The 115,343-nt window shown below is 64.7% G+C and carries 91 protein-coding genes, 6 pseudogenes and 1 other annotated feature (1 of these 98 running past the window's edge); of the genes and pseudogenes, 44 read left to right on the plus strand and 53 right to left on the minus strand.

Annotation, left to right across the window (positions count from 1 at the left end):
* The 8 genes from EET10_RS29930 to EET10_RS28595 form a co-directional block, all read left to right on the plus strand.
* Positions 1-522: hypothetical protein (locus EET10_RS29930; RefSeq protein ID WP_099187367.1), on the plus strand; the 522-nt coding region annotated here is incomplete at its 5' end.
* Positions 523-640: 118 nt separating this feature from the next.
* Positions 641-1,426 carry a YfbU family protein gene (locus EET10_RS28570; RefSeq protein WP_225723100.1) on the plus strand — a complete coding sequence of 262 codons (786 nt, stop codon included), beginning with the start codon at positions 641-643 and terminating at the stop codon, positions 1,424-1,426.
* 53 nt (positions 1,427-1,479) lie between these two features.
* Positions 1,480-2,157: a hypothetical protein gene (locus EET10_RS28575; protein ID WP_136624773.1), complete on the plus strand. Its 678-nt coding sequence runs from the start codon at positions 1,480-1,482 to the stop codon at positions 2,155-2,157.
* 439 nt (positions 2,158-2,596) lie between these two features.
* Complete coding sequence (locus EET10_RS28580) at positions 2,597-3,373, plus strand: hypothetical protein (protein ID WP_136624774.1); 777 nt, start codon at positions 2,597-2,599, stop codon at positions 3,371-3,373.
* Between the two features lie 195 nt (positions 3,374-3,568).
* Positions 3,569-4,183 (plus strand): hypothetical protein, encoded by a 615-nt coding sequence (locus tag EET10_RS28585; protein ID WP_246013760.1) that lies wholly within the window; start codon positions 3,569-3,571, stop codon positions 4,181-4,183.
* Positions 4,184-4,416: 233 nt separating this feature from the next.
* Entirely contained in the window at positions 4,417-6,150 is a 1,734-nt protein-coding gene (locus tag EET10_RS29935) for a hypothetical protein (RefSeq protein WP_167480279.1), read from the plus strand.
* Entirely contained in the window at positions 6,053-9,826 is a 3,774-nt protein-coding gene (locus EET10_RS28590; protein WP_167480280.1) for a helicase-related protein, read from the plus strand. The genes EET10_RS29935 and EET10_RS28590 overlap by 98 nt, the downstream gene beginning before the upstream one ends.
* Before the next feature lie 518 nt (positions 9,827-10,344).
* Positions 10,345-10,974 (plus strand): hypothetical protein, encoded by a 630-nt coding sequence (locus EET10_RS28595; RefSeq protein ID WP_099187355.1) that lies wholly within the window; start codon positions 10,345-10,347, stop codon positions 10,972-10,974.
* 16 nt (positions 10,975-10,990) lie between these two features.
* Here the strand turns inward: EET10_RS28595 and EET10_RS28600 are convergent, their stop codons facing one another.
* From EET10_RS28600 to EET10_RS28620, 4 genes are all read right to left on the minus strand, one after another.
* Entirely contained in the window at positions 10,991-12,502 is a 1,512-nt protein-coding gene (locus EET10_RS28600) for a serine/threonine-protein kinase (RefSeq protein WP_225723103.1), read from the minus strand.
* Positions 12,503-12,597: 95 nt separating this feature from the next.
* Complete coding sequence (locus tag EET10_RS28605; protein ID WP_099187351.1) at positions 12,598-13,983, minus strand: hypothetical protein; 1,386 nt, start codon at positions 13,981-13,983, stop codon at positions 12,598-12,600.
* 137 nt (positions 13,984-14,120) lie between these two features.
* Positions 14,121-14,924, minus strand: a complete 804-nt coding sequence (locus EET10_RS28610; protein ID WP_051493612.1) for a hypothetical protein — start codon at positions 14,922-14,924, stop codon at positions 14,121-14,123.
* 594 nt (positions 14,925-15,518) lie between these two features.
* Positions 15,519-15,860 (minus strand): AbrB/MazE/SpoVT family DNA-binding domain-containing protein, encoded by a 342-nt coding sequence (locus EET10_RS28620; RefSeq protein ID WP_036395524.1) that lies wholly within the window; start codon positions 15,858-15,860, stop codon positions 15,519-15,521.
* Positions 15,861-16,011: 151 nt separating this feature from the next.
* Here EET10_RS28620 and EET10_RS28625 point away from each other — a divergent pair, with 151 nt between their 5' ends.
* Positions 16,012-17,247, plus strand: a complete 1,236-nt coding sequence (locus EET10_RS28625; protein WP_036395526.1) for a helix-turn-helix domain-containing protein — start codon at positions 16,012-16,014, stop codon at positions 17,245-17,247.
* Positions 17,231-17,728, plus strand: coding sequence for a hypothetical protein (locus EET10_RS28630; RefSeq protein WP_036395527.1), 498 nt, complete (start codon positions 17,231-17,233; stop codon positions 17,726-17,728). The genes EET10_RS28625 and EET10_RS28630 overlap by 17 nt, the downstream gene beginning before the upstream one ends.
* Before the next feature lie 82 nt (positions 17,729-17,810).
* On the opposite strand, the gene EET10_RS28635 is transcribed toward EET10_RS28630, so the two are convergent.
* Complete coding sequence (locus EET10_RS28635; protein WP_225723104.1) at positions 17,811-18,077, minus strand: helix-turn-helix domain-containing protein; 267 nt, start codon at positions 18,075-18,077, stop codon at positions 17,811-17,813.
* A 144-nt stretch (positions 18,078-18,221) separates the two neighbouring features.
* Between EET10_RS28635 and EET10_RS29940 the strand changes: the two genes are divergently transcribed.
* The 10 genes and pseudogenes from EET10_RS29940 to EET10_RS28685 all read left to right on the plus strand — a co-directional run bounded on the left by EET10_RS29940 (position 18,222) and on the right by EET10_RS28685 (position 26,538).
* Complete coding sequence (locus tag EET10_RS29940; RefSeq protein ID WP_036395529.1) at positions 18,222-18,410, plus strand: hypothetical protein; 189 nt, start codon at positions 18,222-18,224, stop codon at positions 18,408-18,410.
* A 415-nt stretch (positions 18,411-18,825) separates the two neighbouring features.
* A complete protein-coding gene (locus EET10_RS31470; protein ID WP_225723105.1) occupies positions 18,826-18,984 on the plus strand; it encodes a hypothetical protein in 159 nt (52 codons plus the stop codon).
* A complete protein-coding gene (locus EET10_RS28645; protein ID WP_225723106.1) occupies positions 18,981-19,358 on the plus strand; it encodes a hypothetical protein in 378 nt (125 codons plus the stop codon). Before EET10_RS31470 ends, EET10_RS28645 begins: the two co-directional genes overlap by 4 nt.
* Positions 19,359-19,408: 50 nt before the next feature.
* A complete protein-coding gene (locus tag EET10_RS28650; protein ID WP_036395532.1) occupies positions 19,409-19,786 on the plus strand; it encodes a hypothetical protein in 378 nt (125 codons plus the stop codon).
* A gap of 312 nt (positions 19,787-20,098) precedes the next feature.
* A complete protein-coding gene (gene tnpA, locus EET10_RS28660; protein WP_036395534.1) occupies positions 20,099-20,506 on the plus strand; it encodes an IS200/IS605 family transposase in 408 nt (135 codons plus the stop codon).
* Positions 20,506-21,687: an RNA-guided endonuclease InsQ/TnpB family protein gene (locus EET10_RS28665; RefSeq protein WP_174719756.1), complete on the plus strand. Its 1,182-nt coding sequence runs from the start codon at positions 20,506-20,508 to the stop codon at positions 21,685-21,687. The genes tnpA and EET10_RS28665 overlap by 1 nt, the downstream gene beginning before the upstream one ends.
* 143 nt (positions 21,688-21,830) lie before the next feature.
* A complete protein-coding gene (locus tag EET10_RS28670) occupies positions 21,831-23,447 on the plus strand; it encodes a DNA cytosine methyltransferase (protein ID WP_225723107.1) in 1,617 nt (538 codons plus the stop codon).
* A gap of 87 nt (positions 23,448-23,534) precedes the next feature.
* Positions 23,535-24,257 carry a hypothetical protein gene (locus EET10_RS28675; protein ID WP_051493617.1) on the plus strand — a complete coding sequence of 241 codons (723 nt, stop codon included), beginning with the start codon at positions 23,535-23,537 and terminating at the stop codon, positions 24,255-24,257.
* 640 nt (positions 24,258-24,897) lie between these two features.
* Positions 24,898-25,050 (plus strand): annotated as a pseudogene (locus EET10_RS28680) (NrdH-redoxin); the annotation flags it as partial.
* A 226-nt stretch (positions 25,051-25,276) separates the two neighbouring features.
* A protein-coding gene (locus EET10_RS28685; RefSeq protein ID WP_099187347.1) for an IS3 family transposase occupies positions 25,277-26,538 on the plus strand; the annotation gives its coding sequence in 2 pieces (ribosomal slippage) (positions 25,277-25,580 and positions 25,580-26,538; 1,263 coding nt in all).
* Positions 25,576-25,707 (plus strand) — a sequence feature (AL1L pseudoknot). Its footprint overlaps the gene before it by 132 nt.
* Positions 26,539-27,265: 727 nt before the next feature.
* Here EET10_RS28685 and EET10_RS28695 read toward each other — a convergent pair.
* Positions 27,266-27,847 (minus strand): TetR/AcrR family transcriptional regulator, encoded by a 582-nt coding sequence (locus EET10_RS28695; RefSeq protein WP_036395538.1) that lies wholly within the window; start codon positions 27,845-27,847, stop codon positions 27,266-27,268.
* A 52-nt stretch (positions 27,848-27,899) separates the two neighbouring features.
* On the opposite strand from EET10_RS28695, the gene EET10_RS28700 reads away from it, so the two are divergent.
* Positions 27,900-29,111, plus strand: coding sequence for a cytochrome P450 (locus EET10_RS28700; RefSeq protein WP_036395540.1), 1,212 nt, complete (start codon positions 27,900-27,902; stop codon positions 29,109-29,111).
* Positions 29,112-29,135: 24 nt separating this feature from the next.
* On the opposite strand, the gene EET10_RS28705 is transcribed toward EET10_RS28700, so the two are convergent.
* On the minus strand, positions 29,136-29,831 hold the full coding sequence (locus EET10_RS28705; RefSeq protein ID WP_036395543.1) for a TetR/AcrR family transcriptional regulator: 696 nt from the start codon (positions 29,829-29,831) through the stop codon (positions 29,136-29,138).
* A gap of 131 nt (positions 29,832-29,962) precedes the next feature.
* Here EET10_RS28705 and EET10_RS28710 point away from each other — a divergent pair, with 131 nt between their 5' ends.
* Positions 29,963-31,723: an MFS transporter gene (locus tag EET10_RS28710; protein WP_080692215.1), complete on the plus strand. Its 1,761-nt coding sequence runs from the start codon at positions 29,963-29,965 to the stop codon at positions 31,721-31,723.
* Between the two features lie 346 nt (positions 31,724-32,069).
* On the opposite strand, the pseudogene EET10_RS32570 reads toward EET10_RS28710, so the two are convergent.
* Positions 32,070-32,177: pseudogene (locus EET10_RS32570) on the minus strand (IS110 family RNA-guided transposase); the annotation flags it as partial.
* A gap of 1,198 nt (positions 32,178-33,375) precedes the next feature.
* Positions 33,376-33,975, minus strand: coding sequence for a TetR family transcriptional regulator (locus EET10_RS28725; protein ID WP_036395660.1), 600 nt, complete (start codon positions 33,973-33,975; stop codon positions 33,376-33,378).
* Between the two features lie 426 nt (positions 33,976-34,401).
* Here EET10_RS28725 and EET10_RS28730 point away from each other — a divergent pair, with 426 nt between their 5' ends.
* A complete protein-coding gene (locus EET10_RS28730; protein WP_099187345.1) occupies positions 34,402-35,013 on the plus strand; it encodes a TetR/AcrR family transcriptional regulator in 612 nt (203 codons plus the stop codon).
* Between the two features lie 75 nt (positions 35,014-35,088).
* Positions 35,089-35,535: pseudogene (locus EET10_RS28735) on the plus strand (DUF6188 family protein).
* A 171-nt stretch (positions 35,536-35,706) separates the two neighbouring features.
* On the opposite strand, the gene EET10_RS28740 reads toward EET10_RS28735, so the two are convergent.
* On the minus strand, positions 35,707-36,603 hold the full coding sequence (locus EET10_RS28740) for an alpha/beta fold hydrolase (protein WP_036395547.1): 897 nt from the start codon (positions 36,601-36,603) through the stop codon (positions 35,707-35,709).
* Positions 36,600-39,686, minus strand: coding sequence for an MMPL/RND family transporter (locus EET10_RS28745; protein WP_174719757.1), 3,087 nt, complete (start codon positions 39,684-39,686; stop codon positions 36,600-36,602). Before EET10_RS28745 ends, EET10_RS28740 begins: the two co-directional genes overlap by 4 nt.
* Before the next feature lie 790 nt (positions 39,687-40,476).
* On the opposite strand from EET10_RS28745, the pseudogene EET10_RS28750 reads away from it, so the two are divergent.
* The 8 genes and pseudogenes from EET10_RS28750 to EET10_RS28785 all read left to right on the plus strand — a co-directional run.
* Positions 40,477-40,806: pseudogene (locus EET10_RS28750) on the plus strand (TetR/AcrR family transcriptional regulator); the annotation flags it as partial.
* A gap of 178 nt (positions 40,807-40,984) precedes the next feature.
* Positions 40,985-41,220, plus strand: a pseudogene (locus tag EET10_RS28755) (recombinase family protein); the annotation flags it as partial.
* A gap of 351 nt (positions 41,221-41,571) precedes the next feature.
* On the plus strand, positions 41,572-43,035 hold the full coding sequence (locus EET10_RS28760; protein WP_051493684.1) for a tyrosine-type recombinase/integrase: 1,464 nt from the start codon (positions 41,572-41,574) through the stop codon (positions 43,033-43,035).
* On the plus strand, positions 43,035-44,957 hold the full coding sequence (locus EET10_RS28765; RefSeq protein ID WP_051493619.1) for a hypothetical protein: 1,923 nt from the start codon (positions 43,035-43,037) through the stop codon (positions 44,955-44,957). The genes EET10_RS28760 and EET10_RS28765 overlap by 1 nt, the downstream gene beginning before the upstream one ends.
* Entirely contained in the window at positions 44,954-47,035 is a 2,082-nt protein-coding gene (locus EET10_RS28770) for a hypothetical protein (RefSeq protein WP_036395549.1), read from the plus strand. The genes EET10_RS28765 and EET10_RS28770 overlap by 4 nt, the downstream gene beginning before the upstream one ends.
* Entirely contained in the window at positions 47,032-47,472 is a 441-nt protein-coding gene (locus EET10_RS28775; protein WP_051493621.1) for a hypothetical protein, read from the plus strand. Before EET10_RS28770 ends, EET10_RS28775 begins: the two co-directional genes overlap by 4 nt.
* Positions 47,473-48,720: 1,248 nt before the next feature.
* Positions 48,721-48,921 (plus strand): thioredoxin domain-containing protein, encoded by a 201-nt coding sequence (locus tag EET10_RS32575; protein ID WP_404824108.1) that lies wholly within the window; start codon positions 48,721-48,723, stop codon positions 48,919-48,921.
* 7 nt (positions 48,922-48,928) lie between these two features.
* The gene (locus tag EET10_RS28785) at positions 48,929-49,771 is read left to right on the plus strand and encodes a phosphoadenosine phosphosulfate reductase domain-containing protein (protein ID WP_036395552.1); all 843 of its coding nucleotides are present in this window, start codon (positions 48,929-48,931) and stop codon (positions 49,769-49,771) included.
* Between the two features lie 335 nt (positions 49,772-50,106).
* On the opposite strand, the gene EET10_RS31475 is transcribed toward EET10_RS28785, so the two are convergent.
* Entirely contained in the window at positions 50,107-50,409 is a 303-nt protein-coding gene (locus EET10_RS31475; RefSeq protein ID WP_225723109.1) for a hypothetical protein, read from the minus strand.
* 51 nt (positions 50,410-50,460) lie between these two features.
* On the opposite strand from EET10_RS31475, the gene EET10_RS31480 reads away from it, so the two are divergent.
* Positions 50,461-50,622 (plus strand): hypothetical protein, encoded by a 162-nt coding sequence (locus EET10_RS31480; protein WP_225723110.1) that lies wholly within the window; start codon positions 50,461-50,463, stop codon positions 50,620-50,622.
* 72 nt (positions 50,623-50,694) lie between these two features.
* Here EET10_RS31480 and EET10_RS28795 read toward each other — a convergent pair whose 3' ends face one another.
* Positions 50,695-51,153, minus strand: a complete 459-nt coding sequence (locus EET10_RS28795) for a hypothetical protein (RefSeq protein WP_051493623.1) — start codon at positions 51,151-51,153, stop codon at positions 50,695-50,697.
* A gap of 368 nt (positions 51,154-51,521) precedes the next feature.
* Between EET10_RS28795 and mobF (EET10_RS28800) the strand changes: the two genes are divergently transcribed.
* On the plus strand, positions 51,522-57,467 hold the full coding sequence (gene mobF / locus EET10_RS28800) for a MobF family relaxase (RefSeq protein ID WP_051493625.1): 5,946 nt from the start codon (positions 51,522-51,524) through the stop codon (positions 57,465-57,467).
* A 22-nt stretch (positions 57,468-57,489) separates the two neighbouring features.
* On the opposite strand, the pseudogene EET10_RS28805 reads toward mobF (EET10_RS28800), so the two are convergent.
* Together EET10_RS28805 and EET10_RS29945 are read right to left on the minus strand one after the other, a co-directional pair.
* Positions 57,490-58,497 (minus strand): annotated as a pseudogene (locus EET10_RS28805) (PE family protein); the annotation flags it as partial.
* Between the two features lie 259 nt (positions 58,498-58,756).
* Positions 58,757-60,718 carry a PE domain-containing protein gene (locus EET10_RS29945; protein ID WP_167480282.1) on the minus strand — a complete coding sequence of 654 codons (1,962 nt, stop codon included), beginning with the start codon at positions 60,716-60,718 and terminating at the stop codon, positions 58,757-58,759.
* Positions 60,719-60,871: 153 nt separating this feature from the next.
* On the opposite strand from EET10_RS29945, the gene EET10_RS28815 reads away from it, so the two are divergent.
* Entirely contained in the window at positions 60,872-61,318 is a 447-nt protein-coding gene (locus EET10_RS28815; protein ID WP_036395561.1) for a helix-turn-helix domain-containing protein, read from the plus strand.
* 83 nt (positions 61,319-61,401) lie between these two features.
* On the opposite strand, the gene EET10_RS28820 is transcribed toward EET10_RS28815, so the two are convergent.
* From EET10_RS28820 to EET10_RS28865, 10 genes are all read right to left on the minus strand, one after another.
* Positions 61,402-62,253, minus strand: coding sequence for a DUF2637 domain-containing protein (locus EET10_RS28820; protein WP_080692218.1), 852 nt, complete (start codon positions 62,251-62,253; stop codon positions 61,402-61,404).
* Positions 62,254-62,314: 61 nt separating this feature from the next.
* The gene (locus EET10_RS28825; RefSeq protein WP_051493634.1) at positions 62,315-62,767 is read right to left on the minus strand and encodes a hypothetical protein; all 453 of its coding nucleotides are present in this window, start codon (positions 62,765-62,767) and stop codon (positions 62,315-62,317) included.
* Positions 62,764-63,564 (minus strand): glutathione S-transferase family protein, encoded by an 801-nt coding sequence (locus tag EET10_RS28830; protein WP_036395563.1) that lies wholly within the window; start codon positions 63,562-63,564, stop codon positions 62,764-62,766. The genes EET10_RS28825 and EET10_RS28830 overlap by 4 nt, the downstream gene beginning before the upstream one ends.
* 2 nt (positions 63,565-63,566) lie before the next feature.
* Positions 63,567-64,364: an ASCH domain-containing protein gene (locus EET10_RS28835; RefSeq protein WP_051493636.1), complete on the minus strand. Its 798-nt coding sequence runs from the start codon at positions 64,362-64,364 to the stop codon at positions 63,567-63,569.
* Between the two features lie 51 nt (positions 64,365-64,415).
* Positions 64,416-66,413: a hypothetical protein gene (locus tag EET10_RS28840; RefSeq protein WP_136624776.1), complete on the minus strand. Its 1,998-nt coding sequence runs from the start codon at positions 66,411-66,413 to the stop codon at positions 64,416-64,418.
* On the minus strand, positions 66,410-69,223 hold the full coding sequence (locus tag EET10_RS28845; RefSeq protein WP_099188832.1) for an ATP-binding protein: 2,814 nt from the start codon (positions 69,221-69,223) through the stop codon (positions 66,410-66,412). Before EET10_RS28845 ends, EET10_RS28840 begins: the two co-directional genes overlap by 4 nt.
* A gap of 42 nt (positions 69,224-69,265) precedes the next feature.
* Positions 69,266-69,541 carry a hypothetical protein gene (locus EET10_RS28850; protein WP_036395568.1) on the minus strand — a complete coding sequence of 92 codons (276 nt, stop codon included), beginning with the start codon at positions 69,539-69,541 and terminating at the stop codon, positions 69,266-69,268.
* A 38-nt stretch (positions 69,542-69,579) separates the two neighbouring features.
* Positions 69,580-70,515 carry a conjugal transfer protein gene (locus EET10_RS28855; protein WP_225723112.1) on the minus strand — a complete coding sequence of 312 codons (936 nt, stop codon included), beginning with the start codon at positions 70,513-70,515 and terminating at the stop codon, positions 69,580-69,582.
* A gap of 29 nt (positions 70,516-70,544) precedes the next feature.
* Entirely contained in the window at positions 70,545-70,736 is a 192-nt protein-coding gene (locus EET10_RS28860; protein WP_136624777.1) for a hypothetical protein, read from the minus strand.
* Between the two features lie 5 nt (positions 70,737-70,741).
* Positions 70,742-71,743 (minus strand): hypothetical protein, encoded by a 1,002-nt coding sequence (locus EET10_RS28865; protein ID WP_051493638.1) that lies wholly within the window; start codon positions 71,741-71,743, stop codon positions 70,742-70,744.
* A 457-nt stretch (positions 71,744-72,200) separates the two neighbouring features.
* Here EET10_RS28865 and EET10_RS28870 point away from each other — a divergent pair, with 457 nt between their 5' ends.
* The 3 genes from EET10_RS28870 (at position 72,201) to EET10_RS28880 (ending at position 74,347) form a co-directional block, all read left to right on the plus strand.
* Positions 72,201-73,004 (plus strand): hypothetical protein, encoded by an 804-nt coding sequence (locus EET10_RS28870; RefSeq protein WP_051493640.1) that lies wholly within the window; start codon positions 72,201-72,203, stop codon positions 73,002-73,004.
* 171 nt (positions 73,005-73,175) lie between these two features.
* The gene (locus EET10_RS28875) at positions 73,176-73,691 is read left to right on the plus strand and encodes an excisionase family DNA-binding protein (protein ID WP_036395573.1); all 516 of its coding nucleotides are present in this window, start codon (positions 73,176-73,178) and stop codon (positions 73,689-73,691) included.
* Complete coding sequence (locus EET10_RS28880; protein WP_051493642.1) at positions 73,688-74,347, plus strand: DUF6036 family nucleotidyltransferase; 660 nt, start codon at positions 73,688-73,690, stop codon at positions 74,345-74,347. Before EET10_RS28875 ends, EET10_RS28880 begins: the two co-directional genes overlap by 4 nt.
* A 195-nt stretch (positions 74,348-74,542) precedes the next feature.
* Here the strand turns inward: EET10_RS28880 and EET10_RS28885 are convergent, their stop codons facing one another.
* On the minus strand, positions 74,543-75,988 hold the full coding sequence (locus EET10_RS28885) for a type IV secretory system conjugative DNA transfer family protein (RefSeq protein ID WP_225723113.1): 1,446 nt from the start codon (positions 75,986-75,988) through the stop codon (positions 74,543-74,545).
* Positions 75,989-76,483: 495 nt separating this feature from the next.
* Between EET10_RS28885 and EET10_RS29390 the strand changes: the two genes are divergently transcribed.
* From EET10_RS29390 to EET10_RS31490, 3 genes are all read left to right on the plus strand, one after another.
* A complete protein-coding gene (locus EET10_RS29390) occupies positions 76,484-76,864 on the plus strand; it encodes an XRE family transcriptional regulator (RefSeq protein WP_136624778.1) in 381 nt (126 codons plus the stop codon).
* A gap of 518 nt (positions 76,865-77,382) precedes the next feature.
* Positions 77,383-78,390, plus strand: coding sequence for an HNH endonuclease (locus EET10_RS28890; protein ID WP_099188834.1), 1,008 nt, complete (start codon positions 77,383-77,385; stop codon positions 78,388-78,390).
* Positions 78,391-78,964: 574 nt separating this feature from the next.
* Positions 78,965-79,120 carry a DUF5053 domain-containing protein gene (locus tag EET10_RS31490; protein WP_225723119.1) on the plus strand — a complete coding sequence of 52 codons (156 nt, stop codon included), beginning with the start codon at positions 78,965-78,967 and terminating at the stop codon, positions 79,118-79,120.
* Between the two features lie 525 nt (positions 79,121-79,645).
* Here EET10_RS31490 and EET10_RS28900 read toward each other — a convergent pair.
* The 26 genes from EET10_RS28900 to EET10_RS29025 form a co-directional block, all read right to left on the minus strand.
* Positions 79,646-81,445, minus strand: coding sequence for an AAA family ATPase (locus EET10_RS28900; protein WP_036395700.1), 1,800 nt, complete (start codon positions 81,443-81,445; stop codon positions 79,646-79,648).
* A complete protein-coding gene (gene eccE, locus EET10_RS28905; protein WP_036395577.1) occupies positions 81,442-83,139 on the minus strand; it encodes a type VII secretion protein EccE in 1,698 nt (565 codons plus the stop codon). Before eccE ends, EET10_RS28900 begins: the two co-directional genes overlap by 4 nt.
* The gene (mycP, locus tag EET10_RS28910) at positions 83,136-84,572 is read right to left on the minus strand and encodes a type VII secretion-associated serine protease mycosin (protein ID WP_036395579.1); all 1,437 of its coding nucleotides are present in this window, start codon (positions 84,570-84,572) and stop codon (positions 83,136-83,138) included. The genes eccE and mycP overlap by 4 nt, the downstream gene beginning before the upstream one ends.
* The gene (eccD, locus tag EET10_RS28915) at positions 84,572-86,083 is read right to left on the minus strand and encodes a type VII secretion integral membrane protein EccD (RefSeq protein ID WP_167480283.1); all 1,512 of its coding nucleotides are present in this window, start codon (positions 86,081-86,083) and stop codon (positions 84,572-84,574) included. The genes mycP and eccD overlap by 1 nt, the downstream gene beginning before the upstream one ends.
* A complete protein-coding gene (locus EET10_RS31495) occupies positions 86,080-87,777 on the minus strand; it encodes a MinD/ParA family ATP-binding protein (RefSeq protein WP_225723114.1) in 1,698 nt (565 codons plus the stop codon). The genes eccD and EET10_RS31495 overlap by 4 nt, the downstream gene beginning before the upstream one ends.
* 111 nt (positions 87,778-87,888) lie before the next feature.
* A complete protein-coding gene (locus EET10_RS28925) occupies positions 87,889-88,779 on the minus strand; it encodes an ESX secretion-associated protein EspG (protein ID WP_167480284.1) in 891 nt (296 codons plus the stop codon).
* A gap of 37 nt (positions 88,780-88,816) precedes the next feature.
* Complete coding sequence (locus tag EET10_RS28930) at positions 88,817-90,334, minus strand: zinc ribbon domain-containing protein (RefSeq protein ID WP_036395583.1); 1,518 nt, start codon at positions 90,332-90,334, stop codon at positions 88,817-88,819.
* Positions 90,331-90,963 carry an IS607 family transposase gene (locus tag EET10_RS28935; protein WP_036395585.1) on the minus strand — a complete coding sequence of 211 codons (633 nt, stop codon included), beginning with the start codon at positions 90,961-90,963 and terminating at the stop codon, positions 90,331-90,333. Before EET10_RS28935 ends, EET10_RS28930 begins: the two co-directional genes overlap by 4 nt.
* A 152-nt stretch (positions 90,964-91,115) precedes the next feature.
* Positions 91,116-91,403: a WXG100 family type VII secretion target gene (locus EET10_RS28940; RefSeq protein ID WP_036395587.1), complete on the minus strand. Its 288-nt coding sequence runs from the start codon at positions 91,401-91,403 to the stop codon at positions 91,116-91,118.
* A gap of 47 nt (positions 91,404-91,450) precedes the next feature.
* The gene (locus EET10_RS28945; RefSeq protein WP_036395589.1) at positions 91,451-91,762 is read right to left on the minus strand and encodes a hypothetical protein; all 312 of its coding nucleotides are present in this window, start codon (positions 91,760-91,762) and stop codon (positions 91,451-91,453) included.
* An 86-nt stretch (positions 91,763-91,848) separates the two neighbouring features.
* On the minus strand, positions 91,849-93,054 hold the full coding sequence (locus EET10_RS28950; RefSeq protein ID WP_051493650.1) for a PPE domain-containing protein: 1,206 nt from the start codon (positions 93,052-93,054) through the stop codon (positions 91,849-91,851).
* Between the two features lie 35 nt (positions 93,055-93,089).
* Positions 93,090-93,398, minus strand: coding sequence for a PE domain-containing protein (locus tag EET10_RS28955; RefSeq protein WP_051493652.1), 309 nt, complete (start codon positions 93,396-93,398; stop codon positions 93,090-93,092).
* Between the two features lie 99 nt (positions 93,399-93,497).
* Complete coding sequence (gene mobF / locus EET10_RS28960) at positions 93,498-94,823, minus strand: MobF family relaxase (RefSeq protein WP_051493655.1); 1,326 nt, start codon at positions 94,821-94,823, stop codon at positions 93,498-93,500.
* A gap of 137 nt (positions 94,824-94,960) precedes the next feature.
* Positions 94,961-97,912 carry a type VII secretion protein EccCb gene (eccCb, locus tag EET10_RS28965; protein ID WP_099187391.1) on the minus strand — a complete coding sequence of 984 codons (2,952 nt, stop codon included), beginning with the start codon at positions 97,910-97,912 and terminating at the stop codon, positions 94,961-94,963.
* Positions 97,912-99,078 (minus strand): cell division protein FtsK, encoded by a 1,167-nt coding sequence (locus EET10_RS28970; RefSeq protein WP_099187389.1) that lies wholly within the window; start codon positions 99,076-99,078, stop codon positions 97,912-97,914. Before EET10_RS28970 ends, eccCb begins: the two co-directional genes overlap by 1 nt.
* Positions 99,075-100,574 (minus strand): type VII secretion protein EccB, encoded by a 1,500-nt coding sequence (eccB, locus tag EET10_RS28975; RefSeq protein ID WP_225723115.1) that lies wholly within the window; start codon positions 100,572-100,574, stop codon positions 99,075-99,077. The genes EET10_RS28970 and eccB overlap by 4 nt, the downstream gene beginning before the upstream one ends.
* Positions 100,575-100,616: 42 nt before the next feature.
* On the minus strand, positions 100,617-101,645 hold the full coding sequence (locus EET10_RS28980) for a C40 family peptidase (RefSeq protein ID WP_167480285.1): 1,029 nt from the start codon (positions 101,643-101,645) through the stop codon (positions 100,617-100,619).
* Positions 101,646-101,682: 37 nt separating this feature from the next.
* Positions 101,683-102,831, minus strand: a complete 1,149-nt coding sequence (locus EET10_RS31500; protein WP_225723117.1) for a transglycosylase SLT domain-containing protein — start codon at positions 102,829-102,831, stop codon at positions 101,683-101,685.
* Between the two features lie 121 nt (positions 102,832-102,952).
* Positions 102,953-104,413: a DUF4226 domain-containing protein gene (locus EET10_RS28990; protein WP_099187383.1), complete on the minus strand. Its 1,461-nt coding sequence runs from the start codon at positions 104,411-104,413 to the stop codon at positions 102,953-102,955.
* Positions 104,414-104,429: 16 nt separating this feature from the next.
* Positions 104,430-104,723, minus strand: coding sequence for a hypothetical protein (locus EET10_RS28995; RefSeq protein WP_085669394.1), 294 nt, complete (start codon positions 104,721-104,723; stop codon positions 104,430-104,432).
* Positions 104,724-105,153: 430 nt separating this feature from the next.
* Positions 105,154-107,703 carry a hypothetical protein gene (locus tag EET10_RS29000; RefSeq protein ID WP_136624779.1) on the minus strand — a complete coding sequence of 850 codons (2,550 nt, stop codon included), beginning with the start codon at positions 107,701-107,703 and terminating at the stop codon, positions 105,154-105,156.
* A 3-nt stretch (positions 107,704-107,706) separates the two neighbouring features.
* The gene (locus EET10_RS29005) at positions 107,707-108,300 is read right to left on the minus strand and encodes a hypothetical protein (RefSeq protein WP_099187379.1); all 594 of its coding nucleotides are present in this window, start codon (positions 108,298-108,300) and stop codon (positions 107,707-107,709) included.
* 4 nt (positions 108,301-108,304) lie between these two features.
* Entirely contained in the window at positions 108,305-108,592 is a 288-nt protein-coding gene (locus EET10_RS29010; protein ID WP_136624780.1) for a hypothetical protein, read from the minus strand.
* Between the two features lie 69 nt (positions 108,593-108,661).
* Positions 108,662-109,027 carry a hypothetical protein gene (locus EET10_RS29015; RefSeq protein ID WP_136624781.1) on the minus strand — a complete coding sequence of 122 codons (366 nt, stop codon included), beginning with the start codon at positions 109,025-109,027 and terminating at the stop codon, positions 108,662-108,664.
* A 60-nt stretch (positions 109,028-109,087) separates the two neighbouring features.
* The gene (locus EET10_RS31870; RefSeq protein ID WP_099187375.1) at positions 109,088-110,779 is read right to left on the minus strand and encodes a PPE domain-containing protein; all 1,692 of its coding nucleotides are present in this window, start codon (positions 110,777-110,779) and stop codon (positions 109,088-109,090) included.
* Positions 110,780-110,789: 10 nt separating this feature from the next.
* The gene (locus tag EET10_RS29025; protein WP_085669401.1) at positions 110,790-111,104 is read right to left on the minus strand and encodes a hypothetical protein; all 315 of its coding nucleotides are present in this window, start codon (positions 111,102-111,104) and stop codon (positions 110,790-110,792) included.
* A 322-nt stretch (positions 111,105-111,426) separates the two neighbouring features.
* Here EET10_RS29025 and EET10_RS29030 point away from each other — a divergent pair, with 322 nt between their 5' ends.
* The 3 genes from EET10_RS29030 to EET10_RS29040 all read left to right on the plus strand — a co-directional run bounded on the left by EET10_RS29030 (position 111,427) and on the right by EET10_RS29040 (position 114,481).
* On the plus strand, positions 111,427-111,804 hold the full coding sequence (locus tag EET10_RS29030) for a hypothetical protein (protein WP_085669402.1): 378 nt from the start codon (positions 111,427-111,429) through the stop codon (positions 111,802-111,804).
* Between the two features lie 411 nt (positions 111,805-112,215).
* Entirely contained in the window at positions 112,216-114,147 is a 1,932-nt protein-coding gene (locus EET10_RS29035; protein WP_099187373.1) for a hypothetical protein, read from the plus strand.
* A 106-nt stretch (positions 114,148-114,253) separates the two neighbouring features.
* On the plus strand, positions 114,254-114,481 hold the full coding sequence (locus EET10_RS29040; RefSeq protein ID WP_099187371.1) for a LuxR family transcriptional regulator: 228 nt from the start codon (positions 114,254-114,256) through the stop codon (positions 114,479-114,481).
* A 276-nt stretch (positions 114,482-114,757) separates the two neighbouring features.
* Here EET10_RS29040 and EET10_RS29050 read toward each other — a convergent pair whose 3' ends face one another.
* Positions 114,758-115,343: the 3' portion of an MPT63 family protein gene (locus tag EET10_RS29050; RefSeq protein WP_318784859.1), read on the minus strand. Its footprint extends 278 nt past the window's final position; the window shows 586 of its 864 coding nt (coding positions 279-864); the start codon falls outside the window, past its right edge; it ends in the stop codon at positions 114,758-114,760.

The following is a 115,343-nucleotide window of genomic DNA, read 5'->3' on the forward strand; positions in this document are numbered from 1 at the left end:
ATGACCAGTGGACTGGACATGATGAAGGCGGCCCGCGACAAGAAGAAGGGTTCCCGGGTTGGCAATGAGATGCCCCCGCCGCTGCACCCCGCTCGGTCGACTCCGGTCAAGCTTCCGTGGGCACCTGAGGCCGCCGCGGAGGTCGAAGACTCACCCACACCCGCACCCGAGGCGGTCGGAGCTGCGCCAGCTGCGGACTCGCCGGTGCCCGCTGCTCCCGCGGGGCCGGCGCGTACGGCGGCGGCCCCGGTCCGGCGTCAGCAACAGAAACGTCCGGCAGCAGATCGTGCGGTGAGTTCTGAGCTGATCCCGACTACGGCGTACCTCGAAATGGACGAGGATCGCTTCATTCGCCGCACGATCGAGGCTGGCCGATATGGCAAGCCGAAGGTCACCTCGGCTAGCGCGGTCATCCGCTACGCGGTGCAGTACCTGGCTCGGCACATGACCCCGGAGGAAGTCGTTGCGGCCATCCGAGAGGCCGCGCCGGAGACCTCGAACCAGGGCAGAATCCGCCTTTAACCGTTCTACCGTTCTACCGTTCTACGGGTAGATGTGAGGCGGTGTGCGGTTTACCGGAGCATTTGAAAGCCGTCCGGTTCCACGACGCGCGTGTTCGTGTATGACATATGTTATAGTGGTGTCATACAGACAGGAGCGCCGTGTGGCCGTCATCAACATCCGCGTCGAGGATCGGATCCGCGACCAGCTCAAGAATCTGGCTGACGCCGAGGGGCTCACGCTGAGCGAATACGTCCGCGATCGCCTCCTGGAGGTGATCGTTCCCCCCGACTACCGGCCATCGGACGACTACGACGGTGAGCCGGCGCCGGAGACCATGCGGATCGCCGACCGGCAAGTGCTGTCGTTGCTGCACCGCATCCTGGCGCGTGTGCTGCCTGAAGATGCCAACGGCGAAGACGGGGACGAGGCGTATCAGCTTCAGCGTGCAGAGGTGATCGAGAAAGGCTTCACCGGGGAGTACTGGAGGGAAGTCGCTGGGTTCCGGACCGAGTTGTCCAAGCTCGACTGCGACCGCGTCCTCGACATCCTCGACATGTTCCGCGTGATCACCTACAGCATCGCGAGGCTGGCGAAGAAGGGAACGCCGGTCAGCGAAGACCTGGAGTACGAGCTGGAATTCCAGGGTTTCGACTACCAGGACAAGCTCGAAAGCCACATGGCCACTTATGTCGAGTTTTTGATGACTGACGATCGATGGACCGAACTGCGACCTCAGCTGGAACGCAACGGTGGTGGCAACTCCCACCACCGGACACTCGGCGCCTACATGCGCATGCTCGCTGAGTACCGCCGCATCAAGGACGCCCGCGGCCGAGGGTCCCGCCGGGACGACTACTTGCTGTCCACCGAGGAGTTGGAACAGATTGCCGCCGCCCGAGTCCACCCGTCACACCGTGGGTAGCTCAGTCGGGCTGGCCGGGCCGAACCGTCCCCGCGTCGAAATACGGTGTCTAAGTGGCCAGTAAAGCGTGGGTGCAGCAGAGCGGCGCCGTGACCCTGCTGGCCGATGCGTACCGGCGTGCACGCGGCGGCTATGTCGCATTCCTCGACGAAAGCTTTGAGCTGGGAGCCAACCGGCGGACCTTCTACCTGATGTCGGCCGTGGTCGCCCATCGCGACCAACTGGAGCCGCTACGCGACGGCCTCGTCGACGTCGTGGGTGACCGGTTCTGGCACACGACGGACAGTCTTCTCACCGAGGACGGGCGCCGGCAGGCAGTAGAGGTGGCGCAGTACCTGGGTGAGGAGAACGGCACCGAAGTGTGCATCGTGTCCTGCCGAATGCCCCTGGGCGATGACGGCGGAGACGCTGCGCGCCGTGCGTGCTTCGGGCAGCTCGCCGCGAGCCTGTGCACCGGGACGCAGCCGTTGGTCGGCGAAGTTCACCTGATGGTGCTTGAGCAGCGTGAGACGCAACATGAGCGCAGTTTCGATGCCAAGATCGTCAAGGACTTGCGGGCGGAAAAGGTGATCTGCCGTCAGTGCCAACTGAAGCAGGCTTCTCCGCGGGACGAAAAGTTGCTCTGGCTTCCGGATCTGGTGTCCTCCGCGGTCCGGCGCAGCATCACTCACCAGGAGAAGGATCTGCTGGAACCGATCGAACACATCACTCGGGTGCTGAACTGCCCCTAAAAGCAGAGCAACCCCGGCGCGCCGTAGCCACCAACCGGGGTCAGACAGATCGTGGGGCCGAAACCGCAGAATCCGTACCTTGCTCCTGACGAAAGTATGCCACCTGCGGCACACGAACGTCCAGGGTTAGCGCTGTCACAGCACCCCGAAGGTTTCGCCCGAGCACGTCTAATCAACGAAGGTCAGATCGTGGGTGCGCTGCTGTGAGATTTATGAGGCTTTCGCCTAAAACAGTTGCTTAAATGACGTAAACATGCCTGTGTTGCGCTGATGCCGCTGTTGTTCTACCGGTGTCATACTGGGAGATGTACGATTCCAGCATCGGGGTCTTGACCACGGGCACATCAGGAGGGTCATCATCACCGCCGCGCCGTTAGACGAGGACGCCGCCGCCGACTTGGCGCGGTCCTTGCTCAGCGACGGCCATCCCATTGCTTACGTGATGGCCGAGACCGGGCTGTCGGAAAGCCACGTTGAGATGCTTGCCAGCAGCACTGTGGAGCCTGACGTGAAGCGCCTGGCCAAGTACATGAATGTGCGGCTCGCCGAGCTAGGGATGAGCCAGTTGGAAGCGAGCAAGCTCGGCTTGGTGTCGAGGTCGACGCTGAACCTCCTCGGTAAAGATGACCGGATCCCCGGCCGCAGCACGTTGTCCAAACTCGATGAACTTCTGTCCTGGCTACCCGGTTCTGCGCACGCCACGATGTACGGCTCGGAACCCAAGACACGTGAGGCAAGCGTCGGCAAGCGGCAAGGGCCTGTCGTTAACCGCGACGCCGAGGACGATTACGACAATCTGCGCATGTGGATCGAGAAGCGGCTCCTGGAGTTGCAGATGAGCAAAAGCCGCCTGGCCGCTGTCGGCGGCCCGGGACGTACGACCCTGGCAACGATGGGTAAGCGTGGGTACAGCCCCAACGCCGAAACGCTGGAGCGCATCGACACCCACCTGATGTGGGAGCCCGGCTCGGCGTTGGCTGCGCTTAAAGGCGGCAAGCCCGTGAATCGGCGTATCGAGGTGAAACCGCACCCCGCGATAGTCCCGATCCATTCGATCGTGGACCGGCTCAAGTTGCTCAAGACCCGCATCGAACGCCAGCAAGAGACCCTCAACCAGCAGGCGCGGGATATCGATCAGGCGCTGGCACAGGCGCATCTGGTCATCGAAGACTTGACCCCGCCGCAACACCGCGCAAATTTCCCGGCGTCAACATGACGTCGGCGCCCTACGCAGGGCATTCAGGTGGCCAGCCAGCAGGGCAGTCCTGCCGGCCCGCTCACCGGGCACGGGCACGGCTATTTCCGCCGATGCCGCAGATCAGGAGATGTACTCATGACTAGCGGCATCGGGAGAACACTATGGCCCGCCAAAACGGCGACCAACAGCGAGATTTGTTCAGCTTCGAGGAGATTGACGACACCAGTGACCGAGTGGATGGGCCAGGCGGTCAACGAGGTGTACCGCCAGTGGCTGGAGCTACCTCAGGACTGGACACCGCAGCACAAGAATCGGTTTCTGCGCGAGGAGACCGCCCGACTGGACCGGTTGGCAGCGCAGATGGCCGACGACCTGGCGGCGTCGTCGATTCAGGAATGGACCGCACGCCACGGCCAGCATCCGGACTATCAAACGACCGTGAAGTTACGCCAGACAGCGTTGCAGAACGCCCGCGAGGCGGTCGTGCGCCAGGAACTCTACGATCAGATTCCGGAGCCCCCGGAACAGACGGTGGACTTCGACCCGCCTCTGCATCAGCCGCTGCCGCCCAGTCAGGTGCCGTGGAATCAGCGGTGGAACGACGCGCGGTATCGCAGCGAGCCGGGGGAGCGGATCGAAGCGCTGACCGAGATGGTGTGGCCCGCCCCGCAGTTTTCGGTGATGTTCCGCATCAAGGCGGCCTACCTCCTCAGCGCCCGCCTGGAGGACGAACTCCCGGTTCCGGACGGTCCTCAGCATCCCCTGGCCACCGACCTGGCGCCCCTGGTGTACGAGGATCTTCGGGCCGACGGTTACCCCGTGGAGTAACTGAGCCCGAGCCCCAGCTGTCGCTGTTCGAGGACTTCGACCAACCCACAGACCCCGCCACGATCGATCCCGGCGGCACACCGCTGCCAGCGGCGCGACCACCGGCGACTCCCGCTGCGCCGCCGTCGGCCACCGATGTGCCACCAGTGCCGACCACGGCGGCTGTGGCCGCGACCAGGACCGGCGCGTCTACCGACATCCCCAGCTCGCAGCAAGCACCTACCGCAGAGCTGGTGCCATCACAACCGCCAGCGCCGGAGATCCCCGCTGTTCACGTCGAGGACCCGGCGCAACCGTTTACGCTCAGCACCGAAATCCGGGTGCCCTCGGGGACCAAAGCGCGCATCCACGCCAACCTCGCTGCCATCGACGTCCTCGAGCGGCTCAACCGTGAGGACGGACGCCCCGTCACCACCGCCGAGAAGGAGGTGCTCGCGACCTGGTCAGGATGGGGCGCCTGCGCCGAGCTCTTCGATCGCCGCAACGACACCTACGCCACCGAGCGCGAACAGCTGCGCCAAACGCTGGGCCCCGATGCTTACCGCGCCGCCGAGGCGAGCATCCTCAACGCCCACTACACCGACCCGCTCATCGCCGCGGCCATGTGGGATGCGCTGCGCCAGGCCGGGATGCACGATGGACGAGTCCTCGAACCGGGCTGCGGGGCAGGAACATTCATCGGCCTCGCCCCCAAGGGCGCGGTCATGGTCGGCGTCGACAATGACACCGTCACCGCCGCCATCGCCGCCGCCCTCTACCCACACGCGCAGATCCGCGCCGAAGGCTTCGAAACCACCCGCGTCCCGGCCGAATCATTCGTCGCCACGATCGGCAACGTCCCGTTCGGCAACTTCACCCTGGTCGACCCCGCCCACAATCCGGGCCGATTCAGCATCCACAACCACTTCATCAACAAGGCAATCAGCCTCACCGCCCCCGGCGGCTACGTCACCGTCTTGACTAGCCGCTACACCCTCGACAGCGTGGATTCCCGGGCGCGACGCGCCATGGCCGCCAAAGCCGACCTCATCGGCGCGCTACGCCTACCGTCGAGCGCCTTCAAGCGTGTGGCCGGCACCGAAGTCGTCACCGATATCCTGGTCTTACGCCGCAAAGACACCGGTCAAGCCGCCGAGGACGACCTGACCCGCTGGATCGACACCGAAGATATTCCCTTCGAAGACATCGCCCACCTCGTCGACCGCAACGTCTTTGGCGCCCAGAAGGCCGACGACGCCTTCCACGTCAATGAGTACTTCCTCAACCATCCCGACCACGTCCTGGGCGCCTACGCCCTCGGCCAAGGGATCCACGGCTCGCCCACCCTCAAAGTCGTGGGGGAGCAGCCCACCCGTGAAGCCCTGGCGCAGCAGGTACGTCAGCGCCTGTCCGACATCGTCGAATACGCCCTAACTCACGATAAGGGGCTGACCGCCACCGCGGACTCCCTCATCGAGGTCGATGACAGCGTCTTTGACGCCGGCTTGTTCACCGCTGCCGAACGCGTTGACCAGCCACCCATGGACACACTGCGCTACTACCCACCCACCGACAGCATCCAACGTTGGAGTGGCCACAGTTGGGAAGAACAACGCACCCCGAAAAGCCGTCTGCGCGAGACCCGTTCGTTGATCGAACTGCGCGACGCTGCGACCGCGGTCATCGCCTCCCAACGTGACGATCAGCCCCTTGAGGTGCGCGAGCAGCTGCGCGCGCACCTCAACAAGCTCTACGACTCTTATGTCGCCAAACACGGCCCGATCAACCGCTTCAAATGGATTTATCCTGCGCCCCCGACCCAGGAGGCTCACGACCGCAAAAGTCGCCAAGGTCGAAGAATCGTGGCGCAAAGCCCGTGGTGCCGAAGGGGTGCCCTACCGCGGTCCCGTTCCCGAGCACCTGCTGGAGGACTGGTCGCAGAAAGCGTGGGAGCCCGCCAGCCCCTACAAGCGGCGCCCCCATCTTGATGGCGGCATGAAATACGATCCCCGGTGGGCCAACGTCGCGGCCCTGGAGATCTTCGACGAACAAACCGGCGAGGCACTCAAAGCTCCGATTTTCTCCGTTGACGTCCTCAATGTCCGTGCCGTCCCGGACACCGCCGCCACCATCGAAGATGCTCTCGCCATCAGCATCGACCAGCACCAGCGCATCGACATCGCCTACATCGCAAATCTATTGGGCACTGATCAGGCCGTCGCCGCAGAACAACTCCGTGGACTGGCCTACCCGTCGCTGGATGATCCCGACGAGCTAGTCCCGGCAGCGACCGCGCTGTCGGGCAACGTCCGCGAGAAGCTGGCTGCCGCCATTGCCGCGGCCCAGCGTGATCCGGCCTACCAGGATTACGTCAGCGCGCTGCGGGAGGTGGTTCCGCGCGACAAAGAAGCCTCCCAGATCAAGACTCGCCCGGGCGCACCGTGGATCGACGCCAAATACGTCGCCCAGTTCGCCCGCGAAACCTTCAGCGCCCCCACTGTGGTCGCCGACCACGTCGGGGGCACCTGGTCGGTGGAATGCGCACGCTACCAACGTGAATCGGTCTTGATGACCGAGACGTGGGGTACCGCCCATAAAGACGCGATCGAGCTGCTCGATGCGCTGTGTAACTCTAAAGCGATCACCGTCCACCGCCCCGCTGAGGAGGTGGCTGAAACCGGTGGCCCCAGCATCGATTTCGAAGCGACGTTCGCTGCCCAAGCTAAAGCCGCCAAGATCACCGACGAGTTCCAGAAGTGGATCTTTGATGACGAGCAGCGTCGCGAGGAACTGGTCGCCGAGTTCAACAAGCGTTTCAACAGCCTTGTTGCCCCGAAACATCGGGGCAACAAACTCACCCTGCCGGGTCTATCGGACCGGTTCGAACCGCACTACTATCAACGAGACGCCGTCGCCCGCATCATTGCCGAACCCACTGTGCTGCTTGATCATACGGTCGGTGCTGGGAAGACGGGGTCCATGCTGATGGGTGCGATGGAACTCAAGCGTTTGGGCCTGTGCAAGCAGCCATGGATCGTGGTTCCCAACCATATCGTGGAACAAGTAGGCCGCGAAGCCGCCCAGTGGTACCCGGCAGCTCGCATTCTTCTCGGCACCGCCGGCACCGACCCCGACGGGCGCCGGCGCTTTGTCGCCCAGTCAGCCACCACCGACTGGGACATGGTCATCATGCCCCAAAGCCTGTTTACTGCGATCGGCGTTAGTGAAGACACCCAAGTCGACTACGTGCAACGCCAGCTCGACGAGCTAGAGAATTACGCCGAACGCGCCGAGACCTCAGTCAGCAAGAAGCGCGTCGAACAGCAGAAGAAGCGGCTCGCGACGCGCCTGAGCGACCTGACCAAGCAGGAGCGGAAAGACACCGGCCTGAAGTTCGAAGAAACCGGTGGCGACTACCTTTTTATCGACGAAGCCCATATGTACAAAAACAAAGGGCGCCTGAGCAATATCGAGGAACTGTCATGCCCGGCGGCCGCGCAGCGCGCCGAAGACCTCGCCATGAAACTGGAAGTACTTCGACTTCGCCGCCACGACGAGGGCCGCGCCGCCGGCCTGCGCCCCGACCAGGTTGTCGAGCGCGTCACCACCTTCGCCACCGGCACCCCCGTGGCCAACTCCCTCGGCGAACTCTGGGTCATGCAAAACTACCTGCGCCCGGATCTGCTGGCCGCCGCCGGTGTCGCCGACATCAACGACTGGGGTGCGACCTTCACCGCCCCGGTTAGCAGCGTGGAAGTCAACGCCACTGGCACCAGCCTGCGGACGGTGACCAGGGTCGGAAAATTCTGCAACCTCCCCGAACTGCTGGCCCTGTCGTCAATCTTCACTGACGTCGTCACCCGCGACCAAGTCCCCGTTGAACTACCACACCTGGCCGGAGACCGCCGACGGGTTGTGAGCATCACCCCTTCCCAGGAAGTCAAGGACTTCATCACCGACTTGGGCTGGCGTCTCGATCACCTCGACCCCAAGCGTCCCGACAAGGACAACCAGCTCAAGATCGCCAACGACGGCCGTAACGTGTCCTTGGACCCACGCCTGGCCAACCTGGACCCGCCGGCGATCTCGCGCGCCACCGAAGTCGCCGACGACATCATGGCGTTGCACCGCGCCAACATCGACAACATCTACCGCGACCCCGAAACCGGGCAAGAGATGCCGATCCGAGGGGCCTTCCAGATCGTGTTCTGCGACCGCGGCACACCGTCGAAGGACCCTCGCCAGTTCACCATCTACGCCGCGATTCGCGACGAGCTCGTCGCCCGCGGCATGCCCAGAGAATCCATCGCGTTCATCCACGACGCGGTCAAACCGGCCGACAAGCTCAACTTGGCCCAGCGATGCCGGACAGGCGAGATCTCGGTGCTGATCGGGTCCACCGAGAAAATGGGCACCGGCACCAACGTTCAAACCAGGCTGCGAGCCCTCCATCACGTCGATGTTCCCTGGCGGCCGGCCGACCTCGAACAACGCGAGGGCCGAATCATTCGACAAGGCAACCAAAACCCCGAGGTCGACATCGTCAACTACGTCACCGAAGGGTCCTACGACACGGTGATGTGGCAGAAAGTTGAAGCCAAGGCCCGCTTCATCGAACAGATCAAACGCGGCGAAGTCGACATCGACGAAATCGAGGACCTCGGGGGAGGAGATATTTCCGGTGCCGCGGCCGAAACTAAAGCCATCGCCACCGGAGACCCCCGCTACATCAAGCAAGTCCAACTCGCCGAGGACGTCAAACGGCTCTCCGCGCTCGAATCCGCCCACCGCGATGCCGCAGCCCGCCGCCGACATCAACGCCGAGACACCGAACGCGAACTCACACGGGCCCGAGAAGAACTCGACATTCTTGAACCCGTGCTCGAGAAGATCGCCGCCCACGCAGACCAAGCGCCCACTGTCGTCGTCGGCGGCCGATCCTATGCCGAACGTAGTGAAGCAGCCATCCCGTTCGCTGCGGCCTGCCGCGACGCCTACGCCGCGCTCAGGGACAAGTCCAGTTTTAGCACCCGACCCCTGGACGCCACCCTCAACGGAATCAGCATCACCGCGCGACGAAGCCACCTCAAAGGCGAACTGCAACTTACTCTAGATGTGCCGTCGACCACCGTGGGTATCGAGGAGGCCGACCTGTTCGCCACTTTGCCCAGAGCCGCCGGAACCAACCACATCACCAAGGCGCGCGGGCTCTTACAGCGAATGGAGAACACCTATAAGGATATTCCGCACTTCAACACTCGACTCGAGCGTCGCGCCGCGACCCTACAAAACGAGCTCGACGACTACGACAGCACCAGCCTCGGGGACTTCGAGCACGCCGACGAGCTAGCCGCCAAACGCCTCGAACTCGAGACCCTCAGCGCCCAGCTCCGTTTGGAAGCGCAAAGCGAGGCCGCCCAAGCGGCCTCAGCGGCAGCCCGCGAACGCATGCTCGAAGCGGGCCGCCAACCAGGATGGACGCTGGACATCAATCCCACTCCCGCGCTGATCGCCGACGCCGGTCTCGTCGATGCCGAGAGTTACCGCGCCGCCCAGCGCCTCGTCGAACGACACCGCGCATCCGAATACCGAACACAGCGTGAAGCTACAGATCACGAGCAGGACCGCCAGCGCAGCAACGATGACGACGACCGGAGCCTGTGAAGCAAAACCGGGACGGGTTGCCGCATCCCTTGCGCGCAGCCACCTGCTTCACCGATAAACAGGCATATAACGCAATCGATGAACATGCGAATCTGCAATGAGTGTACGATCAAAGATGACAGTATGGACGCCGACGCCTCGGTCTGCCGTACGCATCGAACTATATTGGGGGAGAGGGGTATAGGTGAGTCGGCGCCGAAGTCGTTCGAGCCCACCATGGCGACACCACCCTGGCGCGGGGGCGAGCGAGGAGCCTACGCGTGAACACTGCGCTACGCGAAGCGACTGTTCAGGTCGCCCCATGAGCGGACCGGCGTCGACATCCCCAGGAAGTGTCGCGCCGCGGTGTTACCGTTGGAATCGGCGTCACGGGCCGGACGGTTCCCCCCCTGCCTTCCGATGTTCATCGAGCAATCTCCCGCGAAACGTGGACGCTGCCCGTGACGCCACCACGGCTTGTCACACCCGGGAGCTACGCTTCCCGCTATTCAGGTCGACGGCTGGGATGGGGTGATCAGATGAGCACAGAAATCGTTGTCCGCGATCCCTGGTGGGAGTATGCCCGGGGGTGCGCGGCCGCGTTGACCTCGGGCGCGCCGGCCCCGTCGATCGCCGTGTACGGCCCGATCTTGAACGACGACGAGGATGCCCGGTTATGCACCACGGCGATCTCCAGTCGACTTGTTGCCGGAGATGGAAGCTACCAGCGGTCCTCGACCTTTGTCATGGGCAGCCCCTTGCTGATGGCCGGAATGCTGGCGGCGCAAGGGGTTGCCAATAGTCGACGCCGTAAGCAGGCCCAGCGTGATGAAGTCCCACAATGGCGCGAACAGCGCCCGTGCACTGTCATCGTCACCGATGAGCGGCTGATGTGCAGTCGCTCAGACGGGACGTTCACCGACTTCTGGTTCGGCTACGTCACCGAGTTCTATCCCGACTTGCATTCGCGCACAGTGACCTTCGCCTACGGTGAGCGCTGCGTGCCGCTGCAGCTGGCGGGCCCGGCCACTGTGGCGATCGCACTGTGGTCCGCCCAAGCGCTACACGGGTCGGCCTGGGTCAACGACATCCGTCTGCATCCGTTGCTCTCGGGCGGGTCCGGGGTGTCCACGCTGACGTCGCGGCCAGCGATCGGCGCTGTTAGATGAGACCGGCCGCGCCAGCTTAAGAGTGCGACGCCCACCACGCGTAGAGGTTGTTGAGCGCTGCCCCGTCGGGGGTCGGTGCTGATTCCACGACGGCCAAAAACCGGTCGGGGTCGAAGGTCCAGGCGATCAGTGGTCGTCCGTCGGTGGCGATGCCACAGAAAAGTGTGCCTTTGGGTGTCGCCGGGTCGGCGAGGTGCCGCCAGGGTCCAGGGGACTGCATGTTGCCTGGGCACACCACAGTTGTTGCGGTTGCGATGACATGTGCCAATGCGTCCTGCAGTGATTGTGTGTCGCGTGCCAACGAGTAGGTCCCCGAGATCGGGCCACCGGGATCTTGATTGGGTCCGCAACTCATGATGACCTCTGCGCTTGGGTTCGTGGGAGCCTGTGAGTTGCACGCGCCAGGCGGATACCCATTGGGCAGCAAAATCTTTCGTGGTGAAGGTGCTGACGTGTGGGTCGTCGGGGGAGGGCTGGCCCTCACCGTGCGGTCGTCGTGGCCGGAAGGCGCCAGCCAGGCCAGCACCACCGTAACGAGGACTGCCACCGCGGCACCGCCCAGCAGGACCATCGACCGCTTGGACCCAGGGTGGTGGGCTGGCCTGCTCGACGGGACCGGCGTCACTGATACACGCGGCGGCAGGGGGGTGGTCGGTGAAGGACGGGGGGAGGGGCTCAAGGCGTGCGTGGCCGCAGCGGCAAACTCGCCGGCCGTGGTGTAACGATCCGCGGGACGTTTAGCGAGCGCCTTGGACATGACCTCGTCGAGCGCCGGGGGAGCCCAGGGCAGGAGCGCTGAGAGCTTTGGAGCGGCTTGCTCCACATGCGCGTGGGCCATGGCCGCGGCAGTGGAGTACCCAGGGAACGGGACTGAGCCGGTCAGGAGTCGAAAGAACGTGCACCCAAGCGAATACACATCAGCGCGCCCGTCGATGGCGGTCTCGCCGGTGATCACCTCCGGTGCGGTGTAGGCGAAACTAGCAACGAGAGCGCCTCCAGGCTCGCGCTCCGATGTCGCCGATACGACCTCGGCTGCGCCAAAGTCGGCGAGGACGACCCGTTCCCGCCCATCCGGGCGCCCACCCAGCAGGATGTTCGACGGCTTGACGTCCTGATGAACGATCCCGCACCTGTGGGCGTAGTCCAGTACCTCGGCCACCTCGTTGACCACCCGTAGTGCACGCACAGGGGTCATCGAACCGGCCTGCAATGCGGCCTCGGCAGTGGTGCCCTCGACGTACTGCATCGCGATCCACAACTGACCGTCCTGGGTTTCGCCGCGAGCGTAGATCGCCACGACGTTCGGGTGTGCCAGCCGAGCGGTGGTCTGACCCTCCCGCTCGAAGCGAGCGCGGATTTCGGGATTGCCAGCCAGTTCCAGGGGTAGCACTTTGAGCGCCGCCCACTGGCCCAAGACGGAGTGCCACCCCAGGTACACCAGGCTCATACCGCCGCGACCCAAGACGCGGTCGATACGGTAGCCGGCAATCTCATCGGGCTGGTCGGGCACCGACTCAGGCTCGCTCACCTGCAAACCTCCCACCGGCGTTTCTACCATCGAACGCGAACTGTACGGAATCCGTGGCCGCCTCGCTCAAAGCCCGCTACCCCTACTGACTACCTTTAACGCCCGGGGATCCACACCCGCTGTGCTCGATTGGAGCTGCAGTAAATAGCTTGCCTGCCAATGTAATTCGTAAGCGTTCCTAGGATATCGGGGTCGCGGTGAGCGAGGACCGCTCGATCATCGGCAGAAGTAATCCCTACCCGCATGTACGGATACCGTCCAAGCGCCGGGTGAAGAACTCCGGTCGAGTCGAGATCGACGTTATAGAAGGTGAGTGCCCTTGTCGGCCATTGCAAGGACTGAACTGTGGGTAGCTCTGGCACGCATTGCCCGTCGTAGACGACGATCGCCGGCGGTCGGTCCGCAGCCATCAGTGACGCTTGGCTGACAGTGCGGGCGATTTCGTACCTTGGGTACTGTTGTCCGCTGTAGTCACAGATGCTCATCTCCATCCCGTTGCTGCGGCCGAACATGACACCGCTAAGAAGATCGCAGGCAAACCGGTCGGGCTCGGCAACGTCGGGCCCAGCTTTGGGGTCGTAGAACTTTTGCCAAAACGCCGTGAACCGGGCGTCGAAATCCCGTGCGTAGGGGTCAGTACCTTGACGTTTCAGCTCGGTCAAGGTGGCGAAAGTATCTTCACCAAAGGCGACAACGGCAAGAAATGTATAGCCAGCCTGCAAGGGTGTTGTGGGAACGTGCGGGCGTATCTGCAGCAACTCGGCTGCCAGGCGTTTGGCATCGCTGAGAGTGGTGATCCCAAGAAGCGGGTCGATGGCGATTGGGGACGCAGACGCCAACTCTGGACGGTTAGTGCCGATCCGAAACCACTCCACCTTGTTCTGCCCGAGTCCCTCAGCCATGTGTCCCAAGGCCAGATTCCGCAGCTTGCACAGGGTCTCGTCGTCTGCGACTTCGGAGTCGATTGTCGTGACGCCGTGGCGGGCCAGCACCATTGGGTACAGCACGTCGAAGCCCAGATTCGTCAAAACCGGCCCCTCGAGGTAGCACGGCTTTCCTGTGTCAGGAAAGAAACCCAGATACGCTGCCCCTATCTGCGAGTCGCGTTCGGCGTGCCGGTACAGCGCGGCGAATGTCTTTGTCGCAGAACCAACGACGTGCTCCGGTTGGCCGAAATAGTCCAGTAGAGCCCTACGGTCGTGCTCGTCGCCGGCCAAGGCCTGTGGTTGTTCAAACGTCTGCTGATAAACCCCAAGTTCGGCCACCGCCTGCGTATATCCCGTTGGCCAGCCATAGGCATGATCGAACATGAACAACACAGCGGAGCTAACTTCGGGCTCGTCGCCCTTTTCCAGTGCGGCCTGCAGCTGGCGGTGAGGGCCGCCCGCGTCGGCGACGCTTTGTTGGCTGAAATGGAAATACTCCCGCGTGTCCTTCAAGAAACCCGCGAAGGCCGGTGTGTTCGGTGTTCCGGAAGCCATGCCCCCTATCTTGCAACTAACATTCCCTAACATGCAACATGTTTTTGATGTTTTGGTGGGCGGTTCGGTGAGGAAGTGCAAATACCGGTCCGGCCTACCTCGGCGGTTCCCCCCGAAGCCGGGACTACTGCAACGAACTACTCCTGCAATCGGATTTGGACTGTGCTGTCCCGGACATGAGCCAAGGCGCTCCGCGCGTCGTCGAGGTGGACGTAGGCCGTCGCCTGGCCGTAGAAGCGGGGATGTCCTGGCAATGGCCTGCATCCGACGCGGACCCAGTCTGGGTCGATGTCCTCGCTGCAGAGGAGTCGACGGGTCGACTTGGCGGTCGCAGCCAGTGCTGGCATGACAACGAGCCCGCTGGTCGTGGGTAACATCGTGTGGATCGTCTCAGCGATTGCCCACGGTCTCATCAGCGACTCGCCCGGCAGACGGGTATCCATGGTCGCATCCAGCACCAACAGCACCGTGCTAATCGGCATTCCTGCGGTGAAGTCGTCGTCTTCGTCCAGCTCTGGAGTGAGCCACTCGTGGTCGAAAAGCTCAGTGAAGACTTCCGCGCGCGGCCCGTAGAGCGGCAGCACCTCCCGGGGGCCTTCGTACCCGGCGCGCAGAATGAGGAACTGTACGGTACCGACGACGACCTCGCGGGCATTGCCGCGGGCATCAAGGTGTGACAGGCGAAGCTCGGCGCGCCACTCCTTGCACGCCGAGAGTGTGGACCAAGTGTCCGCACTCTCGTAATGCATTCGCGCAGCGCCGAACTCAAGCGTGGCGCTACCGACCGTGTGTGTGACATCGGCGCCGTCGGGGACGTAGTCGTAAAGGAATGCGGTCAGGTCGGTGCTAGTGATAGTCGGTTCTCGCCGCAAGGCATCCGATGGGGCGAGCCTGATTGCGTCCTGGGCTTGCGTCATGGCGCGGTGATTGTCATCGTGCACATTCCCACGTTACGACCTCAGCGCCGACTAGATCCCGCACCACCACTTACCCGCCGCGACGAGTTCGCGAAACGCGCGATGACCAGGGAGGGTTTGCAGGCGCTGCGCACGACGCTCGGCGAGGCGGCCCGCGGCGGTTGTTGAGACGCCGGTCCTGGGGCCCCCACTCCGAGACGTATTTCTTGGCGAGGGTCGGCCGATCACGATCCAGCCCAAAGCTGCTCGTCAAAACCGGTTGCACCGCATGTCATTTTGTCACGTGACATATTCCTTTCGCTATTTCAACCTATGGCGACTTGAACACGTCGTGATCCCCGACGCGCCGCCATCGGCACCGCAATTCGCCATCGACGGTGACGAACTCGAATGTCGCGCGACCGTCTGGGCTGGAAAATGACCATGTCATCTCCAGGACGCCGGGAGCGCTCTGCACTGTCTTCACGCGAAGTGCTCGCGGCCAGGGCGTCGCCGGATTTGCGGCGTAGGCGTCGCATGCAGCTATGAACTTCGTCTTTACTACGTTCAAAAAAGCAGCGCGGTGCTCGGGCTTGAGCCGGCGCACGTCGCCGTCGAACGCCGGGGTGGTTTCGAACTTCACGGCGACGGCGAGACCTCGGCCGCCGCGTCGTCTGACCTGGCCTCGTCGTCGAGCTGATCCAGGTGCGCCATAAAGGATTCGCTGCCGTCGTGAACAGTGACACGTCCGGCCGCGACGTGCTCGTCGACTTCCTTTTCGCGTTGCTGCCAGCGATCCTGCCAGAACCAGCGCTGATCAGCGGGGACCGGGAGGGCTGGCCGAAGCTCTAAGACACCGTCTTCACGTTCGGTGATCTCGACCTGAGCGCCGGACTCATCGAGATGCAGTCGGCGCCGAACGTCCGCCGGTAGCGCCACGACGCCTCGGGCCTGGACCGCCACGAACCCATGAAATGTCATATCTCAAGTATGCACGATTACGTCAATACGGCAAAGACGTATTGCTGTTTTGCAGTAATACTGCCGATAATAGTGATTATGTCAACTGACAGTTTGCACTAGCGTATACTGAGAGTTGACACCATCGCATCGTCGCAGAATACTTGCCGGCATGGCAACCCCTCGCCTCGTCGAGCTGATCGACCGCTACAGGAACTCCCACGGGGTCAGCGAGGCCGAGCTTGCTCGCCGGATCGGCGTCACGCGGGAGAATCTGCGTAAATGGCGAACCAACGGTGTCCGCAGGCTGCCGGAACGCGACAATCTCGCTGCGGTTGCCCGGGTTACCGGACGCGCGTACCGCGACGTCCTCTCGGCCGCTCTGTTTGACACCGGCTATCTCACCGTCGAGCATCCCGCGCAACCGCGGCCCTACACGGAGGTCCTCCAGGACGCCATCGCCGTCCTCACCGAAGCTACCCGGTTAACCAATCAGCCTATACGCCAAGCTAGTTCGGGCGGGTGGGAACCCAACCCAGATCCCCGCGCGGCACTGCCGATCGACTGGGCGGAGTTCGTCACCCTTGCGCTGGCCGGCGCTGCCGCCAACGTCGGCGGCGTCGAGGCCGCGCTAGCCGGTCGCGCCGGCTCCTGGGAAGCCGAAATGGTGCGTCAGACCCTCAATTCCACCGTTTTCAACGACAAGGACTTGCTGCGCCACCGCACCGAACCCGTCGTCGTCGACCTCTGGGTGGAAAGCATCCTCGATCACCTCAACGACCCCAGCGACGATCTCTACGCCGACGCGGCGAATGAGGTTGACGCGCGCGCCGAAACGGTCCCCCACCCGACCGATCTGCCGCCGGGCCCCTTCTCCCCTGACGACCCACGCCTAGCCAACAAGCCTTGGGTCGAGGTGACTGACGACGGATACCTCCACATCACCTACCTGCACTGGACAGGCGACCCGGACGACCTCGCTCTGCTAACCACACTGACCGAAGAAGCCCGCTTCCACCGCGACCCCACCCCCGGAGAAATCGCCTATGAGCAAGCCGTGCAAGCGATCTCAGCGCAAGTCGACGCAGTCGACGCGCTACAGCGACGCGAATACTCCGACTACGCGGCTCGGCTCACCCAGGCGATCAAGGACAACATCGCGGAGCTTGAGCTAACCGTGCCCGTCACCGTTTCTGTCACTCTTGCCCCCGAGGATCGCGAACCCGGGGCATTTGACGCCCACGCACCGCAGCCTCTCCCTCGCAACGTCATCGAGAGTGCCATCGACAGGGCCATCGCCGAAACGCCAACACCATCGATGTTGCCGGGTGGCCCTCTGGACCGGCTCGCCCCAGACATTCTCAAGACGGCGGGCGGGTTAAAGGAAACCGGTGACGACGGTGAGTGAGTCCGACCTGGCCAAGGTGTCGGAGGCCTCCGAGCTGTGTGGCATGCCCATCGACGTTCTCAAGATGATGGCAGCCGATGGTCTACTGCCCCAGGTCGTCCGGGGGAAGGCCGGGCATGTGTATTTTCCTCGGAGCGCGATTCCAACGTGGACCGAGTGTGTGAAGCTGCTGAGGGAACAGCGTGATCGACACCTGCGGCGCGCGGCATCGGCTCTGCGCCGTCTAGAGAACGAACTCGAGGCAGTGCGCAACGACATTACCGAGGCCCGCGAATACCCGCAACAGACCCTCGGCATCGACCTCATGAGCTTCGGACACTGGCCCTATGACCGCATGGCGTCAACGCTGCGCGGTCAACCGCTCATCACCGGTGTGCTGGAGCAGTTCACCACCGAGCGGATCGCCATCACGCGGTACCACGACGCCTACCTCGACGCCCTGGCGTCGGAGGGGCGGCAGGCCCGCGAGGACACCCTCTGACCCACGGGAGCCAGCCGCGATCCGCTTACTGGGGTCCCTGGGTTCTCAGCGCGACAGGGCGACACCGGCGAGTGGGGGTGCGTCAGCCGGTCGCGTCGGTGTCGCTGTCCTGGGGTTCCTCGTTGAGGATGCCCTTGGTGAGGGCTGACGGAGTGGTGCCCAGTGCGTCGGCCAGGCGCGAGAGCACGACGACGGTCAAGTTCTTGTGGCCGTTCTCAAGCTGGTTGATGTAGGTGCGGTGGATACCGCTGCGCTCGCCGAGTGTGGTTTGAGCCAGGCCGAGCTTTTCACGGCACGCCTTGATGTTCGCGCCCAGCCGCATCTGAATCGCGTTCTCGTCGATCGTCACCGTGCGGTCCCACTCTCTACGCGTGTTGCGCATAGTCTACAGGGGCGTATCGCTCAGAACAGGCCATCGCCGGTCGCCTCCTGCCACCACTGCTCAAACCCACTGCGCTGCTTGGATTCCGCCCCGGCTGGTGCCGCGTTCGCAATGTCAAACTTGAACTGGCCCCGGCGTGACGGCCAGGTGGTCGACGCCGCCGTTCACGCGGTCACGCAGTACGTGTCGGAGGATGCCGTCCCCGCCGCGCACGGGGACACCGGGCTGTCGGGTGAGGAGCTCGGCGATGATGGTGCGGCCATCGGTGGCCAGCACCCACCCGTAGCGACCGGGCGGTGATGCCGGCCTTGCCGTCTCTGCCAGGGCGCACCACCCGCCGAACTTCGTACAGCGACCAACCGCCAGTGCCCAGACGCTTCTCGAAGAGGGCGTGCAAGCGGTCCTTATTGGACCGCGCCACCTCGTTGGCTTCGAAGCCAATCCCGTGGCGGTACCGCTGTGGCCGCGCTCTCATGACCCGTCATTGCCACGACCAGGGCGAGATCGGCGAGGCCGAAGTCACGCACGACCGGTTCGGTGATCCGGCGCATCAGGAGCGCCGTGCTGTCGAGCCCCAGCCGAAGGACATGACGACCAAGCCGTGTAATCCGTTGTGGGGAAACTTATTACGGTCCTGTCGCGTTCCGCCGCCTGTTGTCTATAGTCTACACATTGGTGTAGACTATAGACAACACCACGGCGTCAGGGGAACACGTTGAGCGACCTCACCACCGACCAGCGCTGGCTGCTCTACTTCATGGGCGGCTGGCAGATCCGTGACTGCCTGATCGACACCGCTGGAACCGACCACCTGATGCGGTCCATGGGGGGGCCTGTGGGTTCACTGGCCCAGAAGGAGGCCCGGAGTGGATGACTGGCTGGGAGACCCGCAACGGTAAGGTCCACGCTCCCGGCCGATGTGAGAGCCGGGTGGTCATCACCAAGGCTCAGATCAACGCCTACGCCCGCAGCTTGCGCGAGAGCGTCCGGGCCGAGCTGGTTGCACTACGCGCCGAGGCCCGAGCTGAGGTGAACCGCACCGCGGGTTGGTGTCACTGCCCGTGGTCCCAGACCGCTCCCAACGCCCACAGCGGCCCATGCCAGCGCTACCACCCGACCGATGACGAAGATGACGCCCACTACGCCACCGTTCGGCGGATCGACTACGCCCTGGACGAGGTCCTGTGGCGCGCGCTCGACCTGCACCGCGAGCCGGTCGGGCAACTGGAGCTGTTCGCTGCGCTGTGACCCGTAAGACCCCAACACCTGATCCATCTACCACGCAAAGGATTTCGTTCATGACCACCACCTACGTAGCCAGCGTGTCACCGTTTACCGCGACGGCCCGTGATGACCGCAGCCCCGTCGCGCGTGTGCGCTATGTCAGCGACGGCGCCATCTACGTCAAGGTCGCCGACGTCAGCCACGACGCGCTGCCCTCGGTGACCGGGTATCCCATCGAGTTCTGGCTTCGCATCGACCACCTAGCCCGCCAAGCACACCACTACCTCGCCGACCTGATCGCGGCCAGAAAGATAGCCCAGGTCACCACGTTCGAGGAACTGCCCCCCGCCGTCGTGGCGCGCATCCGCGCATCCAGCGAGGTCGCCCAGCTCGGCCCTGTCGAGACGACCTACCTCCAACTACGCATCACCGACTTACTCCGCTTCGGCTGAAGCCGAGCGACACGCCCACCCCGACGATCCGCCAGGTCTTGGAAGGTAAACCGTGGCCCTCATTGAGACGATCGACCCCCCGATATCAACCTTGCGCTGCAAGAACGGCATTGGCGCACAGCTGCAATGGCAGATTCCCGAAGCCGAGCTTGAACATCGCCTCGACGCAGCCGCCTACGCGGCCGCCGCAATCCTCAACGCCCCATCAGTGCGGCCCGAGGGGACCGGCGGCTTGAGCCGTCGGGGGAATCGGGCTTGGTGACCAGCGTGTGATCGTGAGTTCTGTCGGTGTCGTTGCGTAACGTTCGGGTCATGTCAGGTCAGCGGTTCCGTCGCACTCCGGGTGGGGTGTGCTCGCTGGGGCTGCATCTGGTGTGGTGCCCGAAGTACCGGCGCCGGGTGCTGGGTGGCGGCGTAGCGGTCCGCTGTACCGAGTTGTTGGAGCAGATCGCCGACGAGCATGGCTGGCAGATCGTGGCCAAGGAAGTGATGCCCGATCACGTGCACCTGTTCGTCCGGGTCGGGCCGGCCGACGCGCCGGCTGCGGTGGTGCGTGCGTTCAAGGGCCGCACCGCCCGTGTGCTGCGCGCAGAGTTTCCGTATCTGCGGCGGTTCGCGAAGGTGCTGTGGTCGCCGTCGTATTTCGCGGCCTCGGTCGGGTACGTCTCAGAGTCGACGGTGCGCCGCTACATCGAGCACCAATGGGACGCGGTGGCCTGATGCGGCGCGCGTATGTGTTCCGGTTACGCCCGACAGCACGCCAGCACGTCGCCCTGGCGGCGTGCGTCGAATCCCACCGCGAGTTGTATAACGCGGCACTGCAGGAACGCCGGGACGCCTGGTCACATAGCACGACCCGGATCTATTACGGAGGCCAGTCGGCGCAGCTGACCGAGATCCGCAGTGTGCGCCCGGACCAGGCGGTGTGGTCGTTCTCCAGTCAGCAGGCCACGCTGCGCCGGTTGACCAAGGCGTTCGACGGATTCTTCCGCCGCGTCAAACGCGGTGACACACCGGGCTATCCGCGGTTCAAAGGTAAGGCCCGCTTCGACAGCGTGGAGTGGCCCAAAGACGGTGACGGAGCGCGCTGGCTCCCCGACCACAACCGCGTGTACCTGCAAGGCATCGGGCAGGTGAAGGCGACGGTGCATCGCCCGGTGCAAGGACGGGTGAAGACGATCCAGATCAAACGCCAAGGCCGTAGGTGGATGCTGGTGCTCTCGTGTGACGACGTGCCCACCAGTCCGTTGCCGGCGACCGGCCGGCAGGCCGGTGTCGATGTCGGGGTGGTGACCTACGCGACGTGTTCCGACGGTACCGAGGTCGCCAACCCACGCTGGGCACGGCAGGAGGCGGCTCGGTTGGAGGCGGCTCAGCAGCGGCTACAGCGGGCCCAACGCGGCTCCAACAACCGGATCGCGCGCCGGGAGACGGTGGCCGCGCGGCATCGTAAGATCGCCAACCGGCGTAAGGACTTTCACCACAAGCAGGCCCGCGGCCTGGTGGCCGCCTATGACCTGTTGGTGGTGGAGGATCTCACGATCGCGAACATGGTTCGCCGGGCGAAACCCAAACCTGACCCACAGCGGTCGGGGCAGTTTCTGCCGAATGGTGCCCGGGCGAAGTCCGGGCTCAACAGAAGCATTAGTGACGCTGGCTGGGGTCAGTTCGTCTCGATACTGCGCGCCAAAGCGGAAGACGCTGGGCGCACCTGGATCGAGGTCAACCCCCGGCACACCTCCGACGGGTGTGAGTGCTGCGGCCACGCAGCACCCGAGAATCGCGTCAGCCAAGGGGAATTCGTCTGTCAACGGTGCGCCCACACCGCACCAGCAGACCAACACGCCGCACGCAACATCCTCAGGGCTGGACTGGCCCTACACGCCGCAACCGCAGCGTAAAAGAAGCCGGTCGCTTCCAGCGGCCGGAGAAGTCACTCTTTGAGAACGACCTCACGCCTCACGCCGACCGAGCGCGCCGCTGCCGAGGATGTCTACGCGTCAACCACTCTCAGGCCAACACCAAGAAGGCCTACGAGCAGGGCTTGTCTCTGTTCGACCTGGAAGACCCCGACTTCGAGGCCAGCGTGACCCGCTCCGAGCGCGACCGCGCCACCGCAAACTGCGTGCTGCACTACGTCGCCCAGCACCACCCCCGCCTGATCCTCATCGAGTGCACCACCGAACTGACCTCCTGGGGACCGGCCATCCCGGGCAAGCGCAAGGTGGGCGACGGGTCCACCTACCGCTGGTGGCTTAAGCAATTCGACCTCCTGGGCTACAAGCACCGCGTGCTCTACCTCAACTCGATGTTCTTCGGCGTCCCCCAGTCCCGCGACCGCCTCTACATCGCCTTCTGGGACCGTCACCTGCCGACCCCCGACCTCGATCACCGCCCAGCCGCCTGGTGTGGCCACTGCGACTCGCTGGTGCAGGCCGTCTGGACCTGGCGCACCGGAGTCCCCCCGACTGGCTCGGTGCGCTACGGCAAGCAATACGACTACCGCTGCCCCTCCTGCCGCGCCGTGGTCGTCCCGCGCACCACGCCGTCCCTGGCAGCTCTGGACCTCACCGACCTGGGAACCCGCATCGGCGACCGCGCCAAGCCCCTGGCACCAGCGACCATGGCGCGCGCCGAGCGGTGCCGCCAGCGCTTCGCCGACTTTCCCGCCGTCCTGATGCCGGCCAAATCGGTCTACGGCTCCGAGCGCCAACCATGGCAACCGATGGCCACCCAGACCAGCCAGCAGGAGACCGCACTGCCGTCCACCGGCGCACTGCTCGCCGCCGCCGGAAACACCTACGAGCGGCCCGGATCAGACTGCCGCAGAGGGGATCTGAGCCAGCCGCTGTGGGCGCAGACCGCCACCAACACCACCGGCATGCTCACCCCGCCGGTCGCGCTCACCGGCCAGACGATCGCCGCGCACCGCCACAACGGCGACGGCAAGCACCTCACCCTGCCCATGGACACCGTCACCAGCACCCATGAGAAGGCTGTCCTGCTCGCCGTCGCCAACTATCAAGGCAGCCCCCGCAGCGCCGCTGAACCCCTGCCCACCCAACTCGGTTCAGAAACCCTTGGCCTGTTCTCCGGCGGAGTGATCCCCTTCCGCCGCAACACCGTGCCGACCAGCCACGCCGAGGCAATGCCCACCGTGACCGCTGAGCAAATCCCCGGCGTCCTCACCGCCGCTGGGATGATCAAGAACAACGGGGCGATAGACGAGGCGAAGTACCGCAGCTACTCCGTGGACAAGCCGCTGGGAACAGTTGTCGGATCGGCCGTCACCCAAGGAGTTCTGTTCTCGGGCTGGTACAAGCAGAACGGCAGCACCGGAACCGAAACCGCCCCACACCCACTCACCGAGCCCTTGGGCACCCTCACCGCCAAAGACACCACCGCGCTGCTGAGCGCGCAGTGGCGCGCCGCACTGTCCGAGCTGACCCTTGAAGACTGCTACTTCCGGATGATGAAGCCCTCCGAAATCGGGCGCGGATGCGGCTTTGACGTCGACTTCGCCGACCACACCGGCACGTTCATCGTCTGGGGCAGCGCCCGCAACCAGGTCGACGGCTACGGCAACGCCGTCTCCCCAGCTGTCGGCGAATGGATCGGCCTGCGCTTGCGCGCCGCCCTGCACCGCGACCTCGCTGCCTGATCGCACGGTGGTGGGTGGGCTGACACACCGGCCCACCCACCACTGCCACCACCGAACTTCACACCCCTCACGACAAGGACCCCCGCCATGAGCCTGACAACCGAAACCCCCTCCCGCCCCGGCAGTTACGCACCGCTGCGCTTCACCCGCAACGCGGCGGCATTCCAACGCTGGTGGCCGACGCTGACCGACACCACCGACATCACCGAAGCCATCGACGCGTTGCACGCACCGCAGAGCAGCGACGTCGAGTCCAGCCTGCACTGGCTGATGATCACGGTCTTCCAAGGCATGACCCCGGTGCCCTGGCTGGAGGTCCACGGACTGCAGCCCACCGCCCGCGTGTCCCACGCCGTCCTGGACGCTGAGGTGGCTTACGACGGCGACGGAGACTGCGTCGGCGTCGATGTTGTGCTCTCCGTGCACGTGACCGCCGCCGACGGCACTGCGGTCGCGACCACACCATCGGCCTATGTCCAGTGGCCGGCCAAGACCTTCGCGCCCACCAACGCCGAACCCAGCGCAGCCCTCGGCGAGATCATCGACACCGCCCTCGATCTCATCAACGACACCATTGCCACCGCCGACCGCTTTGCCGCGATGGCACGGGCTCCACACTGCACCGCCACGGCCCCAGCAGAACCGCAGGACGACGGCGAAGACGAACCCGAGGTCGAGACCTGCCGCGACTGCGGCCGCGTCACCCGGATCGACGACGAACCCGTCGACACCGACGCCGCCGATGGGTGGAATGGGTATTGCGGCAGCTGCGCAGACCGTCGAGAAGGCCAAGACTCCCCCGACGATTGAGACCAGGCGTGCATGATCGCTAAGGGCGCGTTAGCAGGGTTTGCGAGGAACCGCATTAAGCGTGCATTTGAGGCCGGTATTGCAGTGGTAATCGGTCCGTACCGAAATACATTGAAGATTCGGTCTCGGTGCCCTTTACAACCTTTTTAGCTCTTATCAGCTAGGAGGGATCAAAGTCGTCTGTATGGAGCGGCGGCGCGCCCGCGCGGGCCACTGACGGGCGCCCAACGGTTTCAGGCGACGGCGGCCTTCCAGGGGGTGCGATCTAGCGCCGCGCCACCCGGCGCGCACGCACAGTCAACGCCACTCAGCCGGGACAGCCTATGTGCTGCTCGGATGGACTTTCTTGCAGCCCGGACCCCGGTCTCGCCAAGGTCGTCGACGCGCCACCAGCCCGCCTTGGTCGGCGCCCGTCACGTCACGCAGTCTGCACGTTCAAAAGAGGCAAGGAAGACGGAAAGGCATTCCCCAAGTTGTGCTTTTATATGGTGCCCGTCGTCGTGCTGGAATTACAAATAAATTGGTCAGACAATGGCCGAAACGGCCTGAATTAATGCACCTCTATTGCTTGCATTGTCGGGCCTATTGTATTACAATTGACGTAGCACAAATAATTTGCTAGAGAAATCCGGAGGCGATTATGGACACCACGGTTACGGTCTACACAAAGCCTGCCTGCGTGCAGTGCACTGCCACCAAGAAGGCGCTCGACACGGCTGGCGTCCTCGGTTACCGCCTGGTCGACATCACCGAAGATTCCGACGCTCGGGACTTTGTGATGAGCCTGGGCTACACCTTCTCTTGATGGTTCGATAGTGTCTCAATGAATCGGCCCGGTTGAACGCCGGTTTGATAGTCGTCGACCTCGTGCTCGTCACTGAGAGTCGGGTCGACGGGACGTGCACGCGCCAAACGTGCAGCGCCACTCTCAAGCACTGTCACGAAGTTGGACGGGTTTAGCGGATTGAATCGCCCTGGAAATCCCGGAGGCTCCTGACCTTGGAAACGAGGATGCAGGTATGCCGAAGGAACAATCTGCCGGGAAGTCCACAGCGCGTCGCTACAGCCCGGAGGAGAAGGCCGCCGCGGTGCGGATGGTCCGAGCCCTGCGCGCCGAGTTGGGCACCGAGCAGGGCACGGTGTCACGGGTGGCCCGCCAGCTCGGCTACGGCGTGGAGTCGGTGCGCTCCTGGGCGCGTCAGGCCGACATCGATGACGGGTACGCTCCGGGGGTGTCCAGCGCGGAGTCTGCCCGGATCAAGGAGCTCGAACAGGAGAACCGAGAACTCAAGCGCGCCAACGAGATTCTTAAGCGAGCCGCCAGTTTCTTCGGGGCGGAGCTCGACCGCCAACACAAGAAATAGTCGATTTCATCGACGCCCACCGCGAGGAGTTCGGGGTCGAGCCCATCTGCACCGTCCTGCGATCTGCAGGGGTGTCGATGGCCCCGAGTACCTACTACGACACCAAGTCCCGCGCCCCCTCGGCGCGCGCCCAACGCGACGCAGAGCTTGGGCCGGTCCTGGTACAGCTCTGGGAGGACAACTACCGGGTATACGGGGTCCGCAAGCTGTGGAAAACCGCCCGTCGGGCGGGCCACGACGTCGGCCGGGATCAGGTGGCGCGGCTGATGCGGGCCGCCGGCATCGCGGGGGCGCGGCGCGGCAAACGCGTACGCACCACCACACCGGACCCGGCCGCGGCGCGACACCCCGATCTGGTCGGGCGGAAGTTCACCGCGACCGCGCCCAACCAGCTCTGGGTGACCGATCTGACGTTCGTGCCCACCTGGGCCGGGGTGGCCTACGCCTGCTTCATCATTGATGCCTTCAGCAGGATGATCGTCGGCTGGCGAGTCGCCCCGCACATGCGCACCACGATGGTGCTCGATGCGTTGGAGATGGCCCGCTGGTCACGCGGAAACCTGTTGGCGGGCTTGACATGTCACTCCGATGCCGGATCGCAGTTCACGTCCATCCGGTACGGTGAGCGGCTCGCCGAGATCGGCGCGGTCCCCTCGGTCGGGTCGATAGGGGACAGCTTCGATAATGCTCTGGCCGAAACGGTGAACGGCTACTACAAGGCCGAGTTGATCTACGGCCCCGCCCGCAGCGGGCCGTGGAGGACCGTCGAGGACGTCGAGCTGGCCACCCTGGGCTGGGTCTACTGGCACAACACCAGCCGCCTCCACGGCTACCTCAACGACGTACCGCCAGCCGAGTTCGAAGGCGCGTTCTACGATGCACAACGGATCGACCAACCACTGATCGGAATCCAATAGCCCGAGTCTCCGTCAAAACCAGGGCGATTCAAGGAGCGCTGGTGCGCCTCATCAGCGTTCGATCACGCAGACCGTTTGCCAGCAGGCGGATACGGGACAATCACCCGATGCCCACTCCAGAACCTGATGCATTTGGTCGCAGTTGGGTTGATGCCTGGAACGCCCAACGACGTCGAGATAGTCCTTGAGCACTTCGCTGAAGACGTTGTGTTCACCCCACCTGTGGCAGCCCGTGTGCTCCAAGAGAGCGCCCGGGTGGTGCGCGGAAAGGACGCACTTCGGGCCCTGTTGGAGATCGACACTTCACTAGAGCGTTCCTGACCTGGACCTGCACTTCGAGCCTTGTGGGTGTTTACGTGGGCATCGGCGTGATCGTCATCGGCTACCGCAATCAGAATGGCGACCTCGTGACCGAAGTGCTGGTCTTCGACGAGGGCGGTCTGGTCCGCGAAGCTCACGGCACCTACCTCATGTAGATGCGTGCAGCTGGATAGAGAGGCCGTGGCTTATCGGCGCGGTGGAAGTGGTGAGCGCTGTCTCGAATCTAGACAATCGATACGTCTCGTTTGTTGTCTCGAAACTGGACCGTTTGAGGTGGTTTGAGTCGCCCGAACGGCCGACGATACTGGCGGCGCCCAGGCCGATGGTGGCGACTTCGGATGACGGCGACGACGGTAGGTGGATGACTTTGATGACTTGGATGGCGAGGCCGCCGGGCGCTCGGTCCTTAACGTGGTCGGAGACCGTCAAACATGACGGTATGGATGCTGCGGGCGACCAGGGCCTCGTCGAGGGTGTCGTCGGTTATCAGATATGTCAATGCGCTGGTGGTGACGGCGCCAAATAGCGCGATCGCCACCGATCGCGGATCATGTTGCGCGACAAGGGAACCGTCGGAGGCTCCGGCGATGAGCAGCGCCTCAACGGGTTGATAGTAGGCGCTGCTGATCATCTCGGCGATGACAGGCATACGTGCCGCCCTGCCGAGCTCTCCGATCAGAGCCCGGCAGACCGCTGGGCGCCGGGCCATCACCCGCAGTTGCGCGCCGATGACGCCGCTGAGGCGTTCAGCGCCGGTGCCGTCAGCGTGCACGACGGCGGCCACATCGTCCGCGATTTCACCCAGCGCGTCTTCCAGCAGGTACGCGAGGATGTCTTCTTTACCGGCGAAGTAGTAGTACAGCGTCGCCTTGGCGATCCCGGTTGCCGTGGCGACGTCTTCGATCTTGGTTTCGTTGAGGCCGCTCTCAGCGAACAGTTCGGCCGCAGCCGGAAGGCGCTCGGCGATCTGAGGTGGGACTTCGCGCATTGCTGTTCCTGTTCGGCGAGTTTAGACTGCGAGTCTAAACGCTTGTTCTGCAATGTGGCAGGAGACCCGTGTGACCAAGGCGCAGATTCACTACGACCCCTTCGATGCGGTCATCCTCGACGATCCCTACCCGACCTACCGGGTGTTGCGTGATGAAGCGCCCGTGTATCGCGCAGAGGAATCCAACACCTGGGTGCTCAGTCGCCACCAGGATGTGCAAGCCGCCGCGCAAGATCACGATACCTATTCCTCGGTGGACGGGATATTTCCCATGCCGCCGGGTTCGGACTTCTTCCAGTCGGTTCTGCCGATGATGATCGTGATGGATCCGCCGCGCCACAACCAGCTGCGTGCACTGGTGAGCAGGGCATTCACGCCGCGGCGCATTGCTGCTCTCAACGATGGAATTGAGGATCTGGCGCAGGATCTGTTTGAGCCTTTAGCTCAGGGGGCGGGGTCGGCGGACTTTGTGGTGGACTTCGCCGGTGTGTTGCCGGCGGTGGTGATCGCTGATCTGCTGGGCGTGCCGCGTGAGGACCGTGGAAGGTTCCGACAGTGGTCGAGCATGCTGGTCCAAGTGGACCTCAGGCAAGGAGACAACGCGGACGCCTTGGCTGCGATGGCGTCGGTGTACGAGTATTTCACCGACTTCCTCGCCGACCGCCGCAATGCCCCGCGCGATGATTTGATGTCGGCGTTGGTGTACGCCGAGATCGATGGTGTGCGCCTCACCGACGAGGAAGTCCTCGGGTTTTGTGCGCTGCTGCTCATTGCAGGCCACGAGACCACCTCTAACCTGCTCGGCAACGCCGCCGTCGTGTTAGCTCAACACCCCGAGAGCCGTCACCGCTTGGCCACCGATCACAGCCTGCTTGGGCCCGCGGTCGAGGAGTTGCTGCGTTACGACTCACCGGCTCAGGGGCTTTCACGAACCTTGACCCGTGATGTCACGTTACGCGACACCCTGATGCGGCGCGGGGACAAGGTGCTTCTTCTGTTCGGGTCGGCCAACCGCGACGAGCGCGCCTTCCCCGATCCCGACGTGTTCGACATCGACCGCAAACCCGAGCATCAGGTCGCCTTCGGCCGCGGCGTCCATTTCTGCCTGGGCGCCGCGTTAGCGCGGATGGAAGCCCGGATCGCGCTGGCCGCCCTGCTGAAGCGGGTACCGGACTGGGAAGTCGACCTGGCTTCCGCGCAGCGGCTGCGGTCGGGCCCGATCCGGGGCTACACCTCGTTGCCGATCACCTGGTCAGCAACCTAAGCCACCGAGAGAAGGGCTCGACTTCTAGGCCGAGGCCACGGTAGTGGCCGACCCTTCCGGGTTGGTCGGTTCGGCTGGTGTGGTGGTGATTTCGCGTCGGTGCGCGGCGAGAAAGTCATCCACGATGCGCGCGCAATCCTGGTGGTCGATGGTGTGAAGTCCGGTCAGGCGGGCGAACACGATCGGGCCGATCAGTTGAGTCAGGGCCAGCGTGAGTTCGAAATCGCCAAGTTCGGCGCGTGCGTCGGGGGTACCGAGGATCTGATCGAACGGTTCGCGGTACTGGTCGATGACGCGCACCTTCAGGGAGCTGAGTGATTGCTGCCGATCGTGGGCATCCTCGACGTCGCCCTCGGAAGGTGGTGGCCCCAACGCGAGCCAGGCCAGGGTGGTCAGGTGGATCGGTGTTTCCTCGATCAACGCGGCCTGCCGGCTCAATAGTTCGACCAGTCGATCCCGCAGCGAACCGGTCAAGGGCGGAGGCGTGACGTGTGGAAGCAGTCGTTCAAAGGTGGCCGCGAGAAGTTGCGCAGAGCTGCTGAAATGCCGGTAGAGAGTCGTGCGGGCAACTTTCGAGGCTTTGGTCACGGCATCGATGGTGACGGCCTCGATGCCACCGGCACTAAGCAGATGGGTGGCCGCATCAAGCAGCCGCGTCCGCGAGCGCAGCCGTCGCGGATCGATGTCATAGCCGTCCTCGACCGAGAACTCAGAGGTCATCTCGCTCCTCAACCCTCAGAACCCCACAATCCTAAACCCAGACGACACTCGGCTGACGTTTCGACGACCCCACGTTGTGGTACTTGCAGTTGCGTAGCGAAACCGACAGTACCTACCCAGGTGGAGGTGTGATGGATTCCGGTGATCTGACGCGTTTCGCGACGGTGAATCTGTCGCGGGCTCAGAAGCGGACGCTGGTGGTGTCGTGCCTGTCGGTGGCTTTGGTGATCGGCTCGATGGCCGCCCTGTATTCCTCGCTATCGGACATCGCGGCCCAAACCGGGGCGACCCAGAGCCAGCTGACCTGGGTCGTCGACGGATACACCCTCGCCGTGGCGTGCCTGGTGCTGCCCGCTGGCGCACTCGGTGACCGCTACGGCCGCCGCGGGGTTCTCATCGCCGGACTCTTGGTGTTCTCGCTGGCCTCGACGATCCCGCTGTTCGTGCAAGACCCGGTCTGGCTGATCGCCGCGCGCGGCGCCGCAGGGATCGGCGCCGCGTTCGTGATGCCCTCGACCCTGTCGATCCTGACCGCCGGGTTTCCCGAGCACCAACGCGGCCGCGCCGTCGGCATCTGGGCAGGTGTGGCCGGTTCCGGCGCCATCCTGGGCGTCCTGTGCTCGGGACTGTTGCTGCAGCAATGGTCGTGGTTATCGATATTCGTCGGTTTGAGCGCCGCCGGCGTGGTCCTTTTGATCGCGGCGCTCACGCTGCCAGAGTCCCGCGAAGAATCCCATCCGGCAATGGATTACCCCGGTTCGGTATTGGTCGCAGTGGCCATCGGGTTGATGGTCATTGCCGTCACCGAAGCGCCGGCCCGCGGCTGGACCGATCCGGTGGTGTTCGGGCATTTCGCCGCCGGTCTGGTGGCGTCGGCGATCTTCGTCGTCGTGGAGTTACGCGCGGAGCATCCGCTGCTGCAGTTGCGACTGTTCACCGACCGGGGTTTCGGCAGCGGCACGCTGTCAATCATCCTGCAGTTCGCGGTGATGTTCGGCGTGTTCCTGCTGCTTGTGCAGTACCTGCAGCTCATCGTGGGCTATCAGCCGTTGCAGTCGGCACTGGCCCTGGCGCCCATCATCGTTCCGATCGTGTCAATTTCGTTGGTCGCGCCGCGGCTGGCCGAACGCCTGGGTCTGCGTTTGCTCACCGTGCCGGGTCTGCTAATCATCGCCGCCGGGCTGTACATGGTCAGCCGGCTTTCGGTAGACGCGGCCTACACCGACATACTGTTTCCGCTGCTGAGCTTGGGCACCGGGTTGGGGTTGTGCACCGCGCCGGCCACCGCGGCCATAGTGGCCGCGACACCGGTGGACAAGCACGGTGTGGCCGCCGCAGTCAACGACGCCGCCCGGGAAGTGGGCGCAGCGCTCGGCATCGCCGTCGCCGGCAGCGTCCTGGCTGCCGACTACACCAACCGCATCCAACCCGCCCTGGCGACGCTGCCCGCCCAAGCGCAGGAACCGTTCTCCGACTCCCTGGCCGCAGCACTGAAAGTCGCTGCGCAATCGGGACCGTCCGCGCAACGGCTTACCGACGTGGCCAAAGCCGCGTTCGTGCACGGCAACGGCCAAGCCGCCCTGGTGCTGTCGATCATCACCATCATCAGTGCCCTGATCCTCGCGGTATGGGCGCCCGGCCGCCCACGCAGCGCTGCGGACTCCGCCGAAGGGCAACCAGCCCAACGGGTCACATCCGGGCGGCAGGCCCGATCCGAGGGCCAGTCAGCCGACGGCCAACGCGAGTCTGACCAGCCGGCGAACCGGTTCGGCCGGGCAGCACCACGAGCTTCGACGGTGATCCTCAGTGACAACACCGGAATCCGGCGCCGACGCGACGCCGGTCCAGCTGCCCCCGTACACCGCGACATTCATGGGTTGTGGTCCCGATAATAACCACAGGGGGTTGGGCTTGGTGGGCCGCCAACCATCGCCTACCAAAGATACCGACAGTTGCGAAACGCTGCTATGCGTACTCTGAGCGGTCAAGACCGAAGCGAAGAGCCGGAGGGCGAGTCCCGCCCGTAGTCGGTCATTCGCGCCCCCACGCCCACGCAAGAAACCAATGGGATCGTAACAGTACTGTCAGTACCCCCGTGGGGATCGGTGCAACCGCTGCAGCCCCGCGAGAGGCTCACCGCGATCCAAGAGCGCGTAGTTGCCTGCAGTACTGAGGGCGGCATCGTCGTTAGCCTCAACCCCGTAGGCCGTTGAACCGTGTGTCCGTGGTGCACGCCCTATGCTTGGCGGTCGAAGCCTCCTCGCAGTTGTAGGCGATCTCTTCGCGCAGAAGCAGTTTCGATAACCGGTGCCGCGCCGTTATCAGATCCCCGCGGCAGTCTTGACGGGGCTAGGCGGACAAGTTTCGGCCGCGACGTTCATTGGGTTGGCTTGTCAGGCGCATGGTCGTACATTTCCCGCTCCATCAGGTCGTTGTCCAAGAACCAGCTGGAGCGAGGGGGGTAATGGCGTGGATGCACGGGGCCCTGCTCCACCCGCGCCCTTCGGTGCATCAGGCCGGTAACACTGCGGCCGGCGACCCTGACACTGTGGACGGCGCGGGTCCACCAAAGGGTCCTGGTTAGCGGAAGCTCGAGCTTCATTTTACCACCGTCACTTTCTCCATACGTTTGCGCGACTGTCCGTGGCACACGTCGCGGAGCTTGGTTCGATGAGCACGGCAAGCGACGTGCGGAGACCGCTTCGTGTAGCGCCTGCACGACGCATCCTTGGATCCGTTGCGTGATCATGATGCCGCCTTCGGTACACGGTCCGGTGCTCTTAAAAGTACTACTAGTATCGGTCAGATACTAGTAGTGTCGTGACGATACGACTGGTATCGTTCGACAACTGCACCCAGCACCATGCGCAACTGGGCTGGCCAACGATGGTCGCGGCACCACCGGCGGTACCACTGGCTAGCCCTTGGCTAGCCCTAACCATTCGTCAACAGCATTCGATAGGCAGCAACCAGAACACAATGGCTTAACACATTGCTATGCAGCATATTTCAGAGTTCAGCGAGTTGTTGTCTTGACTACCGGCGCCGGTCTGGCCTGGCCATCGCGTCAACGCAGCGTGTCTGGGCAGAGGTTGTATTGCGCGGCGGCGACGATCTGGGGACCTTGGAAGTTCTGCAAGCCGAACTGGTTTTAGAGAGTTTTAGGTGCTACACCACTGCGAATCTTGTCGCACATGCCGGTTGCCGTTAATCGGCCAGAAGTTGCGGTCCAACATCGTCACGCCGTTAGCATCTAGTTCAGCGAGGTAGCCTTGGTCATCGGCGCGAGCTGGCGACGCGGTGGCAACGAATTGGCATATGCCAAACGCGACTGGAATGTATACCTTGCCGCCCGAAAAGCGGGCTCTACCTAGCAGTTGCGCCTGCCCCACTAGGGCTACCTACCCCCACTGACGACCGGTGCCGTTATAAAATTGTGGATCGGGATTTCGGTTCACGGCCAGCCGCGTCCTTGTTCCTCCGAGCTGCCGACATGACAACGGCTGCGGCTGCCGCCGAGCACCAGGTTCAACGCAGTCTGCGCTTAGTCGAATCCGGCTAGAGTGAGCCTCAAGGCTTGTTCCAGTTGGACGTGGAGCGGTGGACTCGTTTTGGTGTCGGTGCTAATCCAGCGCCGAAGTATGAATTGTGCGGTGGCCAAACCCGTGTGGACCAGCAGCGAGGGACGGATGTCGGTCACCGCGTCGACGCCCATGTGCGTGGCGACCAGTTCGATGAACCGGTGGTTATCGTTCTCGCTGATCAGCGCCGATTCGCTCAGTAGGTGGGGGGCGGTCCGGATGGCTTCTCGCCAGTATTGCAGATTCTGATTTGCTGTGTCCCAAGCGGTTTCGATAAGCAGACGCATCAGAGTCTCGGTTGCTGATGCGTCGGACGGCTGGGCGCTGTAGGACGCAATGATTTCGGCGACCATTTGCCGGACGGGTGCGACAAGCAGGTCTTCCTTGGTGGGTGCGTAGCGGAAGTAGGTACTGATCGAGATTCCGGCCGCGGCCGCGATGTCCTCGGTTGTCACGGCAGCGAATCCGCGTTCGGCGAAAAGCTGGTGTGCGATGTTTTGGATTTCGGAGATCAACTTGGCGCGGCGTCGGTCCCGTAACGAGCGGATGTTTGCTGACGGCATGCCATCACCGTCGATGTGACATTCCAACTGCATGATGAGCTATGGTACGAATAGTAGCGTAGCGAGACCGAAGGTACTGGGGGTGTTTTCTTGCCGGTGTCGCAGCGTCGGGCCCTTTGGGTTGTGTGAGGAATTGCCGCTACCCGCATGGGTATTCGCTATCCGAGTGCGCCGGAATCGTCCGCCGATCGGGTCCGCGTTTTCGCACCGCGGTCTGGACGGCACAGCTTCAGTACCCACTCATGGCTGTGCCACCAGTACGCTCGTGCTAGCCCCGTTTACCGCACTCGCAGCTCTTGCGGTTGCGCTTGCGGGTGCACGCATGTCCAACGGTCTGCAAAGACATCGTCTTCCCCGAATGGGGATTTGAGGAATGTCATCCCGCCACCTCTTCGTCGAAAGGCCTAACCCCGAAGTGACGTCGTGATGTCGGTTGACGTACCGCTCCGCGCGGCGCCAGATTCCGAGGTCTGTACCGGGGGCAGCGCCGCAATCCTCGATGCTGCCCGAGCGGTCGCAACGGCGGGCGGCTTCAAGGCCGTGCGTCTCAAGACGGTGGCCAAGCAAGCTGGCATCACTGTCGGGTCACTGTATGACCATTTCGCGTCGAAGACCGACCTGCTGGTGACGCTGCTCGCCCATGAGTTTGAGCGGGTGAATCAGGAACGCGACTGGAGCACGTGCGCCGCTTCCCCGAGTGACCGACTGGGATCGTTGACGGCGCGACTCCACGACGAGTGGCAGCAAAACCTGCAGCTCACCGAGGCCGTGGTCCGGGCATTCGTTATTGCGGGCACAAACGAAGCCCTGACAGTGCAACACGCCGCCGACGTCGTCGAAAGCATGCTGGCGCGCACGGTTGGTGGGCCCACGCAGGGCGCTTGCGATAGGCAGATTGCGGGAGTCATCGCTGATATCTGGCTGGCCAATCTAATGGCTTTCGTCGTCGGACGGGCGACAGCAGCGGAGGCGCGCGAGCGCATTGATCGAGGTATGCAGCGCATTCTTGCTGCGTGGAGCGCGAGCAAGAGCGCATAGCAATACTAATAGTCGCGTTGCGCTACTATCGGTAGCATAGGTCGGTGAGTGCCGGCGCCGTCGAAGGGAGTGGTTATGCATGCGCAATGGATCGAGCAGTGCACCGTTCAACGAGTCTCGCTGCACGAAGGGCTGGTAGTCGACCTCGACGATTACAACCAGCTGGCGATTTCCCGACCGATGCGGCTGCCCCTCCCTCCGGCAGGAGGCTGGCCTGAGGAAGAGGTGTTGATCGACCCTATCAATCTTTCGGCCGAGGAGCGGCCACTGTTGGACCTGGCCGGAGCGACCTGCACGCGCGCCTGGTGCGACGACGAGGATGCGTTGCATCTCTGTTTCTCCCGCGGCCACCGCATCGATGTCGACCCGGATGCGGCCGCGATTTCGTGGGAGCTCTATGGCAAGTGCCACGGCTAAATGGCGTGTCTGCCGCGGGGTCGAGTCCGAGTGATTCGGCACGATCTTGTTGTTGACGAGAATGACTCAGACGCAACGCAACCCGTGGCCATGCCACATCAGTAGCCCGCGCGCCTGGTGACATGGCGGCACAAGCGCGAAGGCGATGTGAACGATAGATCGAGCCATCTCGATGGAGCCTGGAGGACTCGGGCACTCTGACTGCTGACCTGTTTGATCGGTGGCCGGTGCGGTGTCCGACTTGTCAGCCGGGGCGGTTGCAGATTCGCTGGATGCTTATGTCGGGGTCCTTATGGTGCGGTCGAGGAAGTCGGTGACTGCGGCGGTGAACGCGTCATTGTTGTCGCCGGCAACCATGTGACCGGTGCCGGTGACGTCCGTTGTTTCGGCGTGCGGGACAAGTTGGAGGAATTCGCTGACGGTTTCCTGGGAGACTACGTCTGAAAGTGCGCCGCGTATTAGGAGTGTCGGCGCGATGATTCGACGTGCTCCTTCGGCGAGAAATCCGCTGATGGCGTCGAACTCCTCGCTGCTTGTCATGAGATTGCCTTGCAGGACATCGAAGTTGGAGCTGATGAAGGCTGGGTCCCAGCGCCAGATCCATCGGCCGTCGCTACGTTGCCGTAGGACCTTGTGCAGGCCGTCGACATTTTCGGGTCGCGCGCGGCGTGGGTTGTATTCGGCGATGATGTCGGCGGCGTCATTGAGTGTGTCGAATCCGTCGGGGTGGGCGGCCATGAATGACACGACGCGACGGGCCCCATGAAATTCGATCCGCGGGGTGATGTCGACCAGGACCACGGCTGCCCAGAGGTCGGGTGGGGCCAGCAGGTGGGTAGCGAGGATGATCAGCCCACCCAGCGACGCGCCGACGACGGCGGGGGGACTGTCGGCGCTGACGTGTCCTCGTATCGAGATCAGATCGGATACGAACCGTTCGACGCCGTATTGTCCGCTTGGGTCCCAGTCGCTGTCGCCGTGACCTCGTGTGTCGTAGGCGACGACCGTATAGCCGTGGGAATGGAGTCGACGAGCGGTGGTGGCCCACGCGTGACGGCTCTGACCGCCGCCATGTAGGAGCAACACGACGGGGCGAGTCGCGGCGTGCCGGTAGCAGTCGGCCACGAGAGTGATCCCGTCGCTGGTGCGGATGCGCTCCTGGCTAATTGTCATGTGGTCCGGTGTGGTCGGCCGTTGTGGATCAGGGATTTCCGTTGCGGCCACCAGCTCGCTTCGCGCAGCAGGGTGGCGATCGCGGGAACTGTGAGCGTGCGAACGACGAAGGTGTCCAGAAGTAGTCCGCAGCCAATGATGAATCCGGCTTGGATCATGATCGCGATGGAGCCGACGATCAGGCCGAACATGCTGGCGGCGAAGATGAGTCCGGCCGAAGTGATGACCGACCCGGTGTTCGCGACGGTTCGCAGGACCCCCACGCGAATGTTGTGAGCGGATTCTTCGCGTAGCCGGGAGATGAGCAGCATGTTGTAGTCGGCGCCGACGGCGACCAGAATGATGAACGCAAGAAGCGGTACGGGCCAGGCGATTTCCTTGCCAAAACCATATTGAAACACGAGGGTTCCCAGTCCGAGGGCGGCGCCGTAGTTGAGCACGACGGTACCCAATAGGTAGAGCGGGGCGACCAGGGCGCGCAGCAATACGACCAAGATGAGGCCGACGATGACGAGGGTCGCGATGGCCAGCTGATGAAAGTCGGCGGCGAGCAGGCGTTGGATGTCGGAGTTGACGGCGGGGAATCCGGCCATCGACACCGTGGCATTGGCCAGCGAGGTGTTGGGTCGTGCGCCATCGGCGACCTCGGTGATTTTGTGGGCGAGGTTCATCGCGTCGCTGCTGTAGGGGTCGTAACTGGATTCGATGGCGAAACGCGCGGTCTTGCCATCAGGTGACAGGAAGTGCTTTGCAACATCGGCGAACTGGCGATTTTCGAAGGCATTGGTGGGAAGGTAGAAACCGCTGGCGTTGTCTGAGCCGGCGGTGGTTCGTGCGGAATTCTGCAATTGGGTCGCGATTTGGCTCATGCCCGAAAGCATTTCGATGTTGCTGTCGGCAAGGGTGTGCACGCCGGTGGCTAGGGCTTGTGCTCCGGAGGCGAGTTGGCTGATGCCGCTTTGGAGCCGGCGTATGTTGCCTGCCAGGTCGGCGGGGTCGCCGAGTGCTCCGAAAGCTTTGTCCAGTGAGGTGATTGCGTTTCGGACGTCGGCCACGGTGCCGGCCGCGGTGCCGCTGCCGGGCTGGTAAAGGTCGCCGAGGTTGGCGAGCTGGCTGAAAAAGCCGGAATTGCGCAGAGCCACCAGGATCTGCACCTGGTCGCGGAGTTGGGCGCATTCGGGTGTGGTCGCACACCATGGGGAGGTGTTGAGGGCACCCACGAGCGGGTCGATGGCGGCGATTGCGTTTTGGGCCTGGTCGGCTTGCTGACGCAGCCCCGGGCCGGCTCGGATGGCTTGGTCGACGGCCGGGGCGGTAGCCGAAAGCTGCTGTAGCAGCGGACGGAACCGCTGGACTTGGGATCCACTGGACTGGGCCTGAGTGAGGATTCCGGTCAGCGGTGTCAACGCGGCGCGCAAGGTGGTGTCCAGTTGCGCTAGACCGCCGGCGAGTTGGTCGGCGCCGTGGGTGAGTTTGGCCAGGTCATCCTTGTGGGCGTCTCCCTTGGCGACCGCGCCGGCCATCTTGTTACCGATCTGGCCGTTTTGCCACGACAGTTGAGCCTGGTCCAGACGCGTACCAGTGGGCCGGGTGACACCGGAGACCTTGGTGACGCCGGGCAGTTGCGATACTCGAGACGCCATTTCATCCAGGTCGGCCAGGGCCTTGCTGGTGCGCATATCGGTTGGTGATTCGACCACCATGAATTCGGTGACGATGGTGTCCTTGCGAAAGTGCCTGTCCAGCAGGTGATACCCCTCATTGCTGGCCGTGGTCTTTGGCTGTCCTTGGCGATCGTCGTAGCTGACGTGCATCGTCAGCGCGACAGCCGCTAGGCCTGATACCAGCGCCAGACTGGCGACGAGCAGCGGAACGGGCCGCCGGACCACCGCCACGGCGATCCAGTTCCAGTAGCGCCGCGTGCGATCGGCTTTGGGTTCACCGATGCCGCGTTTGGCCGCCAGCGCCAACACCGGGGGAAATAGGGTCACCGTGGCCGCAAATCCGACCAAGACGGCGATTGCGCACGCCGGCCCCAACGCGGCGAACACGCTCAACTTCGCGAACACCATGGCCAGAAACGCAAACGCCACGGTGGCAGCCGAAGCCAAAATCACGCGCCCGATGGTGGCGGTCGCGTTGATTACCGACAGATCGGGCGGAACGTTTTGACGCCGCTGCTCGTGATATCGACTGATCAAAAACACCGAATAATCGGTGCCAGCACCCAGCAAGATCACCGTCATGAAGGCGATGGTGAACTGGGACACCGGCATGCCCGATTCGCCCCACGCCGATAACACTCCCCGCCCCACCGCCAGGCTCACCCCGATGACCAGCAGCGGCAGCAAGGCGGTAAATACCGACCGGTACACGATCAGCAAGATCACCGCGATCAAGCCTGCCGTCGCGACCGAGATGACAACCAAATCCTCCTCGGCCGAGGCGATTTGATCGCGGAAGGTGGCCGGGGGGCCGGTGACGCGAACATTGGTGGCTGAACCGCTGAATGCCTGGGTGGCGATTTTGCGGACCGCCTGGACCGATTCGGCAGCATTGAGATCGCCCAGTGTTCCGGCTACTCCGACCGGCACATACCAGGCTTTGCCGTCCCGGCTGACTGCCTGGCCGGCAGTGACTGGGTCGGCCAACAAGTCTTGAACCAGGCGCACGTGCTCCGAATCGGCGCGCAACCGCGAAATCATCGTGTTGTAGCGCTGGCGCACCGGCGCAGTCAGGCCCGCCGGATCCTCCATCGCGACAAATATCGTCGTCTTGGACCCCTGCTCGCCGAAGGCCGCACCCATGCGATCCACCGTCTGAAGCGATGGCGCATCGCGTGGTATAAGAGTCACCGACTGCTGTCTGACAACCGTTTCCAGCTGCGGGAACAACACCGCCAAGGCGGCGGCGGTTACCACCCACATGCCGATGACCAGCACCTTATGCCGGATACTGAAACCCGCCAAGCGCGCTAGCCGATCGCTGTACGCGCCCTCACCGGCCGCAACCTTTTGAAGTCGCTCCCGAACAGGGCGACTCAAGGTCGCCACACCTGAAGAAACCCGCCCGCTGTCTGCCATCCCCGCCCCGCTACCTCGAAAGAAACCAACGGTATCGCAACAGTACTACCAGTATCCTTCTACCTGGTCGGCGAAACCGCCACCGGTGTCCGAAGCTCTCTGATCGCCGCGGCGCAAACGCTTCGAGCTGTACCGACTCGCCGTCGACGGTCCAGCATGTCCGGTATAGCGACACGTGATCCCTTTGAGCAAAAGCGGTTTGACAGTGACGATGCACCGACTCCGAAACAGTGACTGTTTTATGACCGGCGCAGGCGAAATCCCAGCCGGGAGATCAATCTGAGCGGCTCGTCGCGCACGTGGTCATACATTTCCCGGTTCATCAACGCGTCGTCCATGTAGGAGCGGGAGCGGGGAGGGTAGTGACGGGGACGAACGCGGCCTTGGTCATCGACCGGCGGCTGTGGGTGTAGGCGCCGAGTGATACCGCGGCGGACCAGCCTGAAATCGCGAACCCCCCGCGCCCACACATGCGTCTTGGTTAGCGCAAGCGGCACATCCATCGCCGACCACCCCCGCCCGTCTGTGCGATTCCCCCTCGCGCACGCCGGCAGAGTTCGTTCGTCCGCCACACGAACCGGGCTGTGGTCCGCGCCCTGTGGCTGCCCAACCAGGGATCGTCCGACCCGCTGCCCGATCATGTTTCCTCCTTCGCCGCACAAACGCTTACAGACAAGTGTACTAGGGGTATCGCTCCGCTACTCTAAGTAGCGTTAGTTGCCGAACCAATCGACCGATGCAGGCGCGATTCGGTGGGGCCCGCGTACGCGCGCGGTTTACGGTGAACTACATGGAGCGCGACGCCCTGGAATTTCCAGTCGATGACGATGACGATGACGATGACGATGACGACGTCGACCCGCGCCGGCTGCGCTCACGAACCCGGTTATTGGATGCGGCCACCCAACTCCTCAGCGCCGGCGGCATCGAAGCCGTCACCATTGACGCGGTCACCAAAGCCTCCAAATTCGCGCGCACGACCCTGTACCGCCACTTCAGCAGCTCCACTCAACTGCTGGCCGCCACATTTGAGCGGCTAGTGCCGCAGGTGCACGCCCCACCGGCGACGGGATCGTTGCGCGAGCAACTCATCGAACTGTTGAGCCGACAGGCCACGCTGCTCATGTAGATTCGTGCAGCTGGATAGAGAGTCCGTGGCTTACCGGCGCGGTGGAAGTGGTGAGCGCTGTCTCGAATCTAGACAAACGAGACACCTCATCGGAGGCCGCTTCGCCGCTACGCAACACCAGGTCACGGTGTCTCATTTCTTGTTTCACACCGCGTGTCTCGAATCCTCGCTGTCGGTGGGCCGTGAGACGTTGTTTCCCACGACCGCAACGCTCGGCTATGCGCGGGTCAGCACCACCGGCCAAGACCTCGACGCCCAGCTCGCTGCCCTCGGAGTCGCTGGCGTCAAGGCCGAGCGGGTGTTCACCGATAAACTCTCAGGGTCGGCCAAAAACCGACCGCCCCGGCCTGGCCGCCATGCTCGACTGCCCGTGCCGGCGACACCGTTGTGGTTACCGCAATTGATTGCCGCTGAGCGCTCAGTTCGGCCGCCAGCCGCGGCTTGAAGGTCCGGCCCTTAACGAACTTTCGGTAGGCCCAAATGCCGCCGATGATCACCGCTACTGCCGTGACGAGGCTAACCGGCGGATGGTCGCCGCCGAACTAGACAAGGCGTCACCGCCCGCCCACCACGCCGGCCGATTTGAGATGCTCCCGGAAACCTCCATTTCGGGATCCGTCACGCTCGTGGCCGGAAGCATGTCGGACCTCATCGGCGGCGTGCGTCGTCGTGCGCAGTCTGGAGTCTTGACGGGTTCCTGTCGGTGCAGCCCGACACAATGTTTGCGTTGTACGCTGCTGCTTCCGGGGAGTGCCATTGTTCCTGTCGTTCGTGGGCCCGTCCTTGGTACGCAAGCACCTCGGTGGACAGGTCTTGGACCCGGCCGAAGTTGTGCGGTTGCTGGAGGATCGGGCGATCCCGGCGGGTACACCGGTATTTCTCGACGAGATGACGATGCTGCCGATCGAGCCGTTGTGTTCGTGGTTTCGCCACCTGGCGTACGACGATAAGGACGCCAAGACGTTGCATGAGTACGCCTACATCGTGCGGCGCTTTGTCCACTTCCTTCAGTCCCGCGGCCGCGGCCTGCTTGATCCGACCGAATCAGACTTCCAGGCATACCGCGTTCTGCGGACCCAGACGCAGGACAAGCCGGTCGGTGATACGACGTGGGCGAAGGAAGCCCAACTGCTCAACCAGCTCTACCGATGGCTGGTCGAACACGGCCATTTGGGGCACCGACCGCTGCGGATGACCCGCAAGGGTGGCAATCCGCTGGCGCCCCGCGTGCAGCGGGGCATGGACATCCGGCACATGACCCTGGCACAGTACCGGTACTTCCGCGACGTCGGTCTCGGCGGCCAACTTCCGAATTCTCAGGTCAGCCCGGTGTTCCGGGGCCGGGCGCCGCTGCGTAACCGGGCCGCCGCGGATTTAGCGCTAAGCACGGGGATGCGCCCGGAAGAGTGGTCGACAGTGTTACTGCCCGAACTCGGTGCCGGACGGCGCCGGCCCGGCGAGCCGGTTGACTTTGCGGTGCAGGCATGCGCGAAGTACGGCAAGTACCGCGAGATCTACGTTCCCACTGCGGCGGTGGATGCTGTGGACAACTTCCTGCTGATCGAGCGCCCGGAGCTCGTCGCCGCCTCGGCGAGGTCGTTGGCGCGGCGACGCCGGGAGTTGTTTGTGGTCGACCGCGTTGATCACGAGGCGGGAAAGCTGCGTGGTGTCCTTGACGGTCAGCGCCGGACGTTCACCATGTCCGCGATGGAGCCGGACCTGCGGCGGATCACGATGCAGGAGAACGAGAATGGTGTCGAGCCGCTGGCGGTTTTCATCGGCCACGGCGGTCAGATGCTCGGCCCGTCCTCCTGGTACCGGATCCGCTGCGACGCCTGGGAGCGGATGCAGGTTCACGCCGGTCACCCCGAGGCGCCGGTGCTGCCCCGGCGGCGGTGGAGATGGCACGACACCAGGCACACCTTCGCATTGCAACTGCTGTCCTATCTAGAACGGCAGATGGACGGCGACGAGCCGGACGCGGTGGCGCGGCGCCGACGCCACCTGGCCTATCTGGGCGGTCACATCAAGCACAACCCGTTGCTGATCGTCAGCCGCAGACTCGGACACTCCAGCCCAGCGAGCACGTACGCCTACCTGGAGTACACGGACGACCCGATGAACGCGGTGGACGCCGCGTTCTCAGCGTGGACGGTGCAGGAAGGTGACACCTACGCCGATATCGCCCGCCGGATGCTCACCGAGGCCGGTGACCGCTGATGCCGCGCCGCGGAGATCACCAGCGTGAATTCCCACCGGTCCCCGAGCAGCCGGCGCCGGCGGCCCGCATCGGCATTCGGATGGTGCGAGCTACAAACCGAAGCGGGACGTTGCGGGAAGTCACGTTCGACCCCAACGAGTTCCGGTGCGCTCGGTTGGCCGGTGAGCTGGCCGACGAATGGGCCGACTACGCCGAGACCAGCAAAATCTCGCACGATTCGGTCGCTCACGGTCAACGATCGATCCGACACTTCTGCACGAAAGTCGACCTGCTACTCGGCGAGGACGCCCACCGGGCCAGTTTGAACGGCCAGCACCCCGACGTGGCGGCCGTATTGGACGAATGGGAGCGATCCCTTCCCACCGGCTACCCAGCGGGCTCGACGACACCGGCCGGATTCGCCAGGAGTGTGCGAGCGCTGATCGCGCGCCGCGCACAGCACGAACAGCGACCCGTCACCCCGAATCTGCGTCGCCTGGTCGACGGCGCGATCGGAGTGCCCGCAGGCAGCAGCCAGGAACTCGACGAGTTCTCCCGCACGGACAAACGTGCCCTGGTCCGCGCAGCATGGGCGTGGGCACACCAGCTGGATACCCGACTTGCCGACGGTTGGGCATCGGCCGCACGGGGGCGGCACCCCGCCGAGCACGGGTGGACCGACGTCACAAACCTGCTCTGGGGCCTCGCCCGTCAGCAGATCACGCCGAGACAGATCCGCGAGAACCTGCCCGTCGTTGCACGGTGGCCAGCGGAGTTGCGGGCCTGCATCGAACAGTCTGGTCGGCCCGTCTATCCAGGACTCGCGAAGATGCTCCTGGTGCGTTGGCTGGTGAGCCAGCTCTACCCCGCTCACCTCGACCTACACCCCTACCGGGTTCTGCTCGTGGCGGCCACCGGGCACGCGCCCGAGGAGGTCACCGCGCTGACCGACACCGATGTCGAGTTCCTTCCCTCGGGCGTCCGGCTGACTCTGATCAAGCGGCGGGCCCGGCAGGTCCGGCACCGCACCTTCGGCACCGAGGCATCTCCGGACACGGTCGGTGAGCCGGTCGACTTCACCGACCGGCCCCACCGGGAAGTCAGCGCGATCATCCGGCGCCTCATGCACGTCACCGAGCAGGCCCGGCAGCGGGCGCCAGGGACAGCTGGTCGATTGTTTGTGGCGGCATCGGTCACGCAGGCCTACGAGTTGCGCATCGCGTGGTGGGCCGCCAACAAAGAGCGGTCCGGATTCCTGGACTGGCTGGCCGGAGCAGGCGTGACGGTCGAGGGAGCACCCGACATCCGCCGGCTGCGCAAGTCGACGAAGGTCGAGAAGGCCATCGCCTTCGGCGGTCGGATCGCCGACGCGGCCAACGACCACCACGAGGAAGTGTTCCGGGGGCACTATGCCCAGGGCACCACCTTGCGCGTGATGTCTGGCCAGGTGATCTCTACAGCCCAGGACCACTGGTTCTTCACGGCGCTGCAAGGGCCGACGGTGCTCACCAGCTCCACCGACGTACTGGACGCACCAGATCCGGCGGCGACATTGGGCCTGACCAGACAGCAGGCCGAGGACATCCGCCGCGGGGCACTCGACATGGGACTGACCCAATGCTCTGATCCGCACAACTCCCCCTATGGGCGGTCAGGAGAGTTGTGCCCGGTAGCGCCGCTGCGATGTCTGGAATGCCGCAACGCGTGGATCCTGCCCAGCGATCTACCTCAGCTTTTGTTGTTCGCTGAGCACCTCGATCGGCTCCGGCTGCGGTTGTCCCCGCAGCACTTCGCCGAGCTGTGGGGACAAAGCCACGCCAACCTGCAAGCAGTTCTGGCCGAACGCACGGATGAGGAGAAAGCGTTGGCCGGCAAGCACATCGAGGCCGGTGAGGCCGATCTGCATCTGCCCCTGGCCGCGGACGTGGAGTTCGACCGTTGAGCCAGCAGCAACCAATCCCTCAGCCCAGTAGCGTCTTCGACGCCGACGAACCTGTCATCGGCTCCCATCCGCTGCTGCCCGACGCTCGGGTGCCGCAGTTCGGGAACACCGAGGCATGGAACCTCAACGGCGTCATCCGCCGACCGGCCAACCTCGCCGCGGCTGCCTGGACATTGGTGTTCTCCGACGAACTGACTGAGCCGTCGTGGAATCTGCTGGCGCGGGAGTTGAGCATGATCATGTTCAACCCACGGCACCCGGCAGTCACCGCCGCGGGCCTCTACCTCAAACCCGCACCGGCCAACCCAGCCACGGTGCTCAGCAGGTTGAGCCACCTGCGGCGATTAGCGAGGTGGGGTCACATGAACGGACTGCCGCCGCAGCTGACGGACTGGCACGAAACCGACCTGCGGCGCCCGATCCGGGATTTGCGCGGACAGCTGGCGGCCAACACGATCCGGAACTACGTCACGACCCTGAAAACATTGCACCAATACGGGCCCGCCCTGACCGGTCACGGACTGCGAAGTGACCCCTGGGCAGGCAAAAGCGCCCGCAAAGCGTCACACACTGCCAAGGGTGCGGTTGTGTCCACGCCCGCCATACCGCCCGAACAATGGTTCCCGTTGATCCGCTCCGCCTGGACCTACGTGCACACCTTCGCTCCCGACATCCTGCGAGCGCAGCAGCGATACCAAGAGCTCATCGACAAGGCAACGCTGGTGGGCGACCACGACTTGCGACTGGACCGGTACCTCGCCGACCCCACGAACCCCATCCCGGTTCATGCCGAAGCCGGCCGCAATCAAGGCAGGGTGCACTGGTCCCTGCTGACATTGATGATCGGCTCGGATCACAGCCGGCGGAGTAACGTCTTCCGCCGCAATATCTCTACCGGCGGCCAACGAATCACCCGAGTCAAGAAGGCGGTCGCACAAGGACATCCGACCACGACCGGCATCATCGACGACCTCGTTCTTGTCGAACACAGCAACGGTACGAGTGCCTCCTGGCATCCCGGGCTCGACCCTCGCGCTCTAGGGTTCGAGCGCTGCATGCTTCGTAACGCCTGCTACGTGCTGGTCGTGGGCCTGTCGATGATGCGTGACTCGGAGATCCATGAGATCGCCCCCGGCTCGATCGTCGACTACTACGGAACACCAGCTATTAAATCCACGAAGAGAAAACACGACCCCGGCCTGCCGATCAAGCACTGGTGGATCACCGCTCCGGTCGCCGAAGCCGTGGTCGTCGCGGAGCAGCTGTCCACCCGACCCGACCGGCTCTTTCCACCCCTGCTCCGACACAATGCCGCTGTCTCCCGCAGCGATCAGATGCTTGACGCCTTCGCCGCACACATCAACGCCACCAGCGCCCGGACCGGACTGCAGCAGATCCCGCCCGGCCAGATACGACCACACATGTTTCGACGAACAATGGCGATGTTGACCGACCAGTTCCCCGGCAGCGAGATCGCCTTAGGCATCCAGCTCAAACACATCGCTTCCAGAGCGCTGGCCAACCATTCGACCCAGGGCTACGCCAACGCCGACGGTTCTTGGGCCGGGCATTTGGAGTCCGCGATCGAAGTAGCCCGGTTCCGACGACTCGAGGACCTTTACCAAGAACACAAAGCCGGGAAACCGATCGGCTACGGCCCCGGCGCCGAACAGATGACGCAAATCTTTGACGACCTTCAGAACAGAGTCCAAGCTCGAGCCGGCGACGCGAGCGTCGAACGAGCCCTGCTCCGAAAAGCCCGCATCTCCATACGGTTCGGCGTCCTCAACCACTGCGTCATGGATGAGAACAACCCAGCCGGCGCAGCCTGTCTGGAAAACGCCGTCGTTCCTCAAGGCCACAAGGGACCGCTACACGATCGGTGTCGCCCGGACCGATGCCCCAACAGCGTCATCGGCCCCGAGCACGTCCCCATTTGGGCCTCGGAGAGACGTAACCTGCTCACCCTCATCGCCACGCCAGGAGTGTCGACCTGCCGCAGGGAAGCGCTGCAATGTGAATTGAGCGCCGTCGAATCTGTCCTCGACAAGACCGATGGCGAAAAGGAGCAGCCGTGAGCAGCCGTCCCGAGGTCTCCGATGATGATGAGCACGACGAGGGAGTGTCGCCTCGTGCTGCGAAACGCTTACGCGAGGCCATGGATCGACTGCTGGCCGGTCGCCCGCAACGCACCGACGGACGGCTGATCAAAGACAATCTCTGGAAAGAGGCCGGCGTCAGCCGCGCCACCATGAACCGAGCCACGCGGATACTGGCTGAATGGGACACCCGGATCACCGCCTCCGACGCATTCACTCCGCGCGAGGCACGCAAGAACGACGAACTATGCACTCTGCGAGGAAAACTCGCGGACAAGACACGCGAATGCACGGACCTGCACCGTCAACTCGACGCGGCTGCCACCGCGATCGCCGCCCTGCACCACGACAACACCCTGCTACGTCAAGAACTTGACCAGCACGGCCGGCTCGTCGCCCTGAAAGTTCACCGCTGAGGCCAAATTGCCCAGCCAATTCGCGTTGTCGCACCAAGATCGATCACGGCCAGAGCCAAGCCAGTCCAGTGTTGTAGGGCCTGATACACGTTCCGCGGCCGACTGGTCGTGTGATGCACGGGTCATGCCTGCGATGCTTCCTGACGCCAGACATCGAGGATGTCGGAACGCAATGGGTACCCGCCCTGCAGCCGCGGGCGCTTGCCTGCCTCGAAATCGGCTGCGAGGGAACGGAGCCGCTCAGCACCCCCGTGCGGCCCACCCGTTGGCGATTACCCAGGAGTAGACCGAGTCTGCCGGAAGCCGGTAACCGCCGTCTTTGAGACGTGCGCAGTACAGCGACGGCGTCGCGGCGGTCCAGTGACCCAGCCAGGTCGTTCGCCATGTTGACCGAGTGCGTGAGCGTCTTCAATCCTTCAACCACAATCGGATCGAGCCCGGAGCTCGGCTCCAGACGAACTGCGGGGCCGAGCAGTTTGGGTTGTGCGGCGGCCGCCCATGCGTCGACTTCGCCATTACCCCAAGGGACCACGCAAAGCGCTCGCGTTCGTGGGTCGTCGGCGATCTCACCCAGCTTCTCGCGAGTAGGCCACGCTGCGTGTACAGGACCGCCGTACCAACCGGTGGCGCGACTCCGCCACGTCCCAACAGCTACCCCGGTCCGGTTGACGAACTCGGGCAGAAGCCGGTTGTTACTGACGTTCGCTAGTCCTTCTCGGATTTCGACTCTGACCGACTGGTCGCTCCGCGCAAGGCCAAGGGCTATCGCCCACAGGACGGGAAACTTTTCAGAACGCACTGGCTTTCGCTCGCTGAAAACGTTCCGCTCGTGACCATTGCGCTCCCGCGTCCCTTTGCCGGTCACATAGTCATCGCGAGAAGGGCCAAAGGACGCGGTGGGATAGTGCAATCGCTGCAGTTGCGAGAAAGGTCAGGCAAACACGCGATGAGAAGGATAGATGCCTAGTAAAGCCCTACACCTGGGACGCTCGGGAGGCTGCGCGAACAGCAGCCTGAACAGCAGGTGTGCCGTCAATTCAGCGTCGTAGTACTCCGGAACGGGCACTGGACTAGTCCACAACTAAAGGGTTATCAACAAATATCACAATGCTGCTTAAATATCCCAGATGAGCGTTGTTTTGCGCCATTCAGGGCATATAGAATAGGGGCAACGACGTCGTCCTTAAATGGAGACATGACGACCCGGAGAAGAATGTAAAACATCACCGTCACCCAACATCCGCCTCAGTGCAATGGCATACAACATTTCGGCGCTTCAGAAAGCTGGAATTCGTGCACCGCAGCCCAGAACAACGAGAATCCGGATGTCTCATGAGACATACGGATGCTGGAGAATACCTCTCAGCGCCAGTCGTCGTCGCGGGTAACGAGCACTGGTCGGGATTCCGGCCCGACCGCATCAAGGCCGTCGCCAACCAGGCGGCCTGAGTCGTTCATGGACACGGTCACCACCGGCCCGGCGCCCGACCTGGGGGCCTACGACATCGTCCTGGTGAACAGCAGCGCTGGTAAGGATTCGCAGGCCAGTCTTGACGTCGTCGTCGAGCACGCCCGCGCCGCCAACGCGCTCGCGAAGATTGTCGTCGTTCACGCCGACTTGGGCGACGCCGAATGGGATGGGGTGCCTGAACTCGCCGCCGAACATGCCGCGCATTACGGCCTGCGCTTCGAGCTCGCCCGACGCACCGCCAGTGACGGCCACACCGAAACGATCCTCGAGCGCGTCGCCACGCGGGGCATGTGGCCCGACGCCGCGCGTCGCTGGTGCACCAGCGACCACAAGCGCGGCCCCATCCGCAAGATCATGACCAGCCTGGTCGCCGAGCTTCGCGACAACGGAACCGTTGTCGACCGCCCAGTCCGCCTGCTGAACGTGATGGGACTACGCGCGGCCGAAAGCACCGCGCGTGCTCGCCGCGTGCCCTACACGGCCAACCAGGCCGCCAGCAACGGCAGACGCCACGTGGACGAGTGGTATCCAATTCACCACTACACCGTCGCCGACGTGTGGGCGCGCATCGCTGCGGCCGGCACTCGGCCCCACGCGGCGTACGCGGCAGGCATGTCCCGCCTGTCGTGTCGCTTCTGTGTGCTGTCCTCACGTGCCGACCTGATTTGTTCCGCACGCCTGAACCCCGCCCTGGCCGATCAGTACGCCGCCGTGGAAGCCGCTGTCGGCCACACGTTCCGCGCCGACCTGTCAATGGCCGACATCATCACCGATACCCGCCACGGCAACGCGCAACTCGCGCTGCTCGATCTGGCCGAGATCGCGTAACTCGCCCAAGGAGTCGCCGTGCACATGCTCACCATCGCCCCCGCCGCCGACGCGTCGTCGGTCGCCGTCACCGATCACGCCGATCACGCCGACCGCGACACTGCACTCGCGGCACTGTGGATCTACCTCACCGACGCCGACTGCCGCCCGATCTCCAATCAGATCACCGTCGACCATCTGCGACCAAGCCAACGAAACTCCGTGCAGCACCGATCACGACGCGACCGCCCAGTTCTACTGCGGCTCACCAGAAGAGTTTGTCCAGTTCGTCGGACGCAGCTGGGGCGACGACGACGCCTAACGGCGGCCCACCGCCGAACGGCACACGGTTGTCGTCACCACAGGGTCGGCTGCACTGCGCCGAGCAAGGCAGCGGCCACCAGATCAGCATTCCAGCCATCGGCGACCGCGGCGCGGATCGCGCGTGACCGCGCGGCGCGCGCCGCCGTACCGGCATCGCGTGTCAGGATCGCTCGCCGCCCACCGCCGCGCCGCATCCGCGCCATCCGCCTCATGTTGTCGCGTCGATCGCCGCCCACCACGTGAACGCCCAGGCCCCGTACGACATCCTCGGCGGTACTGACCCTGACGCAAATCGGGTCGTCACATTCATGGAGCGCGAACACGTCCGGCTGCAACACAGTTCCCTTGAGCGACAACGCAAGCGCGTACCGCGACGTCCGCACCACATGACGAACGCCGTTTCGGGTGATGCGGAAAACCCCGTATCCGTCATCACTGAGACCACCCCGCCAGATCGCACAATCGGTGGCCAGTGGACCCATGACGACGCGCTGTTGGAAGCGCGCGATCTCGTCGGCATGCTCGGCTGGGTCAACACGCAGCGGTAGCGGTCGCGAACTCCGGTGGGCGCGCCCACTCACGGTGATCTTACTGTCGCCCAACATAGTTGAACCAGCCCGCTACTGGGCGCCCAACGCAGCTTCGGTGGGTGTGTGGTCAACGGCCTCCGGTGCCACACGGTTGGGCAGCGCCACCACTTGGGCGTCTGGCCCGTCCGAAGACGAGTCATCGTCGGTGTGGTCCTCGGAGGCGTATTTCATCAGTTCGCGCAGCCGACTGACACTCAGGCCGGTGGTGGCGCTGATGCTCGCCATCGTCTCGCCGCGCAATCGCATTGCGTGCAGAGCCTTTCCGGCGGCGACGCGGTGCGCGTGCCGCTTGCGGTCAGCTTCGTCCTGCAATTTTTCGACACGTCCGGCGTACCAGGCGTCGACCTCGTCCACCTGCGCCATGCGCACCGTGAACTCGGTCATATCGGTCAGATTGGCGCGCTCACGTTGTTCACGCGCGGCCGCCGCTTGTTGCTGGGCCTCCAGCAGTCGCCGACGGGCCAACTTGCGACTCGTGGTCTTTTCCATGGTGGCCAATCGTAGGGGGGACCCCGGACACTTCCGGCGAATCTCGCAGCACCCCTGCGTGGGCTGCCGGCCCCGCGTCCGGCTGCCCTTCGTTGTTCGGTTTCAACCCTTCACTTCCGCTTTGCTGCTGACCAGTTTTCCATCGGTTCACCCTCATGGTTGACCCTCGTCTCACCCTTCACGTTTCGTCTCCCCGTTTCCCTCCATATGAGCTTCATCACCTGCACCCTCCTGCTTTCAGCCCCTCCTCGCACCACACACCTCTTGCACTAAGGTCACACAACGGTAACGGTCCGGTTGGGGGTAGCTGCTGCGAGATTCCCTGGAAGTGTCCCGATGGGCCCTTACCGTTGATTTGTGATGCGGTCATGATGGGCATTCACAAGCTCACAGCGGGCGACGGGTACCTCTACCTGATCCGCCAAACCGCCGCGCACGACGCCGACAAACGGGGCCGCGGATCCCTGGGTGACTACTACTCGGAAAAAGGCGAATCACCCGGACGGTGGGTCGGCAAAGGGCTGGCCGGTTTGGCCGATCCACCGTCGCGTACCTGGGTCACCGACCTCGAAGACCGGATGTGGCGGATTGGGCCCGGCTCGGCGGTCACCGAGGACCAGATGAAGGCGCTGTTCGGTCTCGGGCTGCATCCGAATGCCGGCAAGATCGCCGAGCACCTGATCGCGAACATGGGTGTGCCCAAGGCTGCTGCCAAAGAGGCTGTGAGCCTTGGCCGCCCTTTCATCATCAACGACGCCTCCACCGAATTACAGCGCCGCCTCGCGGTCGCCTACCGCGACCACAACCTCAGCGAGAGCCTGTCGTGGAACGCCCCGATTGACGAGACGCTACGCGCCAAGATGCGCACCGCCATCGCCCGCGAGTTGTTCGCCGAGACCTATGACCGGCCGCCACTTGATGATCGGGAACTGACCGGCTTCATAGCGACCCAGACCCGCGACCAGACCACCTCCACCGCCGGATACGACTTCACGTTCAGCCCGGTCAAGAGTTTCTCCGTGCTGTGGGCGCTGGCGCCGCACGACATGGCGAAAACCCTTGAGGAGATCCACGATCAAGCCGTCGCGGACACGCTGGACTACATCGAAAGCAATATGGCGTTCACCCGCATGGGCGCCCAGGGAGTGGCTCAACTCGACGTAGACGGCGTCGTTGCCACGGCCTTCACTCACCGCGACAGCCGCGCCGGAGACCCCGACCTTCACACCCACCTAGCGGTGAGTAACAAGGTCCGCGCTCGCGGACACGACGGCATCTACCGCTGGCTGGCTCTCGATGGCCGACCACTCTTCAAGGGCACGGTCGCGGCCTCGGAGTTCTACAACTCCCGCATCGAAGCGCTCTCCGTCGAACGCGTCGGGCTGCATTTCGCCGAGACACCCCCGGCCGAACGGGGCAAGCGCCCGGTCCGCGAGATCGTCGGTGTGCCTACCGAAGTCAATGAGGGTTTCTCCTCGCGGCGGGTGATGATCAAAGCGCGCTACACGGAGTTGGCCAAGGCTTTTCAAGCTGACCACGGGCGCGAACCGACCACCATCGAAGCGATCGCGCTGCACCAGCGCGCCACCCTGGACACCCGCACCGCCAAGCACGAACCGCGCTCCCTGGGCGAGCAGCGCCAGCAGTGGCGTACCCAAGCCGTCGAGATCCTCGGCAGCCCGCAAGCACTGTCAGAAATGCTCATGGCTGCTCGCACACCACGGCGCCGCCAGGCCGCCGACATCACCGAAGAATGGATCGCCGAACAGGCCAGCGCGGTCGTGGAGACCGTCGCCGAATCGCGGTCGAGCTGGCAGCGCAACCACGTCTACGCCGAGGCCCTCCGTGTCGCCAGGGCGGCGGGCTGGGCCACCGATCACGACGTCGTCGAAGCGATCACCGCCGCCGCCCTAAGTCAGCCCAACAGCGTGGAACACGCCCGGACCACCGACACCGACCTCGCCGAACCCGCGGTGTTGCGACGGCGCGACGGCGCCAGTGTGTACAGCACCCACGGCACCCAACTGTTCACCAGCCAGGCCATCCTCTCGGCGGAAAAACGGGTCCTGCACGCCGCCGGACAGACCGACGGCCGCCGCCTGGACCCCGAGCTGATCGAGATGGCGTTGCTGGCCGAAAAAGCCGAACGTGGGCGCACATTGAACGCCGGCCAAGAGGCGATGGTCCGGGAGATGGCGTGCTCGGGATCGCGGTTCGAGCTCGCGTTGGCACCCGCTGGGACGGGGAAGACCACCGCCATGTCGGTGTTGGCGCGGGCATGGGAGGAATCCGGGGGCACCGTGCTGGGCCTGTCGCCCAGCGCCAACGCCGCCCAAGTGCTGCGCGATGACATCAAAGCCACCACCGACACCATCGACAAATTCATTTGGCTGCGCCGCAACCCCGATGCCACCGATGATCCGGCCCGCACGTGGTTCGACAAGATCGACGAAAACACGCTGATAATCATCGACGAGGCGGGCAAGGCCGGCACCCTGCAACTCGATGAAGTGAACACCATCGCCGAGGCGTGTGGCGCGAAAATCGCGGCGATCGGTGACGACAAACAGCTGGCGTCGATCTCCGCCGGCGGCATCCTGCGCGACATCGAAAGAACCTACGGCGCCCTCAATTTGACCGAGGTCGTCCGGTTCAAATCGCGCGCCGAAGCCCATGCCGGTCTGGCGCTGCGCGAGGGCGACCCGGCCGGGCTGGCGTTCTACGCCGACCACAGCCGCATCCACGTCGGTTCTGGGGACACCATCATCGGCGCCGCCTACAGCCGATGGGCCGCCGACACCGCCGCGGGCCACGACTCGGCGATGCTGGCTCCCACCAACGACGTCGTCGCTGAACTCAACGAACGGGCCCGCGCCGACCGTCTCGACGCGCTCGCCGCCGACCCAACACACACCGCCACGGCGGCGCAGCTGCGCGAAGCCAACTTGGCCGACGGGCTGCGCGCATCATCCGGTGACATCGTGGCCACTCGCCGCAACAAACGCGCGCTGCGGCTGGCCGGGGGCCGCGACTTCGTCCGCAACGGGCAACGCTGGCGCGTCGAGACGGTGAAGTACGACGGCTCCCTGGCTGTCTCCCGGATCGACACCGGGCAGAAAGTGACGCTGCCCGCCTGGTACGTCAACGCCTACACCACCTTGGGTTACGCCTCCACTATCGACGCCTCCCAGGGCATGACCATCGGATCGCGCACCAGCACCGGAACGTGTCACATCATCGGTTCGGAGAGCCTCTCGCGCCAGCAGCTTTACGTCGCGATGACCCGCGCGACCGATGAAAGCCACGTGTACCTCGAAACCGCAGAAACCGACGCCCACAACGTCCTGACCCCAAAGGCCACTCACCCCAACACCGCCATCGACGTCCTCGAACGCGTGCTGGCCCACGACGGCGCGCAGGTGTCGGCCACCACCGAAGCCCGCACAGCGGCAGATCCGTTCACCCGCCTGGGCATGGCCGCGCGGATGTACACCCACTCCGTGGGAGCACTGGCGGAAAACACCCTCGGTCCCGTTCGGATGGCCGGAATCGATGCCGCCGCCGATGAGGTCTACACCGGGCTGACCCGGATGCCGGCGTGGCCCGTGCTGCGGATGCACCTGGCCACCATCGCCATCTCGGGGGACAACCCCATCACCCGCCTGCGCGAGGCCGTCGCACAACGCGAACTGAGCACCGCCGCAGATCCGGCGGCCGTGCTCGATTGGCGCCTCGACAGCACCGCGGCGCATGCGGAGCGCACCGGCCCGTTGCGCTGGCTGCCTGATCTGCCGACGGGGCTCCTCGGAGACGACGACCAGGCGGCCTACCTGCACGCTCGCCATGACCTGGTGACCAGTTTGGCCGCCACCATCCGCGACACCGCAGCCAATTGGGACGCCAGTAACGCCCCGGCGTGGGCGCGGCCACTGCTGGATGCCAGCCCGCAGCTGCGCGCCGAGATCGCGGTCTTCCGCGCCGCCCACGACGTGTCGCCGGTTGACACCCGCCTGACCGGACCCGAGCAATACGCGGTCCGCGACCGCCACATCCAGAGGATGCTCGAAGACACCGCCGCCCAGGCGATCGGGCGCACCACGCCGGACACCGCCCGCTTCGAGGCCCTCGTCGACACCATCGATCCGCGGGTGCGCCGCGACCCCTATTGGCCCCAACTGGCCGGCCATCTGGCCGAAGTCGCCCGCACCGACATCAACCTGTCCCAGCTGCTCGGCGACGTCGCCGCCGAGGGACCGCTGCCCGACCAGATGCCCGGCGCCGCCCTGTGGTGGCGTCTGGCAGGGCGCTTGCAACCGGCCGTCATGGAGGCAACCCACCAGCATTTGCGGCCGGCCTGGTTGCCGGATCTGACCGCCGTGTTCGGCAGCGCCATTGCTGAAACGATCGCTGCTGACCCGGCGTTCGCGCTTCTGGTCGCCGCGATCGACAACGCCGACCCCACCCGCTGGCGACCCCGCGAACTGCTCCAGGTGGCCTACGAGCATCTGCGCGACGCTGACGACGCCGCCGACGATCACCGCCCGCCGATCCGTGCCGACGAATACGCGCGCCTGCTGACCTATTCCGTGGACCTGTTCACCGGGGAACACCCCTACGACCGTGACGACATCCCGCTCCCGGACCAGCCGCCGCTGACCGCCGAAGAGCACGAAGAACTCCAACTGCGCTACCCCGATCCCGAATATGTCACCGACGATGATCATCTGCACACCGCCGGGCTCTCTGATGACGCCCTGCTGGCCAAACTCGGGCTCGGTTACGGCGGCAGCTTCATTGCGCCGGCCCTGGAGGAGGAGGAACTTCCACCAGATCCCTACGCGCAGGTATTCGACACCGACGCTGAGTTAGCGTTCGAGGATCTGCTGACCGAGCGGCCACTGCCGCGCCCGGTCGCCGACGTCGTGGCTGATGTCGTGGCGTTGCGCCGCCAGTATCACGCCGCCACCGAAGCCCTGAACCGTCAACGTGCCCTGGTGGTGGCCGATGAGGGGCCAGCGATGCGGGCCGCTGCGCCTGCCCTGCTGGCATTGCGAGCCCGGGCCGAACAGGACCGCCCCTACCTGTTGGCGGTCCAGGACGTGATGGCTCGCTGGGCTGATGCCGAGGAACACTACGACGCTATGACCGCCTATGTACAACATGAACGCGACCAGCTCGCCGCACTCCAAAACGACCCCAACGCCGATGAACTGGACCTGGTCAGCGCTCGCGCCGCGGTCCGCCTCGCCCTGATGGCACTGCCACAGACCACCCCGGCCGCCCAATTCCACGCCGAACTCACCGACGCCATGGCCCGCCGCGCTCAGGCAGCGGGCGGCAACGACCGCATCGTCACCGCCGAGCACGTCGACGCCGCCCGCGGGCGAGCCCAGGACGAGGACAGCGCCGCGCTCAAAGCCGCCCGCGCCGAACGTGACCGCCTCGCCGCGGCGCTCGAGCGCGCCGAAACCGCCACCGCACTCGCGTTCGCCCAAGCTGAGACGCGAAACGCTGAACACATCCACGAAAACTTGGCCGCGCTGCACACCGAACTCGACATGCTCACCGCCGCCGGTGACTACAAAATCGAGCGCGGATTCAGCATCAGACCCGATCTCGCCGCCGAGCTGTCCGAGAACACCGCCCGAGGCCTCAATGCCATGACGCGCAGCGGTTTCACCGTCACCGCCGTGCACGCCGGCGACAGCGAGGCGGCACTGGACGCGCTGCGGGTGCTGCGCGAGGCGGCTCGGACCGGCGAGCACCGCATCTTGTGGTGCAGCACCGATAGCGACCGCGCCGCTCGCATCGCCGAACCCGATCCGGCCGAAGCCGTGCACACCGTCGCCGACCTGCACCGCCTGATCGCCACCGAGGGCGAACAACTCGACAACCAAACCACCATCGTCGTCGACCGGGCCAGCCACGCGGCCCCCGAAGTGCTCGCCGACTTGGCCGAACACGCCGCCGACACCGGCGCTCGCCTGCTCCTCGTCGATGGCGAGGACCGAGGTTGGCCCCCGGCGCCGTCGGCACCCCTCCTCAACCTGCTACACCAGGACCTCCCCTGGTCGGTAACCCTCACCGTCGCCACGGCCACCCCCGCGCGCAGAGCAGCCCAACCCGACCGCGACGCAGTCCTCGATCAAGCCGAGCGCTGCGACCCCGCACTACTTGACACCGAGGTCACCGACGCCCTCCGCCGTCGCCGCCAGCTACGTCAACAACACAGCACCGGCTACCAGGTACATGCTCACCTGTGGGACCGCATCGACGCAACTGACCGCGAACACGACCACACCCGCGAACTGTAGATCGCAACCCGTAGCGCTAGCTGCCGGCGGCACCGTTGTTGCCGTTAACGAGGCCACCCTTGCCGCCGACCCCGCCGGCGCCACCGTTGAACCCGCCGGCGCCCCCGGGACCGCCGTCGCCGCCGACAAGCCCGCCGGACCCGCCCGGGCCGCCCGCTCCACCTGTGATCCCGCCGTCACCACCAGCGCCACCAAACCCGCCCAACAGCCAAGCAGCTCCTCCCTGACCCCCTACGCCGCCTAAGAAATTACCGTTCCCGCCGAACCCGCCCGGCCCGCCGAAGCCGATGAGGGCGCCGAAGCCGCCGCGGCCACCCGCGCCGCCAATGCTCCCTCCGAACCCACCGGTCCCGCCGAAGCCGCCTACACCGATCAGGCCTGCGGCACCGCCGGTGCCGCCGGCCCCCCCGGTATTGGTACTGGACCCGCCGAAACCCCCGATGCCGCCGAAGCCGACCAGCATGCCGCCAGCACCGCCGTTACCTCCCGCAAAACCTGAATTCCCTGTGCTCCCGCCGGTACCGCCCATCCCACCGTTGCCAATCAGCCCTGCAGCACCCCCGTTGCCGCCGACCCCGGTGCTGGGGCTATAGCCGTTGCCGCCATTGCCGTACAACAGCCCGCCGTCAAATCCGTTGGGGTGTGTTGCAGTTCCGGTTGCGCCGTCGCCGATGAGCGGGCGCCCCAGCAGTGTTTGGGTGGGTGTATTGATCACATTGAGCACCGTCTGCTCGAAGACCTGCAGCGGAGAGGCGTTGACCGCTTCAGCAGAGGCATATGCATTCCCGGCCGCGGTGAGTGTCTGTGCGAATCGTTCGTGAAATGCAGCCGCTTTCGTGCTTAGCGCCAGATACGCCTGGGCGTAGGCTCTGAACAACGCGGTGATGCCTATCGAGACCTCATCGCCCGCGGCGGGCAACAATCCAGCCGTGGAAACCGCCGCAACCGCATTTGCTGCGGTGATCGCTGACCCGATTTCCCCCAAGCCCGTCGCGGCTGCCGCCACTGTCTCAGGCACTACGAACGACATCGAACACCCCTCCAAGTGACGGTCTTCTGCCAGTATCCGCGGTGGCTGGTGCATCGGAGCAGTTGAGTTTTGCTCTGTCTTCCGTCAGGCTCCCGCCGGGGGCGTCAGTCTATAGGCGGGCAAACAACATTTCGCGCATTTGATTCTGGGCACAGGCTTGGGCCTATTGAGGTGCGCCCGTCGCCTGCGCAAATCGGTGAGCTATCAAGGACTGGGCCAGCACAAACTGGCTGGACCATACGCGGGCGGCGGCGACAGATCAGAAGGGCAGGACTATCGCGAGCGGGCCGAATCCGAGTGCCCTGTTCGAGATCAGTCCGATTCCGCGGTTGCTGTCGCCGATGTTGTCCAGCCCGAAGTTGCGGTCGCCGATGTTGTTGAAGCCGAAGTTGTTGTTGCCGATGTTGTTGAAGCCGACGTTGAAGTTGCCGATGTTGCTGCCACCGAGGTTGAAGCTGCCGATGTTGTTGTCCCCGAAGAAGTTTAAGCTCCCGTTGTTTCGGTAGCCGAGGTTGAAGCTGCCGTTGTTTCCGTCGCCGAAGTTCAGCAAACCATTGTTTCCGCTGCCGAAATTCAAGAAGCCCTGGTTGTTGTCGCCGACGTTGAACAGGCCCAGGTTGCCGGTGCCGGGATCCAAGAAGCCTAAGCCGGCGGCATTGAGCACTGTCTTTTGCGCGTTCACAGCCGCTTGGTGGATCGCCTGCTGTACGGCCAGGTTGATGCCGGCGATCTGGCTGTTTAGCCCGTTGGTGATGGACGCGCCGACGTAGTTGATACTGCCGTTGATCTGGTCGATGACGAGGTAGGCGTTGGTCGCTGCGTTGTAGACAATGAGGTTGGCGTTGAGTCCGGCGTTAGTGATCAGGCCTTGGAATTGTTGTGATAGGCCGCCCAGACCTTGCTGGATGCCAGGCACGCTGATAGGGCTTGAGGGGCCTGCGCCGCCGTTGCCTCCGAGGGGGCCGGTTGCGCCGGCGATGCCGGGTTGGCTGAACAGGAATCCGCCGGGCCCGGCGCCGCCGCCGGTGCCTGGGGTGCCGGCGAATCCGCCCGCCCCTCCGCCGCCGCCGACGGTGGCGCCGCGGCCTCCGGTGCCGCCGTTGCCCGCGGCCCCGCCCGTGGCGCCGTCGCCGCCGTTGCCGATCAGAGCCGCGCCATGGCCGCCGGCGCCGCCGACACCGCCCGTTCCGCCGGTTCCGCCCTGACCGCCAAATCCACCTACGATTTGGGCTGGCCCGCCCGTGCCGCCATGGCCAGCCGCCCCGCCCGCGCCGCCGTCGCCGCCGTGCCCGTAAATCCATCCACCGTTACCGCCCGCCCCGCCGGCACCGCCCTCGCCGCCCGCCCCGGCCGGGTACCCCCACCCGTTCAACACAGGATCGGTCCCGCCGGTGCCGCCAACACCCCCAGCCCCGCCGGCGCCCCCGGCCCCGCCGTTGCCATACAGCAGTCCGCCAGTGCCACCAGCACCCCCGGCGCCCCCGGCGCCGCCGGTGCCGCCGTTACCGACGGCGGGGCTCGACCCGCCCGCGCCGGCGCCGCCGGTAGCACCCGCTCCCCCGTTGCCCCATAGTCCGGCCGCACCGCCGGCCCCCCCGGCCCCACCGATGCCGCCAGCAGCGCCGCCAAGGCCACCTGCACCCCCGGCCCCGCCGTTGCCGTACAACCAACCGCCGGCTCCTCCGGCTCCGCCGGCTCGGCCGGGGGCGCCGGTGCCTCCGGCCCCGCCATTGCCGATCAACCCGGCTGCGCCGCCCGCGCCGCCCAAACCGTTGTAGCCATTGCCGCCGTTGCCGTAGAGCAATCCACCGGCCTGACCATTGGGATTCGCTGCGCTGCCGGCAACACCGTCACCGATCAGCGGGCGCCCCAGCAGCGTGTTCGTCGGCGCATTGATTACCCCCAGCAGTTCTTGCTCTACCGCCTGTAGTGGATTGGCGTTGGCGGCTTCGGCGGTTGCGTAGGATCCTGCGCTGGCGTTGAGTAGCTGGATGAACTGGTTGTGAAACTGCGAGACCTGGGCGCTGGCGGTCTGGTATGCCTGCCCGTGTGTGCTCATCAGTGTGGCGATAGCCGTCGAGACCTCATCAGCGCCGGCTGCCAGTACCGTGGTTGTCGATGCTTTCACCGCGGTGTTGGCCTGGTCAAGCGCGGATCCGATCGTCGTGATCTGCGATGCCGCCGCCGTGACCGACTCTGGGGTGGCGAAGAGAAAAGACATGGGAATCCTCGTGTGTAGTCGGACGGGGGTTTGGAAAGCGGGCGGCACTGCCTGGCGTTAGTCTACGTTAAGACGCTGCGAAAAGTCGCCCGCCTTGAACACTGCATGTGAGTTAATGTGAACCTGTCTAGCTATGACGCCCCTAACGCGCCGATGACCAGGCGAGTGCTGCGCGGATTTGATGCTGCGAAGTTCGCTGCACTCCGCCAGGAACGCGGCTTGAGCGTCTCCGATCTAGCACGACTGGGCGACATCGGGACCTCCACCATCCATGCGTGGGAAGCTGGCACCCGCACCCCACAGGTGGATCTCCTTGCACGCGTCATGGACGTTCTCGGCGCTGCAATCGACCAGGTCGTCTGCATTGACCCCGAAGAGCGCTACCCCGGAGATTGGCGCGTCATGAAAGGAATGACACAACCCGAACTCGCGGCAGCCGCCAAAATCGCCACCACAACCCTGCGGGCGATTGAGCGCGCCGACCAGTCGCTGAGCGACCACAACGCCAGAACCCTTGCTGCGGTACTGGGTATCAGCGTTGATACTTACCGCGCAGCTTATCGCCGCGCCCGAAGCCGTCCGCCCGGAACGCAGGTATAGCTGCGGCACCCCCGCGGCCGGGCCTGCGGAAGGCGGACTTCGTCGGCAAAGGCGACCTTCCTCATGGCCAAGGTGGCGTTGCATTAGCAAACCTTGGCCAACGACTCACTGCGCAGGACCTGTGCGCTCGCATCGATGATCTTGCCGACCGTGTGGTGCCGCAGCGTCAGGCGGCGACCGATGTCCCGGTTGGGCAGATTGTGTTCGTAGCTCATCCGCAAAACGTTTGCGATCTCCTCGCGGTCTATGTCTTTGACCGTGATAATTCCGAGCACCTTGTCGGCCAAATCGACGTACGGCAACACCGACCCCTTGTCAGCGTCAGTGTGGTCGCGAATCGGCGGGGTCGCCGCGGGCGCCGGGGCCACGCCCTCGTGGAGGCATGGCCGGTCCGCTGCGGTAGCCGTTGCGGTCACCGACTCGCGTGTCGGTGCGGGCACGTCGCGCGGGCGTTCCGTCTGTTGCTGATCAGCCGGGGTGGCGCGTTGATCGGCGGCCGAGCTGGGTCGACGCACCCGCATCAGGATCGTCAGACCGTGGATGCTGACGACAACCGCGATCGGAGCAACAGCCCCTACCGCGGCCCGCAGCATCCAGGGCAACTCCTGCTTAGGCGGCAGGACCGCGTGCAGGTCGTTGCCGCCGACGCTGACTAGCAGTCCGCCGATCAGAACGGCCCAGAAGAACCGCCGGGCGCCGTGTTCGGACATGCAGACCACAGCGCCGAGGGTGGCCAACAGCGTCGCTCCGTCCACCGTGCAAGGCCACAGCCAGGCTTGGCGGGGCGGGACGTGTGACCGTACCGCTACGTCGGCCAGCGCGGTGAAGCTCAAAAAGAAGCTGGCCACACCGACGAAGACGGCCAGGCTCACGGCCGCGGCCCGGATAGCCAGCACAGCCCAGGGGTGTCGCTGGATGCTCGCTTCCATCGTCATTTTTGTCCTCTCGCAAATACATAGGTGGAGACGTCATGTGCGGCGTGGCTGTGCTGGTCGTTCAGCAGGCCACCTGGTGTGCGGTCCTGGCGTCGAGATCCTCGGGCGGGCGGTCATCGTCGGGCCGGTCCTGGTCGCGGCTGGCGGTGTCGCCGGCCGCCGGCGCCGGCAGCGGGGTCGGCTCGACAACGGTCCAGCAGACCCGTTTGCGGCCGTCTCGAATTGTCCTGCGGATCAGGCCATGGCCCTCCAGGCTGCGCAGGTGCCGATAGACGCCGGTATAGCCGTGAGTGGTGCGGCGGTAGGCGACAATGTGCCAGTCCGCATGGCATTCAACGATTTTGACTCCCGGACCGAGTCGTTTGAGGTCACACAGCTGAGCGCAGGGAGCGTGGGTTCGCTCCGACTTCCACGGCATCCGTTGTGCCAGTTCGGCTGTCGACAGCGGGACGGGGCTGCGACGAAGTTCTGCGAGCAGGCCTTCGCGCAGCGCGATGGTGTCGGCCGTGGTCAACGCCGCCGCCCACGCCGCGCTATGACCGCCACACCGCCCGGCTCGGATGAACGCGGCTCGCGGCCGGCGCGACGACGACGCTCATACAGATTCGACCGAACCGGGATCAGCTGCGCAAGCCCCTCGGCGACTCGTCCCTGCCGCCCCCCGATCGTACGCAGGAAAGACCCTGTGCCAGGGACATCGTCGGGCACCAACGCCGCCAGCGCTACGGTAAGTGCTTGCAGTTCATAGCGCGGCATTTCTTGAAACCGGCGCCAGATGTCCACTGGAGACGAATCACCGTGCACGTCCTCAACCACCGCCATCGCTTGAGCGAACAGCTTCTCGCACTGCGTAATTCGGAAGTACCGGCTGGAGAACGCCACCGGAAGTGCTGCTACGTCGAGACGGTAGCGAATCTCGGCCGCAGGTGCTGATGGCACTTCATCGAGCAGCAGAGCCGCCCGCACGATCGCCCGATCAGTCCACCGATCCTTGCCGCCGCGGGACCGCGGCGCGGTCCACCCGTCTAAGGCGAACTCATCGGGAAACATGCGCAGCAGCCGGTTCAAGACACTGTCCGCGATGCCGAAGAAGGCGGCGACGTCCGCGATCGATGGCGATCCGGCCAGAAAGTCCACCTGACCGTCGAGCAGCTCGTCAAAAACATCGACTCGGCCCACCAGTTTATTGCGGCGCTCTCGCGCCCGCTCCTGCGCTTTCTTCTCAGCTTCCACCCGCAGCGCGTCGCGGTCTTGTGCCTCTCGGTCGGTGTTGTCGTGGTCGTAGATGTCGTAATCGAACAGGGCAGTCATCGCTAGTGCCCTCCTTTCTTGGTGGTGGGGTTGAGCAGACTGCGTCGGACCAGAACCGACCACGGTGTGGGTCGCAGACCGACGAAGCCGCGGCCCCAGGTGCGGTCGGCGAGCCGTTGGGGATGGGTGAAAACCCAGTGATAGACCGGAACGTCAGGACGGACCTTGGGTTGCCCCCACGGTTGGCAGCATCCGCGAGAGCGGTGCACGTCGACCAGGGCCGCCGCGCCCAGCCACCCTTGCTGGCTGGTGTGCCACCCGGCGTTCATGCCGGCGTTGCTGGCTGCCTTCACCCCCGCGTCGTCGATGCGGGTACCGCCGTAGATGAGCACCGGCCCGCGGTAGTCGGAGGACCATGTTCGATTCTCGATTGTCTTGCCGCCCAGTCGTTCTGGGACGAGCAGCAGTGAGGCCCACGGTCGGCGCAAGGTGATGCCCATCGCGTGCCCGGTCGCGGCATACAGCGAGCTCGGCGGGTTGGCAAGGTCCAGTACAACCCCGCGATGGCATCCGGGGTCTCCCAGAGCACAGGTGCAGGACAAGTCCCGCCCGCGCAGGGCGGCGATGTCGGCCAGTCGGTCTGGTTGGCCTGCGAGGGACACCGCATAGCGCACCGTCGCCCCGAGACGCTGCTCATCGGTCAGCGCCGGGGTGTCGTACGTGTTGGCGAACGCAGTGCCGGCCGCGACCGATACCGCACCGCGTGGCACCGGCAGTCCCGCGCGCTGCACGCGCGGTTGCGGGCCGGCCACCGTCGGTGTCCACAGGTCGGGGTGGTGCTCAGAGACGGCCAGAGTCATAGTCGGTCCTACTCGCGTGATGGGGCAAAAGACGGCTAGGTTGCTGCGCATTTACGGGCTGGGTGTCGAGCGCCCTGGTGGCGGTGGTTGATCACCGGGATCCGGATGATCCGACGTCGCTGTCCGCGTCGTCGGTGCGCCGTTGCGCTCGTTGCGGTCGCGGTAGAAGCCGGCTGCGCTGTTCGGCGGGGGCGCCCCACCCTGTGATCGGCCCGGCGCGCTCCCGCCGTGCGTGTCGTGGTGGTGGCCGCGCGCCACGGCGCCGCGGTGGGCTAGCGATGCGCCCGCAGCGACGGGGATCGCGACCTCCGGGGCCACGACCTCGGCGGCACCGCGGGCGGCGGTGCGACCGGCCGCCTGGCCACCGGCGGTGTTCGACGCGCGTGCAGCGGGGGCCGCAGGTGTGCGTGCCGGGACGCCGCCGCCGCTTCCTGGACCGCCGCCGGGACGTGATGGGGTCGGCGCGGTACCGAAGTGCGGGTCCGGGCCGTTGCGTCTGGGCCGCTCGGTTGGGGTGGGGTGTGCTTGGCGGCCGGGTGGTTGCGCGCCCGGTCCGCCGTGCTCGCCCTGGCCCTGCCCCGACGCCGACTGTTTGCGGTCTTTCAGACGCCCGCGCCAGGTGTTGAGGACCCGGCCGCTGTACTCAACCTCGTTGACGGTGCGGGCGGTTCCGGTAACGGCGCGATATCCGCCCCGCGCCAACCGCACAGGGCCGGGAATGCCGTGGTCGCCGAAGGCCCGCAGTAGTGCGAAGCGGAAAGCCAGCGCGCCTACGACGGCCAAGAGCACCATCACCAGCACTTTGGCCAGCGGAGCGGTCATTGCGATCGTTCCGGGCAGCGTTCCGCGGGTGACGCTGGCCATGACGAGGACAAGGATGCCCAGTCCGGCGGTTGCGGCCATCATCTCCGCGCCGTGCAACAGGATCCGCCCGGCGGCTTTCTTCGCGAACTGTCGGGGCGGGCCTGGGAATGCTGCAATGGCCACGGCGGGAACGACGATGAACAAGTTCCAGAAGGCCTTGAAGCCCACCCGGAACGCCTCGATTCCCATGTAATCGAGTGACCACAGAATCAGTAGGACAAGGCAATTAATGATGAAGAACAACCCGGCGGTGGTCGCGTCGAGGTGTAGGGCGTGGGCGTAGGCGCTTGGAGCGCATGACTTCACGGCTTGAGCTGCGCCGGTGCCACTGAGTAGTGCGCTGTTGTATATGCTCGCGCACCCGGGAACGTCGTCGATCAGTTGGCCGAAGTTCACCAGCTGCACCATGTCGCGGACGAGCACGTCGACCATCCAAGAGGTCAGAGTGTCCAATTGCGCGCTGGTGCCGCCTGCGGCGACGGGCCCATTGTGGACGACCCCCTGGGCCAGGGAGAAGCCCAGTGAGCGGCCGATACCCAACAGTCCGTTGTCGCTGATCAACTCGCCCGTGGGGTCGCGTAGCAGCAGCCAGAACACCAGCAACGCCACAAACCCGCCCAAGATGATCCCGATGCCCGTGCTGAAACCCGTGGTAAGACAGAGGATTCCGCCGACCACGACGGAGAACAAGATGCCACCTTCGAACAGGTGCATCCGCTCGATCATCGCCTTCATGGTGTCCACGATCGGGGAGGCGATCGCACCCAGCCAGGAGAGCCACAGCACCCCCAGGGCGAACTTGATGAGCCAGATGCCCACCGAGCACACACCAATTAGAAACGCGGTTTCCCCGGCCAGGAACATGTTGAGTTGGGCGTAGGTCAGCGAGGTGTTCAGTGAAGACATGATGGCCGGCGCCCAGGTGGTCGGGTCGACGCCAAATTCCGGGCCGTTGGAGCCGATCATCTCCATCAGCGGGGGCAAGGACACGAAGTGCTGGCCGATCGGAACGCCATAGCTGTCGTGTAAGCCGGTGAACGACCATGCCGAGCCCAGGGTGTCGGCGGTCGCCGTAGGCGCGGTCACAACAGCCAAGAGCGAGGCACCCCAGATGGCTTGGACGATGAACCAGAGGCGGCGGATCCGGGGCCGCGTGTACAACCACGCGGCCAGCAGTTCAGTCATGCTGCCCACTCCTGCCCTTGGACTTCCATGTCGCGCGTATCGAAGGCAGCCAACAGGTCTGGTTGGACCGGGGGCAGCATGTCCACCAGTCCGACCCGCCCCAGATCGTCGAAGAGGTAGGCCAGCCCGCGGCCGGGCTGCACCTGCGTTTGCAGCACATTGGGGTATTCGTCCGGGTCGATCCCCAACCGCTTGAATGTCGCCTTCGCATACTCGAGGTCGGTCGGCTTGAACGGCGTGACCACCCGCATCGGCAGGTTCTGGATGCCGATGCCGTCAAAATGCTCCAGATATTGCGAGATGCCTAGCAGGCCGTAACGTTCCTTGCGGCCCTGATTGCCCATCCGCTCGGCGTCCTTGCGACCCACCGGGGATGCGAAGTACTCGCGGGCTTCCTCGGTCACCAAGAATCCGAACGCGCCTGGGCGGCGGCTCGGCCCGGTGTAGGACAGTCGCGTCAAGGAGGCGATCATTCCGTAGATCGCCAAACCAGCACGGGCGCGCGGTGATTGACGCTTGTAGAGGTGGACTTCGTCGGTCTCAGACGTCGTCGGCAACTCTTGCCCGGTCATCTGCCAGATCACCGCGTCCTTGTCGGCGATCGGCGGTACCGGCAGCGACTCGTCGAACATCGCCCGCAGATACTCCTTTTCGGAGAAATAGATCAGACTGTCGGCCAGCTCCTCGTACTCGGTGTAGGCCGCCCGGTCGAGATTTCTGAAGTAGCGCACCAGCCCGCCAAGGGATTCGGCCACTCGGTCATCAGGACGAAGGAGCCGGCCCAACTGGCGGGCCGGCGCCGACACGGCATCCATGCCCATCATCGGCAACAGGTGATCGAGGGTGTGCTCGACGGCGTGTTCGCGCGGAAAGATCCGCAGACCGTCCAACGACCACCGACTGGTGTAGGGGTTGATGGTCAGGACGCGGTCGCCGTGGTGCGCCAGCGCGGGAATCCACTCACCCAGCGTGCCCGGGTCGATAATGGACACTTGGTGCCCGCGTTTGATGAGCGCATCAGTAACACGCTTGCAGGACAGCGACTTTCCGCCCCCAGGAGGACCGATCCACAGCATGCCCGGCGCGCCCCGGCGCTCCTTGAAACCCTCGAAATCCAGCAGCACAGGGCGGGGCCGTCTGGTGGCCAGATTGGCTGCGAACAGGATGCCGGTGTCGTGGCCCAGCTGGGAGCCCACCAGCGGCGCATACCGGGCCCAGTGCTCGGTGGTGGTGGGCTGCTTGAATTGGCTTCGTGGCGTGTTGCCTTCGCTCCCCGGCTGGCCGAGCTGCCACAGCGAAGCCTGAGCACCTTGACGAGCCGACAGCGCGGTGCCCAGCTCCTCGGCGAAATGGGTCCTGAGCTGCTGTACGGCGTCGGTCAGGTGCGTTTCGGTCGCGGCGCCAACCGCTAACACCGTCGTGGCGTGCACACCGCGTTCCAGTTGGCTGGCGTTGAGCGCATTCTCGTATTCCTCGCCAGCGGCGTAGCGCCGGGCCAGGTCCGCGTCACGGGTGCCCGACATCTGGAAAGACTGGTCATCGAGGTTGCGTTGGGCGCGGTCGACGGTGCTCAATTCCTGTTCTCGGGTAGTGATGCTGACGTGCTGGTACCAGTCGACATCGGCGGTGATGTCGACGTCGTAGGCCGACTGCAGAATCTCTGCACCCGGGAAACGCAGGCCTCCACGCGGCAGCTCGGCGACGGCGAGCATGCTCTGGTAACTGTCACAGGACGGCCCGCGCAGCACCACCAACGGGCGCAAGGACGGGAACACCCGCCGCCACCAGGAGCGGTGCTGTTTGCGTCGCTGCTGGTCGCCTTCATCGAACTCGACCGGCATCATCCATGCAAAATCCTTGCCCGCCAGGCGACGTGGCCCCCCCGGTTCGTGGGGAAAGGGCCGGTTGAGCGCACCGCGCGTGCAGTGCCGTTCGTAAAGCCACATGATCTGCTGCGGGGTAGCCGGCCTCGGCGCGAAGGTCGCCGGGATCTTCCCCAAAATTTGAGCGACGACCTCACGCAACGCATCGAGGCTGTCAGGGGCGTCTTGGTCGCGGCCGATGACCGCGCTGGTCAGTTTGGCCACCGACCCCGCCGCTGAGCGACCCGCCATCCCCGCATCCACGGGAACACGAACACCGAAGACCTGCTCATAGAAGAGGTTCTCGGCGAGAAACGGTTCCCACTCACGCACCTCTCGGATCCAGCGCGGCTGGTGTTCGCGGCCGGCGATCATGCGCTGCTGCAACCGCTTGGTGTCCACGCGCGGCGATACTCCCCAAAACACGATCCCCGACGGCAGCTGGCGCACTAGTGGCCGGTGGTCGGCGGCGATAGCGCGCCGAGCGGCGAAGCGCTGCATACCGCTGGGTTGTTCAGCGAGGATGAAATCGGCATAAACGCCACCCTTGGTGAACACCAGATTGTCGATGACCGCTTTGGGGGGTGACTTCCACCGGTCACGCTTGCCCGACACCGCGGCGCGGGACTGGGTACCGATGAAGCAGTTCAGCACCCACAACATCCGATACCGTGGTGAGGGGCGGGAGATGGGAATCTGGCGGGCCGCGTAGGTCGCCATCGCGGTGAACATCAGCCCGAACATGGCGATCCAGCGGGCGTACCCGTCATAGAACCAGACGTACATTCCCCAGCCGGTAAGACCCAGCCCCAGGATCGCCGCAGCACCGTCCCACGGACCCCATGGGCCGAGTGGGATCCTGGTGTGCTCGTCGAGGAAGCCCAGCCGTTTCGGGAAGTTCAACACATCGGCGAACGACTTCGCCGTCTCCTGCTGGTCTTCTGCCATCGTGGTCCTCCCCATTTGCAGGTGTGGTGGCGGTGGATGCGGCTACTGGCCGTATTGACCGGTGAGCACGTTGCCGCCGTGCCGGTTGACGGTGTTCTCGACTGACGCGGTCAGCCCGACGGCGCCCAGCGCGATGGCGGCCAGCGCGATTCCGCCGATGAGCTTGCCCGCTGCGGCGCCAAACCCTTTGTGGATGCTGACGATTCCGCCGAAGATGCCGGAGATGATCAAGCAGATCGCCAGCGGGTAGCGCATATCGTTCCACAGGCTCGGGATCGCAGTGAGCAAGTCGCCGGCGGCGACGATGGTGGTGATCATGGTGGTGCTTCCTTTTCTCAGAGGTGTTGATGGACTGGCTAATTCGCCGGCGGGGCGCCCATAGGTGCCACCGGAGTGATGTTGTCGTCACTGGAGAGCACAGGCGCCCGGTCAATCCCGGCCACCGACCAATGCCCGCCGACGCCTCGCAACGTCAACGGGTAGGTCATTGCCACGTTGGCGTACTGCGAGGTCAAGGCGGTCACCTGAGCCAAGACCTGCGCGGTTTGGCCGTCGGCGGGTTGGGCGGGCACTGGACCGGTCGCGGTGACCGAGGTGACCAGTGGCAAGGGGTTGCCCTTGTCGTCTTTGCGCGCCAAATAGGGTGCGCCGATGCCGACCAGCATGGAATCGGTTGTCACATAGCGGGCGACATCTCCCGTGCCGGTCAGGTAGGCGGTAATGAACCCCGACACCACCTGGTAGGCGTTGTCGGCGCTCGCGAGGGTGCGCGGATATGCCACAGCGAGATTGGCGCCTGGTCCGGGCCCGCTGACCTGAAACGGCAGGCCGATCGCCCGTGGCCCGAAACGCGACCACAGGACCGGAACTCGGTACAGGTATCGGGTGGGCGAGGCTGATTCGTACGGGCGTTCGTTGACCCCCACCACGACCGAAAAAACTTCTGCCTCAGCGTCTTTACCGGCATTGCCTTCGTAAGTCACAGCAACCACTGACGGTGATCCCAGGACAACGGCCGGAGTCGTGGGGAGGTTCAAGTCGGCGGTGGTCACCGAAACGAATTGATTCAGTGAGGTTGCGCTGGACGCGGTCGCGGTGAGCCAGGTCGTCACGAAATCTTCGGCGAACGAGGACACCACCGCGGACTTGTTCACCACGGTGCGGGCCGGAGTAACAACGTCAGTGGGCTTGTCGAACATGAAGTCCCACACGGTATGCAGACCGCTCAGAGCCGCCAGTACGATCAGTGCGGTGGTCCCGTAGCGCCGCAGGGCCGACGATGTTGCGGACACCCGCCCGGTCCATGTCCGATTCAGTTTCATCACTGGACCGCCACGCTCGCGCCGAGCACGGCATCACGCATCACCACGGCGACGGAGTCGCGCTGACGGTGCTCCATGTTCATCGCGCGGACGAATGACGAGCGCATCGTCGGAGGCGTCGTCGCGGCGACGGCGTGCGCTGCCTCCCAAATGACCGGGTTGTTGAGGTTTCCGTAGGAGCTGTCACTCATCTGCGTCACACCGCCTCGTGTCCGATGATCTTCAACGCGCTGATGGCGAAGGTGGCGTCGACCGGATCGGAGCCATCACTGCTGCTGGCAGCCGTCCCCGCACCCGTCGGGTACGCCGCCGACGGGTGCGGGGCGACGCTGGGAGCGGAGTCGCCGAACACGCTGGTCAACCCATTGCCAGGGCCCGATGTCGGTGGTGCGACCGGATCGGCCGGGGGACGTGAGGTATACCGGATCAGCATCTGAATACGTGATGCGAGAACACGTTTGATCGGTTGCACCGCTTCACCGTGAACGTTCTGGGTGTTCTGCATCACCGGTGGGATGCTCGGATCATCGGGAAAGCTCCACTGAACGATGCTCACCACACGGTGCTGCGACCACTGCGAGACCCCACTGGCATCTTGCCCTACCCAGCCGGGGGTCAACGAAAAGGCCGTCAGCACGTAGGTTCGCCCCAGGTCGATAGTGATGACCTGCCCGTCACCGCCTGCCCGCACACACACGAACGCGTTATGGGGATCCATCCCCGACATCGTCTGCGCCGGCGTCGACCCTTCAGCGCAGCTGTTCTGGGCATCGGCGGTATAGGGCAACGGGCGGTCCACGCCCGGACCGGCGGCAGGGGCAGGCGATGACGATGCATTCGCGACCGCTACCGCCTGCGGCTCACTCAACGATCCGCCCGCTCTGGTCGGCTCCGGTGTGTCGTGGGAATAGAACGCCACGGAACCCACCAGCGCGGCGACCACAGCTGCGGCCACCACGCCACCAAAGCCCCACAGAAGCCTGTGGTCGAACCGGGCAGGTCTCTGGTCACCGTCGAGCTCGGAATCGAGATTCACCGGACCGGTCGAGGGATCGTCATCGTCGGCCATCAGCACGGCCACATCCAGTTCCCCGATATCGCCGGGGTCGCCCTCGGAGTCGTATGGGAAGGCGTCGGCGCCGGATCCGTGCAACCGGCGGACCCACTCATCGTCAGAAATCAGCTCGTCGGCACTCATCGCAGCGCCCCGTGCGAGGTCGCCCGCGCCACGATTGCGCTCGGGTGGCGGCGTTGCATCCGTTCCGGGACGGGCGACACCACGGGACGGGCGTGGACCACCGGCGAAAAACCCACCCACACACCCGGCCAGCACCCAGCCGCAGACATCACCTGGTGAACACCCATAGCCGATACAGGGGTGTTCGCGAACTGCTTATTTTCAGTGTCGGCGGTGACGCCGAATGGGATCGTTACAGGCGGCGCCGACCGCCGCGAGGAGCTAGCACTGCCCAGGCATAGTACCGCTGCCAAAAGTGCCATGAACAGCATAAATATGCCGCCCAACGCGAGTAGAGCCATGGTGTGAGCCTCTCCCTTCAACCGACTGGCGACATTCTGCGCAGCAGCGGCTACGCTCGTCCCATTGCTGTCGAGTCTGGCAGATAAAAGCACAAACAACAACAAAGGAACACACAATGGGTCACGTAATGCCTGATCGGTACGACGAGCTTCGCCGCGAATGGATCTCCGAACACGCCAGCATCTGGAACGTCCAGAAACGCCGCGCCGAGCTGCTCAACCGCCAAATCCGCAAGCGCATCCGCATGGCGGCGGGCGCACGGCCAAGCCCCTACGACGACAACGTGATGCACCCGCTGTGGGCCCGGCGAGGCTCGACGGTGGAGATCATCATCGAGCGCATCGTGATCGGGGTCTGCGCGCTGCTAGCTCCCCTTGGCTGGCTCGCCGGCCGGCTGCTCTACGAGTACACGGTGCGGTTCATTCCTGAGCGCCTGCGGGCATACCCGATTCCGGCACTGTTGTGCACCGCGGTGGGCATCGGAACCATCACCGCACTGCTCTACAGCCCTGATGGCACCCTGGCCGGGACGGTAATCGCGCCCTACGTGCTGGCCCAAATCCCGGCCACCTTCGCGGCCGCAGGCATCTACGGAATCCTCAACGGCTGGTTGGCCGTTGAGGGCTCGGCGAGTTGGTGGCCCCTGACCCCGCCCCCGCTGCCGGTAGAACTTACCCTGCCCCTGGGACCCGACGACCTCACCGCACCATCGGTGTTCGAGACATTCGAACCCGCAGAGGTGGTCGACATGACCCCCACCAACCAGATTTCACAGTCCCAACAGCCCCTGCACCTCGTGCGCATCGCCCTGACCCTGTGCCTGATCGGTGTTGCATGGATGAGTGGTGCTGTGGCAGTAGGCATCCGAGACGCGGTGTTCGACATCGCCCAAGCCCCCGTACCCGTCAGTGACTACTAAAGCGTGTCGAAAACCTGGCTGCGGCCGAGTCTTCTTAGCAGTAAGGCGATTTGGCTGAGGTAGACGAAGCCTTCATGCGCGAGAGCAAGCATGTTCCCAACGATATGGGATGCTTCCGGCGCCCTTGGGAATCGTGTTGTGTTTTTGGTGGATACTGCTTACTTTGATCGTATGAGTACCGAGATTCTCCTTCGTACAGGCGAGGTCGCCAGGCGACTTGGCGTGTCTCGGCAACACATCGTCGACCTGTGCGATCACGGGGCGCTGCCCTGTGTCATGGTGGGCAGCCACCGCAGAATTCCCGAAGGCGCCGTCACGGCCAAGCTCGCATCCGCTAATGGGCGTGTGGTATCTGCCGGTGCCGCGGAGCAGTCCCTGTGGCTGCATGCCGCATTGATCCCGCGCCTGCTCAAAGACCCGGACGCGGTGGTCGGGAAAGCTCGTGCGAATCTGGCGCAGGGACGGGCGTCTGGAGCTATCGACGTTCACAGCGAGCCGTATGCCCGTGAATGGGAGGCGATCCTGGATGGGGGCGTGGGATGCACCATCGCTGCGCTGTTAGATCCCTCCGAGCATGCCGCGACGCTGCGGTCCAGCTCTCCATTCGCTGGGATTTTGCCTCAGGATGAGGTTCGCGCGATTAAGGAGGCGCAGCGGCAACGCCGTCAGGCGGAAGTGGCGCGGTGAAGCGCCAGCAACTTGCCCACATCCTGCGGGCGTCATGCCAGATTGCCCGGGACAATCAGGTGTTGGTTCTCGGTTCTCAGGCGATCCTCGGCGCCTATGACGACGATGAGCTTCCCGCTGCGGTGTTGATGTCGATGGAGGCCGACATTGCGTTCCTCAGCGATCCCGACCGACGTAAAGCGGACGCGGTTGAAGGCGCGATCGGCGAGATGTCCACATTCCACGAGACCAACCATGTGTACGCCGAAGGGATCCATGTCGACACCGCTGAACTGCCCGCCGGCTGGCGCGAACGGTTGGTGAGTTGGAACCTGCAATCCAGCTATCCAGCAGAGCCGCGGTTCGTAGAGCCGCACGATCTCGTTGTCAGCAAGCTCGCAGCAGGGCGTGAGAAGGACATCGTGTTCGCGGCGAGTTTGTTGGATGCGGAATTGGTTGGCCTCGACACGCTTCTTGCCCGTGCGGCACAGCTACCCCGTAGCAGTGCACGGGTCACACAGTCGCTGGGGTTCTACCGGAGGCAGGAGCTCCACGACGCAATCCCGTCCACCAGCGCTGCCCCGCAGGTCAAAGATCACCTTGACGACCTGATCAAGAAAATCGCCGAACGTGATCGCAGCCGTAGCCAGGACCACGACTACGGCCTTGAGCTTTAGATTTAGACTCCGCCTCCTCTTCTAAACTAATACCTCGTTTTCGCCTCGGTCTGGCGTCAGTCCGTCCGGCGTTCCACTCCCTTGGAAGCGGAACGCCCCAACAGTACCCACGCAACTCGGCCGGCACCTTCGCGAAGACCGCAGACGAAGGCACTCCGTAAAGACCACTCGCTTGCAACAGCCTGTGGTGAAAGGTCACGTGCCGAGAAGCCGCTGGTGCCAGCGTTTGCGCTCAGAACCGCCAATTCCGGTGGAGCGGGCGAAGCCGCCGTCAGAGGCGGGGCAACCCGCGCGTGCGGCGACCAACGCACGGCTGGCCTGATCGTAGTACGCCTTAAACCGTGTCCAATCCGGAATTTCGACGCAATGCCCGAGTCCCCCGCGCAGAAGAAGGCGTGCGTGTTCGGGGTCAGGTGGCAGCAACTCCTGCCACCGCAGGACCGGCCCGAAATCGGTGCTCAGAGATTTGTGTCCGTCGGCCTGCCCATAGCTTTCGGTGCGGCGAAAGGTCAGCCCCGACCAGTCCTCAGTGCGCGCAAGCAAGGCCTCTTCGTGCGCTCCATACATGATGATGTTGGCTGGAAAGATCTCGCGGAGTTCCTGGGCGTAGACCTGCCCGTAGACGGTGTCATTTTGGGCCGAGGCCTGCACTACGGCGAGCAAGTTGATACCTAGACCACGGCCCTCCCCCACGATGCGACGCAAATCGGGAAGGGGCGCCGTGTTGGGCAATTCGTCGATCGCCAACAGAAGGCGATGCATCTGTTCGCACCGCGACGTCTTCTCACGCCAACGCCGAATCAGCGAGTCGATCAACGTCACGGCGGCACCCGCCACAGTGCCGTCTGCCGGTGCCAACACGAATAGGGTGGCGCTGGGATCATCGAGAAACGAAGCGTCGAACACCGTGGCGACATCTGCCCCGCCCGCCATCATCAACGAGGTTCGCAACCACGGGGTGATGGCTTTGCGCATCGTGATGGCCACCGAATCACGTTGCCGCGGTTCCATTCCCAGAATTCTGGTCATGCCGATCGCCAGCACCTCATACCTGCTACACAGGGCGGCAGCTTGAACCCAGCTCGGTTGCCGCAAGGCGGCGTCGGTGACCTCAAGATTGTCGACAGCTTTGAGAACCCACTCCATCCCCATCCCGTTGCCGTTGGGCGATGCCGCATACAAGAATGCCGCCAGCGGGCCCGCAGCCTGAGACTCCCACACGCCGCCATCGGACACCTGATCGGCACCTGAGCCCATTCCGACGGTGGCCATCTGCATGATGGTTTCGGCGACGGTCAGCGCCTCGTAAGGGGTTTCGATGGTGGTCGTCGGGTCGTACACCATCACCTGGACCCCGATTGGATAGAAAGGGTCAATGATCGGCCGAAAATCGATCACCGCCTTGGGCCCGAACCGGCGCTCCATCGTCAGCTGCATGACGTCGTCCTTCGACGACACCTGCACCAACGGACCGCCCCACAACGCGCTCGCCGGCGCCAGCAGCCGGCGCGACTTGCCCGACTCGGTAGGTGCACTGATCAAACAATGCGCGGCGGTGCGCGGAACGAACAGCTGCTCACGGCCTTTGACGAACCGACGCATGAACCCGCAATACGGTGTCTCTGGCGGTGCATAGGTCACTAGGGCACCATCCTTTTGGCGGATACCCGATGGGTATTCGTTGTTGGGACTCGGCGGGGACTGAGGTGACGGCCAGCGTCGGTCGCTCGTAGAGGGCCACTGTGACGCCGCCGCCCTCGGTCCTCCCGGGGTCGCAGACCGGCATCAGGGAGACGTGCCGCAGAGCGCCAGTTAGTGAGCGTCTGGTGGTCGATCCCCTCGCCGCGGCGTCGCTGCCCCGTTGAGGACTCAGGAAGCGTCACAGCTGGTCCTCCCAGTAGTGGTCACGATGAGGCAGAGTGCGGGGCTGCCTGAGTGGTCGAGCCGGGCAATGACGCAGGACCCGCCTTATTGTTGCACTATAAATCATATACTGCAATCAGTAAACGCACTGCTGTGCATGCACATACTGATTTATTGGGAGGCTGCCATGCGTGCCGAACCGACAGCACGAGACGCGGCGGCATCTGCGATGAACCGCAAACCAACGGTGCCTCTGAGGGCACAATAGATGCCATGAACTCAACCCTGGCGGATCGGCTAAACAAGTTATTTGCGGTGATGCATAGGGCGGGAGAGCCGCCGCTTTCCAACGCGGCCGCCACCGAAGCCATGACGCGTCGGACGGGTGTGTCGTTCAACCACAACGATTTAGAGCAATGGCGTGCCGGGATGAGGATCGACGCTACAGGCGAGCAGCTCGAAGCGATAGCGAAATATTTTGGTGTACCAACGGTTTATCTGACCGATCCAACCGACGAAGTGGTCGACGCGCAGCTCAATGTGCTTCGAGCAATGCGCGATAGCGGCGGCGTCGTTCAGTGCCATCGAAATGTCAAAACAATTACACCACAAGTACTTAACAGTCTCGCAGAAATTGTCAATCGGAGCATGTGAGAGCAGTTGATATCCGGCTCGGGTTCGGCGTAGGTGGTGAGCCGTGCAACGACTTGCTCGGTACGTATTCAGAAAGAACTCAAACACCATGCACACCAGCATGATTGACGGACCGCCAGCGCCGCAAACACCACGGCGAAACGACGACCCGCGATGACCACATCCGCGCTGTTCCTCGCGTTCGGGTGCGCGGCCGCCGCCCTGAGCTGGGCCATCGCCCGCGCCACCGCGCGCCTGGATCGAGCACGACCTGTCGGAGCGACTCGGGCCAAGTCCAGGCGTACTCCGGGTCTGCCTCCCACTTGGTTCCTACCGCGCCCGATGGGGCAGCGCGTGGCGATCAACGCCTTGACGCCGGCGGCGGCTGGGGGGCGGGCACTGACCGGCCGCAGCGGCCTGCCAGAGCATTTCCGGTCCAGGCGCAGTACTCCCGCAGGTGCGACCACCCGGATGAATCCGCTGGTTTACCAGTTTCTCGAAACAAATCCGAGTTAAATGCTAACTCGGGAAGGGGTCGGATGGGGCAATTGTTTGCAGTGCTCTTTGTTGTGGGCCTGGTGATCGTGATCGTTCGGGCGGTCTGGAAAATCGTTGTGGTCGTGGGCGGTATCGTCCTTGCGGCCTGGACCGTGTATCGGGTTGGCCGCTACGTCTGCAAAGAGCGGTACTTCCGCAGCGAGAAGTTTCTAGCGCACCAAAAAAGGCTCGCCTCCGTGGTCGCTGAGCACAACGAGATCGCAGACTACGTATCGGAGATCCGCAGCCGAGGATCGTTCAGTCTGGGGGCATCAGCCACGGGCACGCACGCGCATCTGGCGACCTTTCAGAACACCAGCCAGCACAGCTACCGGCGGGATCGCAACGTCGCGAACTACGACGCATCGAACGTTCATAACTGTTCGTTGCAGGTCGTCCGCAATGCCAAGGCTGCCCCTGTGAAGTATCTGATGAAGTACTTCAGCATCGATGCTGACGAGCCCAGCCTTGCCCGCGTGGAGAAGCTGGGTGAAGAAGTCGCACGACTCGAAGACGCGATCAGCAACCTCAGGGAGCGCGAAGCCAGCATCACCGAGTCGTTCGATCCCCCGGCCTTCATAATGAAGCATTACGCGGACGAATTTATGCAGCACGTCGGGGTCGAACTGTCACCAATCACGGTTCCCTATCCCGTGTATATGTTCCAATACGTCAGCGCCGGCGGAAACAGCGGGCAGGAAACCGCAATCACACTGGACACCCCGACGATTGATGCGCTCATAGATGCGATGTCGCAGAAGATTCGTTTTAGGAAGACTGCGGCTGGCCAGCGCGCGCTGATGACCTCGAAGCTGCGGAGCCTCATCAAGTCCCGTGACAACTACACTTGCCGCTCGTGCTCGGTGTCGGTCGGTGCCGAGCCTCATTTGCTGCTGGAGGTCGACCACGTCATCCCAGTCTCAAAGGGGGGCTTGTCCACGCCAGGGAATCTGCAGACTTTGTGCTGGCGCTGCAACAGGACCAAGTCGAACAAGCTCGCGACGGCCTGACCCTAGACCGGCGAAGGCTGCGCCCCAGTCACTCCCCTCGGCCTAAAACCCGTTCCGCCGCGGCGCAAAACCCGCTCTACCGCCTCAGCGCCGATCGTCACTTAGTGCCGCTCTGACGGCCGGGATAATTAAGTGATCAACCTCCGGGTTCGCGCCTGGCTACAGTGATCAGCTATGCGGGTCGGAGATCGTGATGGCCACGGCGCCTTCGGCCAGCTCACCACCGACGAGAACGGCCATCTCGTCTGCCACGAATGTGGCCGCGCGTTCCTGCATCTGGCGACTCACGCGATGCGCACCCATGGCCTTTCCGGTGCTCAGTATCGCGCTCGCCACGGTTTGGAGCTGACCGCGGTTCTGATTGCCGGCGAGATCCGTCAGAAGATGTCGCAGGCGTGGGAGCTGCACCGCGACGAGCACGTCGCGAACCTGGACCGGTCACGCAATCCGGATCGGGCGCGCGCACAGATGCGGCCGAGGTCTCAGTGGCCGGCCGCGAGTCGGGTCCGTCGGAGCGCGGCGTTGTCGGCGAAGCGAGGGCGGCTGCTGACCGATGATGAGATGCGGCAGCTAGGTGATGATCTCCCGCTGCAAACAGTGGTGCGATCAGGTGCGCGCCCTGCTGGCCGCCGACCCGACGATCACCGCCATGTCGATCAGCCGCAGCTTCGACCGCTCAGAGTCTTGGATTTATCAGCGGCTGTACCGGTACCCCGGACAGGGCAAATAAGCCGTTACGGGCGATCGCCTAGCGGCCGTCTAGGGTTTGCGGGCGGCGCCGATCGCTTGGTGCCGGCGCGGCGTGTACATGATGTGCGCGGGATGCGAACGGTCTCGATACCTCCCACACGGTGTCGGGTGCTGTTGGCTTGCCATCGATCCGTAGACCGAAGTGCTCCAATAGGGCTGCTGGGTTCCCGCCATAAATGTCGGGTGGCATCTCAATCTTCACGGAATGACTCGGGCTCTAACTGTTCTAGCTGGCTGCACGCAGGACACCGCGGTGCCTCACTTCTTCCCAGCCGCGATAAGTCCGCCGAAGACGCCGCGATAAGTCTGCCGAAGACGCATTCGGCGCCATCCCAAATTGGTAGGCCGCAGCCGGCGCCGTAGGCCATCGCAGGGGCTTAGCCTCAGAAGTATGAGATAAACGACACCTACAACAACCTCGGCTTCAACAACATCGGCGACCGCAACTTCGGATTAGTGTGAGCCTGTTCGCGCGCTCGCGACGACATCGGCCTCGGCCGGTGGTTCAGCGGGAGCCGTTCGTGCGGAAGGCGGGTGGTGTGGCCTGCTGCAACCCGTTCCACAGATCCTCCCGGGTGATCAAGAGTAGGTCGTTCTCGGCGATGGAGTCACCGAGCGTGGCGTCGCTAAGGTCGAGCTCGTCGAGGCCCAGATTGTCCAGGACGCGGACGTCGCGCACGATCTGAGCCTTCTCCAGGATGTTGCGTACGAATCGGCCGTTGTTGAGATCGTCAATAGCCCTCACGGTGTCCCCGTCCGCATTGACTTTGGTCTCGCTATAGAACCGTGTAAAGGGTTCCAGCAGAACTGTTTCCAATGCGCCGGGCTCTACGATGTTGCTGCCGCGCGCCAGGATTGCGTGTGCGATAGCGATCAGTTTGTCCGGAGGGTAGGAGCTGAATTGGATGGTGGTGGCGAAGCGCCCTTGCAGGCCGGCGTTGGAAGCGATCACCTTTTGGCATCCTCGCGGGTAGCCTGCGGCGATGAACACGGCTTTGTCTCGGTTGTTCTCCATCCAGGGGACGATCGCCGCAACTATGGCCTGACCGATCGGGTCGCCACCGGCGTACCCGCCGTGCAGGAGTTCGCCGAACTCGTCGAAGAACACCGTCTTTCCGATCGCACTGGCAAGGAACTCGCGGGTCTGCGTCTCTACGGATCCGACGAACTGACCCGCCAAGGCTTCCTTGCTGGTTTCCAGGACGTCGCGATGGGGCAAAATCCCCAGCCCACAAAATGTTCTTGCGATGACGCGGGCAACTTCGGTCTTTCCAACCCCGGGGGGACCCATCATCAAGAGATGGTTGGTGACTGCGGTGCTGGTGTGTCCCTTGCGCTCCCGCAGGATCCGGGCGACCGTGGTGGCCTTGAGCGAGCGGACCTGCTGCTTGACTTCGTCGAGGCCGATCATCGCCTTGAGGGTCGCCTCTGCGTCCGCGAGGTCCTTGCGGGCCTCGGAGGCATGTTGGTCGTCTTGGCGTTGCTCCGGGGTGCGCCCCGTCGTCGGGTCCCACGGGTCAACGCGGGTGTCGATGGTGGCGTGGTCGACGACCTTGATCCCGAACGTGGGGTCCGCCAGCGCTGTTCGCGCCAGCTCGAAGTCGGGCCAGCGCATGGCGACGTCTCCCAGTATCTGACGTGCGCTATCGTCGTCTCCTTGCGCGCGGGCGATGAGCGCTTTGTGGAAAGTGGCGTCGCGGGTGATGAGGTCGGGGGCGTAGGTGTTCTCGCAGGCGGCCTCGACCGCAGCTGTAGCCCGTTCCCACATGCCTAGATGCGCGGAGGCCTTGGCTTCCAGGAGCGCGCCACCTCTGCTGAGCAGTGTGTCGTTGAACCACGCCCCGCGGCCCGCGACGGCGGCGAGAACATCTGGCCAGCGCTCGGTCATCTGCATCAGGACGCCGCGGGTGTATTGGACCTTGGGGTCGGTGCCCAGCCCGGCCAACCGTGTGCTGGCCTCGGCGTAGTTGTGGTCGGCCAGCAGGAGCGCGACGTAGGCGAGTTGGGCGGTGGTGGCGTCCTCGATGCGCCAGCGCAGGTATTCGATGTCGAAGGTGACATCGAGATCGACGACGCGGACATCGCAGCCGCAGGTTCCCAGGTCCATGCCGAGGCGGTCGCGTGCGTCGGCCAGTCGGGCAATCGTGCCCGCTGAGCGGTCACCGGCAGCGATGCGACCCAGCCATGCATCAGCCATGCCGGGATCGTCGTCGGTGGCCAGCTTGAAGACCTCTAGAGCACGGCGTGGGTTGCTTTTCAAGGTCTTCATGCCCGCCCGCAGGGCTTCGGTACTGCGCTGACTCATCGGCGTGGGCTCCTGGACGGTGGGAGGAGATGGGTCAAGGTGTGAGCTTCGTTGCGCGGCCGGATGATTCCCAGCGTCATGGGCCGGGGCCGCGCCGGGGTCTGCACGGTGATGTGGTTGGGGCCAACCTGGCGGATGCAGATGTCGGCGTCCTCGGGTAGCGCTTCGTCAGGGCGCATCACCGACACCAACGCATGTCCGCGTTCCCCGCTTTCACGCAGGACCTGCTGAGGTTGCGAACCGTCGGCCACGATCAGCGTCGCCACCTTGGAGCGTTCCTGATTGCGGGCCATGCTGATGCGAATGTTGTCGCAGATCGGCTGCCACCGAGTGGGGCGCACAGTGTGAATCTCCGCGGTCGCCCCAGCCGAGGTGGCCCGCAGCACCAGGGCTTGCACAACGTCGAGATCCGCGGCAATGGCCACGCGTACAAATCTGAGTGGATCCGTCCAATTCAGCAGCAGCGGAACGCCGGACCACTCGGCCATCCCGTGCAGGAAACCTGTCGGCCCGACCTGCACGGGAAGCGGTGCGCTCTGCAGGGGCCGCATCGACAGCGGCACCCTCAACGAGCGATCACCCAGGGGCAGGGTTGCCACCAAGACATCGAAAGCTTGACCGGGCACGGTTTGTAACGTTGAAAGCGGTGGGTGGGTCAGATGCGCCGGGGTGTGCACGCGCACCAGCGCCCCGACCATCAGTTCACCGGTCTGGGCATGACGTGTCATGCGCACCAGCACCACGGCTTTGGTGGCGCGGATGGTCCAGACGTCGTTGAGCACGCGAGTGCTCAAGTCGGCCCCCGACATCCGGTAGGGGGTCACGTAGTCGTCGCCGACACGCAGGTCGGTCCATCGTTCCTGGTAGTCAGCTAGGTCGTGGCCAACCAGCAGGGTGGTGGTGGCAACTCGGATCTGCTCTGCGCTGCAGGTCACCGCGCGGCATCCGGCGCGGGCAGCGGCTTGGCGAACCCGCTCGGTGGCCGCTTCGATGGCTTCTGCCACGCTGTGGCGATAGAGCATGGCGTCGAGGCACGCGGTTGGCCGAAGCCGCAGCACCAGCCAGGTGCGACGTTCACCGACCGCCGCCCGATCGGCAACGGTTTCCTCGTAGCGGCCGGTGAATTGACCGTCGTGGGCGGTGCGGGTGCCGATACTGATGGTGTCGATGGAGTGCAGTTCCAGGCCACCGAACTGTTGCAGCAGCGCCCCGCACACAGTCAGCGGCACTGTGTCGATCGACTCGGCGCCTTCGGAGACCAGCACCGTCGGTGCGTACTGCCGTCCGTGCAGCGCGATCATGGTGATGGCGTACTCGCCGTCCCACATCAGCCCGCCGGGGCCCACACCGGGCAACTCGGCCTCGAACGGGCCTGGAAGTGCACCGCGCGCCTGCCGTACCGTGGCGTTGCGTTGCGCTCGCCGCACTCGCCGTGCGCGGGTGAGCCAGGTCCACCCGGTCGTTCCGCGGTACGTCAGGCCCACCGCGACGAACACCAGCACCGTGATCGGGATCAGCGCCCACCACGGCATCCGGGAGGCCAAGGGCACCACTGCGAGCGTCGCAGCGACTTCGGCGATGATCGCCCGGCGCAGCGGGAACCGAACCTGCCAGCGGGGCAACCGCTCCCCTGGCGTGTGCTGCGGCGCGTTGTCGGCGGAGGCAGCTGGGTCGGTCAGCTCAATCAGAGTCATATCCGCCGCCTCCGAGAGACTTTGGCGATGAAGAACAGCGCCACCAGGATCCCGATCGCGGTGCCCGCGCCGCCGAGGGCGACGATCATCGGCCGATGGTCCGGTGGTGGTGGCGGCGGCGGCGGGTGCAGGGGCCGGCTGAGATGTTCGGTCGGCAGGGCCGGGCCCAACGGCACGTCGTCGTTGAGCGCGGCCACCGGGTCGATGGCCCCGTACCCCATACGGTTGTCCACCACCGCCCCCCCTGCGACGTCCTGTGGGGACGCCGCAGGCGAGTGCGCGGTCGCCTCGATGCGCTGAATCACCTGCGCTGCAGTGAGATTAGGATACTTCGCGCGGACTAGCGCGGCGAGGCCTGTGACGTAGGGCGCGGCGAAGGAGGTGCCGTTGATGGGCCGCAGCACACCGGCGGTTGCGTCGAAGGTCGCGTTGATCACCCCGCCCTTGTCGTCGAGCCCTTCGATGAACACCCCAGGAGCCGCGGCTCCGATCCACGGCCCGGACAGGCTGATCTCACGGTGGTTGGTGTCCACGGCGGGCTGGCCGCTGCCGTCGGTGGCGCTGACCGAGAACACGTATTGGGAGAACCAGGCCGGGGTGGAGATGGTGACGACGCCGTTCCAGTTACGGGGGTCTTTGGCGCTGGTGGCGTCGATGTCGGGGTTCTGCGCGCACCCCGCCCCGCCCAAGTTGCCGCCGGCCGCGACGATGACAATGTCTTTGTCCACCGCCGCGTAGCGCACGGCCGCCCCAAGGGTGGTCTGATCGACGGGCTTGAGGACCGGGATGCAGCTGACGATGGAAATGTTCATCACTCTGGCGCCGGTATTGGCGGCCAGCACGATGGCTTTAGCCAAGGACGCGACTGTTCCGGCGCGCCGGTCAGCTTCGACGTCGGCTGAGGTTGGGTTGGCTGGCACCCATGCTTCTGAGGATTGGCGGATGGAGATGATGTCGGCGTCGGGGACCACGCCGACCAAACCGTCGGTCTGGGTCGGCTGCGCACCCAGGATGCTCGCGACCACGGTTCCGTGAGAGTCGCAGTCCTGCAAGCCGTTTGCCGGTTCATCCACGTAATCGCCGCCTCCGTGGATGTGCGGCAGCCGTGGTGAGACATTGACTCCGGTGTCGACCATCGCGATGGTCTGGCCGGCTCCGCGGCCCGCGGATTGCCATAGGGCGGGAAGGTCCATGAACTTTTGCGCCGCGGTGGGAGCCCCGAGGTCGGTGTCGGGCATCAGGCCCGACGGAATGCATTGATGCTCTTGGCGCAGCGGCTCGCCTGGGCCCAGCGGCAGCGGGTTGGGGACCGCACCGGGGTCGATCACCGGGGGTGATATTGCCCTAGCGACGCCCGCGCTGAGCGGGGTCATGATCACCAACAAGCTGACTGCTGCAGCGCGCACCCCGCGCTGGGTCCACGCACCGGTCATCACAGTGCCGTCCTGGCGAGGAAGTAGACGTTGAGCAGCCACAGGCTGAGCGGGAACACCAGGAACTGCAAGCCGTACTCCAGCCACTCCACCAATTTGCGGAAGGGCGCGGAAAACGGTCGCTGTGGGACGACGGCGGCGATGACCAGCGCCGCCAGTCCCACAGCGATGATGAGCGCACTGATGATCAGGCTAATTGTCGGATTGTGGCTCGACAGCGCATATTTGAGGCCGAGGGCTGCCGTCATCGCCAGGGCCGTTGCCACAACGGTGACCGCTGCGGCGCGGTCTTCTAGGGCGCGCCCTCCGAGGACGAGGATGGCGGCGATGCCCAGCACGAACACGGTGCCCAGAATCCAGCGTCCGTGTCCGGGGGTCACGATCCCGGCAGCGCCGGCGATGAAGAACGGTGACACTGCCGCAACGATGGCCTGCAAATAGCTGTTGGCGGCCTCGGCTGCGCGTTTGAGTTCCGCGACGCTGGGCGTGCCTTCGGTCTCAGCGGCTACCAGCGCTTCGGCGGCGATACCCTCGGCGTCGTCGAAGACCAGCTTGCCGGTGACCGTCGGAAAGCTTGGCATGGGCACCCGTGCGAGCAGGCCCGACAGCGACTCGACTTTTTTGAGCACTACCAGGGCCACCACCATGGTGCCGATCCACAGATAGTGCATCTGTATTCCGATCGCGTGCAGGACGCCCAGCAGGGCGGCACCCAGGCACACCAACGTCAGCCAGGCCAGCACACCTGCCGGGGCCGGCGACAGCGCCCACAATGCGATGGCGGCCACCAGGGTCAGCGCTGCTGCGAGCACGACATGCCAGGAGCCAGCTGGTCCGGGCACGGCGGTGTAGCCCGCGACGGCGATGGCGGCCAACGCTCCTGCCCACAGGCCGTGGGCCATGGCGGCCACGTGCTGGCGCCACCACGCCGCGGCACCGCCGAAAAACAGGACCACCGCCAGCCCCGCGGCTGCCGCCGGGGGAATCACCGGCCAGTAGGCGCCGGCGGTGTGGTTGAGGTGCCAGACCCACAGCAGCAGCCCACAGACGATCGCGGCCGCGGATGCGGCGGTCACTGCGGCGACGTTGAGTGCGGTTTGCGGAGTGACCGATTTGAATCGCTGAGCGTTGAGGTGGGCGATAGCTGAGGAGGCGTTCTCGATGACCTCGGTGAATGACACCTCGGCGTCGTCGACCTCCAGGATCAGCAGACTGCCGTCGGTGATGCCTTGGTCGCGCAGCGACTGGCCCCGGGTCAGGGCAGCGCCGCCCACCCGCTTGAGCGTTACGATGCCTGGGACGATGAGATCGTTGTCATCCGGGCCGCGGACCTCATTACCCGGGATGACCACTTGGGCTAGCACGTCGTTGACCACGGTGGCTACCGCCTCGGTGGCGGGTAGCACCAGATCGGTCTGCCGATCCCCGAACAGCACCGCCACCCGGACTTGCTCACGAATCCGTACCTGGGCCGCCGGCTGAATGCCGGTGCGCTCCGATACCGTGCTCACTGGCGGGGACCCCACCCGTGACTGCTGTTAGCCGCCGGCGGCCATGAACCGGGGTAGCCGCCGCCTTGCGGCGGGCGTGGCTGTCCCTCGGGCGCTCCGGTGATGCGCTGTTGCCGGGCGCCGCGATCGCGGTCGGTGGCGCGGGCGAAACCGTCGGCCAGGGAGGCGGCGGCTTCGATGTAGTGCAGCTGAGTGTCGGGCGCTAACCGGTCGAACTCGATAGGTACCGCGTCACTGAGGTGCGGATCGAAGTCGATCGTGTGCACCGAGCGCACCGTGCGCTCGAAGTCGGCGTGTAATTGCTTGACCTGCGCGCCGGCGTTGACCTTGTTGACGTTGCTGACGATCACGACTGCCTCGCGCACCAGGTGCGGGTAGCCGCTTTCCAGTAGCCAGTTCAACGTGTCGGCCGCGCCTTGGGCGCCGTCGAGGCGCGTGGTGGACGGCACGACGATCGCATCGACCCGGATGTGCTCGAGCACAGCATGGGTGAGGTCGTCGTCGAGCTGGTTGCCGCAGTCCACGATGGCGATGGGGTATTGCACCTGCAGTTTGGACCACGCGGTGATCAGGTCGGCACCGGTCATCGGTGTGCGGCCCCTGTCGCTGCCCAAGACTTCCAGCCCGGAATGGTTGTCCTTCCCGAGATATTCACGAAAGTCGCTGTAATCGCGCAAGTTTCGATCACTGTTAAGCCCACGCCAGGACATGGTGGATGGTTCGTCGATACGGCGGGCCAGGTTGCCGTTGGCCGGGTTGGCGTCGATCGCCACGATCTTCTCGTCGCGGTACCTCGACAAAGCCGCGCCCAGCAGCACGGTGGTGCTGGTCTTGTTGACCCCACCCTTGGACTGCATCACTGCGATGACGTACTTGCCCCGCAAGTTGACCTTGAGCCGGCGGCGCAAGTCGTTCCAGTGTGCTTCCTTGGCCGACAAGCCGAGGTTGATCCGGGTCATCTTGTACAAGCCGTGGCGCCAACCGGTTTCGGGAACCGGCTTGTACGGTGTTGCGACCTGACCCTCGTGAATCTGGGCGCGCATGGCGCCGACCGATGCGAATGGATCGTTTGCAACACGGGCCCCGTAGCGCTCCTCGTCCCCAGCCGGGGGGCGGTACCCGGGCGGGGAGGTAGGCGGGGGAACGGGCTGGCGCGGCATCCCGGTCTGCGGACCGCCGAACAACGCCTCTTGGGAAGGGGGCCGCCCGCCGTACGGCGCCGCCGAGGGCGGCGGGGGCGGGGCGCTGAAGTTCGGTGGCGGCGGGGGCGGAGCGGTGTGGCGTCCACCATCAGGGGCCTGCGCGGCTCTGTCCCACGGCCGCTGAACAGAAGCGCCGTGATAATAGAGCGCCGTGTTCTCCTCGGATGGCGGCGCCGCGCCCGGAGACTTGGCGTTGCGCAAGATCTCCATCTCGCGGCGCATCTGCTCGCGGTCGACGATCTGTGTGTGACCCTCGGAGTCAAGGGGTGCAACGGTTTCCGCAGTGGGCGGGGCCGGGGCGTATGGGGGTGGCTCCGGCTCCGGTGATTGGGAGGGGCTGGCCGCACCGTCGTGTGGGCCGCCGAGCGGGTCGAACGGCGAGACGGTAGCCTCCACATCCTCCTCGGCGCTGTCGCCGCTGCATGCGGGTGGGGGCGGGCTCGACCCCTCGCCAACATACTGACTGTAGAAGTTGTTCTCGCTCTCGCTCATCTGTTCTCCCAAACGACGTGTCGGGACCTAACCGACGCCCCCGAAACTCCCTACCCTAAGCTAACACATCTGATGCAATTAACGCAGTACGTGAACACATCAATTGTGTTTTTATTTGAAGCGGGAGTGTCCCTCCCAGGTGGTGCCCGCGGTGGCCACCAAACCCCGTAGGGCGCTTCCGCCCGCGTCCTGGGTGCCAGGAACGATCTGCGTCCACCACGTACGGTCCTCACCACGGATGGGACCTGTGACGATGCGCCCCTCGGCGGTGTCGGTAACCGCCGCCGACGCCATGGCCACGTGCTCTCCTCGGGAGTCGTGGATGGTCAACGCAAAGCTGACCTCCATCAGCGGCTGATCGGCCGCCAATGTCAAAATACGGCGCTGATCGGCGTTGAGGTCCAGCGCGGCCAGCGCGGCGGCCGGGGTGTGGTCACCGACCGCGATCTTGGCGAAGCTGTCCACCAGGTCGGCAGTGCGCACCGTCACCGGAGACAGCGACGCCGGCTCGAGCGGGTTTCGTCCCCGGTCGCAGAGCACCATGATCCGGTCATACAGTGCGCGCAGGGAGGGCACGGTGGCCACTTCTTCGATCGTGATGTCCTCGGCGACCTCGGGGCCGCTGCGCGAAATCGCGGCGTGGGACTTGCCGCGGCGGGCGATCACCATCCGCATGAACTCGACCCCGGGGCGCTTCACGTCGACAGTGAGCGCGATGTCGGGGCAGGCCAGCGTTTCCAGCCAACGCGCCACTGTCGGATGCACGGTGTCCTCGTCGAGGATGGCGCCTGCCTCACGCAAAACCGCGATACCGGGGTGGCCGGTGGGCCGGCCGCTGGCAGAGACATAGGGCCGCAACAACATCGCTGCGGGCAACTGTTCGATGCCGCACAGCGCCTGCAGCAGCCATACCCCCTCGCGAGTGGTGTCGATCGCGGTGATCGCCCGGGGGCCGGGCACAGGTGGTGGCGGACGCTTGATGAACGACGGTGGTCGGGTCACGGGTGGCCTCTGCTTGGATGGTGGATAGATCTGCTACTCATTCCCTGAGCATTGTTGCTCGGGGGATGGGGTTGTTTCGCTCACAGCCGTCGCCGTTGAGGGCGGCGGCTTGTGTCGTGGTGGGGCAGTTCTCCACCGTCCCGGCCCGGTTGATCAGGATCCGCTTGACCTCTGTGTAGGGGGTGTAGCGGGTGATCTGGGGGTCGGTGGCCCGGTCACGAATGTTGCGGGCCGCGTTGGTTTCCGTGTCGTACACGATCCCCTGCTGCGGGCAGCCCGCAGTCTGACAGTGAACTTTCTTCCCGCGACGCACACCGAGATGTCCGCACGGATGTACTTGTTGTGATGTGTAGGCCGGGTTGACCAGCGTGACCGCAGAACCTCTGCGGCTTGGTACCGACGCCAACGCGTCAGCCAAGAATGTGCGTTGCCAGGACGCGTAGAGGCGGCTGACAGCGGGGCCGAACTTCGACTTACCGCGCATGCCGGTGAGGTCTTCGGCGATGATGTGGTCGGTGGTGTCGACCAGGTCGTGCACCGCTTGGTAGACAACGTCTTTGGTTGCCGCGCGGTCGTGGTCGCGCTGCTGGGAGCGTTTGCGGTGGCCGAGGTTGTGGCGGTCGATGCGGGCGGCTTTAGCCCGCGCCGCGGCTGCGCGCCGGTGATCCCCGGCCATAGCGGCCAGGTGGGCGCGGTCCAGGTGGCGGTCGCGGACACCGCGGATCTTGTTGCGTGCCTTGCCGCGGGCACAGTCACGTTCGGCGCGGGCGGTGATCACCGTGGACTGGCCTTCGCCGAAACGCCGGCCGTCGGTGGTGGTGAACACTTCGGTGACCCCGGCATCGACGGCTTCCACCGGCTTTCGGCGCGGCAGCCGTGGGCGCACACTGCTGACCTGGTGGGCGGGATAGGCGGCGGTCACCGACCAGCCGCCCTTGCCGTCAGCAGCGATCTCGATGGTGGAGCGCGGCTCCAGGTGCTCGGGCAGCGTCCCGAGGTTCAACGCCAACCGGTGCCCGCGGGTGGGGGTCATCACCGCCAGCCACAGTTGGCCCTTATGGTCGCGGCGCAGGTCATAGGAGCAGTTGTCGGCCACGATCCGCCCCGACCGTCGTGGTCGCGGTATTTTGCCGCCCAACGCGTCCCGGCAGTGACGCGACAGCCAGGGATCTTCACGCCACCGACCCGCTTTGGCCAGCGTGAGCAGTCGCCGCCGGCCATCTTTGTCCTGCGCGGTGCGGCTGTAGATGTCCGGGCGGACCTCGGTGACGATCACCGCGCGCTGCCAGGCACGGATCTTGTCAACGGTGTCTTCCACGGTGGCCCGCCACAACCGTTGCGGGACCGCATATTTGCGCGGCGACCCTTCAGCCATCAACCGGTCACGGACCTGCCGTTTGGACAGACAGGCTGTTTTCGCGCCACGAAAACGTGACCACACCTCGGCGCGGACCCGGTCCAGCTCGGCGCCCATCGCGGCGAGTATGGCGGTCTTGCCGGCGTTGAGTTCACCGACAACGGGTAGTCGTCGTGCCACGATCGCCGGTGCTGTCACGGCTGCACCGTATCGGCGGGTACCGACAGATTGGAGCGGTCGGCGATGAGCTGTTTCTCATAGCGCCGCAGCCCGTAGAGGCGGCAGGAGAAGACGTGCACGATTGCCAGGAGGTCTTCGACCAGTTCTTGCTGCGGTGACAGCGTTTCCTGGTTGGCGACCACAATCTGGCAGCCGTGCTTGGTGGCCAGCCAGTCGATCAGTTCGAAACCGAAGCGGGCCAACCGATCCCGGTGGGCGACCACGATCGTCGAGACTTCCCCGGCGATCACCTGATCGAGCAGCGCCAGGAACTTGCGGCGACGAAAGCTCATCCCGCCGCCGATCTCGGTGATCCACTGTGTGACCGCCAACCCCCGCGCGGCGCAGAACTCCTCCATCGCCGCGACTTGTGCGGCCAGGTCGTTGCGCTGCCCGGAGGAGGACACCCGGCAATACACCGCGGTACCCCGCGGTGTAGCCCCGAAACCCGGCCGTAGCACCGACCGCACATCGGCTTCGGTGAAGTATCGCTGCCCTGACAGCGTCCGCGAGGGGCTGATCAACCCTTCCCGCTCCCACCGGCGCACCGTTGACGCGGAACGGCCAACCCGCTCCGCGAACTCTGATACCCGCAATAACTTGCTCACTACAATCAACTATACTCAGAAGTAATCAAGAAATGTTCTGCTAGTCACAGCTCTTCTCGCCACTGCGGCCCGGCGCCAGGCTGGTCTCACGCCTTGGCGTGTCCAGCCCTTCGCCGGGCCGCAGGGGTAGCGAGGGTTCTACCCGGCGCAGCTCAGTACTGGTGGGCCGACTGACCGTCGGCGTCGGTCATGCCGTCGTTGGCCTGCGTTAGTACGAGGCCGGCCCGAGCGATGGTTTCCTTGCTCTGGGCGTACTTATGGTTGAGCGATGCGATGACCTGCTGGAAGGCATCCGAGCCGCGGCCACCGAAGTTTTCTGCGTTGGCGTTCACCGTCTGCAGGGAGTGCTGGTGATTCTGCTCGGTCTGAGTGGCGGCCTGGGCGATCTGCTGGGCCACTTCCGCGATCTGGGGGGTCGCGTAATGAATGACTCCTGACATTGCAAAGTCCTTTCGGGTGATCTATGCGTGTGTTGGGCTGGGGTGGCTTAAACGATGAGGTTGCTGATGCCGTTGATCATTGAGGTGTGATGCTCGTCAGCCGTGGACAGGATGGTCGCGTTGTTATACATCTTGTGCGAGTGATCGGCGAAGGCGGCGGAGAACTGCTGGCCCTGGTGCTGCAGCTGTTCGCCGACGTTCTGCATCGCCGTTCCGGCGCCACCTCTCATGGCCGGGGCGAGCGACTCCATCGCGCCGCCGAGGGCGTTCATGATCGAGGCCTGCTGATCGGAGATCTCCTGCAGGCTGCCGGCGTCCCTGCCGATGGCCTCAATATCGCCGTGAATGGGTCCTGACATTGAATCGTCCTTTCAAATAAGGGATGTAGGGAAATTGTGTTGAGCCCAGGTCGGCGGGTTGGCCGCAGCGGGCGTGGAGGTCGAGGTCACGTGGTTCGGTCGCCGCCCCCCTCCCACGGTCGGAAGACCGCTCCCCCACTACCGGTGATCACCGGAACCGTCGTCGGCGCCCGGTACAGTGCCGCCAGCGAGGTAAGTGGCGTGCTCTTGCGTTCCTCTTTGTTCTGCTCGCCGGCGGCGTGCGCTATCGGACCCATCATGGCTCCGCTGCTGCCCATGCCGGCGCCGCTGACTTGAGCGCCGGAAGCCAAACGTGCTTCGTTGACTCGCGACAACGCAGACTCAGGTGTGGAGGACGCCGCGTTAACTGCCGGGGTTGAACCAAAGCTGGCAGGCCCGCGAAGCGCCCCGAGGCCACCGATTCCGCCGCCGCCTCCACCACCGGCACCCACCAGGTTCGCCGCGACCGGCCCACCGGCTGCGGGGGTGGCCGTAAGCCAGTCCGCAGCGGTAGCCGCCGACAGCACATCAGAGGGATTGCCGCCACCCATGCCGCCCTGGAAAAGCGACATCAGCGGTTGCATGCCCTGCTGCGGCAGCTGGGCAAGGCTGCCGAACGGTCCACCCTGGCCCAGCTGCCCGGCCATACTGCTGACCTGGCCAAGGGGCCCCATGAAGGCGGTCATCGCCTGCTCGCCGCCAGCACTGAGCAGGTCAGCGGACTTCTCCTGCGGTGCTGGCATGGAGGGGGTGGCTCCTCCACTGGCGGTCGCCGGCGGGGGAGGAGGCAAGGGGGGAAGGGCCTGCATCGGCATGGATGCCGCGGCGTACTCGTACTTGTTCGACGCCGAGGTAACCCACATCCGACCGTAGTTGGCGCGGTTGGCCATAATCGCAGGTGTAAGCATGCCCAGGAAATTGTGGGCCTGCAGCGAGCCGTGCTCGACCTGGTTCTCCCCGATTTCACCCGGCGTGGGGGTGGCTGCCTTAAGGGACTCGAACGCCAGGGCCACCTGGTGAATGACCGCCGCCTGTGCTTCGATCTGACCGGCCGCAGCGGCCTGCCACAGCATCAATGGCACCTTCGCCAGCACTGCCAGTTCCCCGGTCGGGTCCGGCCACGACATCGCCAGCGCAGCGTTGATCGCTTCCTGACCGCCCAGGTTCGCGATCAGCCCGGCGGCCACGCTGACCAAATTCTCAGCGGCGGCCACGAAAGTGGACGCGCCAGGCCCGAACCAAAAGCCCGCGCTGTTCACCTCTGGTGGATCTGCACCCCATTCGCCCGCCATCGTATGGCCTCAATCCCCGATCATCCAGCGGTCCGTTAAACAATTCCGCCGATGGCGGCGTAGTTCACCGCATCTGCCAGGTCGACGATGCCCGCCGAGGTTCCCACCGCAACGCCATGCGCGGCATGGAACGCCGCACCGGCCTCAATGACCGCAGAGGCCTGGGTGGCCAACTCCACAATCTTGGCGGCGTTGGCCGCGCTGATCTCCTCCAGCCCCGGGGGCACCACGGCCGACGACGCTGCCGCCTGGCCGCCGTGTGCAGCGGCTTCACCGGACAGCGCGGCCGCAGCACCCGAGGCCCCGGTCACTGCCTCGGGCTCGATCATGATGAATGGCTCCATAGGAAACTCCTCACTAGCTAGAGATTGAAATGCACTGCTTGCCCAACAGTCTAACCACAAAGAAGCAGATAACAGAACACGTAAACGTCGTATTGTTCACTAATCATGCAGCGCCATTGACCTGTCGGCCTCGTCGCCTGCCGCGGAGCGCAACGCTTTGAGCGAATGAGTCTTGTCACATTCCTCGGCGAGCCCCAGGTCGATGGTGTAGCGGACGTGGCCTTCGCGGTGATGGGCGGCGCGTTCTTCGCTGACCCGGATCGCGATCTCGTCGACAGCGGCTTCGATCTGTTCCCGCGGGCTGCGGTCGTCGTCATCGACCTCGATCGGCAACTGCGCACCGATGATTTCCACCAGATCGGCGCGGGTGAACGCCGCCTTATCGATGCTCGCCGCAATCTCAGCGATACGCTGCCGATCGAGCACCGCCGGGGCTGCCCGGCGCTGCTTACGCGCGGCCCGATTGGCGTCAAAATCAAAGCGGAACCCGCGCGGGTCCTCTCTCCACTGCTGACGTAACTGCGCCCACGACAAGCCTTCGGGCTGGGCTGGCCGGGTCGCTTTTTGCGCGGCCGCCAGCTGCGCTGGGGTCGGTTGCCCATCGATGAGAGTGAGGTGGTCATCAGCCCATTCCTGCAACTGGGTGCTACGTCGGGAGTGCGCTTTGACCACCTCGGGATCGATGCCGACGAGCTCGGCCATCCCGGTGTGCGGGTTGATCGGTTCCCACTCCGCGCCGATCGACTGGGTCAGCGCTCGGCGCATGGTGGCCTGATAGATGACCCCGCCGGCCTTGGCCTCATGCCACAACGAGTGGGTGTCCACGGCGGCGAGTTTGCCGTCCGCGCGGGCCTGCTTGTTGGGCACGATGACGTGGGTATTCAGGTGCGGATCACCCGCACGCGACGTTTCGTGCTGGTAGGCCGCCGCGACCAAACCCGGTAGTCGTTGGAGGTCTTTTTTACCGGTGACGTTGTTGTGCACGCGGGTGTACCCGGCGTGCTGATGAACGTATTCGAGGGCTTCTTTCACCCCAAGGTTGTGAGCGTCAAGGACGGCTTTTCCCACCAGGTCACTGCCGTATGCCCGCAACAAGCTCACACTCTTGGGCGCGCAAAACGTCGCGTCGATGCCGTGGTTGTCCTTCGGCCCGAACGCCTGTCCGCGCGCCCCGTTGGGCGCGATTCCCTCGTCGAGCCAGCGCGCCACGGTGTCCAAATCGGCCAGCCCACTCGCGCGCTGCTCATCGGTCAAACCGACCAGTTCGGCGGCAGTGTCAGCGTCCCCAACGACTATCCACAGCGGGGCTCGGGTGTCATGTTCGGAGTAGCCATTGGCCGCTGCCGCGTCCTTGGCCGCCTGGCCGGCCCGGCGGGCGGTGTGGTTGTAGTAGTTGATCGACCTCAGCGGCGAGCACGTCAACATCTGCGACCACCGCCACCCGCACCGTCCCGAGGCCGATCGGCCCGCCGTTGTGGCGCACGAAGTGCGCCACAACCAGGCTTGTACAAAATGTGCAAGAATACCCAATACCTCTGTACCGCAGGTGCTGCCGACACTATTTAGTCCAGCGCGGGCGGTAGGGCGACCTGGATCAGCTGGCCGCCGGCCTTGCGGAGGTAGAGCTCACCGCGTCCGGGTATCCGGGCGGCGGGGCGGACCTGGTCGATGATGTATTCCTTCTTGTCGCCGTCGAGCACCAGCACCGAGGTACCTCCGCGCTGCATTGCCTGGATCAGCTTGTTCGACCCGCCGCGGGAGTACCAGCCTTCGCTGGTCACCGAGGCGATGACGTGCAGATCCAGGTTGCGAGCCGACTCCACTGCCGGCAGCAGCGGGTGCAATACCGTGGTGGAGGGTCCATTGGGGCTCAGCATCGTCAGGTCGTCGATGAGGATGAACCACTTGGGGCGCACGGGCTTCCAGTCTCGAAGCTGACGTGGATCCAGGTTCGCTGGGGGTCGACGCCGCTCCAACAAGGCCCCGATTTGGGCGGCGGCTTCACCGATTTTGGCGTGATCGGTCTCCCATACCGTGCGGTACTCGTCAGCCAGGGCGTCGCCGATCGAGAAATCGGGATCGAACATCATCACCTGGACCTCGTCTGGGCGGTAGGTCTGCATGATCGCTGCGCACACCGTGCGCAGGAACACGGTGCGCCCGGCTTTGGTGGTGCCGGTGCAAAACGCGTGCGGATAGAGGTTGAGATCCAGCCAGGCTGTAGACATGTCGCGCTCGCCGATGCCGATCGGCAGTGCGTGCCGTGGCGCGGTGTCGGGCAGTGGTTCCAGGTCGGTGAAGGCGACTTCGCCGGGCAGTTGCTGCAGCTGCGGTGCTGGACCGAAGCCCCGTTTGGCCCATTCTTCGGCCACCAAGGACGCCGTTGCCTCGGTGGCCGCTACCTCACCACCGACGTGAGCGACCTGGGCCACGAAGGGCACGGCGACCAGCATGTGCTTACCGGGCTTGACCACCCCTCGCCCCTTTTGGTCTTCGGGGACGGTCTTAGCTGTGGGGCGGTCCATCAGGGAGTTGGTGGAGTCGGCCAGGCGCAGTTCTACTTTGGAACTCAACTTCGGTTCGGCCTTCATTCCCAGCCAGGCGTCGTTGCTGAAGATCACATGCACGCCGAAGTTCAGGGCACCGTCGGCTAAAGCGGTGATCCGGTCGTGGATCAGCGGCAGTTCGTTCCTGATCGCGGTGATGTTGTCCACGACCAGAAACACGTCACCGTGGCCATCTTCGGGCACCGGTCGCCGGTTCGGACCGAACTTGTTCGCCCGGAAGCGCGACAGGTCCAGCCCCGTCGGCTGCCCGCTGGAGAAGCCCGGGTCCACCCACCGCGTCCAGTCGCGTTTGCGGTTGCGCAGGATCCGCTCGACCTCGGCGACCACCCGCTGGACCTTCTCTTCGTCGCCGGTGCCCGCGATGCCGCACACATGCGGCAGCCCGGCCACACTTTGCAGTTTCAGGCCACCAAAGTCGATGCCGTAGAACTGCACCCGCTGCGGAGAGTTCGTCATCGCCAAGGACATCATCAAGGTGCGCAGCGCGGTTGTCTTACCGGCCTGCGGGGCGCCGGCCACACCTGCGCTGCTGTCAACGAGCGAGAGCGCCACCACGTCTTGGGAGTGCTCGAAGGGATCGTCTTCTCGCCCATAGGCTGCAACCAGGCCTGAGTCTTCGGTGAACTCGTCCCAGGGACGATTCCAGTACTCCCCCAAGATCACATCGAGGGTCAACGTGGTGGTGTCATCGAGCGCAGGCCGCCACATGCGGTGGCCGCGCGGCATCGTCCGGGCCGCCTCGCGCAGCCGATCGACCATCAACTCGGCCACGGTGGGGGCATCAGCTTCCGGAGAGCTGTCTAGCGCGTCCTCTAGCTCCACGTCGCTCTCACCGACCACGATGTCGGGCAGCGGGACCAGTGCCGTGCTGAACTTGGTGACCGAAAGGTAGTGGCCTTCGCTGCGATCGCGTTCTGTGGCATTCATCTTCGGTGCAATGAATTGGCCGCTGGCATAAAAGCTGCGGTAGCGGGTGTGCTCGCCATCGACGACGAGGAACGCTGACCCCTGCGGGGCGTTCTTCAATTCCTCCCACGCTCGAGGGGAGCCGATCGCCGCACGGGATTCGCCGGCATCCTTGACCTTCAGGCCGATCGCGAACGTCTGTTGGGCGATCATGCCGGCCATCTTGCCCACCTCCATGCGCTGGCTGGCGTTAAGGATGTGAATCCACAGCGACCGACCCAGGCGGGCGACCTCGTCCATCACCTTGGCCATTTCCGGCACCAAGTCCAGCATCTGGGAAAACTCGTCGAGGACCAGTAGCAGGGCGGGAAGCGGTTCGAGATCAGTGCGCCCTGATGCCCGGGCCTTTTCATAGAGCCGCACGCTGGCGAACCCGGTGGTGTTGAGCAGCTCTTGGCGGCGCTTCAACTCACCGCGCAGCACCAGCTTGAAACGGTCGAGCTTGTGCTGTGATTTCGACAAGTTCGAAATGATGCCGTCGCAGTGCGGCAAATCCTCCAGGGGTCCGAACGCCGACTCTCCCTTGAAGTCTCCCAGCAGGATACGCAGTTGCTGCGGGGAATGCGTCGCGCATAGGGCAAGCACGGTGGAGATCAGGTGCTCGGATTTACCCGAGCCGGTCTGTCCGACCATTGACCCGTGCGGCCCGAAGCCGCCCTCGGCGCCTTCCTTGACGTCCAAGTAGACCAGGCGGCCAGTAAGGGCCTTGCCGATGGGTACCCGCAGCCGGTTGGCCGGTGACAGGTTGTTCCAATTCAACCGCGGATCCCAAACGCGCAGATCGTAAATACCTAGCGCATCGGTGAAGTCCTGTCCGGCGCGGGCCTCCTCCGCCGTCTTCGCCAGCAGTGATTCTGCCTCGTCGGTGGGCGTGAACGCCGCCAGCGCCCGTGCCAGCGCCTCGGCCTCATAAATCGGCATGATGTCGGGTTCGGCGGCGAACCGCAGACCCATGGGCATCGACCGGGTGACTGCAACCATTAGCAAACCTCCTGACCAGCGGCCTTGAGTAGATTGATGGTGCCGTTCTCATCGGTGGCCATAAAAAATGCTGTGGCGCCGTTGGCCAGCACGCTGTGTTCATTGCCGGTGGCTTCCAAGACCGAAACCCCCAGTCGCCCTTGCGCACCGAGTATTGGTGAGCAGTCGGCCTCGGGAAGATCGACAACCGTGACCAAGAAGCTTTCGGGGAGCGGACTGCCTTCCTGTCGGGTTTGGAAGGGGCCGCGTTGGGCCAACGCATCGCCGTAACGCTCCATAAAGGAAGGCACGTCGGGGAAGATGAGCCGTACCGGTCCGCAGGCGTCGACCAACTCGTCATCGCCGTTGTGCGGCAACCACTTCGCCCAATCCCACGACGCCTCATCATCGCTGATAATGGCGATTTTGACGTCATCGGGGCCGTGGAACACGCAGATTTGACAGATCAACGACCGCAACAGTCCTTGGACCGTCGAGCGCATCTGAGGCTCGCCGAAAAACGCCCACCCCATCTGATCGAAGAGGTGAAGCGGCCGGGGCACGTCGTGCACCACGTTCTGCGCGATGAGCAGATCCCGCACGGCGACTGTGGTCACCGTCTCGCGGAACTCTGGTGGCGGAACCTTTGTCGGCGGTTGGAGTTTCGTCTTGAGTCGGGTCACGCCTAACCCGAGCCGGGCATGCCCGAAATTGCGCTCACTGGGGGTGCGCTCCCACATGCGACCGGTGCCGACGAGCGTCGCCAGGGAGCCGTTGGTGGGATCGGGATGGTGATAGCAAATCTCGCGCGCCTGCGCACGGCCGGCGGCGTGGATCTTGGCGCGCTGCTCGTCGAGGGTCCGCAAATGGTCGGCGCGGTCCTGATTGATGGCGCTGCCGTGGGCCTTCTTCCCGGTGCCCCCCATCCGGTTTCGCAGAATCCCCAGCATGGAGATCAGCATTACCGGGAACAGGAAGAAGGAGCCGCCCGAGAGCTGCCGGGCACCCGAGAGATACAGCATCACCATCAATGCCACCGCCGCGGCGACGAAGATCAGCACCCACACCCACATCGGCGGCGTACTCGGCGCCGGCCTGCTGATCTCGCACGGATCGGGAAGCTCCACCGCCGACTCTGGAACATCTGGTTTGCCAACCTGTTGGCGGATGAATCCGATACGGCTCACTGGCCCGGTCCCTTCGTTGGTACCTGCAAGGCGGCGACATTCGTATCTGGCATCAAGCTGTCATGCTGGGCCATCGCCGCAGGCTTGGACAACGCTGGCCCCGCCGGAAGCCACTTGATCACCGACCACGGCGCCGGGGTGGGCAGGTCAGCCTTCAATCCCAGTGCCTGCCGGCTTTGGTCCTCACCGCCACCGCCGGTACTCGGCACACCAAAGCGCACACCGTTGTTGCCGATGAACCACAAGCTCTCGCCACGCACCGAATCCGGCTGCACACCAGTCACCTGAACAAAGTTGGCCGAGCCCGGGCTGACATAGACCTGGTTGGCGGTGTTGACACCGGCACTCACGAAGGGCACCACGCGACGCTCATCGCCCACCGGGATCGGCAATCGCCGCCCCGAAATAGTGCTGACCTGAGCCTGCGGCTCGCCGTTAGTCTTGCGCCACATCACACACGTCACCGGCTCGACAGCCTTGTCCAACAACTGCACCAGGCCCCTCGGGTAGACCGAGATATCAAACCCAACCGCCTGGGGCATCCCCGTCAAGGCTGCTGACTTGGCCTGAATGACCTGAGCCCCTGGCACCACCGCGGCATTGATGATCATGGTGGCCACCGTCTGCGGGACGCGCTGCACCCCAGCCGGCAGCGCCACGAAGAACTGCGGATCACCTGTCACATCGGAGACACGCATCACGCTGCCCGACACCACAGGAAGGTCGGCGGTGCTGTAGCTGACCGGTCCGCCCGGCGTCGGTATCGCCGGCACCCGCACGGGCGCCGTCGGCGTCAACGCCTCGTACAAAGCCCGCGACATCGCCGCCGGATGCAAATTCCCAACCGGCAACCCCAACGCCAGTGTCACCGGCTTATCGGCGAGGTCGATTTCTGAGCGATGCCCATCCGTCACCAGGAACGTCGCGCCGGCGTACGTCATCAAACCCACCTGCGGGGAATCGATCCTGTGCGCCCAGTCGCCGAGATCGGCCAAACCGTCGATCACCGTCACCTTCGGCACCACCTGAGAACCTTGCGAACCCAGCCAGTCACACAACGCCCACCCAGTGTCCCCCGGGGTGCGCACCGTCAGATCATCCGGCGCGCCTTGAATCCCGAGAATCGGCCCCACCGGTGCCTTAAGGATTTCACTCATCGGCACCAGCGTCGGATCGTTGGGCTGACCGGTGATCAGCCGCGCTGACGCCTTGTTCAGCACCGGGTGCATCACTCCACCCACCTCGACATACATACCGCCGCCGCCGCGCGCCTCCACGAACTCCGACTTCCCGATCTGCCCGATCGGCTTGATGAACGCCACGATCGCGCACACCCCCACGATGGCCACCGAAGCCACAAACCCCACCAGCAGCGACGCCGCCGAGTTCTTCGACGGATCGTGCACCAGCCGCACGTTGCGCCGGCCGATCCCCACCGAAATGCGATGCCGAAGGAAACGCCACGCTGAAACCTGTTCCAGTGAAGCGTAATTCAATCCGCCACGTCGTGCCATCTCCCTGTCCCCTTCGAACGCTGTCTACGCCGCGCGTCTGATTTCAAATCCCCCGGAGGGCCACTTACCGATCCGCACGCTCTGTCCCCGGCTCGGAGACTCGATCGTCTGGTGATCGTTCATCACCAGCTGCACATGTTGGTACTCGCCGTTTTGCTTGTTGCACAACAAAATATCGCCAGGCCTGGCATCTTCTGGACGCACGCGCACACCCCAACCGGTCATCTCGTACGTGGTGCGCGGAATGGCGATCCCCGCCTGCTTGTACGCGTACTGCACCAGACCAGAACAGTCCAAACCCACGTTCGGTTTGGTGCCACCCCAGACATACGGAACGCCCAGCTGCGTCAACGCAGCTTTAACGATGCGGTCACCCTGCGGGCCACCGCTCCCACCGAAATCAGCGTTGGTACCGGCACCCGCTTGCGCGCCGACCGCCTGCTGAGCCCGTCCCGACCCGCCCCCGCCAAGCAGGTTGCCGAGCATGCCCAAGGGAGCCAACGGCATTGCGCTCATCGGTATCTGCGGCATCATCGGCATTTGGGGCATCATCGGTGCAGCCCCGCCCGCAGGGTGACCGATGCTCTGATAGCCCGCTGCGGTCGCGTCGGCGGCCGCGGCGTGCGTTGCGGCCTCACTGCTGCCCTGATCGAGAGTGGACTTGGTGTCTTGGAGGTGACGTTTGATCGCCGAGACCAAGGCTTGCTGGCCGGCCGGAGTGTTGACCGCCAACCCTTTTGACTGCACATCAGCCACTGCTGCGGCGATCACCGCATCCATCCGCCCGCGGGAAGCGCCGGCCGAGGCCAGCGCCGCGTGCAGGCCACCAAGGCCTGCTTCGTCGTGATCAGCAAGTGCCTCAACGCTTCTGAACACCGTCGCGGACTCATCGGTGAACCCCTCAGCTGCCTGACCTGAGCCGTCACCGGTCTGATCCGGCACCGGGCCCAGGCTTGGAGGTGGCGCCAACGCCAACCCAACGCCGGTGCCAAAACTCTCCCGAGCCATACCCATCGCGGCACCGGCAGCACGCACGAACCCATCAACACTCATCGCTGCCAACCCCCCATCGACGGCTTTGGTACCAGCATCAGTAACCACCCGGAGCATGGTGAGGATTGAACTGACCCACTTCCGACAAGTTCGATCCGTCACGCTGTACGTGATAGCGGCGCATCAAATAGTTCATCGCTGCGGTGATGTTGGCGACCGGGTCATAAATGTTGCGTGAGGTGCCCGGCTGGTGGTTCGAGGCGAACGTCGCGGGAATCGTTTGCAACCCGCCACGCGAGGACCCTGCCGGTGCGCCGTCGACCATCCGGGCGCCGTGGGCGTTGGGGTCGCTCAAATTCACCGCGTCGGGGTGGTACCCGGATTCCCGCGCCAGCCCCGTCATCAACCCACGGGTCCAGTTGGCGCGCGCGACGGGATCGGTGATGCCCATTGTGTCGAGGGCTTTGCCAAGGTACTGGCGGTAAGCGTCTGGGCCGCCAGGGAAGCCCTGCTTGGCCAGGTTCACCTCCTCGACCGGGATTGCGCCAGCGTCAGTGCGGTTCTCCACGCCTTCACCGCTGGGAGCGCTACCCTCGGAGCCCGCCACCGCCATCGACCCGGTACTGGGTGAGACTTGTTGACCAAGAAGGCTCGTCAGACCACCCAGTGGAGACAGTATTGCGCCCATGGGCATCCCGCCGCCGCTCATCGGGATCTGCGGCATCATCGGCATTTGGGGCATCATCGGTGCAGCCCCGCCCGCAGGGTGACCGATGCTCTGATAGCCCGCTGCGGTCGCGTCGGCGGCCGCGGCGTGCGTTGCGGCCTCACTGCTGCCCTGATCGAGAGTGGACTTGGTGTCTTGGAGGTGACGTTTGATCGCCGAGACCAAGGCTTGCTGGCCGGCCGGAGTGTTGACCGCCAACCCTTTTGACTGCACATCAGCCACTGCCGCGGCGATCACCGCATCCATCCGCCCGCGGGAAGCGCCGGCCGAGGCCAGCGCCGCGTGCAGGCCACCAAGGCCTGCTTCGTCGTGATCAGCAAGTGCCTCAACGCTTCTGAACACCGTCGCGGACTCATCGGTGAACCCCTCAGCTGCCTGACCTGAGCCGTCACCGGTCTGATCCGGCACCGGGCCCAGGCTTGGAGGTGGCGCCAACGCCAACCCAACGCCGGTGCCAAAACTCTCCCGAGCCATACCCATCGCGGCACCGGCAGCACGCACGAACCCATCAACACTCATCGCTGCCAACCACACGCTCGAAAGGCGACGGGCGACAACCGATCCCGACGGCCATCGCGATCATCCCAGGCCATCGCCGACCTGTCCGCCACCGATATCACCCCTGGTCCTCGCTGACGACCTAAGATGACGACGGCCCGCGCGGCGGGACCGGCGGGACCGCCGGAGCGGGCTGAGCCGGCTTGACGGCCTGAGCACTGGGATCCATCCAGCCCAGGAAGTCTGGGCTCGACCCCACGCTCGTCAACGGCTGAACCTGCCCGGAAACCAACACCTTGCCATTGCCCAGAGCCATCACCAGATGGTCCTGCCACACACCCACATCGCCGGCCTGCAACTTGGTGGGTGGAATCGGATTGACGACCGGGGTCCCCGGCGGGGGCACGTTCACACCAGCCTGGTGCCAAGCATCAGCTACCGGCGCACCGCCCAGGGCGGCTTTGACGGCAGTAGCGCCCTGCACCGTACGTGCTTCGGCGGATCCACCGTCAGGCAACGCGACGTGCGTGGTCGCGGGCGGCGCGGAAGCGGCCGGATCAGTGGGGGTGTGATCCGCAGCAGGACTGGTCTGTGCACCCTCGGCGCCGGACTTGGGCTGGTCACCGCCCGAACCGGACTCGTCGCGGAACTTAGAGCCCGACGCGTCGGGCTTAGGCTGGTTACCGGAGTCCTGATCGTCACGGAACCCTGCGTCACGCCCGCCGCCCAGGCCGCTCAATGCGCTGAGCGGATCGCCCGCGCCCATGCCCGGCATTCCCCCGCCGAACGACGGCATCGACGGTATCTGCGGCATCCCCATACCGGCGGGCATCATGCCCGCCCCCGGCATCATGCCCTGACCAAGCGGAGAGGCGCCCGCCGCAGGTGGAGCTGCCGCAGCTGGCGCGGTGCCCTGGTCCTCAGGACTGCCGCCGCCGCTAGGGTTGCCGCCGTGACCGCTGTTCCCGGCGGGCTCAGCACCGACCTTTCCGCTGTCATCGCCACCGATCCCGCCGTACTTCTTGGTCAACTCGCGTGTATGCCGAGCTTTGGCCTCCGCATCGGCGATCTGCTGATCGAGCACCTTCTTGGCGGCAGTCAGCTTTTCCCTCAAGAAGTCCCGAAGCTCCTGCTGACCTGCTGGCGTATTGAGCCTCGGCCCGAGCTCGGTGATCTTGTCGTTGACGTCCTTGGCGATGTTGTCGAGCTGCTGCTGACCTGCTGTTCCCGCGGCGTGAATCGCCTCGATCGTCGCCGCCGCGCTCTGGTCCAATTCATGCAGCTGCGTGATCACATCGGCGAACGTGCTGGCATCGGCGTTGAGATGGTTTGCGGCTTCCCCCGATCCGGGGACCGGTCCCTGGGGCGGTGGCGGCAGTGGCCCCGGCGCAGCGGGCGGCAGCGGGAGCAGCGGAGTTTCTTCCCGATGGGGCGCCGGCGGATGAGGCGGGGGCGCGTGGGGCGCGTCGCCGTGCGTGGGCGTGCTGCCGCCAATGATGCCGCCGATCACCGGGGCCAGCGGACCCAAGATGGGTCCGGCGATGGCGCCGCCCAACACCGATCCGATCACGGTGCCGATCGGATTCCAGTCGTCAGTAGACATTGTGGTGGCGTCCCTTCTAGAAATTCAGCTTGAGTTCGGCGGCTGCTACGTCTTTGGGATCCGGATAGTGGCCATCACCATTGGGCTGATTGGACAAGTACCGGTCATGTGCCACGTCGGCCACGGCCACTACCCGGTCACCCAAGGTGTAGGAATCCCAGCGCCGGACCGCATCCGAGAGCAGGCGCACTCCCACGACACACCCGTTGTCACCTACCTCCACGGCCACAGTGCGCTTCGCCGATACCGCCGAGGCGACCACGCGAACATCCCGGACCGCCGCTTCATCCTCCTCAGCAAGGTCTTCCACCGCTGCCCCTTCCGGACGCCAAATAAACCAATACCACTCAGTCTACACATAGATAAGCAATCGTGAACAGTGATCATGCAGGATGGCGGCTCACTCTCGTTATCTCGCGGTCTCAAACTGCGCCGGCGGCCAGCCACGATTCAGGAGAACTCCGGTCCAATAGTGCCGACTAGCGCTCGCGCTCACTTGCCATTCGCCAGCGTTGGATACGCTCCCATGTGGTTCTCCCGCCAGTCGATCGCCTCGCCGCCGGGCGGCCAACCCCATCTCATGCGAGAGCTCAATGCCATCCAGCACTTCTAACAGGTGGTGAGCACGCAAACTGTTGCTGCACTGGCCAAGTCGCCCCAGCGACTGCCGCGACTTGGCCAGTGCGGCGAGCGAACCGCCCGGACCAACGGCGTATCAGAGCCATCTGCTGGGTTCTCACTCATGCTGTCCGCCGGGGAAACTGCTGGATCTGTTGCTCAATTGCGCTGACCATCGCCGCCACCACCGACCCGAAACCGGCCTGCACACCGCAATAAGCGATTTCTGCCAGCGGCGGAACGGAACCGCCCCTCCATAACTGGACAAGCTCGACCACCCGACCCACATGGTAGAAGTGGCCGTACCACACGACGCTCTGGTGATACAGCTCCGAACCATCGCAATCCCGTGGCGCGCGCGAATCCGGCGACAGAAGATCACTGCCGTAACGTCGATAAGCCAACTCGTCATACAACTTCCACGACACCTCATCGGCGGTTCCGCGCTGCACCGAGGCCAAAATATTGCCCTCATCGGCGGTCGCCAATGGCTCGCCAGTTGGATCCGGTTGAGCCGCTGCCTGGATAACCGCGGCCGTCAACTGGGCAGCCGCATAGGCCGAAAGATGGCCATCTTTGGCATCAATAGCCGAAACGCGTTGCGCGAGAACGGGATCAAGAGCCGCAAGCCGGTGCTGATGCGCGCCATCCAGAGATGGCGCCGCGGGAACCAAATACAGAGCATCGATATGCTGGAATCCGGCAAAGTCCGCCACCCCGGCAGGCCTATCCGGCCGCAACTCCGTGGTCACCATCGCCGAAATCGACGCCCCGACAACTCTTTTCTGCAAGTGCTCGAAGTGATCCACCAGAATCTTCGACGGCTTCTGACAGCCCATCCACCCGTGCGCCCAGCCGAACGGCAACGCCGGATCAACCACCGCCAACCGCGCAGTGGCCGGCAGGAACACCGTCGCCGGTAGATAACTGCCACCCCCGAGGCTGCTGGCCACCAACACCTGCGAACCCACCGGAGTCTTGACCACGCTCACCGCCCACGCAATCGGCGCCGGCCAACGCTCACATCCCCGCACCAGCCCACCCAACACCCGCTGCGCCAATAACAGGTCTGGATTAACTTCCTCCCCGAGCGCCGCCACACCAGGAGCGGACACACTCGACCCAGCACCACCGGCCACTAGCGGTCCCGGCGCGGGGCCGCCACCGGTCGAACCGGACGACGGGCCGGCGGCCGTCGGTGCCGTTGACGCACTACCTGCACCAGCAGCGCTAGCCGCACCTGCTCCCGGTGCACTGTAGGGAGCCAACGGCGCCGCACCGCCCATCGCGGGCGGCGGCATCATCTGCGTACCGCCACCGCTCGACGATCCCGATGAACTCCCAAGGCCAGCATCGCCCCCTGGCCCCGACAGCGGGACGCCGGCCAGGCCACTCCCGAACGCTGGAGCACCCCCGACCTGCTGAGTGGGCAGCCCCTGCTGCGTCACCGACTGCTGAGACACCGGAGAACCCAAGTTCGACAGGGCATTCCCACCCCCGGTAGCACTCATGCCCGACGCCAACCCCGACTGAAAACTCGATCCCACATTCGACATCGGAGACGCCGCAGCCGATGAAGCCGGCATAGAAGGTGCCGAGGGCATCGACGACGCGGGGGAAGTCGGCATCAACGACCCCATACCCGACGGTGGCTTGAAAGCCGAGCCCAGCCCCGACACGCTCGAACCGCCGCCACCGCTCCCGCCACTCTGGCCACCACCAGCCGCACCGCTCATCGCCTGCGGCAACTGGCCGAGCATCGGGGGCGCGCCCTCGGTGCCCGGTCGATAGGTCCGGGTGGCATCCCCTGCAGGCGACGAGGCTGCTGCCGGTGGCTCGGCACCCGGAGCGCCCGTCGGGTCTTTGGGCGTTCTCGAAGCCTCCGGCGGCGTTCCATCCGCGGGGTTGCCCACCGACGCTGGATCAGCACCGTCCTCCGGGGTGCGCGATGCCTCCCCATTTTTCGGCGTCCGCTTAGCTTCGGGTTCTTTGCCGTCCTTGCCGTCTTTGGCGCCGTCTTTTGTTTCTGGCGTTCTGGGCACGTCTAGTGGGATCGTGAAATTTGCCGCATGGATGGCGCTTGTCGCTTTACCGGTGGCTTCTGATGTGGAGGTTTCAGCGAGTCCGTTGTAGCGCGTCCAAACATCCATTGCGGCAACAGGATCGCGGTTGCGGACCGCTTCGTTGAACTCTTCTTCCCCGGCTTCGGCGAGGTTGTCGATTCGCCCCTGTAATCCCTTGATATGGCCGAGCGCTTGTGCGGCTGCGGTGGCCGCCGCAGTGTGCTTGTCCTGGTGGTTACTCCAGGTCTGGACGGTCGCGTCGTGAGAAGCCAGCAGCGCATCGCCCGCTTCACCGGTCAAAGCCGCGGCGAAGCGCGGCCGATAGTGGTCGTACGACGTATCGACAGCCTCGCCCAGGGCTTGAGCGACGTCTTGGTGGAACTGTTGAATACTCTCGAACGATTCACGCAGGTGCTCAGAGGGTCGCCACGCCCGCTTCAACGCCTGTCCGAATTCACCGCTCCCCAGCTCTGAGCCGGCCTCTTTCGCCACCGCCCCGGCTTCCGCCATGGCGCTGACACCGCTGGTGTAGAGCTGGTGGGCAATATAAGTACCTGCCTGCGCTGCCGCAGAAGCTCCTTCGCCCGCTCCCCCTGCTACAGACGCCACGGATCAGCTCCCGTACGCCTTGCACAAATCCCACGCGTGCTGGTCTACAGCATTTGCCGCCTCTGCTGTCCACGTCTTGCTCGGCTCGATCGCCCCGACCCGGGGCTGATCGCTAAAGTTGGAAATCTGATCGCGAGCCATCTTCAGACTCTGAGCCACCGCGTCACGAATAGCGGTGTCAGCGTTAGGATTAGCGTATAAAGCTTCGGAAATATAATTGTAGCTCGGAAGGATGTCCCCGGTGCTCCTCTGCGGTGATGGCATGGCTCGGTAACCAGCAGCAAAGCGCGTGCATAGGTCGATGGTGGAGGCTTTGACCTGCTCGGCGGTCGGTGCCGGCGGGGCCGCGGCAGGTGGCGGTGGTGCTGCGGTGGTACCCGTCGCCATGTGGTTGCCGATCAGACCACCGATAACGCCTGCGGTGAGCACGGCTACCACCGCAACTCCGATGACCGCCGCGATGTTGCCGCCCTTGCGCTTCCGCGGTGCGGGCGCGGGGTAGAACTGCGGCATCGGTGGGGTCGGCGGTGCGGGCGGCATGGCGCCACGGCCTGGGTAGGTCGCCACGGGAGGCGGGTAGGTGTGCTGGTCGGTCATGGTCTTAGACCTCGATTCCGCTGATTCGTGCGGCGTTGGTTTCGTCGCTGCCGGTCATGATCGCCGCAGTGCCACCGTTGGCAGTGGCCACTCCGTTGACGTCGGTGGCTCTCATGGCGGTTAGGGCTTCGTGAGCCGCGGGCCAGTCGGCGACTGCCGCACTCAACGTCACCGACAGCGGATCAGTGCCGGGGGTGCAGATCGGGTGCACTGTGGGCTGCGTGGGGGCAGCAGAAAACCACCCTCCGGTGGTCGACCCCAGTTCGGGGACGTCTGTATGGATTGCGGCCATCTGACGTAGTCCCTTTCTGTTGCTCAGAAAAATGGTAACTGCCTGCGCTGACGCGTATTTTTCCGACGGTTAGCCCACGCCGCGCAGTGCCGCTGCGAATTCTGCGGCCACTGGATGCTGGGCGAACTCTTCGGGGATCTGGGTAAATTCCTCACGGAATTCGACGGCCATCGCTTGGATTCCCGCGTATGTCCGTTCGGCGTTTTTGGCGATGGCGTCGTTCATGGCGTCTTCGAGCTCACCGACGGTGAGTTCTTCTTGCAGGCCCGTGCGGATATCGCAGCCGATGAGTCGGCCTCGCCCGTCATGGGTCAAGACGATGTCATCGTCGGGGTCGCCGGTCGCGGTGAACGCGGCCACCTTGTTTTCCCACCGGCAGATAGCGTCTAGCAGTTTGTCGATCATCTCTGAGGACTTCTCAGCTCGCGTGGCCATCGTCTTCTCTCCCTTAACTGCGATATGCGTTGCGGTGCAACGACTTCCCCTTGATGTTGATTACGTCTTCTTGTCTGGGGCGCGGCGTCGCCGCGTCTCACGACGTACCTCACCGAAAACGGGTTCGGTGTTGGGCATGGGTCGCTCGACGACGCGGCGCCGCTCCTCGGATTTGCGGCCCTCATCCTGTTTGCCGCCCATGCCGCCGATCATCGGCGGCATCATGCCCAGCCCGCCACCGCTGGGCCCGCCCCCGGTGGGCCCGCCCGCGGTGGGCGAACCGACAGTGAGACCGGAGCCCACGGACGGTCCGACGGCGGGGCTAGAACTCGACATCGCAGCGCCACCGCCTCCCCCGCTGTCGCCGGCCCCTCCGGCGGGGCTGGTCCCGCCGCTGCCAAAGTCGCTGCCTGCGCCATCGGATGGTGAACCAGAGCCGCCGGTATCAGGCATCGGCATCTCCGGGGTGCCCATATGAGGCATTCCGCCGCCCATACCGGGCAGCGAGGACAGGCTCGACAGCGCCGAGAGCGGCGACGCACCGCCAAGGCCGTGGGTGACCTGACCGACCGCACCCGTGCCCGTTCCCATGATCATCCCCGCTACTTGGGCGAGCATGCTCGCCGAATTCGGGTCGGCGCCGGCCAGCGGAGCCACCTGAGTGGGATTGCCCGGAGCCGCGGCAGCGCCGGCCGGGGGATGATCTGGGGAGCCGAGGTCGTCAGCGTTGTAGTCGCCTCCACTATGGTGCCCGCGTCCCTCGGTGGTGCCGTCGTGATCGCCACCTGATTCGGGGTGGCCGTGCGGGTTGAGGGTCTGGGCAGGTTCGTCGGGGTTGTGCACGATGGGCGGGGCGGGCTGCGGGGGCTTGGCGGCCCCGCTGATGGTCGGTGGTGCCGCGGTCGAGAAACCCTGCATGGCGCTCATCGCGGCGGCACGCTTTTTGCTCAATTCTGTTGACAGCGCCTCCACCTGAGCTGCGTTGGCTCCCCCGCTGGTGTTGTAGTTGGCCAGAGCGACTTGAAGGCGCTGACGCAGATCGGTGAACTCCTCGGGGCGTGGTGTACTCCGGATCAAGGTCTCGGTGTGCGTGGCTACATCGTCAGCGGCGCGGGCCAGCGCAAGGATCTGCGGGTGAAGACTGGACTCCAGCCAGTCGGCGTGTCTGGCGATGTTGGTGGCCGCTCGCTGTTGGCCGTCGACCCAGTTCTCAGCGACCGACGTGCCGGTGCGGCGCGCCTCGTGGGCGGCACGCAGAACACTTGGGGCAAGAGTTTTGCGGATATTGGTGGCGAAGGTGCGCAGACTCTGGGGTCCGGGGCCTGAATGCACTTGCGCAGCAACCTGTTCCGCGGACATTGGCGGCGGTGTTGTCATGGTCGGAATGGTGGGCAGTGAGGGGGCCGGGAGTGCTGGAAGGTTCCCGGCTGACGGGCCTGCCGGTGCACCACCAGCCATGGGTGCGGACCCATCCATGATCCCGCCGATCGCGGCGGCATTCTCGTCGTCGGTGCCGGCGAGATCGGCGGCGGTGCCAGCGATGGCCATCCCACCAATGGCACGCTGTTGTCCAGCATGTTCATGCAGTAGATGCAGCGAATGAGACCACGCCGACAGCGCCCCGGACAGGTGAGCAGATACAGAGTCACCCGCAGCGGCCTGACACACCGAGGCCGGGGCATTCGGGTGCCCGGAGGCATCGAGCGCCCCGGCATCGGCCCGCAAGCCGTCCGGATCGACCCACAGATCCATGGTGGCGAATCTACGCGTCCACGACGCTGTTGATCCGCGCTGCGGACTCGTCGTCGGTGTTGGTGAAAATCGCTCGGGTGTTGCTCAGGCGCCGTGCGTGACCGCGCGCATGCTCTGCCACGCGCTGGTAGGCCGCTTCGCGCGCCTGCATCTCGGCGTGCTTGGCCGCGACGAACGGCGCATAGGTGTCACCCACCGTGGCCTGAAGCTGCGCAAGGGTCATGTGGTGGCGTTGACCGTGAGCCTCCACCGCATCACCATAGGCAGCCCATTCGGCCGCGGCCTGGGCTGCGGCATCGGTGTCCAGGGAAATCGAGTCCGCCATGTTGTTCCCACTTTCTCGTCACCTTGCATTAGATGCGTTTACTCACTGCCTAGTGTGTAGCATCTCTAGGTGGTGCGCAAGATTCGCATGAATTTGTCCCTACGTCGCGACTGTCTCACTGGGCTACACCGAGCATGGAAGAGGATCCACGTGACCTTGAGCGAGCCCCCGCGCCTCTGGCTTTTCCGGCAATACCGGTTTCCTCCGAGGGCCTCGGCGTGTCGGAGCCGTTTCCAGAAATCGGCCATGCATGATCAGGCCCATGACTGGAGTTGGTAGAAGAGGTCGCACGGGTCGTCCCTCACTCGGCGACCGCGCCATCATGACCGCCACGCTGCCCGGGATTGTCCTGCGGGCCGTCGACACCATCGCAGCCGACCACGGCGTCGATCGCGCCACTGTGTTGACCGACATCATCGTGTTCCACTACGACCGCCCCGACCTGATGCGCCGCCTTCCGCAACGCCTCCTATTCGAAACCGCCAGAGAAACACAACTCAGCGACGAGGACCGCAAGATCGGACCTCACGTCAAAGTGCGGCCCCCCCGCGTAGTCGCCGACCTCATCGACGTCGACCACCTACATCTCGGCATCGAACGATCGACATACCTGGCGGACATTATCTGTCACCACATGGGCTACCCCGAGCTCGTACGGGATACCGAGGTCCAGAAGGAGGGCTTGCCGCTGGCGATGTGACACACACCGCCCGGCTCCCCCCGCATAGGGACGCCATGTCTTGAATCTGCGCCGGGCATATGTGACATCTGAATAGCTGGTGTGCGGAGAACCGCTCAAATGACGAAGGCCCCGCCTAAGCGGGGCCACGTCGAGAGTTTGAAGTCAAGGGCCAACTCGGCTTCAGGTTCTCACACCCAATTCCCCGAAGGGACTGTCTTTGCACGACAGCTCTCACGGTAGCGCATTTCCTGTCAACAGAACAATGAACGACACGAAATGTGTAAACCGTGTCCAAACGTTTACCCAGCTCACTTGCGTCTCGCAGGCAACGACGCATCGGGCATGGTGGCACGCCGCCTGCCGGCCACAGTCGGTGCCCTCTATAGCTTTGCTGAACTCACACGGTGAGGTTCTGCCGGGGCTTCGGCAATGAGCGCGCCCACAGGCGGTTCGTCTCGCTCCGACAGTCCGGAGAAGGTTTGGCAGACACTTGCGCCGCTGCTAAGTGCCCCCGGGCGGCGCTCAATTCGCGTCTACGAGAACGAGATCGGCAAGTTCAGCCGGGCCGCGAAACTCACCAAGCGGCTGCCTCACCTGCCTGCGGCCACCTACCTCTACACCCCCAAAGCACGCACCCACCTGCTTGCCCTGGATTTCGACGACTCCCGTGGCGACCGGGCCGCGGTCGACGCCGACCTGGCCACCGCCGCCGAATGGATCACCCGCTGCGGCGGGGTGATCGTCACCGACCACTCCCCTACCGGCGCACACCTCTGGTGCCCGCTGGCCGTGGGAACCACAGCCAGCTTCGACGAGATGAACCATCTCGTCCAGATGCTGGCGGCCAGGCTGCCCACCTTGGACAAAACTCCTAACACCAACGCCGAATCTGGGTGCCTCAGCGTCCCGGGAACGCCGGCAAAGCAAGGCGGCTACCGCCAGCTCGACGGCCCCCTCGACGCCGCGGTTGACGCCTTCACCACCAGATCAGCACCAACGCTGCTGCCGCGCCTCTACGAGCTGCTGGGCGCCCTCAAACCCCGGCCCACCCCCGTCCACGCCGCAGCAAACAGCCGAAGCGCTACCAACCCAGCCGACTATTGCACCGGCGACGGCGCAGACCAGCGTCTCGCAACGCACTGGATACGTGATGACCCCTTGCACCCTGATCTCATCCAGTACGCCCAATACGGCACCATGCCCACCGGCCAACGACAATGGGAAAGCCATTCCGAAGCCCGCATGGCAGTACTCACCGCCGCAATCGCCCGCGGACACAGCCGCGCCAGCATCACCGCACTCAGCGCACCAGGCGGACCCTGGCATCACGGACTCGGCCAGGCCTACAGCCGCTACCGCCACCACGCCCACACCGCACTCGACCGCGACTTCACCAAGGCCCTGAACTGGATCTGCAACAACGTCCTCAAACACCGCCACCCGCAGCACAAGAACAAGAACTCACAGGGGGGACCAAAGGAAACCGGACCCTGCGGTCCCTCCTCGTTGAGAACCTGGCTTGCTACCGCCCTCCACTGGGCCGACATCGAATTCAAAGGCAAGCGCTACCGCTGGACCGTGCACTCCGTCCTGCAATCGCTGGCCAGCAATGCCGACCGCGCCGGGAAACAAATCAACGGTGTGTGGGTAATCGGAGTCGGCGGCAGGAACCTCTCCCTCGGCACCGGCCTGCTCAGCGAGGACGCCGTCTGGCGGGTCCTGCGAGACATCAGAGACCGCCCAGGCGCACCACTGATCCTCACGCGCCGCGGCGTCGGCGTCGAAGCCGACACCTACGCGCTGACCAAGCCCTCGCAGATCAGGCCCCCCAGAGCCGCTATCCAGCGTGTGCGCATCGAGCCAGTACACGACGCCTGGTCCGTCCTCGGCCACCACCTCAGGCGGATCTACGAACTCGTCGCCTACCACGGGCTCACCAATCGGGCGGATCTCTACGCCGCCGCCGCGGTCTCCAACAGCGCAGGTGATGAGGCCCTCACCACCCTGAACATCGCGGGTCTGCTCATCAAGACAGGCCGCGGCACCGTGGCCACCGGCCCGACAAGCCTGGACAGCCTGGCCGACGCCCACCACACCGATGTGCTGCGCGAAGACCGGATAACCCGCTACCGGGCCGAACGCGATCAGTGGCACGCCTGGCTGGAAGACCGCTACAACGTCCATGACCAAGCACGCATGGACGCCATCATGCTCGCCATGCCGGTAGAGCCGTCCAACGTGAAAAGCACGCTCTGGGACATCGCTCTGGCCAATGGCCCACCAGACGAACTCGTCGCCGACGACAACGCCATCGAGCTAGTCCTCACCATGCTCGGCGGACGAATTCTCACACCCGGGTAACGCGGAGGACGCACGCCGTGCGACGCGAATACACCGGGCGCGGTGTCTGAGCCCGCTGCGCGACACCTATGGTTCGCCGTCTCCTGCGGCGACTCCCCGCCATCTGATGGCGATAGGGAAGGCCCAGGAAGGCGTCAGCGTCATCTGGGATGGCAAGGTCGGGCAGTTGACTGATGAACTCACTGATGCACGGGAGCGGCGCCGCACGGCGGCGCAGCGCCTGATCGACGGCGGCCGCGGTACGACGTGGATTGCCGCTCAGCTCGGCGTGACGAAACAAGCCGTTGATGGGTTTGTGAAGTACAAGCAGCGAAATGCCCACGCGGATAAGTGATTAGGAGGTTGGCCAGTCATCGGGTGAACCGGTGTCGTTGCCGGGAGGCTGCGGGTTAGGAGGCGACGTCATGGGCGTGAGCGCAACCATACGGCGCTCTCCGGGCCCGTTCCGGTCGTCTCATTACTAGAGAAATGAGGCGGCCCAAGCACGGCGATTTGTCAGCGGCCACGTCAGCGGCGGCCGGCTCACTCCCGATCAACCCGCCGCCTACGTCCTGTCGTCGCAGTCGGTGTCTGACCGCGGGGCAAAGCGACTACGCGAACTGCTCAGCCGCTAAGAGGGGGCGACGGTTGTCGCCGGCGTAGCGGCGGCGTTATCAGGAGATGGGGAGCAGTTTGCGTCCCCGCTGGAGCAACTGCTGGTGGGACTGGGGGCCGCGGCCGACGTGACGGGCGTACTGGTAATTGCGGGCACAGGTGTCCCCTGACTGCCCGGAACAACAGGTGTGCCCGCGTTACCTGGAACGACAGGGGTTCCCGCGCTACCCGGGGCCGCAGGTGTCCCCTGACTGCCCGGAACAACAGGGGTGCCCGCGCTACCTGGAACGACAGGGGTTCCCGTGCTACCCGGGGCCGCAGGTGTCCCCTGACTGCCCGGAACAGCAGGCGTGCTCGCCGTCGCACCGCCCGTCATAGCACCCGACGGGGTTGCCGAGCCTGATGACGCGTTCTGCGGGGTCGACGAGGGCGGCGGCTGCACCCACACCACGAGATCCGGACCGCCAGCGTTGTACACCACACTGTCCGGCACATCACCCGTGACATCGAAGTAGACCTTTCCGGTGGTCTGTTGTCCTTGGCTCAACGTGGCCGGGTTCACCCCTTGCGGCGTTGCTACGCCGAACAGCACCCAGTAGGTC

Source organism: Mycobacterium pseudokansasii (assembly GCF_900566075.1).
In the GTDB taxonomy this organism is placed as follows: domain Bacteria; phylum Actinomycetota; class Actinomycetes; order Mycobacteriales; family Mycobacteriaceae; genus Mycobacterium; species Mycobacterium pseudokansasii.

What these genes read in the sequence shown, in the direction of transcription:
- EET10_RS28595 (WP_099187355.1), top strand. Translation starts at nt 10,345, where the DNA reads ATGAGCACAGAAATCGTTGTCCGCGATCCCTGGTGGGAGTATGCCCGG.
- EET10_RS28605 (WP_099187351.1), bottom strand. Translation starts at nt 13,983, where the DNA reads ATGGCTTCCGGAACACCGAACACACCGGCCTTCGCGGGTTTCTTGAAG.
- EET10_RS28620 (WP_036395524.1), bottom strand. Translation starts at nt 15,860, where the DNA reads ATGACATTTCATGGGTTCGTGGCGGTCCAGGCCCGAGGCGTCGTGGCG.
- EET10_RS28625 (WP_036395526.1), top strand. Translation starts at nt 16,012, where the DNA reads ATGGCAACCCCTCGCCTCGTCGAGCTGATCGACCGCTACAGGAACTCC.
- EET10_RS29940 (WP_036395529.1), top strand. Translation starts at nt 18,222, where the DNA reads ATGTCAAACTTGAACTGGCCCCGGCGTGACGGCCAGGTGGTCGACGCC.
- EET10_RS28645 (WP_225723106.1), top strand. Translation starts at nt 18,981, where the DNA reads ATGACTGGCTGGGAGACCCGCAACGGTAAGGTCCACGCTCCCGGCCGA.
- EET10_RS28650 (WP_036395532.1), top strand. Translation starts at nt 19,409, where the DNA reads ATGACCACCACCTACGTAGCCAGCGTGTCACCGTTTACCGCGACGGCC.
- tnpA (WP_036395534.1), top strand. Translation starts at nt 20,099, where the DNA reads ATGTCAGGTCAGCGGTTCCGTCGCACTCCGGGTGGGGTGTGCTCGCTG.
- EET10_RS28665 (WP_174719756.1), top strand. Translation starts at nt 20,506, where the DNA reads ATGCGGCGCGCGTATGTGTTCCGGTTACGCCCGACAGCACGCCAGCAC.
- EET10_RS28675 (WP_051493617.1), top strand. Translation starts at nt 23,535, where the DNA reads ATGAGCCTGACAACCGAAACCCCCTCCCGCCCCGGCAGTTACGCACCG.
- EET10_RS28695 (WP_036395538.1), bottom strand. Translation starts at nt 27,847, where the DNA reads ATGCGCGAAGTCCCACCTCAGATCGCCGAGCGCCTTCCGGCTGCGGCC.
- EET10_RS28700 (WP_036395540.1), top strand. Translation starts at nt 27,900, where the DNA reads ATGTGGCAGGAGACCCGTGTGACCAAGGCGCAGATTCACTACGACCCC.
- EET10_RS28705 (WP_036395543.1), bottom strand. Translation starts at nt 29,831, where the DNA reads ATGACCTCTGAGTTCTCGGTCGAGGACGGCTATGACATCGATCCGCGA.
- EET10_RS28710 (WP_080692215.1), top strand. Translation starts at nt 29,963, where the DNA reads ATGGATTCCGGTGATCTGACGCGTTTCGCGACGGTGAATCTGTCGCGG.
- EET10_RS28725 (WP_036395660.1), bottom strand. Translation starts at nt 33,975, where the DNA reads ATGCCGTCAGCAAACATCCGCTCGTTACGGGACCGACGCCGCGCCAAG.
- EET10_RS28730 (WP_099187345.1), top strand. Translation starts at nt 34,402, where the DNA reads ATGTCGGTTGACGTACCGCTCCGCGCGGCGCCAGATTCCGAGGTCTGT.
- EET10_RS28740 (WP_036395547.1), bottom strand. Translation starts at nt 36,603, where the DNA reads ATGACAATTAGCCAGGAGCGCATCCGCACCAGCGACGGGATCACTCTC.
- EET10_RS28745 (WP_174719757.1), bottom strand. Translation starts at nt 39,686, where the DNA reads ATGGCAGACAGCGGGCGGGTTTCTTCAGGTGTGGCGACCTTGAGTCGC.
- EET10_RS28765 (WP_051493619.1), top strand. Translation starts at nt 43,035, where the DNA reads ATGCCGCGCCGCGGAGATCACCAGCGTGAATTCCCACCGGTCCCCGAG.
- EET10_RS28785 (WP_036395552.1), top strand. Translation starts at nt 48,929, where the DNA reads ATGGACACGGTCACCACCGGCCCGGCGCCCGACCTGGGGGCCTACGAC.
- EET10_RS31480 (WP_225723110.1), top strand. Translation starts at nt 50,461, where the DNA reads ATGACGAACGCCGTTTCGGGTGATGCGGAAAACCCCGTATCCGTCATC.
- EET10_RS28795 (WP_051493623.1), bottom strand. Translation starts at nt 51,153, where the DNA reads ATGGAAAAGACCACGAGTCGCAAGTTGGCCCGTCGGCGACTGCTGGAG.
- mobF (WP_051493625.1), top strand. Translation starts at nt 51,522, where the DNA reads ATGATGGGCATTCACAAGCTCACAGCGGGCGACGGGTACCTCTACCTG.
- EET10_RS29945 (WP_167480282.1), bottom strand. Translation starts at nt 60,718, where the DNA reads ATGTCTTTTCTCTTCGCCACCCCAGAGTCGGTCACGGCGGCGGCATCG.
- EET10_RS28815 (WP_036395561.1), top strand. Translation starts at nt 60,872, where the DNA reads ATGACCAGGCGAGTGCTGCGCGGATTTGATGCTGCGAAGTTCGCTGCA.
- EET10_RS28820 (WP_080692218.1), bottom strand. Translation starts at nt 62,253, where the DNA reads ATGACGATGGAAGCGAGCATCCAGCGACACCCCTGGGCTGTGCTGGCT.
- EET10_RS28830 (WP_036395563.1), bottom strand. Translation starts at nt 63,564, where the DNA reads ATGACTGCCCTGTTCGATTACGACATCTACGACCACGACAACACCGAC.
- EET10_RS28835 (WP_051493636.1), bottom strand. Translation starts at nt 64,364, where the DNA reads ATGACTCTGGCCGTCTCTGAGCACCACCCCGACCTGTGGACACCGACG.
- EET10_RS28840 (WP_136624776.1), bottom strand. Translation starts at nt 66,413, where the DNA reads ATGACTGAACTGCTGGCCGCGTGGTTGTACACGCGGCCCCGGATCCGC.
- EET10_RS28845 (WP_099188832.1), bottom strand. Translation starts at nt 69,223, where the DNA reads ATGGCAGAAGACCAGCAGGAGACGGCGAAGTCGTTCGCCGATGTGTTG.
- EET10_RS28850 (WP_036395568.1), bottom strand. Translation starts at nt 69,541, where the DNA reads ATGATCACCACCATCGTCGCCGCCGGCGACTTGCTCACTGCGATCCCG.
- EET10_RS28860 (WP_136624777.1), bottom strand. Translation starts at nt 70,736, where the DNA reads ATGAGTGACAGCTCCTACGGAAACCTCAACAACCCGGTCATTTGGGAG.
- EET10_RS28865 (WP_051493638.1), bottom strand. Translation starts at nt 71,743, where the DNA reads ATGAGTGCCGACGAGCTGATTTCTGACGATGAGTGGGTCCGCCGGTTG.
- EET10_RS28870 (WP_051493640.1), top strand. Translation starts at nt 72,201, where the DNA reads ATGGGTCACGTAATGCCTGATCGGTACGACGAGCTTCGCCGCGAATGG.
- EET10_RS28875 (WP_036395573.1), top strand. Translation starts at nt 73,176, where the DNA reads ATGAGTACCGAGATTCTCCTTCGTACAGGCGAGGTCGCCAGGCGACTT.
- EET10_RS29390 (WP_136624778.1), top strand. Translation starts at nt 76,484, where the DNA reads ATGAACTCAACCCTGGCGGATCGGCTAAACAAGTTATTTGCGGTGATG.
- EET10_RS28890 (WP_099188834.1), top strand. Translation starts at nt 77,383, where the DNA reads ATGGGGCAATTGTTTGCAGTGCTCTTTGTTGTGGGCCTGGTGATCGTG.
- EET10_RS28900 (WP_036395700.1), bottom strand. Translation starts at nt 81,445, where the DNA reads ATGAGTCAGCGCAGTACCGAAGCCCTGCGGGCGGGCATGAAGACCTTG.
- eccE (WP_036395577.1), bottom strand. Translation starts at nt 83,139, where the DNA reads ATGACTCTGATTGAGCTGACCGACCCAGCTGCCTCCGCCGACAACGCG.
- mycP (WP_036395579.1), bottom strand. Translation starts at nt 84,572, where the DNA reads ATGACCGGTGCGTGGACCCAGCGCGGGGTGCGCGCTGCAGCAGTCAGC.
- EET10_RS31495 (WP_225723114.1), bottom strand. Translation starts at nt 87,777, where the DNA reads ATGAGCGAGAGCGAGAACAACTTCTACAGTCAGTATGTTGGCGAGGGG.
- EET10_RS28940 (WP_036395587.1), bottom strand. Translation starts at nt 91,403, where the DNA reads ATGTCAGGAGTCATTCATTACGCGACCCCCCAGATCGCGGAAGTGGCC.
- EET10_RS28945 (WP_036395589.1), bottom strand. Translation starts at nt 91,762, where the DNA reads ATGTCAGGACCCATTCACGGCGATATTGAGGCCATCGGCAGGGACGCC.
- EET10_RS28950 (WP_051493650.1), bottom strand. Translation starts at nt 93,054, where the DNA reads ATGGCGGGCGAATGGGGTGCAGATCCACCAGAGGTGAACAGCGCGGGC.
- EET10_RS28955 (WP_051493652.1), bottom strand. Translation starts at nt 93,398, where the DNA reads ATGGAGCCATTCATCATGATCGAGCCCGAGGCAGTGACCGGGGCCTCG.
- mobF (WP_051493655.1), bottom strand. Translation starts at nt 94,823, where the DNA reads ATGTTGACGTGCTCGCCGCTGAGGTCGATCAACTACTACAACCACACC.
- eccCb (WP_099187391.1), bottom strand. Translation starts at nt 97,912, where the DNA reads ATGGTTGCAGTCACCCGGTCGATGCCCATGGGTCTGCGGTTCGCCGCC.
- EET10_RS28980 (WP_167480285.1), bottom strand. Translation starts at nt 101,645, where the DNA reads ATGAGTGTTGATGGGTTCGTGCGTGCTGCCGGTGCCGCGATGGGTATG.
- EET10_RS31500 (WP_225723117.1), bottom strand. Translation starts at nt 102,831, where the DNA reads ATGAGTGTTGATGGGTTCGTGCGTGCTGCCGGTGCCGCGATGGGTATG.
- EET10_RS28990 (WP_099187383.1), bottom strand. Translation starts at nt 104,413, where the DNA reads ATGTCTACTGACGACTGGAATCCGATCGGCACCGTGATCGGATCGGTG.
- EET10_RS29005 (WP_099187379.1), bottom strand. Translation starts at nt 108,300, where the DNA reads ATGACCGACCAGCACACCTACCCGCCTCCCGTGGCGACCTACCCAGGC.
- EET10_RS29010 (WP_136624780.1), bottom strand. Translation starts at nt 108,592, where the DNA reads ATGGCCGCAATCCATACAGACGTCCCCGAACTGGGGTCGACCACCGGA.
- EET10_RS29015 (WP_136624781.1), bottom strand. Translation starts at nt 109,027, where the DNA reads ATGGCCACGCGAGCTGAGAAGTCCTCAGAGATGATCGACAAACTGCTA.
- EET10_RS31870 (WP_099187375.1), bottom strand. Translation starts at nt 110,779, where the DNA reads ATGGATCTGTGGGTCGATCCGGACGGCTTGCGGGCCGATGCCGGGGCG.
- EET10_RS29025 (WP_085669401.1), bottom strand. Translation starts at nt 111,104, where the DNA reads ATGGCGGACTCGATTTCCCTGGACACCGATGCCGCAGCCCAGGCCGCG.
- EET10_RS29030 (WP_085669402.1), top strand. Translation starts at nt 111,427, where the DNA reads ATGACCGCCACGCTGCCCGGGATTGTCCTGCGGGCCGTCGACACCATC.
- EET10_RS29035 (WP_099187373.1), top strand. Translation starts at nt 112,216, where the DNA reads ATGAGCGCGCCCACAGGCGGTTCGTCTCGCTCCGACAGTCCGGAGAAG.
- EET10_RS29040 (WP_099187371.1), top strand. Translation starts at nt 114,254, where the DNA reads ATGGCGATAGGGAAGGCCCAGGAAGGCGTCAGCGTCATCTGGGATGGC.